Genomic DNA, 115343 nt, shown 5'->3' with positions numbered 1-115343 from the left:
TGAAAAAGAACAGGAAAAAAGGGTTCGGGTCAGCAGCATGGTTGCGCAACTGCGCCAAACATGGCCTAAAGTTCATATGCTTGGCTCCATGGCACCGCACCTTATGAACAGACTGTTGCAAGGCCTGCCCTGTGTGGCCGTGGCCTATCTGTGCTGCACACCGCTCCTGAGCACCGGAGAAGCCCGCGCTGGCACGCTGCCTTCCTTTGCGCCTGCCACACCCCTTGTAACCTCTGGCCCGGTCAGCTTTGCCCCGCTTGTGCGCAAGGTTGTGCCTGCCGTGGTCAATATTGCCGTCACGCGGGATGATTTTGCCGCAGACAGCCACCACAAGCTCCCCTCCTCCGTTAAAGGCACACCATTGGAGCGGCGTTACCGCGAGCGCATGCGCCACCATGGGGATGAACTGCTGGAGGCCGGGTCCGGTTTTTTGATCGACCCCAGCGGTTTTATCGTAACCAACGGCCATGTGGTGGAAGATGCGGACACCATTACCGTCTCACTCGTCAGCGGTAAGGAGTTTACGGCAACGCTGGTGGGCATGGACCCGCTGACAGATATTGCCGTTATCAAAATTACCAGCCCCGAGGCCCTGCCCTATGTGGAATGGGGAGATAGCCGACAGGTACAGGTAGGGGACTGGATTATGGCGGCGGGTAACCCGTTTGGTCTGGGTTCTTCCGTAACCGCTGGCATAGTCTCCGCCCGTGGGCGCGATATAGGAAGCAGCCCGTTTGATGACTTTTTGCAACTTGATGCGCCCATAAACCCCGGCAACTCCGGTGGCCCGACCTTTAACCTTGCCGGGCAGGTTGTGGCACTCAACACCGCCATTGTTTCCCCCACCGGGGGGTCTGTGGGGCTCGGGTTTTCCATTCCGTCCGAAATTGTCATTCCCATTGTGGAAACCCTGCGCCAGACCGGGCACATAGACCGTGGTTGGCTGGGTGCAACGCTGGATGATGTTCTGACCCACAATGGCGCCAAGGTTACCGAGGTGGACCGCAACAGCCCCGCAGCGCATGGCGGGCTCCGCAAAGGCGATGTTATTACCATGCTCAACGGGGAGCATGTGGACACCGCCCGCGCCATGATCCGTGCCATCGCTGCCGCCAAACCGGGGAGCGAGGCGGCCTTGGCCATCATGCGCAACGCCCACCCGCAAACGCTGACCATACATGTCGGCCTGCGCCCTTTATCAGAGGATGGCGGGTTCCATTAACCCCGCCATCTGGCCGTACTGGCCCTGACCATCAGATCATGGCCAGTGGCTCCTTACTGGCTGGGGGCGCAAAGGCAGCATCCAGTTCCGCCAGATCCTGCGGCACCAGCCTGAGTTCCGCCGCAGCTACGTTAAGGCGCATATGCGCAGGGCTGCCTGCCTTGGGAATGGCAAGCACATTGGGCTGGCGCAGCACCCAGGCCAGCGCAACCTGCGCAGGCGTTGCCGCACCAAGCGATGTTGTATGCCGCGCCGCCACCCGCGCCAGCGCAGGATGGGCCAGCAGCGCACCCCCCTGCCCTATGGGGGAATAAGCCATAGTCACAACCCTGCGCTGCCTGTCCGCCTGTAGCAGGTCATACTCCACGCCCCGGTGTTCCAGACTGTACAGCACCTGATTGGCCGCGCACTCCCCGGGCCGGGAGCAGCCTTCAAGGTCGCGCATATCGTCAGTATCAAAGTTGGAAACACCCCAGTAGCGGATCAGCCCTTCGCGCTGGAGGGTGCGGAAGGCCTCCACGGTTTCGGCCAGTGGCACGCTGCCGCGCCAGTGCAGGAGGTACAGGTCCAGCCTGTCTGTACCCAGATGCCTGAGCGAACGGCGGCAGCTTTGCGCAACCCCTTGGGTGGAAGCATTGCTCGGCAGCACCTTGCTGACCAGAAAAACCTGTTCACGCATAGGGGCTATGGCCTCCCCCACCAGTTTTTCCGACCGGCCATTGCCGTACATTTCCGCCGTATCCACAACCTGTATGCCCTGCTCCACCGCATAACGCAGGCTTGCTATCTCCTCCTCCCTGCGGGCAGGGGTGTCGCCCATATTCCATGTTCCAGCACCCAGTGCAGGCAGGATTGTGCCATCTGGCAGGGTTATGGTTTGAACCATTACGGGTTTCTCCTTGTATCCTCGGGCCATCAGGCAGCATAGAACAGCGCAGGACCATGCTCTGTTCCGCCCCACGGCAAGACTGTTATAGTGGATATATGACCCAGATCGGCTTTTACCACCTGACCCGCACCAGCCTGACAGAAGCCTTACCCATGCTGCTGACCCGCACGCTGGACAGTGGGCAAAAAGCGGTTGTGTGGTGCACGGACAAACCCGCGCTGGATGAACTGGACAAAACGCTCTGGCAGATTGCCACCCCGCGCTGGCTGCCCCATGGCAGTGCGGGCATAGCCTGCCCCGACCTGCAACCCATATGGCTGAGCACTGGGGATGACTGCCCGAACGAGGCGCGTTTTCTGTTTTTAACGCAAAACCGGCACTGCGCGGACCCGGCCCGCTTTGAGCGGATATTCGACCTGTTTGACGGGCATGACGAAAGTGCGGTTACCGCCGCCCGTGCACGCTGGGCACAGGCCCACAAGGCGGGACACGACCTTGCATACTGGCGGCAGGAAGATAAGGGCTGGAAGCGCGCCCGCTAAAAACCCGCCTGCCTGTATAACCGGGCAGGCGGAAGCAGAAATGCTCAGCCCTGCTCAAACCCGTTGCGCACAAAGCGGTCAAGCAGGCGCACACCAAAGCCGGTTGCCCCTTTGGGCTGACCGTTTTTGGCTTTGCTGGCCCAGGCAACCCCGGCAATATCCAGATGTGCCCAAGGGGTTTCACCCACAAAGCGCTTGAGGAACTGTGCTGCGGTAATGGAACCACCAGCCCGGCCACCGCTAATGTTCTGCATATCCGCAATATCGGACTTCAGCAGGGCATCGTATTCCTTGCCCAAAGGCATGCGCCACAGCTTTTCGCCCGTAAAGGCACCGGCATCAGCCAGCCCCACGGCCAGATCATCATCATTGGAGAACAGGCCCGCGTATTCGTGGCCAAGCCCCACAATGATCGCCCCGGTCAGGGTTGCAAGGTCCACCATAAGGCGCGGAGCAAACCGGTCCCGCGCGTACCACAGCACATCGGCCAGAACCAGACGGCCCTCGGCATCGGTATTGAGCACCTCAATTGTCTGGCCAGAGGCGCTGCGCACCACATCCCCCGGACGCTGGGCCGTGCCGGACACCATGTTTTCCACCAGCCCCACAACACCCACGGCATTAACCGGGGCCTTGCGCAGTGCAAGCGAGGCCATAAGCCCGGTGACCGTTGCGGCACCGGCCATATCCCACTTCATGTCTTCCATGCCGGCGGCGGGCTTGATGGAAATACCACCCGAGTCAAAGGTCACGCCCTTGCCAATAAAGGCTACGGGGGCGTCCCCTTCCTTGCCGCCATTCCAGCGCATGACCACTGTACGCGGCTCGTTAGCACTCCCCTGCGCCACACCCAGCAGAGCCCCAAAGCCCAGCTCGGTCATGGCGGCAACGTCAAGCACCTCTACCTCCAGCCCATGTGCACGCAGGGTTGTGGCGCGCTCGGCAAACTCGACCGGGTTAAGCACATTGGCCGGTTCGCTCACCAGATCACGCGTTAGCACAACGCCGCGGGCAACGGCCTGCAGGGACGGCCAGAGTTCCTCTGCCGCACCCACATGCGCGCCCAGCACGGACAGTTCGGCCAGCTGGTGTTTTTTGTCGTCTTCTTTTTTGGTCTGGTAGAGGCCAAAATGGTAGGCACCCAGCACGGCACCCAAAGCCACATGGGCCGCCAGCGCGCCAGAAAGATCGCCTACAGCCACAGCCGCTTTTGGCGCACGCGCCAGCAGGGAGGCCGCAAGCCCGCCAGCCTTTTCCGCCACCCATGCGTCCACATCACCAGCTTTGCCAATGCCGACCAGCACAATACGTTCAAAACTGTCAGATGGTGCCAGCACAACACAGCTTGTGCCGTCCTTGCCCTTAAACCCCTCCGCCTTGGCCGCACGGCTGAGAGCGCCCTGCGTTGCGGCATCAAAGTTCTGAAAAACAGTTGGGTGCGCATCCCCTTCGGGCACCAGAATGGCCAGCGCGCCTGCCGTGGACTCTACCTGAGTGGAAAATGAAATCTGTAGCATGATTTGACCAATCTCCCTGAAAACCACATCTATTCTGCCTAAGTCCCCCACCCTGTCTTGGCAATAGCCAGAGCCGCCCCCACGCCCCGATTGCACGATAAACACCAACACCCCACCACAGGGCATGACGGCGGCCCCAAGCTGGCGTATGCTAGGGCCATGAGCACCCTTGCAGATACAGACCTGCTGGCCCTTGCCGCCAGACTGGCCAACGAAGCCGCCGAAATCATCCGCACCATTCGCGCGCGGGGTTTTGAGACCGTGACCAAAACCGACTCCTCCCCCGTAACGGAGGCGGACCACGCGGCAGAGGCCCATATTCTGCGCGGGCTGCGCGCGGCCACACCCGATATTCCCGTTATTGCGGAAGAAGAAGTTGCCGCAGGCCTGCAAGCCTATGCCACCCCGGCCTACTGGCTGGTGGACCCGCTGGACGGCACGCGGGAGTTTGCCGCCGGGCGGGACGATTTTACCGTCAATATCGGCCTTGTGCGCAATGGCCATGCCGCACTGGGGGCCATGGCCCTGCCAGCCTACCACCAGCTTTACACAGGGGGCGTGGGTCTGGGCGCACACCGGCTGGACAAAAACGGGCTACAGGCCATTCATGTCCGCACGGCTCCTGCTGAAGGACTGAGCGTTCTGGCATCCCGCCATCATGCGGATGACACCCGTCTGGCCGAATACCTGAATGGCAAAAAAATTGCGCATCTGGGCAATATCGGGTCAGCCGTAAAGTTTGCCCGCGTGGCAGAAGGGCTGGTTGATCTGTACCCCCGCCTCGGCCCCACCATGGAGTGGGACACAGCCGCCCCACAGGCCATTGTGGAAGCCGCGGGCGGCCAGATTACGCTACTGGATGGTTCCCCCCTTGTTTATGGCAAAACAGGCTGGAAAAACCCTCCCTTTGTCTGTACCGGAGCGCTATAAACAGGGCAGGCCAACCGTAGCCCCTTTACGCAGGGGTCTCCTGTTGCCAAAACATTGCAGCCTCACTGATCGGCCTACGGATTGCGCCCTGTTGCCATGAGAACACCATGACCAGACGTCTGGATGCCACCCAAAGCGGCATTGCCACTGCTGCCAGCATTCTGCGGGCTGGCGGCCTTGTGGCCTTTGGCACGGAAACCGTTTACGGCCTTGGGGCAGATGCCAGCCAGCCGCAGGCGGTCGCCCGGATTTTTGAAGCCAAGAACCGCCCGCGCTTTAACCCGCTGATCAGCCATTTTGCCAATGCACAGGCGGCGTTTACGCAGGTGGTCCCCAATGCCATGGCCCACAGGCTGGCGCAGGCGTTCTGGCCGGGGCCACTTACACTCATTCTCCCCCGCGCACCGGGGGCAAGCATTAGCGATCTGGCGGCAGATGGCCTTGCCAGCCTTGCCGTGCGCGTACCCGCCAATGCCACAGCCCTTGCACTGCTGGAACAGGCGGACCGCCCCATAGCCGCTCCTTCGGCCAACCGCTCCGGCCGCATCAGCCCCGTGGACGCAGCCCATGTGCTGGAGGAACTGGACGGCCGGATAGACGCCGTGCTGGACAGTGGCCCCTGCACCGTGGGGGTGGAAAGTACCGTGGTGGACCTGACAGACCCGAACACCCCCACCCTGCTGCGCCCCGGTGGCATAACGCTGGAAGAGCTTGTCGCCATCTGCCCGCACATAAGCCTGCCGCAAACCACAAGTGATGTGGCCCCACATTCCCCCGGCCGCATGGTCTCGCATTACGCGCCGCACCTGCCTGTACGGCTGAATGCCTTGCAGGCCGAGCCGGACGAGGCCCTGCTGGCATTTGGCGCCACCCGCCCCACCCTTGCCCCGCTGGTATGGAACCTGAGTGCTGCCGGGAACCTGGAAGAAGCCGCGGCAAGGCTGTTTACCGGCCTGCGCACACTGGACCGCGAAGGGCAGACCCTTGGGTTGCGCCGCATTGCCGTGCAGCCCATACCCCAGCACGGTCTGGGCCGTGCCATACAGGACCGCCTGAACCGCGCGGCAGCCCCCCGTCCGCAGGACGGAACAGAAGACATGGCACCATGACCGAGATTGATCCCAAGGAACTCAAAATCCTGTCGGACATTCTGGCACTTGTGCTTGAAGACAACCCCGGCCAGTCAGACACGGCCCTACAGGCCCTGCGCAACCGTGCCCGCAAGAACAGCACAACCGGGGGAGCGCTCAAAAACCTGTTCCAGACCATTGCGGTCAATCCATCCAAGGCCAAAAGCACAACCCGCCAGACTGGCACGCGGGCTTCTGCCAGCAAGGCCAAAACAACCGACATGCCGGACCAGTACCGCGTGCAGCTGCGCGAAATGGCCGACAGCATTACCCGGCTGGACCGCAACCTGCGCGTTGCCTATTCCCAGAACGAAACACTTAAATCCGAACTCTACCTGACCCAGAAATCCCGCGCGGAACTCCAGACCCATCTGGCAACACTTCAGGCCACCAAACGCACCCAGAAGCCACTCGCCATTGCCATTAGCCTGCTGGTTGGCATGCTGGTGGGGGTTGCGGGGTCTCAGGCCGTGCATGCCCTGTGGCCTGCGCCACCACCGGCCCATACCATGGCCGACAACAGCCATTATCTTTACTAACGGGTCGCCCGACCGCGCGTTCAATTTTGTCTTTTTGTGCTTTTGCAGGGAAAACCAGAGCCATGCCACAAACGCCCCTCCCCCCGTCCTTACATGATGCGCTGGTGCAGATCCTTGGCCCTTCGGGTGTTCTGACCAACCCGGCGGATACAGAGGCGTTCTGTGTGGACTGGCGCGCCCTCTACCACGGCCATTGTGCCGCAGTGCTACGCCCGGCCAACACGGAGGAGTGTGCAAAAGCCGTGGCCCTGTGCCACGCACACAATGTGCCCATGGTGCCACAGGGGGGCAATACCAGCATGGTCGGGGGCGCAACCCCGGATTCGAGCGGGCGGGCCGTTGTTATTTCCACCACCCGCATGAACCAGATCCACACGATTGACCATGCGGACCTGACCATGACCGTGGATGCAGGGGTTACCCTTAAAGCAGCACAGGATGCGGCAAGTGCTCAGGGGCTATTGCTCCCGCTTTCCATCTCGTCCGAAGGGTCGGCTGATATTGGCGGGATTCTGGCCACCAATGCAGGTGGCAACAACACGGTGCGCTACGGCAATGCCCGCGAGCTGGCTCTGGGGCTACAGGCCGTGCTGCCCGATGGCAATGTGCTCAACCTGATGCGCAAGCTCCGCAAGGACAACACAGGGTATGCGCTGCGCCAGCTGCTGGTTGGCTCGGAAGGCACTCTGGGCATTATTACGCAGGCGGTCATCCAGCTTCAGCCTGCCCCGCGCTCGCGCGAGACGGCACTTTGCGCGGTGGAAAACCCACAGGGTGCACTCAACCTGTTTGCGGCCTTCCGCAAGCAGGACCCCTCCGCCATTCATGCGTTCGAGTTCATGTCCGGCACGTCCATGGCGCTGGTCAATGCACTGATTGATGGTGCCGCCCTGCCGCTGGAAGCCCCGGCCCCGGCCTATGTGCTGGTGGAACTGGCCAGCCCCCGCGCCGATGACAGCCTACGCAGCCTGATGGAAGATGTGCTGGGAAGCGCACTGGAAGACGGGCTGGTAACAGACGCCGTTCTGGCTGAAAGCGAAAGCCAGCGCCAGAGCCTGTGGATGATCCGTGAAGAACATGCCGAGGCACAAAAACGCGCAGGGGCATCGGTCAAGAACGACGTCTCCGTTCCACTGGCAGCCATACCGGAGTTTATCGAAGCGGCCACCAAAGCCTGCGAAGCCCTTATTCCGGGTATTCGGGTTGCGCCCTTTGGCCATATTGGCGACGGCAACATCCACTTTAATCTGGTGCAGCCCGAAGGTGCGGACCCCGCAGCATTTCTGGCGCAGGACCACGCCATGATGGATACGGTGGCCGAAATCGTGCGTAAGCTGGGCGGGTCTTTCTCGGCCGAACATGGGGTCGGCCAGCTTAAAACCTACATGATGCCATCCTGGCGTGGGGGTGCGGAACTGCAAACCATGCGCCGGATTAAAGCGGCACTGGACCCGCAGGACCTTATGAACCCCGGTAAGGTTTTACCCCCCGCTCAGGCATAATCCGTTACAGGACCGGGGGCATGGCCGCCCACGCCTTCGGTCCATCCCGGCACGGGCCTGCAACCCATGCAGGCACAAACACTGCCCCACACGGACTAAGGGCTTTATTGCCCCCGTGAAGAAAAAGACAGTGTTGGATACCAAAAGCACAGTATTTGTAAAATAAAAGCGGGCAGAACAATCAGGCCGGGGTCAAACCCCACCATGATCATTGCAAGGCCCGTGAGTATAGGGGCCGCAGCCCGCTCAACTCTGGCCCCTTGCGGTGTGTTGCAGGCCAGAACGGAACACACCCCCCCAACCCCCAGTGCCGCGGCCGCCATAACGGCATAAAGCGGGTGGCTTGTAGCCTGCGGCAACAGGCCATCATGCACACTGGAAAGGGAGGACATGTCAGACGACCAGCCTGCCAGCCCGAACAGAAAGCTGAATGGCAGCACAAGCACGCCAAACACATCGCGCAGCAGGCCGACAAAGCCCATAACAACAGGGGGCAGCACAACACAGGCCACGCCCAGAGCCACGTCCAGAACCAGCAGAGCCAGAGCAGGTGTGGCGGTATTATTTTTCATGGTGGGGAACCCCTTGGCGCAAGGTCAGGGATTAATCCTTCCACCATTTAACGGGCTGGGGCTCTTCTACCCTGACCTCTGCTTCAACCACTTCAGGTTCCTTGCGGGGGCGGCCACGGGGTTTGGCGTCCAGCTGGCGGCGCAGAGCGGCTATTTCGGCCTCCTGTTCTTCCATCTGGCGGCGACCGGCACGAATTTCGCGCCCGGCAAGGGCCAGTTCGGCTTCCCGTTCGGCCAGTTTGTTTTTCTGCTCGGCAATCAGGGCATCCGCATGGCCGATGCGCGTGGTCAACCCGCGCTGGGCCGCCTGCATGTCGGCCAACTGGCGATCACTTTCTTCTGCACGCAGTTTTTCTTCCGCCAGCTGGCGGCGCAGGCGGGAAAGTTCGCTGTTGTCTTCTTCGTTAAAATGTACGGCGCGGGAGGTCCCTGCAATCCGTGGAGCGGCAACAGTACGCGGTGTTGTGCGTGCAAGGGAGTGTTTTTCCACCTGCACCTCACCATCACGCACAAAGCGGCGGCGCTTGTTATTGGCGCTTTCGGCCGCGGGGCGGGGTTGCGGAGCGGCAGATGAGCGGGGGCGGGCGGAATGCCCAATACGTTCAAGCGCATTGCGCATGGACGCTTCTTCAAGCCCTTCCTCATGATCCCTGTCCACTACGGGGGCGGAGAGAAAAGATGATGTATTCATGAATTCAGATGTCACGTTTCAGATATTTTATGGACTGTTTAAAAGCTGCCAGAAAACCAATTGTGTTTTTATGCGCCCGGGCAGAACAGATGCAATGCAACTGTGGCCTTGACCCGATGGTTTGATAAAAACAGAGATATGGCCGCAGCACCGGCAGCAGGGTATTTTGCACATTACCACAGAGGGCAATGTCTGCTGGGGTTGTCCTTACCATATGCCCCCTCTTTTTCCAAGGGGTTGTACGGCGTGGCGCTATTTTTCACCTTTGGGCACGGGTTGCCACACAACATCCGTCTGTCCGTCATGATTAAAGTGACGGGCCAGTACAAAAAAGTAATCGGATAATCTGTTCAGTATTTTCAGCAAAACAGGGTTAACCCGTTCTGCGCGCGACAGAGCCACCATGCGCCGCTCGGCCCTGCGTACCTGTGTGCGGGTCATGTGTGCCATTGCCGCGGGCACGGAACCACCGGGCAGCACAAACCCGTTAAGGGGGGATTGGCGGGCCCGCAGCTCCTCTATCCTGCGCTCAAGCACCAGCAGGGCGGCTTCTTCCACCCGGTGGGCGCGCTCGGCCATGGGACCATCTTCGGGCAGGCAGACATCCGCCCCCATATCAAACAGCAGATTCTGCACTGCCGTTAACTGCTGGGCAATGCTGTCCCCCGCTGGTGTGTGAGCCTGCACCAGACCAACCAGCGCATTAATCTCATCCAGTGTTCCCAGCACCTCTATACGGACGTCATCCTTGGTAACGCGTGACCCATCGCCGAGTGATGTCTGCCCGCCATCCCCGCCACGGGTTACAATTTTATCAATCCGTATGCTCATACCTCAGGCTCCCGAACACTGGCTTTATTTCTTATCCGCACAAAACGCACCACCTTACCCGGCGTTGCAAAGACTAAAATTGAGGGTTGGCCATGCAGCGCTATTTCCGTTTGCCACAGACACGCCTATACAACCCTTTATGTTGACCGGATCTTTTACGACACGTCTATGGCGGATCTGTGGTGCGCTCCTTATTGCCACAGGCACCGTTATGGGGGCCCTGACCGCACACCTGCCCGATGCGCATTTTGCCGAGGGCGGGCGGATTATGGCACGCAGCGCCATGGATATGCAGATGTGGCAGGGCATAGCCCTGCTGGCTCTGGGGCTTGGGCTGGCCGAACGTACCAACCGTATTCTCATTGCCGGGGGCTGGGGGGTGCTGGCAGGTACGCTCATGTTCTGCGGCGGCGTGTATAACACGGCCTTTACCGGCCACCATGGCAGCCACATTGCGCCCATTGGCGGCGGCATGCTCATTCTTTCGTGGCTGGTGCTGGCCGCAGGCTGGGTCCGCCGGCCATGAGCACCTCCATACAGGGTGCATGGCTGGCAGCAGACGGGCTTAAACACGTTCTGCAAGAAGACCTGCTGCTCCGTGGGGTAGAGGTTGTGGCGTGGCATGGCATGCTTGCCCTTTCCACCCACAAGGCACTCTACTCCCCCTGGGCGCTGGATATATGGACAGCCCCGCAACGCGCCAGCATTACCTCCATCCGCAATGCGTCAGACACGTTGCGCGCCATCCAGCGCAACTGGAGCCTGTATGCGGTGGACAACTTCCGCCGCTCCGGGCTGATCGTGCAAAAACTGCCCCCGGTCAAAGCAGCACCCTTGGTTTTCCCCACCCCCGCACCGACCAGCCCGCTTGGGGCATGGACCTTGCTGGACACTTCGTCCCTGCTGTTCTCGGCCACAAAAACCAGTCCCTTTGTCAATGGCGCACCGGAGTTTGTGGAAAACCGGACAGACCCACCATCCCGCGCCTACCTAAAGCTCTGGGAAGCCTGCACCCGGCTGGGCCGCTGGCCCGCTGCGGGTGAGCGGTGTTATGATCTGGGTGCCACACCGGGTGGGTGGACATGGGCTCTGGCAAGCCTTGGCGCACAGGTAACCGCGTTTGACCGCGCGCCGCTTGCCCCATCGGTTGAGGCCATGCCGGGCGTAAGCTTTCAGCAGGCCAGCGCATTTGGGCTGGACCCAAAGCAGCTCCCCGCCACGGACTGGGTTTTTTCCGACATTATTGCCTACCCCCAGCGCCTGCTGCGCCTGACCCGAGCATGGATTGATTCGGGGCAGACCAAGAACATTGTGCTGACAGTCAAGTTTCAGGGTGAAACAGACCATGAAACCGTGGCCGCCTTTGAGGCCATACCCGGCGGGGCACTCGCCCATCTGGCGCATAACAAGCACGAGCTGACATTCTTCTGGTCACAGGAGGCAGCCGACAAAGGCGTATCCCCCCTCCCCACCACCATAGCCTGAGCGTGCAAAAGCCGGGCTGGCCGTAACACCAGCCCGTGCCGCCACCGACCTAGCGGCTGGCCCGCCTGCGGCGGAGCAGGCGCTCAATGCCATGCACCAGCAGCACAGCAAGCACAAAACACAGCACGATCATGACAACCGCAACTGTCTGCTGGGCCTGCGCCTGACCGTTGGAGGCCAGAAAACGCAGAACATCCCCCCCGGTGTGTCCGCCGGTCATGGTATCAAACCGGGGCAGAACACTCAGCATCCAGCGCAGCAGAAAAACCAGAAGGGCCGTAAGCCCGATTGTGGCCCCGGTCTTGATTACGGTCAGCCGGATGCTGCCTTCATCTTGTGTCATGGGGTTACAGGCGGCCTGCGGGCTGCTGGCCCATATGCGCCTGATGCTCCTCTACCGAAGCCTTCAGCCCCGGCACATCCGGTGCCGCCAGCGTATCCACGTAGGTGTTGTTCTTCCACACCCAGCGGTCCGAGCCATCGACCAGAATATCGCGCAGGCCTCCATGCGTTGTGGGCAGCAGCTCAATAGGGCCACTTACGGAATCCAGCACCTTGGTCCATGCCCCGTTGCGTTTGACATACACATCTGTCGAACAGCCGGCAGACCCGCACAGGCTGGCTGCCTGTACCTGCACAAACAGCGCCATATTCGCACCATTGGCAGACAGGGGGGCAGAGCCCACAAGCACAAGTGGTTTGTCATTATGGCGGGCGGCGGCGGCAAGGTCATCCGCGTTCAGCTCACGCGCGGCACTGTCCAGTGCGCTGCCACGCTGGTCGGTCAGGGCCACGGGGTCTGTTCTGCCGTGGGTAAACGACCCTTGTCGGGTTTGGGGCGCACCCAGCACCTGTGCTGCGCCAAAAACACCGCACGGCAGGGCAGACAACCCTGCCAACACACAATACAACCCTACACGATGCCTCAAGCGCACATTCCTTGTTTTACCAGACCAGAATAGTCCCTTTGTGGAGTAGAGCCCAAGCATGTCCGAGCAGACAAGCCAAAATACCACGCCAGAACAGCCCCGGCACCCAAAGCCCGGCCTCTACCGCCATTATAAGGGGGGATTGTACACGCTTCTATGCGTAGGCCGCCACAGCGAGACGGAAGAATGGCTGGTCACTTACCGGTGCGATTCACAGGGGACCTACTGGGTGCGCCCGCTGGACATGTGGCTCCAGACTGTTCAGGGCGTGCCGCGTTTTGCATTGATCGAGGACGACTACCAGCAACCCCGTGGCGCGTAAGGGGGCACCCTCACACGCCACGGGCCGAACGGCCTAGCCCGCCTGCCCGGCAACCTGGGCAATAATTTCTTCCACAATATCCGGGTCGGACAGAGTGGAAAGATCGCCCAGATTATTCAGATCATGCGAAGCAATTTTGCGCAGCAGGCGGCGGACAATTTTGCCAGAGCGGGTTTTGGGCAGGTCCCGCACAACGTAAATCTGCTCCGGCACCGCATAGCGCCCGACCCCATCGGCAATGGCGCGGCGGACGGCGGCGGGGTTCAGGCTGCCTTCGGTGCGGGGGACAACAAACACAACCAGCCCCTGCCCCTTCAGGTCATGGGGAACGCCAACGGCGGCACTTTCCACCACTTCGGCATCGGTTGCCAGGGCGTCTTCAATTTCTGCCGTACCAATCCGGTGGCCAGAAACATTGACCACATCATCCACACGGCCCGTGATCCAGAAGTATCCGTCTGCCTCACGCCGTGCGCCATCACCTGAAAAATAACGCCCCGGGCAGGTGGTAAAATAAGTCTGGCGGAAACGCTCGTGGTCCCGCCACAAGGTCATGGCCTGACCGGGCCATGAGCGGGCCATGCACAAAAGGCCATCCCCGGCACCTTCAACCTCTGTCTGGGTCTGTGCATCCACCAGAACAGCGTTTACCCCCGGCAACGGCAGCCCTGCGGCCCCCGGCCGGCCCGGCACCTGCCCGGCACTGGCGGTGAGCATGACCCCCCCGGTTTCGGTCTGCCACCATGTGTCCACCACGGGGCAGCATGCCTTGCCGACCTCATCATGGAACCATTGCCATGCCTCGGGGCTGATCGGTTCACCCACCGTGCCCAGTACGCGCAGGCTGGACAGGGAGCGGCTGCGCACCACATCCGCATCTTCCCGCATGGCAGCACGCACCACGGTGGGAGATGTGTAAAAAACGCTTACGTTATTGCGGTCGATCACATCCCACCACCGGCCCGGCTGCGGCCATGAGGGCAGGCCCTCATAAATCAGGATTGTCGCGCCGTTACACAGCGGGCCGTAAACAACATAGGTGTGCCCGGTAATCCAGCTTGTATCTGCCGTGCACCAGAACACATCGTTCGGCTGAGCGGCAAAAACCACCTCATGCGTATAGGACGCCCAGACCAGATACCCCCCCGTGCCGTGCACAACTCCCTTGGGCCGCCCCGTGCTACCCGAGGTGTACATAAGAAAGAGCGGATCACAGGCATCCATGACCTCTGGCGGGCAATCCGGGATCTCCATCGCCACTTCCGCAGTGTAGGACAGGTCCCGGCCGGGCTGCATGGGCACTTCCGTACCCGTAACAGGCACCACCAGCACATGGCGCACGGTGCAGGCTGCACCGCAGGCCAGCAGGGCCTCGTCCATAGTCACCTTGCTGGGAATGGACTTGGCCCCACGCCGCGCCACATCTGCGGTAATCACCACAGCAGCGCCGCTATCCATAAGCCGTTCAGCCAGCCCTTCGGCTGAAAAACCGCCAAACAGCACTACATGGATTGCACCAATGCGTGCACAGGCCAGCATGGACACCACGCCCTCGGCCACCATGGGCAGGTGAATGGCAACGCGGTCGCCCTTGCCAACGCCCAGCCTGCGCAGCGTATTGGCAAGGCGGCAGACCTGCGCATGCAGTTCGCGGTAGGTCAGGACCAGTTTCTGCCCATCTTCCTGCCCTTCCCAGATCAGGGCGGCTTTGTCGGGCTGGGTCAGAACGTGGCGGTCAAGGCAGTTTTCGGCCACGTTAAGCTGGCCATCGCCATACCAGTCTATGCGAACATCGCCGTTAAAGTCGGAGCGGGAGGCGTGGGAGGGCGCTTTATGCCAGACCAGTCTGCGCGCCTGCGACAGCCAGAAAGCCTCCGGGTCGCGTTGCGCACGCTGCACTTGATCAAGGTAGCGATCAGAGACAGCTGTCTCCGCCGTGCAGGGAATATTCTCTTCCACTCGGACTGGTCCTTTCATTTACGTTCTTATTTTGCACCCGAACCAGATGGTCTTTGATCATATCATGCCCTCAGAGGAAAGACATGTACCCACCTCCGGACACATAAAAAGTGACCACACAGGCATAAAAAAAGGCTGGCCACAGGAGTGACCAGCCTTTTTTGTTATGCCGTTTTTATTCCACACCTTAATTCCGGTCGGCGCGGAACAAGGGCCTGACCCTGTTATTACAGAGCAGCTTTGGCGCGTTCCAGAACGGCCTTGCAGGTCTTCTGGCGCAGCGGCAGGGTTGCCATTGCCACGGTGTAGGTATGGTCGTTCAGGCGGATCTGGCCAGCGGAGCCAATCGCATAGAACATGTTGCCATCCGCACCATCGGACACGGCGTTGGTCTTTTTGTTGTATTCAAGCAGCGTGCGGAAGGCATCGTCATAATCCGGCACGTATTCGTTCTGGACGCAGTAGTTCAGCAGACCTGCGTTTTCCTTCGGGTCAATGGAAGCCACATAACCCGACGGGTCCACGGTTGAGAGGAGAGACGTATCTCCCCCGCGGATGACCGGCATATTGAGGGTCTGTTCCTCGGCATGAGCAAGTGCGGGCACGGATGCCAGCACGGACGTGGTAAGGGCTAGCGCCGACAGGGCACGCACGGCAAACAGTTTCATTCAGAATCTCCCAAACGGAATATGCGCCAAACTGCCCCGTAACCCCCGCAAAGATCAAGCAGCCCCCACGCGCGCAAAAAACATGGCAGCCCACAGCCCTGCCCATGTGGGGGAGCACCACGCCTGTCATAACAAAAACGGCACCCCGTTATGCCGCCACGGCACCGGACCCGACACGCCACTGCAAACAGGCCATAAATGGTACGATAACCCACAGCATGTAAAATAAGGGTCTTGAAACATTACGATATTATCTTTGTCTTCTGTAATGTTGCTGGCATTGTCGGGCTGATACCCAGCGCAGGCTGCCCCCATTGCCAAACCCTGCTCTGGCAGGGCAATCTTCCCTTTGCGGGACAGAACGAGCCAACACGGCAGGGGTGTTTTTCTGCCCTGCCATCGGGCCATCACGATCAGGTGATATAACATTCAACCCCCAATCCACCGGCCCTATACACGTTGCAGGCGGGCTGGCCGATTGAACAGTTCGGGCATCCATTCTATAACAACCTTAACGAGTCCGTAACAAATTTAAGCGGGAGCTTATACCGACATGCTGCCTGCCAGCCTTTTCAAGAGTGTTGAAATTGCACCGCATGGCACCGCGTCAGAGAGCATCTGCACGGCTTTGCGCAAGGCCATACTGGAAGACCAGCTACAAGCAGGCCGCGCCCTGCCCCAGTCTGAGCTGGCGGCTGGGTTCGGGGTTAGCATTATCCCCGTGCGTGAAGCGCTCAAACACCTTGAGGCCGAAGGGCTGGTCGCGTTTACGCCCAACAAGGGTGCTCTGGTTATTGGTCTGGATGAAGCCGACATTCTGGAATACTCCCAGATTCGCGCAGTGCTGGAAGAACAGGCCGCAGCCGAGGGCGTGCGCAACATGAGCCGCGTGGATTTTGCCCGTGTAGAAGACGCTTACGAGGCCTTTGTCGCCGGTGTGGAAGGCCCGCAGGGCATGATCCGCTCTGGCGCTCTTAACCGTGCCTTCCACAACTCCATTTATGCCGCAGCCCCCCGCCCGCGCCTGCTGGAAATGATAGAGGACCTGAACACCAGGCTGGACCGCTACATACGCGGTCATCTGATTATAGAAGGCCGCACAACCATTACCCATGACGAGCACAAGGCTATTCTGGACGCCTGCCGTGACCGGGACGCGGATTTGTGCGCACGGCTGACGCGCATCCATATTCTGGAAGCCTCCAGAATCTCGGTAGATGTCTTCCGCCGCAGGCAGGCCGGGCACAGCTTGGGCTGAGCATTTTTAGCTTATAAAAATCCATATTTTACAAACACTTGTTTGTTTGGCCGACGCATCATGCCTGATTGAATAATATATGATGTTGCAAATCATATATTATCGTGTCAGAGCGAAAAAATCATTGTGAAGCCAAAACCAACCTGCGCACCCGCAGGGGCTCGGTTTGGCGGTTGATTCGGATGAACAACGCCATGTCCTCTACCAACACATTTGCCCCCAATTTTTCCTCCCGCACGCTGCTGCGCAAAGCGATTACCCAGGCAATCCGCCGCCCCGAGCAGACATGCGTGGAGGCTCTGGCCCCCGCCGCAACGCTAAGCGCGCCAGAGGACAACGCCGTAGCCGCACTGGCCACCAGACTGGCCGAAACCCTGCGTAGCCAGCGCAACCCCGGACTGGTGGAAACACTGGTGCAGGAGTTTGCCCTTTCTTCCGCCGAGGGCGTGGCGCTGATGTGTCTGGCCGAAGCCCTGCTGCGTATTCCCGACATGGCAACGCGCGATGCGCTTATTCAGGACAAGATTGGTGAGAGCGACTGGCTCTCCCACGTAGGGCGCGGCAAACCGCTCTTTGCCAACGCCGCCGCATGGGGGCTGGCCCTGACGGGCCGCGTGGTAGCCGAGCATAATGACAAAACGCTCTCTGGCGCACTCATGGGTTTTGTAGAGCGGAGCACACGCCCCGTTATTCGCAAGGCCGTGGATGCCGCCATGCGCATGATGGGCGAACAGTTTGTGCTGGGCCAGACCATTGAGCAGGCCCGCAAGAACAGCGCAAAACTTGAAGAAACCGGCTTCGCCTATTCCTACGACATGCTCGGGGAGGCCGCCTACACCGCAGCAGATGCCCAGCGTTACCGGCAGGACTACATTAACGCCATTAACGTTATCGGCCGCAGCGCCAAAGGGGGCAATGTTTACGAACGCCCCGGCATTTCCATCAAACTTTCCGCCCTGCACCCCCGCTATGCCCGCGCCCAGCATGCGCGGGTCATGGGGGAACTTCTGCCCGTTGTGCAGGAACTGACCCTGCTCGCCCGCCAGTACGACATTGGCATCAACATTGATGCCGAAGAAAGCGAGCGGCTTGATATTTCGCTCGACCTACTGGAAGCCCTGTGCGCTACACCGGGGCTGGAAGGCTGGAACGGCATTGGCTTTGTGGTGCAGGCCTACGGCAAGCGCGCCCCCTTTGTGCTGGATTACATTATTGATCTGGCAAAGCGCACCAACCGGCGGATTATGGTGCGCCTTGTTAAAGGTGCCTACTGGGACAGCGAAATTAAAAAAGCGCAGGTCGAGGGTATGGCCGACTACCCCGTGTACACCCGCAAATGCCATACAGACATCAGCTACATTGCCTGTGCGCGCAAACTGCTGAACGCGCGGGATGTGATTTTCCCCCAGTTTGCCACCCACAACGCCCGCACCCTTGCCACCATTTACACACTGGCAGGGCAAAAATACGAGATCGGGTCTTACGAGTTCCAATGCCTGCACGGCATGGGCGAACCGCTCTACCGTCAGGTTGTCGGGGCAGACAAACTCAACCGCCCCGCACGTATTTACGCGCCGGTTGGCACGCATGAAACACTGCTGGCCTATCTGGTCCGCCGCCTGCTGGAAAACGGGGCAAACTCTTCCTTTGTCAACCAGATCGGGGATAGCGCCATTGCCGTTTCCTCCCTGATTGAAAACCCCATCACATCCGCCCAGCGCTACACGCCGTTTGGGGCCCCTCATTCCGAAATCCGCAAACCGCTCGACCTGTTTGCGCCAGAACGCCAGAACTCCGCAGGGATTGATCTGGCCGATGACCGCGCACTTGAGGCACTGGCAGCAGGCATTGCAGCAGCCCCCCAGCAGTGGCAGGCCGCCCCCATTGTGCCCGGCGCAACACCCGGAGGCACCCAGCACCCGGTAACCAACCCAGCCGACCGGCGGGATCTGGTTGGCCACGTTACCTACGCCACGCCGGAAACCGTCAAACAGGCCGTGGACGCCGCACAAAAAGGCTTTGCGGACTGGGCAGCCCAGCCTCCCGCTGCACGGGCGGAGTGCCTGCTTAAAGCCGCCAACCTGCTGGAAGACCGCCACCCAGCCCTTATGGCCCTGATCTGCCGAGAAGCTGGCAAATCACTCCCCAACGCTGTGGCCGAAATCCGCGAGGCGGTGGACTTCCTACGTTACTACGCCACCACCATCCAGCGTGGTTTTAATAACACGACCCATGTTCCCCTTGGCGTTGTGGCCTGCATTAGCCCGTGGAACTTCCCGCTTGCCATTTTTATTGGCCAAATTGCCGCAGCCCTTGCCGCTGGCAACGCCGTAATTGCCAAACCGGCGGAAGAAACACCCCTGATTGCAGCCGTGGCCGTAGCCCTTCTGCACGAGGCAGGCATACCCGTCCCTGCCCTGCAACTCCTGCCTGGTGAGGGCGATGTGGGGGCAGCCCTTGTCGGCGATGCCCGGATTATGGGGGTTATGTTCACCGGCTCCACCGCTGTGGCCCAGCTGATCAACCGCCAGTTGCTGGACCGGCGCACAGCCACCGGCCAGCCCGTGCCATTTGTGGCCGAAACCGGCGGGCAGAACGCCATGATCGTGGATTCGTCCGCACTGGCAGAGCAGGTTGTGGCCGATGTTCTGGCTTCGGCGTTTGACAGTGCAGGCCAGCGCTGCTCCGCCCTGCGTATCCTGTGCGTGCAGGACGACTGCGCAGACCACGTTCTGGCCATGCTGCGCGGCGCCATGCAGGAACTGCGGCTGGGAAACCCCAGCATTCTGGCAACCGATGTGGGGCCGGTCATTACCCCCGAGGCTGCTGCCGGCATTACCACGCATATTGAGGCCTTCCGCAGCAAAAACGCCCCGGTCCACGCCCTGCCAGTGCCAGACCACTGTGCCAATGGCAGCTTTGTGCCGCCAACACTGATCGAGGTCATGTCCATTCAGGACGTCGGGCAGGAAGTGTTTGGCCCCGTCCTGCATGTGCTGCGCTACCCACGCGCCCAGCTTGCCTCTGTGCTGGCAGACATTAACGCCACCGGTTACGGCCTGACCTTTGGCCTGCATACCCGGCTGGATTCCACCGTGCAGAGCGTTCTGGAACAGGTGGAAGCGGGCAATCTGTACGTCAACCGCAACACCATTGGCGCAGTTGTAGGCGTACAGCCTTTTGGCGGGCGTGGCCTGTCTGGCACGGGGCCAAAAGCGGGGGGGCCGCTTATTCTGCGCCGCCTGCTGGCACAGGTGCCCCCCCTGCCACAGATTGCACGCGGCACGACCCCACAGGCCATGACCGAATGGGTAGACTGGCTCCGCACGCAAGGCGAAAGCGAAGCCGCCCAGCGCGCCCATGCCCTTGCCAGCCAGCCGCTGACCAACGCCCAGATCACCCTGCCCGGCCCTGTGGGAGAACTGAACCTGTACAGGCTGGGCGCACGTGGCACGGTGCTGTGCATGGCCCAGACCACAGCGGGGCTTTATGACCAGATATCCCTCACTCTGGCGGGCGGGAACACCGCAGCCATTCTGGCGGACGCCACGGTTCTGGCGGCCATTGCAACCCTGCCAGCATCTATTGGGCAGTTTGTACGGCCGGTTTCCTCCGCCAAATCCCTCACATGCAGTATTTTGCTGAGCGATGCGGACAACGCGGCATTCAACGCCACACGTGCCCAACTGGCTGCCAGCAACGGACCTATTGTATCGGCCTATATCACCCAGAACGGCCTGCCCTCGATCGAAGCCGTGCTGGAGGAGCAGTCGCGCAGCATCAACACCACCGCAGCAGGGGGCAACGCCAGCCTGATGACCCTGAACTAACAGGATCAGCCTTATTCTGCTTTAGGCCCGGCTGCTGTGCCGGGCCTTTTTTTGTTCAACCCATGCGGGCCATGCTGCGCTGCGGAGCATGGCACCATCCAACTAAGATCATTTTTCCGTGACCGCCCGAAGTGTTACAACACGCCCCATACCGGCGGCTTATACCGCTGTGCCACCGTTTTCCCTTTTTCATGTCATCAGGAGATACAATGACAACCCGCGCGGGGCATGATGCCAAACTGGTCGTTGCCATTTTGCTTGTTACCATGGCCATGGGCATGCTGGACGCCATTTCTCTGCTGCATCTCAAGATTTTTGCAGGCTACATGACCGCCACCATTATTCTGATGGCCGTCAACATCGCAACGTCTCAGGCCATTGTGCTTTCGGGGCTGGAGGCCATTGGCTTTTATTTTCTGGGGGCCATGCTCGGGGGGCGGCTTGTACGCCGCCAACGCAGCATTCGGGCCATTGTGGGGGATATTCTGCTGGGCGTGGGGGCTATGGTCGGCCTTGCAGCGTGGATATGGTCGGCCAATATTCCGGGCGATATTTACGTCACTCTGGCCCTGCTTTCCTGCGCCATGGGGTTGCAGACATCGGCCACACGGCACGCCAAACTGCCCGACATGGTTTTACCCGCAGCCACCATGGTGCTGCACGGGCTTGCCCATAACAGTTCCGCTGCCGGGGGGAGCAGTTCTGGCACCCTGCGCCGTGTTGCGGCTATTTTAAGCCTGTTTGTGGGGGCGGCCATTGGTACGCTGGTTTCCGGCAGAAGTGTCTCTTTGGGCATTGCCCTGGCTGGCGGCACCATTGTTGTGGCGGGAAGCCTGCTTCTGCTGCGCAAACACCCGCTGGCCTTCCATCTGGACCGGATGAGCATTCCGTAAAAACCTATGCTGCAGTCATGGCCTTTGGGCGCAGCCCGAAGGAGCCAAAACCAGAAAGGCCCGCCAGTTATGGCGGGCCTTTCTGGTTTACGGGGTAGAACTAAAAATCAGGCGGTCTGTTTGTTCTGCATGGCAAAGTAGGATGCCAGAGCGTAGCAGACCACCGATGTACCCAGCGTTGCCAGAGCGGTCATACGCTCCTCGGGGTTGATCAGCATGGCAACAAACACCAGCACCACACCGGCAAGGGTTGCGTAATTGCACAGCGGGAACAGGAACAACGTGTAATTCCCTTTTTCTGTCCCATTCCGGCGGGCTGCAAAACGGGTGGTGATGTAAGCAGTTACAATCAGGCTGTAAATCAGCAGGATAACCCCACCACTACAGCTCAGCAGAAACGCAAAAATGGTCTGCGGCGCCAGAATGGAGGAAAACGCCACCAGAGTGCCCGCAATGCTGCTGACCGTAATGGCCAGCCTTGGCGCGGAACTGGCGGAACGGCGGGTCAGGAACGCCGGAGCATCGCCCTGTGCGGCCAGTTCGGTCAACACGCGCGAGGTAATATACATGGCGGAGTTAAGGCAGGAGAGAATGGCGCTCAACACCACAATGCGCATCATCATGCCCGCACCGGGAATGCCCATTGTATCCATGGCGGTTACAAAGGGGGAGCGCCCGGCCACAATGCTGTTCCAGGGCACAACAAGCAGGATCATGGCAACAGAGGCCAGATAGAACAGGGTTACGCGTGTACCAAGGCTCCGGGTAACCCGTGCCACGTTCTTGTCCGGCTCGGGGGATTCGCCGGCAGCAACCGTTGCGATTTCCGACCCCATCATGGTGAACAGAATGGTGGGAATAATGGACAGCACCGCTACAATACCGTGCGGCATAAGGCCACCATGCCCCACAAGGTTATGCCATGCCGGTACGCCGGGGCCAAAAACATGCACCACATACAGCGCGCCAACAGCCACAAAAGCCAGAATGCTGAACACCTTGACCGCGGAAAGCCAGAACTCGCATTCCCCAAACACGCGTGGAGCCGCAAAATTGACCAGTTTAAGCAGCACGATCAGCCCAATGGACAACACCCATATTGGCAGGTGAATCCAGTCCTGAATCAGGATTGCTCCGGCTATGGCCTCGCTCCCCAGCACCACAACCCAGAAAAACCAGTAAAGCCAGCCCGAGGTAAAACCCAGCCTGTCCCCGTGTGCGGCGCGGATATATTCTACAAACGAACCACGGCCGGGGTCTGCCACCACCATCTCGCCCAGCATGCGCATGACCAGAATAACCAGTAGCCCGACCATGACAAAAGCCAGCAGAACCGCCGGACCTGTCGCCTGAATTGCAGCCCCGCTCCCCACAAACAGACCCGCGCCAATGGTCCCGCCCAGCGCGATCATGGCGATGTGGCGGCTCCGTAGCCCGGTGGCAGGTTTAACGGTGGGCTTGGTGTTCTGCTCAGCCATTGAGGGGTCCTTTATTCTTGTTGGCTTGGTGCGTTCATAACTCAAGAGGAATAAACTGGGAAATGCCCCTTAAAAGTGCTTGTAAAAATATGCCTCAACCACCCCTGCGTGATGGCCAATTTTGGGCATGGGCTGGCTCCCCGGCACCCCGGCTTTAGACAGGGCCCGCCCTGCCGGTCCGGCAAAGGCGGCCCCGCCAGCCAGTGCGGCGGAGGTGTTTTCGTCCAGCGTGTATTCAACCGAGGCATCCAGCTCGTCCGACACGTGGCGGCCGGTGTTTTTGAGCCCCATGCCCGAAACATGGATAAGCGACAGGTCATAAAAATGCAGACCAAGCTTGACCTGATCACCCGGGCGAATCAGGTGCACGGGGGGGATCACGGTCAGGTCAATCTGGTGGTCCTCCAGATCGGACAGAGGGGCCAGATACATGCCCACAATTTCGCCCGGCCAGTAGCCGCCATAAGTGTAGCGCTTACCATCATACAAAAAGAACGTATCGTAGTTGTGCTTGACGCCCCCCTTGGCATTTTTGCCGCCACCAAAGCGGGTGTAACGGTAAAAAACATGCGGGGTCCATGGCAGCATGGAAAACGTATAGCCCGGCTCAAAATACATTCCGTAAGCCGAAACCCCCTTATACCCGTTGCCCGGGTGGCTGTTCTGCTCCGAAACAAAATTGCCATAGAACGTAAAGTTCTTGGAAATACCCATGGCCTTGACCGGCAGCACCGTGCCACCCCAGCTCAGGGCAGCCACATTCATGCCATTCCGGTCCGCACGGGTTGAATAATCATAATGGGCGGATGTATCGGCATCCCGCACATGAAAATAGGTGAGCGTTACATAAGCGGCGCGGTCGGCATAAACCGATGCCCCATGCCCGCCAGCCTTGTTGGCAAACCATGTCACGTCAAACCCGACAAAACTGGTTTTGGGCCGGTCAAAGCCCCGGTCGATATCGTTATCCGAATTGCTTTCAAGCATGAACACATCGGCGCGGATGGGGTCACCTTCCAGCTTGATCACCCCGGGGCCGGAAAAGGCAAAACGGGGCGCATACCACCATGCCCCGCGCTCACCCGAGCTATAGGTGCCCTTGCCGATCAAAAACCCGTCATCCACCGCAAAAGCCTGACGTCCGCCCTGAACGGTAAAAACCTGATGCCCCCCCGCCAGACGCACCGGCACACGCACTCCGGCATAGGCTTCTTCCAGATAGATCGAGCGTGGGGTACCCGATGTTTGCGAAACCTGCTCGGCATCCCCATCCCCCAGGGTGGTTGCACCAATGGCTGAGGCATTGCCAATGACGTCAAACCCCCAGCCGGTCTTCCATTCCCCCTTAAGCATGGGCTTGCCATACAGTTCGCCATAGGTCGTGTTTGCATGGCGTGTGTAACCACCCGAAGCCCGGGGCGCGTAGGACCCACCGCCAAAATTGGTGTGCGGCAGATGGAACGCAGCCCCCCCAATATCCAGCCCGCTCTGGATAGTGACGCCACTAATCGAGATAAGCGTCTGTTCTGCCTGTGCGGGCACGATCTCGCCCAGCATGCTGAGCAACAGGGAACAGAAACCAAACCTGAGCGCGCCGGAAAGCCCTGCCCCCGCCGCACGGGCAGAACATGCGCGCCCCCTGCCAGCAGGGTATGGCTGCACAGCCTGAGCGGGAGCGTAACAGAACAGGCCAACATGATTTTTGGGTGTTTGCAGCAGACCAGTCACGCCCAGAAGCACTCCCCTTGAAAATAAGCTATAGAACCCGCGCACCCACAGTCCGGGCCAAGCAATGACATATAATCATCGCATTATCCTATAATATGTTCAAGATGATATAAGAAAAAATACGCACCAGACTTACTTATGTATTCTTTAAACCGCTCCACTACAGATACAAGTAATGGGGTAATTTTATATCGTTTCTTTTACGGTTCATCCTGAAAAATAACCTTAATATACCGATACCGAAATAATATACACAGTAATCAATTCAGCCCCTGTTAACCGCGCCCGCCCAATATATTTTAATGGATACATAAAGCATGGCCTGCCGCACCCGCTTATTGCGGGTAAAATGCAGGCACACAGCCCCTACACCCCACCATGCCCAGAAGCAGGTTTGGCGTGGACCGAAAAATATTTTTTACCAGAATTATTTAGGGGAAAGCACGCATGGAGCGGATGAGGGGAATCGAACCCCCGTATGCAGCTTGGGAAGCTGCCGTTCTACCATTGAACTACATCCGCATAGCGCGTGGGCGGCTTATAGCGCGCTCCAACACGACTTGCAATGCCATACGGATATTATTCCGCCTCCACATCCGGGCCAACCAGATCGGAAATATGGCCCAACTCAAGCAGGCTCATGCCTTCAGGCGGGCGGGAGCGCGCGCTCCCCCGGGCTATGCGGCGTGGCAGAACGGCCTGTGTAAAGCCCAGCTTGGCGGCCTCCTTAAGCCGTGCATCCGCCTGCGACACCTGCCTGACCTCCCCCGATAACCCGACCTCTCCAAAATACACGGCACCGGGACTTGTGGGCACACCACTGGCAGCAGAAACCAGAGCCGCTGCCACAGCCAGATCGGCCGCAGGCTCAACCACCCTAAGCCCACCGGCCACATTAAGGTAAACATCCATGCCCGATAGCTTGAGCCCGCAACGTGTTTCCAGCACCGCCAGCAGCATGGCCAGACGCCCGCTATCCCACCCCACCACGGCCCGGCGGGGCGCGCCATCCCCCCCTTTGGGGGAGAGCAGCGCCTGCACCTCCAGCAGTACGGGGCGCGACCCTTCCAGCCCGGCAAACACGGCGGAACCGGCAATATTGCCCCGCCGCTCGGCCAAAAACAGGGCAGAAGGGTTGCTGACTTCCTCCAGCCCACGGTCTGTCATGGCGAATACGCCAATTTCATCTGTCGCGCCGTAGCGGTTTTTGGCAGCGCGCAGAATACGGAACTGGTGCCCCCGGTCGCCTTCAAAATACATGACCGCATCCACCATGTGCTCCAGCACACGCGGGCCAGCCAGTGCGCCCTCCTTGGTCACATGCCCGACCAGAATAAGACTGAAGCCCCGGCGCTTGGCGGCCCTGATCAGCTCAAACGCGCAGGCCCGCACCTGCGAGACTGTTCCGGGCGCGCTATCCACCGTTTCCAGCCACATGGTCTGGATGGAATCGATCACCACCACCTTAACGTCCGGCTCGGCCTCAAGCGTTGCCACAATATCCGCAACGTTAATGGAGGCCGCCAGGTCCAGACTGGATTCCACAACCCCCAGACGGATGGCGCGCAGGCGGATCTGGTCCACCGCCTCTTCCCCCGAAATGTAGAGAACCCGCTCCCCCTTGCCCGCCAGACGACTGGCCGCCTGCAACAGCAGGGTGGATTTGCCAATACCCGGGTCCCCCCCGACCAGCACCACAGAGGCCGGAACCAGCCCCCCACCCAGCACCCGGTCCAGCTCCGCAATACCCGTGCCCGTGCGCGGGGGAAGTTCAACCTTGCCCCCCAGCCCATGCAGTTGCACACGCCGCCCCTTGCCTGCGCGGGGGGATGCCGAGGAGGCCGCCAGAGGCTCCACGGCCATTTCTTCCAGCGTATTCCATTCCTGGCAGGCATCACACTGGCCTGCCCACTTGGCATGAACAGCGCCGCACGCTTTGCACACATACTGGCGGGACGTTTTTTTGGCCACGAAGACTCCCCTGTTCCTGCCCTGCTGGAACGTTATAAATGGAATAAAACAAGAACAAACTCAAGCCCCGGCACAGGCAGTGCCCCACACCACACTAGTGCGTGGCCTCCCCTCCGGGCCGACAAAACAAAACCATGCTTTGACGAACCCGGCCCGAACGGGTTACGGCTCACACCACAGCAGACCCAGACCACACACAACAGGAACAGACAGCCCGAACCCATGGATATGGTGCTTGATCTTGTGGCCCGCACAGGCCGCGCCACACTCTCGCTTATCCGCAGTGCGGGCGCTCTGGCGCTCTTTGCACTGGCGGGGTTGTCCCACATTCTGCGGCCGCCGTTCTATGGGCGTGTGTTTGTACGCACGTTTCTGGAAACCGGTTTTTTCTCCCTGCCGGTTGTGGCCCTGACTGCCCTGTTCTCGGGCGGGGTTATTGCACTGCAATCCTATACGGGTTTTGCACAGTACCACGCCCAGAGCGCCATAGCCGGGATTGTGGTGCTGGCCGTAACCCGCGAACTTGGGCCCGTGCTGGCTGGCCTTATGGTGGCTGGCCGTGTGGGGGCCGCCATGGCCGCCCAGATTGGCACCATGCGCGTGACCGACCAGATTGATGCGCTGAGTACGCTCTCCACCAACCCCATGAAGTATCTGGTCGCCCCCCGCCTGCTGGCAGGCATGATCGCCCTGCCCCTGCTGGTTCTGGTAGCGGACGTACTGGGGGTGGCTGGTGGCTTTACGGTTGCCGTGGTCAAGCTCGGGTTTTCTCCCACCGCTTATATTACGGCAACGCTCAACTCGGTTAAGGTCATGGACGTAACGGTGGGGCTGGTTAAGGCCGGACTGTTCGGGTTCCTGATCACGCTCATGGGCTGCTATTATGGCTATAACAGCAAGGGCGGGGCCGAAGGCGTAGGCTCTGCCACCACATCGGCCGTTGTGGTGGCGTCCATTCTGCTGCTGGCCTTTGACTACCTGATTACAGACCTGTTCTTCTCACAATGAGTGCCGCAGCCATGGACCAGAGCATGACCAGTGCTCCCCCCAAAATCCGTATTCGGGACCTGCACAAATCCTTCGGGGATAAAAAGGTGCTCGATGGCATTTCGCTCGATGTGCCGCAGGGAACGTCGTTTGTCATTATTGGCGGGTCAGGCTCTGGCAAGTCCGTTCTGCTCCGCTGCATTCTGGGCCTGATGACCCCGGATTCGGGCAGTATTGAAATTGATGGCGAGGACGTACTTGCAGCCTCCGCCAAGCGGCGCGACCAGCTCCGTAGCGAAATTGGCATGCTGTTCCAGAACGGCGCGCTGTTTGACAGCCTGCCCGTATGGGAAAACGTGACTTTTGGCCTGCTCGCCCTCAACAAGCTGACCCGTGCCAATGCACGCGACAAGGCCGGGGCCATTCTGGAGCAGGTGGGGCTGGCCCCTTCCGTGGGGGACCTGTTCCCTTCCGAGCTGTCTGGCGGCATGCAAAAACGTGTCGGGCTGGCGCGCGCCATTGCTGCCCAGCCCAACATTCTGTTTTTTGATGAACCCACAACCGGGCTGGACCCGATTATGGGTGCGGTCATTGACGGGCTGATTGTGGATTGCGTTAAAAAGCTCGGCTCCACCGCCATTGCCATTACGCATGACATGGCCTCCGCCCAGCGGATCGGGGATGAAGCCGCCATGCTCTACAAGGGCAAACTTGTCTGGCAGGGGGCTGCGGCATCGCTCATGGATAGCGGCAACGATTACGTGGACCAGTTTACCCACGGCCGCCGCCAAGGCCCGATTACCATGGAATTAAGACGATAACGATTTTAACGGCCTTCTAATTACCTTGCCCATGGCAGGCGGGAATGAGATAGAGACACTCATATCCATTTGTGGAGAAAGACACATAATGAAACGTGCGGTTCTGTTGCTGGCATGCGCGCTTGGACTTTCCGCCTGTGGAATGTTCCACCACCCTCCGCACCAACTGACCAAACCCGCACAGTGGGAGCCCTTGGGCTACCACGACCACCTGAGCAGCAGCGACAACTAACCCGCACAAGGCCCCCACGGGGCACAACACGGGGTAACCCCGGGCGGGCTTATCCGGGCGCAGGCGGGTATAAGCACCACGCACCCCGTGGCGGCTGGCAGCAGGGTTATAATACGTCCTGCCATCGGGCGCAGGCCGCGCAATGGCAGGCCAGTAATGCCCGTATGCTCTACAGTATGGCCCTTGCCGCCAGACCGTTTTCAAAAAAGATAAACTTTTCTCACATTAATCCGGCCATGGTATAAAGCTCCCCGGCTTTGCGCCATGGCGGCATGCAACCTGTTATCCGCCCTGATCGTTTTAAGCCGTAATGTTTCTTCTCCACGGCGCAAGGTTGCCTGATGCTTCGTATGCCTGTCCGCGTAGTTTTTTTACTTTCGCTCTTCCTCTTTTCCCTTCCCGGCCTGTCCGCTCCGGCTGGTGCGCAGAATACCGACCAGCCCGTAACGGCAGGCAGTGCGCCTACCCCCCTGATCATGAGTGCGCAGGATATTGTTTCTGACAAAACGCTTGATGAAATCGGGGCGGAAATCCGTTCGATCTACACAAGTGGCATAGCGGAACAGCAGGCAGGGCACAGTGCGCTGGACCTGAGCGCGCTGCTCCAGCGTGCAACGGCGGTTTCCACACGCACAGACAGGTTGATGGCGCGGATCAAACCGTATCAGGACATCTACCAGAACTTTGTGGATATTCTGGGCAAGCCCCCCGCCAAGGATGACCCGCCCGAAGCCGCATCCATTACCGAACAGCGCGCAAGCCTGAACCGGCGGCAAAAAGATATTTCCGCCCGCATGACCCGGCTCAGGCTTTATCAGGTCGAGGCGCAGCAGCTCGTAAATGAACTGCGCCAGCATGACAGCGCTATCCAGCAGGCCACGCTGTGGCAGCAGATGCCCTCCCCCCTTGGGGTCAACTTCTGGTCGCAGTTTGTACAAAGCGCACCACAGGATGGCCGCAGGCTGAATGCACTTGGGGCCGAAACACTTGCCATGCTGGCAACAGCCCTGACCGGCAAACGGGTTTTTATAACATTGGCGGGCCTGTGTGCATCCACTCTGCTGCTGGTCGGGTGGTTAAACGCACGCAAACCCGTGCGCCTGCTGTGTAGCCGCTTTTTGCCCACAGGCCGCGTGCGCCCCATTGCCGCAACGGTTCTGTGCGGGGCAATAAGCGTGCTGGCCTGCGCTATCTCCTTTCAGGTTTTCTGGAACACGCTGGCATTTGACAACCCCGCTGTGGGGGATGATCTGGACCAGCTTGCCAGCATGGTTGCCACACAGGCCCCCTTGTGCGGGTTGGTGCTTGAGCTTGGGTTCTGCTTTTTAAGCAGCAAGGCAGAATGGCGTGTTTTCAACATGTCGGACGATCTGGCCCGCAGCCTGCGCCTGTTCCCCGCATGGTTGGCCATTGCCATGATCGTGCGGGGCATCCTGCGTTATGTGGATACGCAGAGCGGGCTTTCCTTGCTGAGTGTGCAGCTTATGGATGGGCTTTATACCCTTGCGGTCAGCCCGCTCCTGTTTGCCATTCCGCGCAAGCTGCGCCTGACAGCCGCACAGGATCAGGAGGAAGATGCCGAACCGGGCGTAACGGAGCAGACCCCGCCGCTCGCGCAGTTCCTGCGCAGCATGGCCATGGGTATTTCCATCATCTGCTGGATTGCAGTACTTTCGGGCTATATTCCTCTCGCCTACACCCTGATCTCGTGGGTGAGCGTCATGGCACTGAGCATGACCACGCTCTTGCTGCTGTCCATGCTCACAACCGCCATTGGGGGCGCACTATTTGCCTCCCGCGCGCCGCTGGGCCGCCATCTGGTGGAACTGGGGCTGCCACCGCGCCTGATCAATCAGGCCAGTATTCTTATCCCCGGCCTCATCAACGTGCTGCTGCTGGCTGTAGCCTATGCCGTGGCCACATCGGGCGCCAATTTTGACCCACCCCAGATATGGCAGCAGCTTTACTCCCTGTTCCACGGCACGGAGGACAGCAATACATCCTCCGTCTCGCTCGATGCCATTCTACTGTGCATTGCCTTGCCGCTGGTGGGGTACCAGGCCATCAAAATTGTTAAATCGTGGTTCCAGCAAAGATTTTTCCCCGCCACCAATCTGGACATAGGCGCACAGGCCTCCATCCTGAGCATACTGGGGTATGCAGCGTGGATTCTGATCGGGCTGGCCATGTTTGCAGCCCTTGGGGTTACGGTCAAAAGCATGACATGGGTTGTCAGCGCCCTGTCGGTGGGGATTGGTTTTGGCCTGCAATCCATTGTGCAGAACTTTGTATCAGGCATTATTCTTATGGCCGAACGCCCTGTATCTGTTGGGGATGTGGTGACCATTGCAGGGGTTACCGGCAAGGTGGAGCGCATTAGCGTACGCTCCACGGACATAAGGCTGGACGACAAATCCACCATGATTGTCCCGAACTCGCAGTTCATTACATCGGCGGTCAAAAACGCCACACGGGCACAAAAGCCCGGCGTGTTTACCGTGGAACTGGACCTGCCCTTTGCCTCGGACCTGAACAAGGCCAGCAGCGTGGTTATTGCCACCCTGAGCGCTTGTGCCGATACCGACCCGGACAGCCCCCCGACCGTAAGCATGACATCGGTTGCCGATGGCTCGGCCGTGCTGACCGGCTCAGCCAAAGCACGCGACGGGGTGGAAATAAAAACAGCTCGCAGCAGCGCGCTGTTTGCAATCTGGCAGGCGTTTCAGGAAAACGAGATCCCCGTCACATTCCGCCAGACCGTGCGCGCGCCCTAAGCGCCCGCCCACAACAGCAAAAAGCCCGGCCCCATTATGGGAGCCGGGCTTTTTTACGCGCAGGTCACACCAGCCAGACGTGGCGGGCATTACTGCTCGTGAATATTATCCAGATCGGCAAAGCGTGTGTATTCGCCTTCGAAGAACAGGTTAATAGTGCCTGTTGGCCCATGACGCTGTTTTTCCAGAATCAGTTCGGCCTTGTTATGGACCAGCCCCATCTTGCGCTGCCACTCATCCATGGCCACTGCGTATTTGTCCATGGAATCATAGGCAGTTTCCTTGGGCATACGCTGTTGCAGGTAATATTCGTCACGATAGACGAACATCACCGCATCGGCGTCCTGCTCAATGGAGCCGGATTCACGCAAGTCAGACAGCATTGGCCGCTTGTCCTCACGGCTTTCCACCTGACGGGAGAGCTGGGACAGCGCAATAACCGGCACTTCCAGTTCCTTGGCAATGGCCTTGAGGCCCTGCGTGATCATGGAAATTTCGAGCACGCGGCTTTCGGGGCGGGTGCCAACGGAGGGGCGCATAAGCTGGAGGTAATCCACCACAATCAGGCTCAGCCCCTGCGTGCGCTTAAGGCGGCGGCAGCGCGTACGCATGGCGGAAAGCGAAATGGCAGGCGTATCATCAATCAGCAGTGGCAGGCGGGACAACTCGTGGCTGACCCGCACAAACCGGTCAAACTCCTTTTGCCCGATATCACCCCGGCGGATACGCTCGCCCGATACCTCGGCCTGTTCGGACAAAATACGTGTGGCAAGCTGCTCAGCCGACATTTCGAGCGAGAAAATGGCAACAGACCCATTGGGTTTGCCCCCTTTTTCCTCCGCGTCGTCCATCAGGGAGCGCGCGGCGGAAAAGGCAATCTTGGTCGCCAGCGCCGTTTTACCCATAGCCGGACGCCCTGCAAGGATAAGCAGATCGGACGGATGCAGCCCACCGGTCTTTTTATCCAGATCCCGCAGGCCGGATGTCAGGCCCGTAACGTGCCCTTCGCTCTGGAAGGCAAGGGCTGCTACATTGATTGCGCCTGTGAGCGCCTTGTTGAAGGCAACAAAATCGCCCTCCTTGCCTTTTTCGGTCGCCAGTTTGAACAGGGCTTCTTCCCCTGCCTCAATCTGGTCAGGGCCGGACAGGTCCCCCGTTGCCCCAAAGGCGCTGTTAACAACATTTTCGCCAATCTCAATCAACTGGCGGCGGATCCACGCATCATGGATGGCGCGCCCGTAATCCCCGGCGTTAATAATCCCGACCATGGACGTCAGCAGTTTGGCCAGATAGGCCATGCCGCCCACGTTATCGAGCATGCCGGAGTTTTCCAGCTCCGCGCGCATGGTAACGGGGTCGGCCAGTTGCCCGTTTTCTATCCTGCGGGCAATGGCGGCATATAACTGCCCGTTCACGCGGTTGGCAAAATGCTCACCGGCCAGAAAGTCGGACACCCGGTCATACGCCCGGTTATTGGTCAGCAACGCGCCCAGCAGCGCCTGCTCGGCCTCAATATTGGCCGGGGGCTGGCGCAGGGTCAGCCCCAGCAGGCCATCTTCCTTTGGTTTGTCGGTCTGTGTTGTCATGCTCACATTAATGGCCTGTTACGGGTGCGGGTCTGGCATATGGCGCGGGGCAAGTTGGTTTTTCAGGCACCAAAGGTTGCCACAAAATCGGCAAGTCCGGTTTGCCTGCGTGTCAGCAGGCGGCCCGCCACCAGCACGGAGCGTGCCTCAGCCACGGCCCGGTCCAGTTCTGTGTTGATGATAACACTATCAAACTCCTGCCAGTGCGAAATTTCATCCCGCGCGGCAGCCATACGCCGGGCAATTTCGTCCGGGTGGTCGGAACCACGGCCATGCAGGCGGCGTTCCAGTTCCTCCAGGGAGGGGGGGAGCACAAACAGGCTGATCACATCCCCCGGCAGGGCTTCGCGTATCTGCCGGTGTCCCTGCCAGTCTATGTCGAACACCATGTCATGGCCTGCGGCAAGGGCCTGCTCCACTGGCGCACGGGGGGTGCCGTAGCCCCGGCCGAACACAATGGCCCATTCCAGCAGTTCACCCGCCTGCGCCATGGCCTCAAACTGCTCCATGGTCCGAAAATAGTAGTGCACGCCCTCTTTTTCCCCCGGTCGGGGCTGGCGCGTGGTCACGGACACAGAATGTTTGAGTTTTGTATCCGACGCACGCAGCGCATTGGCGATTGTTGATTTGCCAGCACCCGAAGGGGCAGAAATAACAAGGCATACGCCCCGCCGCGTTGCATGACCCGGATGAGCCGTTCCATTGTGCGCCATACTGCTCTTTTCACACCCTGTCTGTTCAAACTTACGCTCTTGCCCCTTCATGCCAGAAGCGGCCATGCTGCGCCACCGCGCTCTATGCCACAAGGAAGGCGGACCTTGCCATGCAACACAACACTGTTCTCATAACCGGTGCATCCTCTGGTCTGGGGCGCGCACTGGCCCAGACTCTGGCCCGGCCCGGCCGCACGCTCTGGCTGGGTGGGCGCAACACGGCACGGCTGGAAGAAACTGCGCGGCACTGCATAAGCCGTGGCGCTGCCGTCCACCTGAACATATGCGATGTCACAGATACCGCAGCCATGGCGCAATGGGTGCATGGCACAGGCGGGGTGGACATGGTTCTGGCCTGTGCGGGCATTACCGGCGGCACGCGCAAGCCCACTGGCCCGGATAGCTCTGCCACCGAACCACAGGCCCAGATCCGCCGGATTTTTGCAACCGACCTGACCGGCGTGCTCAATACCGTGCTCCCCGCACTGGAGCTGATGCAGGGCCAACCCCGCGCCGCGGATGGCCTGCGCGGGCGTATCTGCGCCATTTCCTCCGTAGCCGGGCTTGTCTCCTTCCCCGGCACGCCCTCTTACAGTGCGGCCAAGGCGGCGGTGGACCGGTTTATGGTGGCAACCGGGGGCAACGCCAAAAAGGCGGGTATTCTGCTCAGCTCGGTTGTCTGCGGTTTTCTGGACACGCCCATGGTGGCGCGCAACACGTTCCCCATGCCCGGCCTGACCGATGTTAACAGCGCATGCCGCCGCATTCTGCGCGGGCTTGCGCGCAATGAGCGGCGTATTACCTTCCCACTCTGGCTGGCGGCGGGCTCACGCCTTATGGACCTGTTGCCCATAACACTGGCAGAAGCCTACTATAACAACCAGCCTGCCGGAGCGCCCGGCAGCATGCCCGAACCCGACCTGAGTTGACCCCAAACCCCGCCCCCAGCCCAATGCAGAAAAAACCCCAGACATGAAGCAGGATACCCCCCTGCGCGCACATGCCGTAATGGAGGACATGTCCGCCGCCGCCGTGCGCGAACCTGTGCCCGAACACCTGAAAACCATGCGAATGGACCGCGTGTTCTGGAGCCATTTTGCCCCTAATCTGGGGTTGGGCGGCTGGGTTACAGGGGCGCTGCTGGCAAGCATGGGGCTGGATTTTAAAACAGGGGTTGCCGCCGTAATACTGGGCAACCTGATTGGCGCACTGCCCGTAGCACTGGCTGCTGCCATTGGCCCTGTAACCGGGCTGACACAGATGGAGGCCTCACGCCGTGCGCTGGGGCAGATGGGCCTGCGCCTGCCTGCGTTCCTGAACTGGATTTACTGCGTGGGGTGGGACGCGGTGAACAACGTACCCGCAGCAACCGCCCTGATTGCACTGCTTCTGGCAGGCGGCATACACGCCCCGTTTTGGGCAGCCCTTGGCGTGCTGGCCGGGGTGCAGATGCTGGCCTCCATTTACGGCCATCACGTGGTGCAGACATTGCAGAAATATCTTGGCGCGTTCCTGCTGGTGGCCTTTGCGTTTATTGGCATTGTGTTTGCCCTGCGCGGGCAGGCACCACTTGGCGGCCATCACCCCGTCAGCGTGAGCACGTTTTTGCTGGCTGTGGGGGTTCTGGTCAGCTTTAACCTGTCATGGGCGTCTTATTCTTCGGACTATACGCGCTACCTGCCTGCCAGCGCCAACCCCAGAAAAGTGGTGCTGCTTGCGTTGGCCGGGTTGCTGGCTTCGGCCATTCCATTCCAGATTCTGGGCCTGATCTCAGCCGGCAGTGTGGCGGATGCCTCACCCACAGCGGTTATTGCATCGCTCCTGCATACTCTGGGCCCACTGGGCACGTTTGCGCTGGCTGCCATTGCGCTGTCTTCCATTACCGGCAATTCGTTCAATGACAACACGGCAAGTTACAGCCTTATTTCCGCCGGGGTGCATGTACCCCGCGTTGCCGCAGCCATACTGACAGCCACACTAGGCTACGTGCTGGCCGTAGCCGGTGCAGGGCGGTACACCACGCTCTACACTGACTACCTGATGGTCACCATGTACTGGATTGCCCCGTGGATCGGCATTGTTCTGGCGGACTGGTACTGCACAGACCACGCCCCACGGCCCACGCCAGTCGGATGGACGCGGGGGGCCAGCATATTTGCCATAACCACCGCCCTGACCGTTGGCCTGTTTTCCACCAGCAGCCTGTACACCGGCCCCATTGCCCGCTGGCTGGGTGGGGCCGATATTGGGTACTATGTCGGGTTTTTTGTTGCTGCTGGCTGTTACGCGGCAGGCATGCTGCGGCGCACCAGTTCGTAAAGCCCGAGTGCGGCCGCAACGGACACATTCAGGCTTTCCATCTCACCGGGCATGTACAGCCCGGCAATTTCATCACAGCTTTCACGCGTCAGGCGGCGCAGGCCACGCCCTTCCGCCCCCAGCACAAGGGCTACGCGCCGCCCGTCAAACCCGGCACCGTTCAGAATTGTGCCGCCAGCATCCAGCCCCACTGTCCAGCAGCCCGCCTTTTGCAGCATTTCTATTGCGCGGGAGAGATTGACCTCACGCACAAAAGGTACGGTTTCCAGCGCGCCGGATGCGGCCTTGGCCAGCACGGCGGTTTCCTCCGGGGCATTGCGGTCCTGCACCACAATGCAGGCTGCCCCAAAGGCTGCGGCAGAGCGCAGTATGGCGCCAACATTGCGCGGGTCTGTAACCTGATCAAGCACCAGCACGGGGCCGGGGCGTTCCAGCGCCTCCTCCAGCGAGAGCGAGGGCAGAATCTGCGCCAGCATGGCCACGCCCTGATGCACCGCCTCCGGCCCCAGCAGGTCGTCCAGCCGTGCGCGCTGCACCAGTTCGGGGTTGACCTGCAAGCCCCGCCCACCTGTGCGTGCGGCTTCTTCGAGCACCGGGTGTTCGGCCTCGGTCACCAGCAGGCGCTCGTACACCCTGCGCGGGTTGGCCAGAGCCGCCGCCACGGCATGTGTGCCAAACAGCCAGCATTTGCCCGCCGGGGCCGTACCATCACGCCCACCGCCACCATGGGCGGATGAACGGGAGCGGCGTGCGGGGCGTGCGGCTTTGCGGGGGTTCTGCATGGACAATACGGTTCCAGGTTGGAGTCACTCTGCCTCTCCCCTAGCGCATGAGCGGGGTATCCGCCTATCCCTACAACGGCGCGGGGGTTATCTTTGTCTGTCGCGTGCCCGGGCGTAGCAGGGAATGGACATTCCCCCCCTGCGGCTGTAATCCGTCTGATGCAAAGCAGCCTAGACACAACAGCAGAACGGGAGCGCCCCATGTCCGCAGCTCAGGGCCCATGTGCGGGCGCCATTACCCTGTATAAAAATGATCTGCCCGATGGCCTGCGCTTTACCGGCTCCATTGCCGTAGATACGGAGACAATGGGCCTGAACCCGTACCGGGACCGGCTCTGCCTTGTCCAGCTTTCCAGCGGGGATGGCACGGCCCATCTGGTCCAGCTTATACCGCCCTCCCTTGGTGGAACCGGGTATGACTGCCCCAACCTCAAGCGCGTTCTGGCAGACCCCACGCTGACCAAAATCATGCATTTTGCACGGTTTGATGTGCGCATTCTGCAACATGCGCTGGGTATTACGGTCAGCCCCGTTGTGTGCACCAAAATTGCGGCCCGGCTGGTCCGCACCTTTACGGACCGCCACGGGCTGGCTGCCCTGTGCCGGGACCTGCTGGGTGTGGATTTGAGCAAACAGCAGCAAAGCTCGGACTGGGGCGCGCCAGAGCTCAAACCCGAGCAACTGGCCTATGCCGCCTCGGACGTGCTGTACCTGCACGCGCTGTGGCACAAGCTGGACGCCCTGCTGGAGCGTGAAAACAGGCGCGATCTGGCGCAGGCATGCTATGATTTTCTGCCCACGCGCGCACGGCTGGACATGATGGGTTACGAAGACCCGGATATTTTCTCCCACCGCGCCTGAGCAACGGCGTATCTGGCACCCCTTTGCCACCGGACCGACCTGACACCCATGACACCCCCAGCCCACACCACGCCCCCCACCCCCGATATGGACGCCGCAGCGACCGTGCGCATGGAGCAGGCCGGGCTGAATGCACTGGCTCTTGCGCTGGAAGACCCCTCCGGCCTGGGGGGGGCATTTGCTCAGGCTGTGGCTGTTCTACTGGGCATTACCGGCCGGGTGGCGGTTACAGGCATTGGCAAGTCCGGCCATGTTGCGCGCAAAATACAGGCAACGCTGGCCTCCACGGGCACGCCCTCGTTTTATGTGCACCCTGCCGAAGCCTCGCACGGGGATCTGGGCATGGTGTTGCCCGCAGATGCCATTCTGGCGTTTTCCAATTCGGGGGAAACCACAGAACTGGCCGACATTGCCGCCCATGCCCTGCGCACCGGCCAACCCCTGCTGGCCGTAACCAGCAAGGCTACCTCCACACTGGCCACAACAGCCACACTGGCCCTGACCCTGCCCGCCATGCCAGAAGCCTGCCCCATGGGGCTGGCCCCCACCACCAGCACGCTCATGCAGCTTGCCTTTGGTGATGCACTGGCCGTGGCCCTGCTGCGGCAGCGGGGCTTTACCGCAACAGAATTTGGAGCGTTCCACCCCGGTGGCAGGCTGGGCGCACGCCTGCGCACGGTGCGCGAGGTCATGCACACAGGCAACGCCATGCCCCTGACCGCGCCTGACACGCCCATGCGGGATGTCATTATGGAAATGACACACAAGGCGCTAGGCTGCGTTGGCATTGTGGGGCAGAATGGGGAACTGGCGGGGCTGATCACGGATGGTGACCTGCGTCGCGCGCTGGACCATGACCTTACAACCACACTGGCACAAAACATTATGAACCCACGCCCGCTCACCATAAACCCGGATGTGCTTGCCTCCGAGGCGTTGCAGGTCATGAATGCGCGTGAGCGGCCCGTTACTGCCCTTTTTGTTCTTAACCCCGCAGGCCAGCCCATTGGAGTTGTCCACCTGCATGATCTGGTCCGGGCAGGCGTTGGATGACAGACACCCCCGGCAAACGCCCCGAGCGTGAGGACTACGCCCGATCGGGCGTGGATATACAGCAGCAGCGCGAACGCCTTGCGGCGTCGTCCATCCGGCGCAAGGTGCCAGATGCCGCCACACTGGCGCGCAGGCGCACCATGCTGCGCTGGGCCAAATGGCTGCTACCTGCCACGGCTCTGCTGCTTTTGTCCGCCATTGCCGTCTGGCCTGAAGTGGAGCACCTGATAAGCGCCAACCAGACCACCATGCGCGAGTTAAGCAAGGTCAAGATAGAAAGCGGCAACCTTGTCGGGGCCACCTACCGTGGCGTGGATGAACACGACCGCCCGTTCACGATCACGGCGGATACGGTGCACCAGGCCCCCGGCAACAGGCTGGACCTGAACAACCCCATGGCCGACATTCTGACACAGGGGGGGGACTGGCTTATGGTCCGATCGGAAAAAGGCGTTTACATGCAACACGCACAGATTCTTGACCTGACCGGAGAAGTCACCCTGTACCGCGATGATGGCCTGATGATGCACACCCCCCTTGCCGATATTGACATCAAGGCAGGCATTATCACCTCTGATTCATGGGTCCGGGCAGAAGGCCCGTTTGGCTCGCTGGATGCGCGTGGCTTCCTGCTCAGCCAGCATGATGGTCTGGCCCAGTTCCGTGGCCCCGGCCTCCTGATTCTTAATGATGACCGCCAGAACGATGCCAAGACTGGCAAAAAGGCATCCTGAAGCATGACAACACAAGCCTCGCCCTCCCCTTCCTCCGCCATACGCTCCTTTGCGCGCTGCTGGTGCCTGCTGGCCAGCCTGCCCGCAGGCGGCATGCTCTGGCATGGTGCGGCACAGGCGCAGGCGATTGACCTGTCTCATGGCGGGCAGATTGCGGTAACAGCTCTGGGCGGGTTTGACTGGGACCAGAACCTTAAAAAAGTCATTGCCTATGATCAGGCCAAAGCCGTGCGGAACAACGCCACAGTCACGGCGGACAAGCTGATCGCCTATTACCGCAAAAAGCTGCCAGTCGGCACCACAGCCACCACACAGACCGAACAGGCAGCCCCCCCGCCTGCCGTCCAGCCGGACCACCCCACCCCCGACCCGGCCCCGTCCACCACAACGGCAACGCCACCGGGCACCACAGCCACGCCCCCCACCGCCACGACGGGTGACGACAAGACCGCCGATGGCCAGGACTCCGGCTCGAACGAAATCTACCGGCTGGAAGCCATAGGCCACGTCCATATCTTTACCGATACCGATCAGGCATGGGGGGATAAGGCGGTCTATGACATGGACAAGGCCGTGCTGGTCATGACCGGCAAAAACCTCCGGCTGACAACCCCGCAGGATGTGCTGACCGCGCGGGATTCCATGGAATATTACTCACAGCAGCATATTTCCATTGGCCGGGGCGATGCCACCGTAACCACGGATGATCACAGGCAGATTCGGGCCGATGTACTTGTGGGGTACAGCACCCCGGTTGATACCCCCAAAACGGCAACCCCAAGCCAGAACAAAACCGGCAGTTCGGGGGACCCCCTTGCCTCCAGTTCCAACAAGCTGGAAAAGGTCAATGCCTTCGGCCATGTGTGGGTCCGCACCCAGACCGAAATCGTAACCGGTGACCGCGGCGTGTATGTGCCGGATTCGGGCATAGCCCGCATTGTTGGCAACGTGCATATTACACGCGGGCCAAACCAGATTCAGGGGGCTGCGGCCATTATTAACATGCACACGGGTATCGCCACCATGACAGAACGGCCGGGCAACCGGGTAAGCGGGCTTATTGTTCCCAATAATGGCGATTCATCGGACAGGAAGTAACAATGAACCGGGAAGTAAGCTGGACGTCCGAGGAAACGGTGCGCGAAGAAGTTGTAAGCATTGGCCCAGAACCCATTGACCTGAGCGCCCCCCACAAGCCCGGGCACGGCCTGATCGCCCATAACATTGGTAAAAGCTACAAAAAGCGTCAGGTGGTCAAAAACGTCTCGCTCGAAGTACACAGGGGGGAGGCCGTTGGCCTGCTTGGCCCTAACGGCGCGGGTAAAACCACCAGTTTTTACATGATTGTGGGGCTGGTCCAGCCCGATACCGGCACCATTACGCTGGATGGGGCCGACATTACCCAGCTCCCCATGTACCGGCGTGCACGCCTTGGCATTGGTTACCTGCCGCAGGAAGCCAGCATTTTTCGGGGCCTGAATGTGGAGCAGAACATTATGGCGGCACTGGAGGTGGTTGAACCCGACCCCGACCAGCGGCAGGTCATGCTGGATGGGCTGCTCAACGAATTTGGCATTACCCGCCTGCGCCACTCCCCTTCCCTCGCCCTGTCCGGTGGGGAGCGCAGACGGCTGGAAATTGCACGCGCACTCGCCAGCCAGCCGCACTACATCCTGCTGGATGAACCTCTGGCCGGGATTGACCCCATTGCCGTGGGCGAAATCCGTGATCTGGTTTCCCACCTCAAGGACCGGGGGATCGGGGTGCTGATCACCGACCACAACGTGCGTGAAACACTCGAAGTGATTGACCGCGCCTACATCATGCATAGCGGTCAGGTTCTGATGCAGGGCGTGCCGGAAGAAATTGTCGCGCATGAGGACGTCCGGCGCGTTTATCTGGGCGATAGCTTCTCGCTCTAGCCCGGCGTCCAGCACCCAGAGCAGGCATGGCTGAACCGGGGGGTATAAGGTCCTACCCCCTCCTCCCCGGCTTTGCTCAGGCCTGCATATCCAGCAGGTTGGAAGGGCCTTCCTCCAGCACCTGAGCCTTATCCCCCACGCTGATCAGCCCGCCTTTTTCCACCACTGCATTCTGCGCAAACATAACCCCACCCTGCGCACGCCGGAAGCTGGCCAGTGTGGCCAGTGGTTCTTTGGGGTTAGGCACCTGCGCCGTATTCTGGTCGATGGATGTGACCACACAGCGCGAGCACGGGGCGAGCACACGCACCACAACACTCCCGCCAATGGATAAACGCCGCCACCCGTCCTCCGCCCAAGGTTGTGCGCCACTCAGCACAATATTGGCCCTGAAGCGGGTCATGGGCACTCCCTGCCCTGCGGGCAGGCGTGTATTCAGGTCATCCAGCGAGGCAGTATTGGCCAGCAGGAGCGGGTAGCCATCAGCAAAAGAAACGGGGCGTGGCTGCGCGCCAAGCTGGCGGATACGCGCCAGCTCTGGCCGATGCATCCACACCAGCCGGCACGGCTGCCCCAATGCCTGCTCCAGCCATGTTGCGGCCGTATCGCCCGCATCGCGCGCCTGTACCTGATCCTTCCAGACCGTTACCACCGCCATGGAGGCCTCGGAGCCGGGAAAACGCACCGGGCAGGGCGGCATGCCAGCACGGGTAAGCGTCAGGCCCTCCGCTGTGGGAATGGGCGTTACCAGCGCCATGGCGCGACAGGTGCGCTGGGTTATAAACCTGCCATCGGGGGCCACCACCATCCACCGGCGGTCACCCTCCAGCCCCCACGGGCTGAGCATGGCTGCGGGAGGAGAAAGCCCATGCAACCCTTTGACCGGGTAGATATGCACGCTGGCCACGCATAGTTCGCTCACACCCTATCTCCAGTTCAGGTAATCAGGGCTGCTGCGCCGCAGCTCCCGGCAAAACCGGGGGAGCCGCCACAGCCAGCGGTGGCGGCGGAAGCATGGTTATGGGAGGTACCGGTGGCGCAGCTAGCTTGGGCGGGGCCACAACGGTTACCGGAATATCCACCCGCTCCATGACCGGGCGAATTTTCTGGTGTGTCACATGCCACATAAAGCCGCCATACAACGCCACAAGGGCCGCAAGGCACCCCAGCTTGATCTGCCACCCCCAGCCACGCGGCATTTTGGGCATATGCTCAGGTGGAGCGGAACGTAAAAGCATGGTGGGCAAATATCCGGATAACAACGTGTAAGGCCTGCACATCCTGTGTAGGCACAGGGTGGGGCTGGCGACAAGCCTGCCATGCGCCTTTATATTTTTATCCAACGCATCGGCCATGCAACCAGCGGGCAAAGCTTTGCATTATATCTGTAACAAAGGCATGGACATAAACACCTTACCCATGCCCAAATACAGGATGAAACATTGCAGACCCTGCCTGCAATGCAACACAGGCCAGTCCATTGCTCCGCAGTGCCGCCTGAACGGGTACTGAGCTGTTTGGAGGGTGGACCGTCCTGCCAGTCGCAAGGAACGATGTCCTATGCATATTCAGGTTTCCGGTAAACAGATTGATCTTTCCGACGCCTTGAAACATCGGGTTAACACCCATCTGGGTAATCTTGCGGAGCGATATTTTGATACAGGGCTACAGGCGCAGGTCACCTTTGGTAAGGCCCGCTCCTTTTTTACATGCGACATCAACGTAAAAGCCGGCCGGGGTCTGGTCCTGCGTGGAGAAGGCGAAGCCGCAGATGCCAATGCCGCCTTTGATGATGCCGCCGAGCACATTGCCAAGCGCCTGCGCCGTTACCACAAGCGCGTCACCTCCCACGCCCGTTCCACCACCCGGCAGGAACTGCCCGAACGCGCACGCTCCTACGTTCTGCAACCCATAGAAGAACACGAGACAGACGCAGCCCCCTCTGCCCCCCTGACAACGGAGGAGGAAACCTTTGCCACCATTATTGCCGAACAGCCTGCGGATATTCCTGTGCTCTCGGTCGGTGAGGCCGTGATGCGGCTGGACCTGTCGGGCCAGAACTTCCTGCTTTTCCGCAATTCGGCCAGCCGCCATATCAGCCTTGTTTACCGCCGGGACGATGGCAACATCGGCTGGCTGGACACAGCCCCGCTGGATCCCCCCCCAGCCTGATCTGGCAGGCCATGCCCCTAACAAAAAAGGACCGGCGCAAACCGGTCCTTTTTTATAATCCCATCAACACGGGTTACTGGAGAGAAGCTGGCACCATGTCATTCTGCACAATGGCGCCCCATGCTGTTTCCATGTCATCCACCACGGCCAGCAGCGACCCGTCGGCTGCGTAAATGGCGCAGCCTTCCTCGCCGTCCTCCAGAGTAGCCGGGCGCGTATAGGCGACCTTGCTCAACCCAAGGGAGCGGAACTGCATATCCGAAAGTTGCCGCACATCCGCCACACGTTCAGCCTGCGGCAGACCAGCTGGCATGTAACCACCCTGCATGCTGCTTTTCATTGCGTCCTCCTTCCGGGTTTCAACTACCATCCACATCCATAACCGGATGCAGCATACGCGGCGTGGACCGGGGCTTAACGCCGGTGCTTGCACCAACCTGCCCTTTTTGCCCACCCTGCATAATTTCGATCTGCTTGACCCTGACCTCGGGCTGAGGGCGGAACAGGTCAATGTGCAGCAGTCCGTTATCCAGCCATGCACCACCGATTTCTATGCCCTCGGCCAGCACAAACGCCTTCTGGAACTGGCGGGAGGCAATACCACGATGCAGGTAAACACGCTCCTCCCCCTCTTCCGCCTGACGCCCACGGATAACAAGCTGGTTGTCCTCTTGCGTGATCTGGAGATCTTCCATCCGAAAACCGGCAACCGCAAGGGTAATACGCAGGCCGTTGGGGGCTATCTGCTCTATGTTGTAAGGTGGATACCCGTCACCCGAACCCTTGCTGGCGCGCTCCAGCATCTGTTCCAGATGATCAAAACCCAAAAACATGGGCGAGCCAAAAAGCCTGCCTGACATCGTACAAGCCTCCTCCTTTCTGAGCGAGACGTATAAAACCGGACCCGCCACGGCATCCGATCTCTCCACGATATGGGATAGAAGCGGGCACACGCAACCCTGTGTCCCGCTTCATTATGGCCTGATAGGCACACACTGTGGTCTGCACGCCATATTGTGGCGGCAAAGTTACAGGTTTTTTGTGCAAGAAAAGCTTTTCTTGCCGTTTTGTGCTGGCATCCACCACAACGGAACGCTAAATCGGGCTGTATGACAAACGCAGCCCTGACAGACGCCGCATTTTCCGCTGCCTCGGATAAAGCGGCCCCCATGACCATCCTGACGCCGCCCCACCCCGTGCTGCGCCAGAAAGCCAGACTGGTCAAACCCGAAGACATGGCGGAAATCCAGAAGATTCTCCCCGGCATGTTTGCCGCCATGTACCAAGCCCCCGGCATTGGGCTGGCCGCCCCGCAGGTCGGCCTGAGCCAGCGGTTTGTTCTGATTGATCTGGGCGAAAAAGAAAACCGCGAGCCCATGATCCTGATCAACCCGGAAATTGTGGCCGAAACGGAAGAAATGGCCACGCGGGAGGAAGGCTGCCTTTCCCTCCCCAGCCAGTACGCCGAAGTGGTCCGCCCCGAAAAAGTGCGTGTGCGCTGGCAGACCATTAATGGCGACAAACAGGAGCGTGATGTGGACGGGCTGCTGGCCACCTGCATCCAGCACGAACTTGACCACCTTGATGGTGTTCTGTTTGTGGACCACCTGTCCGCCCTGCGCCGCAACATGATCCTGCGCCGTCTGGCCAAGGACCTGAAGCGCAACTAAGTGGAAAAATCCCGCCCGATGCGTCTTGTTTTTATGGGTACGCCAGATTTTGCCGTACCCGCCCTAAAGGCACTCCATGCCGCCGGGCACGACATTGCTGCCGTCTATTCCCAGCCTCCCCGCCCGGCCGGGCGGGGCAAGGCACTGCGTGCATCCCCCGTGCAGCAGGCCGCACAGGAGCTTGGTCTGCCTGTGCGCCACCCGCTCTCGCTGCGCAATAATCCGCAGGAATGGGAAGAGTTTGCAGCACTAGGGGCCGATGCCGCCATTGTTGCAGCGTATGGGCTGATCCTGCCCCAGACCATGCTGGACGCTCCCCGGCTGGGCTGCCTGAACATCCATGCCAGCCTGCTGCCCCGCTGGCGGGGAGCATCCCCGATCCAGAGTTCCATTCTGGCCGGAGATACCCAAAGTGGTGTGACCATCATGCAGATGGAAGCCGGGCTGGACACAGGCCCCATGCTACTGCGTGAGGCCGTACCCATTATAGATAAAACAACCGCTTCCACCCTGCACGACGCCCTGAGCGCTCTGGGGGGCGAAATGGTGCTGCGGGTATTGCAAGACTTCCCCCCGACCAGCGCCAACACGGCAGATACACAGGCCCGCATAGCCGCAAACCGCCCGGCACGGCAGGTACAGCCAGATACAGGCGTAACCTACGCCCCCCGCCTGACGCGCGAAGACGGCCGTATTGACTGGACGCAGGACGCCACAACCATCGACCGCCAGATTCGTGCCCTCACACCTTGGCCCGGCACCTTCACCACGCTGGAAGATGGCACGGTTATCAAAATCGGGGGGGGCATACCGCTGCCCGGCAACCCGGTTGCGCAGCAGCCCGGTACGGTTGTGGACGACCAGCTAACCGTGGCCTGTGCCACAGGCTGCATCCGCCTGACCCGCCTGCAACGCCCCGGTCGCGGCATGATGGAAACCGACGCGTTCCTGCGCGGGCAACCCCTGCCTGCGGGCACCCGCCTTGGCACCCCTGCGCCTGACAGCACCCAATGACCACCCCCGACATCCAGCGCTGGGCTGTTCAACTGGAATATGATGGGCGTGGGCTTGTCGGCTGGCAAAGGCAGGCTTCGGGCCTGTCTGTTCAGGCCTTGCTGGAAGACGCCGCTTTTCGTCTTGCCGGTGGCAGGCCCGTACCCAGCATTACAGCGGGGCGCACGGATTCTGGCGTGCATGCGCTTGCGCAGGTCGCGCATCTGGACTTCCCGACAGATGCCAGTTTTTCCAGCTATTCCGTGCGGGAGGGGTTGAGCTACCACCTTAAACCCCATGCCGTGGTTGTGCTGGATGCGGCCCCGGTCAGCCTGGACTGGAGCGCCCGGTTTTCTGCCACATGGCGCTCTTACCGCTACCGTATTCTCAACCGGCGCACACGCCCTGCACTGGCCGAAGGCCATGTCTGGCACGTTAAATCCCCGCTGGATGTGCACCGTATGCAGCAGGCCGCCAACATGCTGCTGGGCCTGCACGATTTTACATCCTTCCGCGCCGTGGCCTGTCAGGCCAACAGCCCTGTCCGCACACTGGACCAGCTGGACATTACGCGTGAGGGGGATGAAGTGGTGGTGTTTGCCAAGGCCCGGTCCTTTTTGCACCATCAGGTCCGCAACATGGTGGGGACACTCAAAAAGGTGGGAACCGGCGCATGGGAGCCCGAACGGGTGGCTCAGGCTCTGGCTGCGCGCGACCGGAGTGCCGCTGGCCCCACAGCCCCGCCAGATGGCTTATATTTAAATGGTGTTGGCTATGAGCCAGACCCGTTTGCCAGCCCGAACCCGCAAAACCGCACATAAGCCACCTTGCTGGCGGCTTACATCCAGCCTTAAAGCAAAAAGGGGATCCCCCTTATTTTGCCTTAACGTTCACCATGGGCTGGAGCAGGTCGTGAATAACCATGTAATGCGGGGGCAGCAGCGCGGCCAGCCCATAAAGCGTGGCTGATGCCACCAGAATGGACACATACAACAACGCAGCCCGGCCACCGGAAATACCCAGCCCCACCTTGGCCACAAACCATTGCAGCCAGAGTTCGTACGCTGCGGCACACAATGCCAGCGCCCCGATAAAAACCTGCTGGCGCGCGATATCCGGCGTGATAACCGCCGCAATAACCGCGCAAGCCAGCGAGATCAGCACCACAACCCAACCACACCATGTTGCAGCCGTTATGTAGCGCAGCCAGAGTGCGCCACGCCCCCAGCGCTGGGCATAAAATTGGGAAATAACCGCAGGGAGCAACAGCACACAAAAGGAAAGGAGCAGTTTGGTCGCGGACATGACCTTATCAGGCAGCAGGAATATCTGAATCCCCCCTACCAGTATGCAGGCCATCTGTGGTGCAAGGGCTGCACCAAAGGCGTCTGGTGTGCCTTCAAAACAGGCCAGCCCTTCCCGCTTGCCAGCGGCCAACTGCAACATGCCCTGCACTATGCGCCTAGCCGCGCCCAGCTTGCCTGTATCTGGGATCACACCCCTACCCCTTTTAAAAAGGCTTCATAAATCCGGGTCAGTTTTTCCATGTCAGCAACAGCGGCATGTTCATCCACCTTGTGGATACTGGCCCCGACCAGACCAAACTCCGCAACCGGGCAATAACGGGCAATAAAGCGCGCATCTGACGTGCCTCCGCCTGTGTCCAGTTTGGGAGAAAGCCCGGTCACGCTTGTAATGGCCTCTTGCAGCACGGCCATTTCCGCCCCCGGGGGAGCAAAAAAGGATTCGCCGCTAATACTGATCTCTACTTGTGCGCGCGGTGCATGCTGGGCGCATACGGTTTTGATCCACCCAGCCAGGGCAGCACCGGTGTGCAGGTCATTGAACCGGATGTTCAGCCGTGCTTCCGCCCGTGCAGGAATAAGGTTGGTGGCCGTATTCCCCACATCCAGACTGGTGACCTGCAGGCTTGAAGGCTCAAAATACTCCGAACCATGGTCCAGCGGTGCAGCGCGCAGGACCGCCAGCACTGCAAGCAGGCGATGCACGGGATTGTCCGCCCGGTGCGGGTAGGCCACATGCCCCTGCGTGCCCTCGACCACAATACGGGCATTCAGGCTGCCACGGCGGCCGACCTTGACCATCTCACCCAATGTCTGGGGGTTTGTGGGCTCCCCCACCAAGCAGTAATCGGGAATCTGGCCCTGTACGGCCATCCATTCCAGCACCTTCTGGGTGCCGTAGGTGGCTGGGCCTTCCTCATCCCCTGTAATCAGCAGGCTGATGGAGCCTTTGCCAACCCCGCTCTGTACCCGGCGGGCAATGGCAGCCACACAGGCGGCAATGCCGCCTTTCATGTCGCACGCACCGCGGCCGTAGAGCACACCATCCACAACATCTGCGGCAAAGGGAGGGTGCGTCCAGTCTGCTTCGTTCCCGGCGGGGACCACATCCGTATGGCCTGCGTAACAGATATGGGGTGCACCTTCGCCCAGACGGGCAAACAGGTTGGGGGTACGCTCCGCCCCTTCACCAAAAGGCAGGTGGGTTACGGTAAAACCAAGGCGCTCCAGCATGGCCCCCAGCAGGTGCTGGGATTCACCGGGGTCAGGAGAAACAGACGGTTGACGGATGAGCAAACGGGCCACACCCAGCGGGTCTGTCAACGCCAGATCAGCGGGAAGGGAGCCGGATGTGGCCTTTGTCATACGTCAGTCTCGTCCTTTACGTCTGGTGTGCTTAGTCGCGCAGCAGTTCGTTGATGGAGGTTTTGGAGCGGGTACGCTCATCAACACGCTTGACAATAACCGCACAGGCCAGTGCCGGGTTAGGGCGACCATCCGGGCCAACCGGGTTGGAAGACGGCATGGTGCCCGGCACCACAACAGAATAGGCCGGTACACGACCCATGTAGATTTCGCCCGTTGCGCGGTCCACAATCTTGGTGGAGGCCCCAAGGAACACACCCATGGACAGGACGGAACCCCGTTCAACAATAACGCCTTCAGCCACTTCGGAGCGGGCACCGATAAAGCAGTTGTCCTCGATAATAACCGGGGCAGCCTGCAATGGCTCCAGCACGCCACCAATGCCTGCGCCACCGCTGATATGGCAGTTCTTGCCAATCTGCGCACAGCTGCCAACAGTTGCCCACGTGTCCACCATGGTCCCGCTATCCACGCGAGCACCAACGTTGACAAAGCTCGGCATCAGCACGGCCCCAGGGGCAATAAAGGCAGAGCGGCGCACAACTGCACCCGGCACTACGCGGAACCCGGCCTTGTCAAAACGGGCCTGATCCCAGCCAGCAAACTTGAGGGGCACCTTATCGTAAGCCGGAGCACCTGCTGCACCACCGGGCTGAACAATGCTGTCATTCAGGCGGAAGGAGAGCAGCACGGCTTTTTTCAGCCATTCATGCACAACCCAACCATCTTCCTGCGGGGCAGCCACGCGCAGGCGACCAGAATCCAGCGCTTCAAGCGCTGTTTCAATGGCGTCACGGTCTTTGCCCACGGTTGCGGAAGAAATGCGATCGCGCTCTTCCCACAGGGTTTCAATGTGAGCGCGGAGGGTTTCGTCTGTCATGGCACACCAATCAGAAACATGAAAAATAAACCCGGGCGACAGGCCCGCCCGGCAACAAAAGAGGAAAAGACCATGCGGACAGGGGCCTGTCCTGTCAACGCAGGTCTTGTTCTGTTACCCCTGCCCGCGCGGCCTTATTCCGCGCGGATAAGTGTGCCCGAGCCGGAAGCCGTAAACAGTTCAAGCAGGCAGGCATGGGGCATGCGGCCATCAATAATAACAGCCCCGCGTGCGCCACCCTGCACAGCCTCGATACAGGTTTCCACCTTGGGGATCATGCCGCCGGTAATCACCCCTTCCTCAATGGCCTGCCGCGCCTGTGCGGCGGTCAGTTCGGGAATAAGGTTACCCTGCTTGTCCAGCACGCCGGGAACATCAGTCAGCATCAGCAGGCGGGTCGCATGCACGGCCCCTGCCACTGCACCGGCTGCGGTGTCGGCATTGATGTTATAGGTCTCGCCATCTTCACCAAGGCCTACCGGCGCAATAACCGGGATAAGCCCCGAACCGGAGAGGGCGTAGATCACACGCGGGTCAACCTTGACTGGCTCCCCCACAAAACCCAGATCAAGCACACGCTCGATCTGGCTGTCCATATCCCGCACGGTGCGCCGCATCTTGCGGGCGGTGATCATTTTACCATCTTTGCCCGAAATCCCGACGGCAAGGGCCCCAGCCTCGCAGATCAGTTCGGCCACCTGCTTGTTGACCGAACCGGCCAGAACCATCTCGATCACATCCACCACATTGGCGTCTGTAACCCGCAGCCCGTCAATGAAGTGGGAGGGAATATCCAGCCGTTTGAGCATCTGGTTGATCTGCGGACCACCCCCATGCACCACAACCGGGTTAATGCCCACCTGCTTGAGCAGGGCAATATCCCGCCCAAAGGTTTTGGCCAGCCCTACATCCCCCATTGCGTGGCCACCGTACTTGACCACAATGGTATCCCCCGCGTAGCGCCGCAGGTACGGCAGGGCATTGGCCAGCACGGCAGCTTCATGCAAAGCATCATGCTTGTCGCCGGTAGAAGGAAGTCTCGGTTCAGTCATGCTGTGAAAATCCTGCCGTCGTCTGTCCATAATCCCTGATCACGCCAGGGCAAACTCTGCCAGTTCCGCCCGCAATGCCTCAATACCCAGCCCGGTCTGGCTGCTGGTAAGAGAAAGATGCGGAAAAGCGGCTGCATGGCGTGCAATTTCAGCCTCTACATCAGCCTGTTTGCGGGCCAGTGCGGTGGGCTTAACATCATCACACTTGGTCAGCACAACCTGAAAGCTGACAGCGGCACGGTCCAGAAGCTTCATAACTTCCTGATCATGCGTTTTCATTTCCACACGTGCATCCAGCAGCAGTACGACCCTGCGCAGGCTGGGGCGACCACGCAGGTAATCGAACATCATCTCCTGCCAGTCTTCCTTTACGGATTTGGCAGCGCGGGCATAACCGTAGCCGGGCATGTCCACCAGCATCAGACGCTGTGCGAGATCAAAGAAGTTGAGCTGCTTGGTCCGCCCCGGCTCGGAGGAGGCACGGGCCAGCGTCTTACGCCCAGTGAGGGCATTGATCAGGCTGGACTTACCCACATTGGAGCGCCCGGCAAATGCGATTTCTGGCAGTGTCTGCGGTGGCAGTTGGCCCAGCTTCTGGGCACCAAACACAAAATCGCATGAACCGGCAAAAAGCCGCCGCCCTTCTTCCAGAGCGGCGGCGATGTCTGCTTCGTCCTTCAGTTCGCGGAAAGAAGGCTCTTGATACGTCATTTCTTGGCAACCAGTTGGGGCTTGGCGTCCGCCGCCTTAAGCCGACCCATGATGATAATCTGCTGTATGGCGGTCAGCACGTTGCTCCAGCAGTAGTAAATGACCAGACCCACCGGCTGCCGCGCCATGAAGAAGGTGAACAGCAGCGGAATGAACATCATTACCTTCTGCTGCGCGGGGTCCATGCTGGTGGAGCTGGCACTGACCTTCTGCATGACAAACATGGTCGCACCGTAAATGATGGGCCACGCCCCAAGCGTGAGGATGGGCAGAATCTGTGCCGGATCAAAGGGGATCAGACCGAACAGATTGAAGATATTGGTCGGGTCCTGAGCAGAAAGGTCCTTCACCCAGCCAATAAAGGGCGCATGCCGCATTTCAATCGTGACATACAGGTCCTTGTAAAGGCACCAGAACACGGGAGCCTGAATGAACAGGGGCAGAAAGCCGCCGAACAGACTGACATTTTCCTTGCGGTACAGCATCATGATCTGCTGCTGCATCACCACCGGATCATCCTTGTGGCGTGCCCGGATCAGGTCCACCTGCGGCTTCAGGCGCGAGGTCTTCCAGGTCATGCGCATCTGCTTGATGGTCAGCGGCAGGAAAGCCACCTTCACGATAACCGTAAAGGTCAGCAGTGCCAGACCAAAGCTGCCCAGATGGCTGTTCAGCCAGTCCAGCACAAAAAACACAGGACGGGTCAGGAAGGAAAGCCACCCGAAGTCCACGGCCTTCCAGAACATGGGAATATGCAGGTCGTGTTCGTACTGCTCAAGCAGCCTCACTTCCTTGGCACCGGCAAACACATGCGCCTGAGTGGAGATGGTCTGCCCCGCCCCCACCTGCATGGGAGCCGTTGCCGTAAACCCGACCTGATACTGCGTATGCGCAGCCTGCCACGCATACGTCCCCACCACGCTGGCAGCCTGATCGGGCACAATGGCCATAAGCCAGTATTTGTCGGTAATCCCGGCCCAGCCGCCTGTACCCTGATGGCTCCAAGCCACGTTTTCAGGCGGCACACCATCATTACGGACGGACTTGTAGGACCCTTCGTTCAGGCGGCCATCAATGACCGAAATCGGGCCTTCATGCACCAGCATACCGCCGGTTTCTTCCGGGGTGTAACCACGGTTCACACGGTAGTAGGGGTACAGGGCAATGCTCTGCCCCGTTGCATTGTGCACGCGTTGGGTGACCGTGAACATATAGTCCTTGTCCACCCCAAGAGCGACTTCAAACGTCAGCCCTGCACCGTTGTCCCAGCTCAGGGTCAGCGGGTGTTCGCCATCAAGCAGCGTGCCGGAGGCTTTCCACAATGTGTGAGCATTCGGCAGAGCAACCGGTACATCGGACGATGCCGCGCGCCAGCCGAAATCCACATAATCAGCCCGCTTGGTATCCACAGGGCTGAGAACGCGTACGTCCGGGCTGTTGGGCTTTACGGTTTCGCGGTACTGCTTGAGCACCAGATCATCCAGCCGGGCACCACGCAGGTTGATGCTCCCCTGAACGGACGGGGCATTAATGGCAATGCGGGTATCCGGCCCATCGGGCACATCCGTGACTGCCGCAGTAGCAGCCTGTGCAGTTGCTGCCTGACCCGCGCCAGCGACTGCTGCCGAGGCTGGAGCCGTCTGGCTGGCTACAGTCTGTGTTACCTGCGGAGCAGGCTGATGTGCCGGAGCCTGAGGAAAGAAGTAATCAAACCCGATAAGAACCAGAGCTGACAACAGCGTTGCCAGTATGAGACGTTTTGAATCCATGAGCTCTGGCCTACAGGCCCCCTGCACATAACAAAAATGGAAAACTCAACACCCACCCCAAAGGGCGGTCTTGAACGGCACAACCGTGTTCCAGCGCAGGATTGACAGGAATGCAAGACGGGGCATTCACGACTCCCGCATACAGAGCTTCAACGCTTTCCGAAAATCGGCCACCAGTGCGTCAAAAGAGCGGTCGCGCGTAGCACCCCGCCCTATCAGCACCAGATCAAGCCCATTTAGCGGTGTATCGGCTTCCACTCTGCGCACAACCTCACGCAGCCTGCGGCGCACCCGGTTACGCACCACGGCATTCCCGACTTTTTTGGTCACCGTGAAGCCAACACGCGCAGGGTCCGAATCGGGCCGCCTGAAAAGCTGAAGGACAAGACCAGACACCGGGGCTTTTCGCCCCTTGGCCGCCATAAAGAGAAATTCTTTTCTCTTTTTTAGCCGCATGGACGCTTGCGCCCCTGCTGCTGGCTGCTCCTGACCTTCAGACCAGTCCATCAAAACCGGACTGCCGGACAACGCTTACGCGGAAAGACGCTTGCGGCCCTTGGAACGACGGTTTGCCAGAATACGACGGCCGCCAACGGTAGCCGAACGGGTGCGGAACCCGTGACGACGCTTGCGGACCAGCCGGGACGGTTGATAAGTGCGCTTCATGGCTGCACTCCCTTCAGTTTGAATATGCTTCGCCAGTGGCCGCAGTACGAGCCACTCTCTCTTGAAGTCGCGGCTTATAAAGTTCAGATAGAAGAACGTCAATGTGCAGCGCAGAGTCGCATGCCCATTCCCGCACGATCACCCGCATGATGGAACGCCGCATGCCCCTCTCCCCCAGCCGCTTCTGGACCATTCTGGCCGTTATTGGCCTGCCTGTACTAGCCTGCCTGTTGCCTGTGGGTATGGGGGCACCGTATATACTCACCCCAGCGTTTGTGGGGCTTGCAGGGGCCTGTGCGGCATGGATAGCGGTGCGTCAGCCCAAAGCAGCCCCCGCACCGCAGGCAGACACCCCACCACCCCCTACGGCACCAGCGGGGGAAAACGACCCCAAGCTGCGCCATGACATACGTGGTATTATTTCACCCGTTATGCTGATTGCGGACCAACTAGCGCTCAGCCCCGACCCAGCCACAAAAAAAGCGGCCGAAACCATTAATGATTCGCTAGACCGGCTGACTGCCCGCCTCAAACAACGCAAAACGGATTAAGCCCTGCCTTACGGGCGTTCGATCAGTTCCACCTTGTAGCCGTCCGGGTCTTCCACAAACGCAATAATGCTGGTTCCAAACTTGACTGGCCCGGCAGGCCGCACAACTTTGCCACCGCCTACGCGAACACGCTCCACAACAGCGGCAACGTCGGCCACGCCTATGGCAAAATGCCCGAACCCAATGCCAACCTCGTACCCATCATCCTGACCCCAGTTATAGGTCAGCTCAATTTCCGCCTGCCCAGCAGCGTTATCTGCAAAGCCAATAAAAACAAGGGTGTATTTGCCTTCCGGCACATCACGGCGGCGCAGCTCGCGCATACCAAGCAGCGCATAGAATGCCAGGCTCTGCTCCAGATTACGAACACGCACCATAGTATGCAAAAAACTGGACATAGCGTTTCTCTCCTCAGCTCAACAAAGAACTCATTTACGCTGTTATTCTACGGACTGTATTTCTGCCGGGTCTATGGCGATCAGGAACAAACCCAGTTTTTCGGCCTCTGCCACACAGGCGGCGCGGTCTGTTAACAGGGTGTTCCCCGCCTCAAACGCAATTCCACGCAAACCTGCGGCATGCGCGTTTCGCAGCGTTGTCGGCCCTATGGTGGGCATATCGGCTCTTTTTTCCTGCCCCGGCTTGAGCAGCTTGACCAGCACACCGCCATCCCCGGGCTGGCGGCATGCCCCCGAGCGCGCCAGCATGGCATCCGTGCCTTCCATAGCCTCTACGGCCAGCACAACGCCGTTCTGCACCACACAGCCCTGCCCTATATCCAGCCGACCTAGCGCCTGAGTAACGATGACGCCGTGCTTTATATCCGCCAGAGCCTGCTCATCTGGCCGTAACGGACCCAGCACACCGGCCTCAGCCACGGAGTGGGATAAAAATTCATGTGCGCCACGCACCTGAAAACCTTCTTCCCCCAGAATACGCACTAAAGCTGCCAGCAGGCCGTCATCCCCCGCAAACAGGGCTTTGCCAAGGCGCGCCAGAATACGGGCCCCTTCGGCATCGGGGTAAAGGCTACGCAGGGAAGGACGGCGGATAGGGCCGATGAGCACCAGATCGGAGCAGGCATGGGCACGTAACAGGCTTAACATGCGGCCCGCGGCCCCCAGACGCACACATTCATGCGGCCAGGGGGCTAGTATGGCAGGGTCGGCAAACCCTTCAAATCCAATAATAAAAACAGGTCGGCCTGCGGCATGTGCTGCCTCTGCCACTCTGGCTGGCAGAGGGCCTCCTCCTGCCAGAATGCCAACCGCTGTTGGCGCGACACTCACGCGCCTTCGGTTTCCGCCTGATCAGCAGCTCCACCGCGTGCGGGGCGCACGAGCCCGCGGTGGCTGGGAGCATCTATAAAGTCCAGAATTTCCTTAATCCGGGCATTGCCCGCAAAAGTCTCACGCACATGTGCCAGCCGCGCCTGAAAAGACACATCGCCACAGACCTTGGGGTACAAGGTAAAAAAGGCTTTGCGCATCAGCTGGATTTCGGCCGATTGCACGCCGTTGCGGCGCAGCCATATCCAGTGCAGGCCAATCAACCGAGCACGGTTACCCAGCACGCTCCCATAAGGAATAACATCGGCCTCAACACCAGCCACCCCGCCCACAAGAGCAGCGTGCCCGATCCTGACAAACTGGTGGATGGCGGCAGACCCCATAACGCGAGCATCGTTGCCAATTGTCACATGGCCACCCATGACCACGTTGTTGACAATGATCACACGGTCACCCAACACACAGTCATGGGCGACATGCGCATTGGCCATGATGAGCACATCCTGACCAACACGCGTGACCCCAGCCCCTGTAGCCGTTCCCCGGTGAATGGTCACATGCTCACGCACAACCGTACGGGCACCGACCTCGCACCGGGTTGGTTCGCCTTTGTATTTGAGATCCTGCGGCGCCATACCCACCGTGCAGAACGGAAAGTAGCGCGAATGCGCACCCAGATGGGTATGCCCATCCACAACAACGTGGGAGATCAGCTCCACCCCGTCATCAAGAACTGCATTTGGCCCAACAGAGCACCACGGACCAATAACCACGCCTTGCCCAAGCTTTGCCCCCGGGGCAACCAGAGCCGTTGGATGAACAAGCGTCTGCCTGGCTTCCTCTACAGCGTGCACCACTTCAGTTCCTTATATTCCGCCTGACTTGCGACACAGAGTCACTGGGCCCTGCCCCAGAATGTCGGCCGGTAAAAGCGAACAGAACTGGAGCATATCTTGAGCCAACCGGCACACCAAGCGTAAAAAATCAGCCCATGATCATGGCGCTAAAGGTTGCTTCTGCAACCACAACACCATCAACGCGTGCTTCCCCACGGAACTTCCATACATTGGAGCGGTGCCGTTCCTTGACCACATGAATACGCAGCTGGTCACCCGGTTCTACCGGACGGCGGAACTTTGCCCCTTCGATCGTCATGAAATAGACGAGCTTGCCCTCAAAGGCTTCCCCGAGCGACAGAACAACAAGCGTTGCCGCGGTCTGGGCCATGGCTTCCACAATAAGGACGCCAGGCATAACGGGCCGTCCGGGAAAATGCCCCGGAAAAAACGGTTCGTTAACCGAGACATTCTTGATACCGGTCGCTTCTTCCCCCAGGACAATATCTTCCATCCTGTCGATCAGAAGGAAAGGATACCTGTGAGGAATCGCCTGCATGATACGGTTGACATCAATCCGTGCGATTGTCTTGCCGTCCTGCTGGGATTCTTGTTGTGTCTCCACGTCCCCTAAACCACCCTCTGTACCGGACCGCAATCCGGGATAAGTTCATACCTTGTCTGAATCGCCCTTGGCCGACCCAGACGCTTTTTTTGCCAACTTGCGCAGCACCGCCACGTTCCGGAAAAACTCCCGGAACGGCATGGCAGGGCTACCTATGACATCTGCACCGCTCTCAACATCCGACATAACACCACACTGCGCACCAATGCGCGCTTTGGCACCAATACGGATATGGCCAATAAGGCCAGCCTGAGCAGCAACCGTTACATAGTCCTCGAGTACTGTGGAACCAGAAATACCCGCCTGGGATACCACAATACAGCAGCGCCCAAGCTGGGCATTATGCCCGATCTGGACCAGATTATCGAGCCGGGACCCCGCACCAATAACCGTGTCATTAACCGAGCCGCGGTCAATGGTGCTGTTGGCACCAATCTCCACATCATGCTCGATGATAACACGACCAAGCTGGGGAACGCTCTCAAACCCCTCAGGCCCGACCGCAAACCCAAAACCTTCCTGCCCAATGCGCGCACCGGGCAGAATGGTAACACGGTCCCCCACCAGAGCATGAGACAGCGTAACCATGGAGCCAATACGGCAGTCCGCACCAAGCTGCACGCCGTGGTCCAAAACGGAATGAGAGCCAATAATGCAGCCGGCCCCAACCTGCACATCAGGCCCGACAACCACAAAAGGCCCCACCTCTGCCGTAGGGTCCACAACAGCAGAAGGATCTACCACTGCAGAAGGGTGAACACCACCCTTGCCAATCTGGCGCGGGTGGAACAGCCGCGCAATGCGCGACCACGCTAGATACGGCGTGGTGGTCACAAGGGCTGCGGAATGTTCTGGCACCTTATCTGCAAAAGCAGGGGCAACAATAACCAGACCAGCCTGCGTATGCTCCAGCAGGGGGGCATAGCGGCGGTTATCCAGAAAACTCACATCACGCGCGCGGGCCACCTGCAAAGGCGCTATGCCGGTATAACCATCCTGCGGAAAACTCCCCTGCCGGGGAGGCCGCAGCTCGGCATCGGCTGTTTCTGCCAGTACCGATGCATCAAATGGTCCGACACGCGTAAAAAAACGCGGATCAGCCGGGCCGGAAGACGCCCTGCAATCCACCATGCTTATTTTTTCCCGGCAGGAGCCGCAGGTGCCACCGGAGCTGGGCCGGATGCTGCCATCTGCGGGTCCCCATCAGCCGTTGTGGGCATCTTGCCGGATTTTGCCAGCTCTTCGGGGTCTACGTTGGCTTCAGGAATGAAAACGCTGGGCAGAACCTTGTTCAGGTTTGCTGCCACTTCGTTCGTAATGTCCTGGCCATCCACATGCAGGGCAACCTGCTCGCTATGCAGCACAAGGTTCATGCCATGTGCGGCAGCAACCTTCTGAATAACCTGCACCAGTTCACGTTCGATCTGCCCCAGAGAAACCTGAGCCGCTTCCTGAATAATCCGGTTGCGGTTACGGAAGTCGCGCTGTGCCTTCATGACCTTGGCCTGAAGGCTGCGTTCACGGGTCTGGATCTGGTCAGATGTCAGGGACTTGGCCTGAGCCTGCAGCGTCTGCTGCTCGTCACGCCAGCCAGCCTGTTCACGCTGGAGATCCTGCGCCAGCGCATCGCGGCGGGCACCCAGAACACGCTCCACCTGCATGGCAGCAGAGGTCTGACGCATAACGCCAGATACGCTGATCACACCAATAATGGTGGTGGGCGGGGGCGCTTCCTTGGCAACTTCAGGTGCGCTGGGAATGGGCGGCAAAGGCAGAACCGGAGGAGCCTGATCTGCTGCTTCCTGACTATCAGCTGCAGGAGCGGGCAGTGCTACGGGTGCAGGAGCGGCATTACGAGCAGCAGGATGCGGAGCCTGTGCAGCAGGCTGGGTTTTGGGAACGAACCAGCCATTCCCACCTTCTGCCTGAGCAGCGGGCATGAGGGCTGCGGAAAAAGAAAGGCAAACAGCCCCCAGAAGGGCAGCTTTTGAACTGAAACGCATCATTACCTCAGAATTGCTGGCCGAAGCCGAAGCGAAGGAGCTGTGTACGGTCATTATAACTGCGTCTGACCGGCACACCAAGGTCAATATTCAGCAGGCCAAACGGGCTTTTCCATGAAAAACCTGCACCCGCACTGATACGCGGGCTCACCATATCACCCGATACTGCCGTGTAGTTCGCCCCGGCGGTAGCGCGGTTGGTGTAAAGGTGCTTCACGCGCAAACCTGCCACGGACCCCATATCCACAAAGGCACGGCCACCCACACCCATTTCTGTCAGGAAGGGGATCGGGAAGTTCACCTGCGCCGTCGCGTTGTACATGAACCGCCCACCGATCAGATCTTCGGAGTGATGGGCTGCGTTACCCACGCTTCGTGGGCCGGCACCACCATCAAGGAAGCCGCGCAGGTTGTTACCACCCAGATAGAAGTTATCGATAATATCGTGGCGGCCGTTGCTACCCCAGTCCGCAAGGTACCCGGTGCCGCCACGGAAGATGATTGTCCAGTTGTGGCTGTTGGTCAGGTCATCAAGCGGGATGTAGTAACCACCGTTAATCTTGCCGCGAACGTAGTTTTCGTCCCCGCCAATACCGGCAAAGTCACCCCCAACAGAGACAAAATACCCACTATGCGGCTGCATGCGGTTATCACGCCGGTCATACATAACCGTGGTGCTCAGCTGGGAAAGAAGCGACTTGCCCTTCTGCTCCTGAACATAGGGAGAAGATTCACTCCACATATCCCCCACCCAACGGCGGATCAGGCTGTAGTTCCACGACTGCGAAAGGTAGCGGTTATACGAATACCCCATACGCAGGGTAATACCGTACCGCCCTTCCGAGTAGTTCTGATACGTCTGGTAGTTGTTTTCGATGAAGAAGATATCCGCACCGACAACCAGATTGCGCCCGAGAAAGACCGGGTCCGTAACAGAAAGGTCAGCCTGCTTCTGGTAGTACGAAACAGTGCCCGAGAACCCGGCATCCACCCCTGTACCCAGCAGGTTGTGCTGCTTGAGCCCGACGTTACCAATAATACCCACATCGGTGGAGTAACCACCACCAAGCGAGAACTCGCCCGTTGGTTTTTCCACAACGTTAACGGACACGTTGGCACGGTCGGGGGAGGAACCCGGAGCGTCCTTTACGTCCACCGATTTGAAGTAGCCCAGATCCTGGACCCCTTCCTTGGCGTATTTCTTGTAGCTGCTTGTGTAGGGGTCACCCTCGGCAAACGGAAGCTGCCGGCGGATAACGTTATCCTGCGTAATGGTGTTGCCGTTAATATCGATCCGCTCAATATACCGGCGCGGGCCTTCACTTACGTCAAACAGCAGATTGACAATATGCTTTTCGGGGTTGCGGGCAATAACCGGACGCACCACGGCAAAAGGATGCCCTTCCGACTGGAGCAGTTCTTCCATGTCGGTCGCGTTATCCTGCACGGCCTTGCCATCGTACCACTGGTGTGGGAACAGCTCGACATACTTACGCAGCGACTTGGCCGGCACGTGCCGCAGGCTGGAGCGGATATCCACCTTGCCCAGACGGTAACGGATGCCTTCGTCCATTGTGATGGTGATGTAGAAAGATTTGCGGTCAGGCGAAAGTTCGCCCTTGATATCCTTGATCTGGAAATCAACATACCCGTTGTGCAGGTAGAACCGGCGCAGGAGCTCGCCATCGTACTTCACACGTTCGGGGTTATATTCGTCAGACGAACCCAGAAAATGGTACCAGGCCGTTTCCTTGGAGGAAATCGCGCCAGCCAGTTCGGCCTCGTTGTAAGCCTTGTTTCCAACAAACGCGATTTTGCGGATTTTGGTGTTCGGGCCTTCATTGATCTGGAAGATCACATCCACACGATTATGCGCAAGGCGCACGATCTGGGGTGTCACCACCGCTGCAAAGCGGGACTTCTGGGCATAGACTTCCAGAATACGCTGCCGGTCATCCGCCGTTGTTTCTGCCGAGAAAACCGCACGCGGACGCAGGGAGAGCACCTTGCGCAGGTCCTCATCCTTGGCGGCATGATTGCCCTCGAACACGATCCGGTTGACGATCGGGTTTTCCTTGAGCCTGACGAGGAGGGTATTCCCCTCACGCCGCAAGGTTACGTCCTTGAACAGGCCGGTCGCATACAGGGTCTTCAGGGAACGATCGAGGTCATCCTGCGTAAACGGATCACCCGGGCGGACAACCATGTAGGACAGGACCGTGTTGGTCTCGATGCGGGTATTGCCTGAGACGCGGATCTCATCAATCACCCCCACGGGTGCTGGCTGAGCATCCGGCAGAGGTGCTGGAGGACTTTCGGCATCACCCTCGGGCGATGCAACAACAGCTGCTGGTGCCTGTGTGTCCTGGGTCTGGGCGGCCATAGCCCCCCGTCCCTCGAGCAGGAAAAAAGGCAACATGCAGACAGAAACGAACAGGGCCGAACGTTTACCCGCCAAGATCTGCCTCCCTCCATCCGGGTCGGTTCAGCACGGAAGCCTATCTCCCGTTCTTGTCTCGCCCGCAAGGGACGTATCCGAAATTACCCTTGTCACGCAAGCCTTCCCTTCACGCCCAGTTCACTATCACCCTGCGAGCGTTGCAACCCACCTGAACAACCCGAAGCTGGACAGATCATTGAACGTCGAAAACAAGAACAGACCTGCCAGCAATGCAAACCCGGTCTGGAAACTAACCTCTTGCACCCGCTTGGAAACCGGGCGCCCTCTTATTGCCTCTATGGCATAAAAAACCAGACGTCCACCATCAAGAAGCGGAACGGGAAAGAGATTGATCAGACCCAGATTAACAGACAGCAGCGCCATGAAGGAAAGCAGGCTGGCAAACCCGTATTGAGCGACCTGCCCGGAGAGCTGCGCAATCTTGAGCGGACCGCCCAAATCCCGCGCGGTATGCTGCCCGCTAAAAATCTGCCACACGCCATTGAGCGTCTGCACAACGGTGTTCCATGTTGCCTTGGCCCCAGCAGAGACAGCCTGCGGCAGCGGCAGGGCCTTGCCCGGCTCAACCGCAAAGACCACACCCAGCAGCCCGCGAGCAGGCCCACCACGCGAATCCTGCGTAGAGCCAATAGTCAGGGGAACTTCCAGCGACTGGCCATTACGCTGCACCAGCAGTGTTGTTTTCTGCCCCGGTGTCTGGGCCACTGTGGCCTGTGCGTCCTCAACCCCCGCAATATCGTGCGTGCCTATGCGCAGGATAACGTCACCCTTCTGCAGGGCAGCATTTTGCGCGGCACTGCCGGGCAGGACGGATGCAACCTCGTTCCGCACATGCGGCTGGCCCGCCGTTGCAAACAGCAGCACAAACAGCACAAACGCCAGAATGAAGTTAAAAACCGGCCCGGCCAGAATAACAATGGCACGTGACCATACGGATTTGTCGTGGAAAGTCCGGCCCGGAATCCACGCGGCTTTCTGTTCTTCGGTCGCATCTTCGGGGTCATCAAACCCGTGCGGGCGCACATAACCGCCCAAGGGAATCGGGCAGATGCGCCATTCTGTCCCGCTCTTGTCACGCCATTTGAACAGGGCGGGACCAAAGCCGAGCGAAAAGACCTCCACATGCACACCGCGCCAGCGGGCTGCAAGGTAATGCCCCAGCTCGTGAAAGGTAACCAGAACGCCCAGCACGAAAACGAAGGAAATCAGGGTGCGCAGATATTCGTGTATCATCATTCCTCCGATATCGGGGCTGAAGGCGGTTTTCTCAAGCAACCACGGCAGAAATCTGCTGGGTTGCAACGCGCCGGGCCTCTGCATCCCAATGGAGCACGGCATCGAGCGTATCGGCCGGAGGAGCGCCGAGTGCGTTCATGGTATCTTCAACCACGCGCGCAATGCCCAGAAAACCGATCTGTTCTTTCAGGAACGCTTCAACCGCAATCTCATTTGCCGCAGATAGAATGGCCGGAACAGCCTTGCCTGCCCGCAGGGCCTGCCGCGCCAGACGCAGTGCGGGAAAACGCACTTCATCTGGTGCAATAAACTCTAGCGTGCCAAAGGCGGCAAGGTCCAGACGGCTGGAGGTCGTGGCCATACGCCGCGGCCATGCCAGTGTATGGGCGATGGGAATACGCATGTCAGCCGAACCCATCTGCGCGATCAGGCTGCCATCGGTGTACTGCACCATACCGTGCACCACGGACTGGGGGTGCACCAGCACATCAATCCTGTCTTCGGTCAGGCCAAAAATACGTGCCGCTTCAATAACCTCCAGCCCCTTATTGAACATGGTGGCGGAATCGATGCTGATCTTGGCCCCCATGCTCCATGTCGGGTGTTTGAGTGCCTGAGCCGGTGTGGCCGCACGCATGACATCCACCGAAGCATTGCGGAAAGGACCGCCAGATGCGGTGAGAATTATTTTTTCAACCTGATCAGCCTGCCGGTCCGCCATGGACTGGAAAACCGCATTATGCTCGGAATCGACCGGCAGCAGCGTTGCCCCGGCATCCTGCACCGCACGGAGCATGACATCCCCCGCGCAGACCAGTGCTTCCTTGTTAGCCAGCGCAATGCTGTTGCCGTTCTTCACAGCGGCCAGTGTAGGTTCCAGCCCCGCAGCGCCAGTAATGGCTGCCATGGTCCAGTCCGCTGGCAGCCCCGCTGCCTCTATGACCGCCTTGCGGCCACAGGCGACCTCAACACCACTCCCGGCCAGAAGCGCCTTGAGTTCAGCATAAGCGCTTTCATCAGCCAGCACGGCCAGCTCGGCCTTCAGGCTGCGGGCCTGCTCGGCCAGCTTGGCAGCATTTTTACCACCCACAAGCGCACGCACCCGATACTGGTCACGCGCCTGCTCCAGCAGATCCACGGTAGAGCAGCCAATGCTGCCGGTAGTTCCCAGAACGGTTACGGTTCTCATGTCTTGTCTTTCCAAACCCGAAAAATAACACAAGCCCCGACCACGCAGGGCAAAAGCCAAAAACTGGACTAACCAGGCATGCCAGAAACAAGGCTATAAACAAGATCGTGCAGGCCAGCGCTCCAGAAGGGTGCATCAGGCACGGTAACGGAAACGGCGGCAGCAACAGGTGCGGCCACCACCAGACCATCAAACCGGTCGAGCAGACCACCATGGCCGGGCAGCAGCGTGCCGGAATCCTTAACGCCGAGTGCCCTCTTCATGGCGCTTTCGGCCAGATCTCCAAGCTGGGCGGACACGCCCAGAATGCCTCCCCAGACCAGCGCCATATGCGTGCTTCCCAGACCAGAGAGAAGCGCTATGCCACCCCCCATAAGCACAGCCCCCACAAACCCGCCCAGAGCACCTGAGCGCGTTTTACCGGGGGAAATGCGCGGGGCCAGTTTGGGTCCGCCAATCAGGCGGCCTGCCATATAGGCCGATGTGTCACTCGCCACCACAACGGCGACAACAAACAGAACAGGCCAGATACTTTCCACCCGTAGCCAAAGCAGAGCTGTACCCGCCATGATGATCACGCACATCATGGCGCACAACTCCGCACCGAATACGCATGAGCCGACACTGAACATGATAAAATAACGCCAGTGCTCGGTTGCGGCAGAAAACCCACCACAAACCGCCCACAGCACATACAGCCTGCCCTGCCAGCTCTGGGCAGGTAACTTGAGAAGGCCCGCGGCCTCAAACGCCATGCCGCCCATGGCCACAAGCACCATCAGGATATAGGCGACCCCGCCCACCCCGATGCACCCGCCCGCAACCGCGATCATGACCATGGCTGACAGCACGCGCGGCCGCAGGTCCCGCCATGCGGAGGATTGTCCGGTCGTTGTCATGCGGAAGCCACCGGCCGCGCACCAAAGCGCCGCTCACGGCGGGCGTAAAGATCCAGCACCGTTGCAAAATGCCCTTCATTGAAGTCTGGCCAGAACACATCCAGAAAAACAAGTTCCGCATATGCGCTCTGCCAGAGCAGAAAGTTGGAAAGCCGGTATTCCCCGCTCGTGCGCACGACCACATCGGGGTCAGGCACGCCAGCGGTCCACAAATGGTTGGCAAACAGGCTTTCATCAATCTGTTCGGGGGTTAGCCAGCCATCGCGCACTTCCTGCGCAACACGCCGGACAGCCTGCATAATATCCCCCCGCCCCCCGTAGGACAGGGCCAGCAGCAGCACCAGCCGCCCGTTATTGCGGGTCATGGCTTCGGCACGAGCCAGTTCTTCACGCAGGCTCGTATCAAATCGGCTCAGATCACCAATAAAACGGAGGCAGACGCCCTCGCTATGCAATTCCTTGACCTTGTGGCGCAGATAATAGCGCAAAAGGCCGGTCAGGTCTGAGACTTCCTTGGGGCCGCGTGACCAGTTTTCGGATGAAAACGCATAAAGGGTCAGGTAGGGCACACCCCGCTGAATAGCCGCCTTGATGCACCGCGCCACGGCATCTGCCCCGGCACGATGCCCCGCTAGGCGCGGCAGCCCCCGCTCACACGCCCAGCGCCCGTTGCCATCCATGATAATGGCGACATGCGAAGGAACGACCGCTTTTCTGTCGGCTGGCAAGGAAGACATAACAGGAAAAAATCCACCGTTTCAGTTCAGCGGGCATAAACCGGCCCCGTTCAGGCAGGTCTTCAGACCTGCTTGATTTCCTTCTCTTTTTCGGCAAGCATGTCATCTACTTTTTTGACATACTGATCAGTCGTTTTCTGAATGGCGTCAGACCAGGTCTTAACGTCATCCTGACTGATGTCGCCCTTCTTTTCAAAACCCTTGGCCTTGTCCATACCATCGCGGCGCACGCCACGTACGGCAATTTTGGCCCCTTCCGCATAACGTGCGGCAGCTTTTGCCAGTTCGTTACGGCGTTCTTCGGTCAACTGCGGAATAGGCACCCGGATGGTCTGGCCTTCACCGGCGGGGTTAAGGCCCAGCCCGGCATCGCGGATAGCGCGTTCCACGGCCCCGGCCAGAACACGGTCCCAGACCTGTACGGTAATCATGCGCGCTTCAGGCACGGCAATGGAGGCAACCTGCGTAAGCGGCACTTCCCCCCCATAGGCTTCCACCCGAACGGGTTCGAGCAGAGCCGGGCTGGCCCGGCCGGAGCGCAGGCCCGAAAAATCACGACGCAGGCTTTCCAGCGCGCCATCCATACGGCGCTTGATATCATCAAGCAGGTCATTCAAGTCAGACACGGCGGTTTCTCCCGTTTTGTCGCAAAGGCACTGTGCTGTCCTGCCCTCGCCTAGTTCATTCCGCGTGCTGCCTTAACGGGCAGCGGTTTGCATGGTGTCAGGTTGCTTCAATAATGCGCGTAAACGCACCTTCGCCGCGCATAACGCGACCGAACGAACCTTCCTCGCCAATATTAAAGACAATAATCGGCAGTTTATTCTCACGTGCCAGACTGATGGCCGCTGCATCCATGACGCTCAACTGGTTGGAGAGCACAGTCATGTATGTCAGCTCATCATACCGCGTGGCGCTGGGGTCGTGCTTGGGGTCGGCCGAATACACGCCATCGACCTGCGTCCCTTTTAGCAGAATATCGCATTCCATTTCCGCCGCACGCAGGGCCGCTGCCGTATCGGTGGTAAAGAAGGGGTTGCCCGTACCGGCGGCAAAAATAACCACCCGGCCTTTTTCCATATGCCGGACCGCCCTGCGCCGGATGTACGGCTCAGCCACGGAAGACATGTGAATGGCGGACATAACCCGCGTTGTTATCAGTTCACGTTCAAGCGCATTCTGGAGCAGCAGCGCGTTAATGACCGTTGCCAGCATACCCGCATAGTCACCCTGCGCGCGGTCCATGCCTTTGGCTGCGGCAGCCACTCCACGAAAGATGTTGCCACCACCCACAACGAGGCACACTTCCGTACCGCTGCGAACGACCTCGGCTACATCCTTGGCAATCCGCTCGACCGTCTTCTGTTCTACCCCAAAGGCGCCCTCACCCATCAGGGCTTCACCAGACACCTTGAGCAATACACGTTTACGCCTTGGCGTTTCAGAGACAGAAGCAGTCATAGGCCCTCAATCATGCAAAGTCCGACAAAAAACAGACCTCCGCCACGCGCAGGCGCGCAGCGTGTAAGATCGCTCTCTCTTATCCTCCAAGGCGCACGGCCACAAGCGCCAAGCCGTGCTTTATGGCACGTCATCCAGCCCGATGGCACGCAGGCGGGCCCGCTCTTCATCCCAGCCAGAACGTTCCTTGACATTCAAAAACAGGTGACACGGGCGTTCCAGCAGGCCGGCAAGCTGCTTGCGCGCCCGCTCGCCTATCATTTTGATCTTCTGCCCGCCATTCCCAATAAGAATGGCTTTATGCCCGGTGCGGCCAACGTAAATTGTAACTTCAATCCGCACCGAACCATCGGGCCGTTCCTGAAAACTCTCGGTCTCGGCCGTGGTGCCATAGGGCACTTCCTCATGCGTCTGCATGAAAATCTGCTCACGCACCAACTCGGCTGCAAGCAGGCGGTCGGGCAGATCGGTCAGGTCATCTTCGGGGTACAGGTATGGGCCTTCGGGCAGGCTGGCAGCCAGCTTGTCCAGCAGGTCGTCCACACCACCACCGGTGCGCGCACTGACCATGAACACATGCTCAACGGGCAGTTTTTCGGTAATGGCCGCCGTAAGGGGCAGCAGGGCAGATGCAGGCACAAGGTCCGTTTTGTTCAGCACCAGCCACGTAGTGCGCCCAGCCTGCGCCAGACGGGTAATAATGTCCTGCACGGCTTCGGTCAGGCCTGTGCGGGCATCCACCAGCAGCAAGGTTATGTCCGCATCATCCGAGCCAGTCCAGGCGGCGGCCACCATGGCGCGGTCAAGCTTACGGCGCGGCTTGAAGATACCGGGCGTGTCCACCAGCAGAATCTGGCTGGCCCCGCGCATGAGAATACCCAGCACCCTAAAGCGCGTGGTCTGCGCCTTGGGCGAAACGATGGAGAGCTTGGCGCCCGCCATACGGTTGAGCAGTGTTGATTTGCCTGCGTTTGGTGCACCCACCAGCGCAGCAAAGCCACAACGTGTTGTTTGTGTCATGCCTGTTGCTTCAGCCCTGATGGCTGCCTCCAAGTTTTTCCAGCAGGGTTGCCGCGGCAGAACTTTCTGCTGCCCGCTTGCTCCCTGCACATCCTTCTGCCGAATACCCACCAGCACTGACCCGCACCACAAACACGGGAGCATGCGATGGACCATCGGCCCCTATTGTTTCGTAAAACGGCAAGCCCTGCCCACGCCCCAGAACCCATTCCTGCAATGCGGTTTTGGGGTCTTTGGGGGGGAGGGCCTGCGCATCGAGTATCCGCTTCCAGCAAGCACGCACAATCTTGCGTGCCGGAGCCAGCCCACCATCGAGAAAAACCGCGCCAAGCACGGCTTCCAGCCCATCGGCCACAACATTGGCAGCAGTCTGCACACCGGCGCGGGCCTCATGCTCCGCTACGGACAGGGCTTCGGCAAGACCAAGCTGCTCGGCAATATCCGCAAGCGTTGCACGTGAAACCAGATGCGCAAGCCGCGAACCCAAGGCCCCTTCCTGCTCGCCCGGAAACCGCTCCAGCAACAGTTCCGCCATAAGCAGGCCCAGAACACGGTCGCCAATAAACTCCAGCCGCTCGTTGGAGCCTGCCCCTTTGGTTTTGTTCCGCCTGCGCCCACCCGCCTTCTGATGTGCGGCAGAACGGTGGGTCAGCGCTTCCTGCAACAGGGAAGGATTGGCAAACTGGTAGCCCAGACGCTCCTGCAACGCCATGGACGCCAGATATTGCGGCGTGGAGTGGCCCGCATTCATTACATCACGCCTTTTAACAGACGAGCCCAGCGGATTTCGGTCGGCCAGTACCAGACCTGCCAGATGGGATGTGCCGCCTCAACCGAGAAGAAAATACGCTGGGCCTTACCAACAAGGTTTTCCATGGGCACAAAGCCAAGGTCTTTGGGGCCATCCCCCACAAAGCGGCTATCGGCGCTGTCATCACGGTTGTCACCCATGGCAAAAAAGTAACCGGGGGGGACTACGTATTCGGGGGTGTCGTTCTGCGGGCCATCATTAGTCAATTTCAGAATATCGTGCCGGACTACTCCCTGCCCGTCGCGCAGGGGGAGTTCTTCCGTGCAGGCTTCGCCTTCCATGGGCATGCGCGTTTCATCCTGCGCCACGTAAGCATGCGGCTGCACGCAAGGAACCCGCACACCATTGAGGAAGAGCTGCCCCCCGGTTACCTGAATACGGTCCCCCGGCAGGCCAATAACCCGCTTGATGTAATCAATGGATGTATCTTTGGTAAACCGGAACACCGCCACATCGCCCCGGTGCGGCTGCCCTGCCCAGACCCGCCCGTTAAACAGGTCTGGCGAAAACGGCAGCGAAAACCGTGAATAGCCATAGCTGTATTTGGACACCCAGATGTAGTCCCCCACCTGCAGGGTGGGGATCATGGACCCGGACGGGATGACAAAGGATTCAAACAAAAACGTACGGACAAAAACAACAACGATCACGACCGTTAGAATTGTCCGTACATATTCCACCACAGCATGTCTGACGGTAACAGCGTGCTGCGCTCCAGTTGGAGAAGTCTCCGGTTTACTCATGCGCTGCCCATCTGCTCCCATAATCATGCCAGAAAAATAAAATCCGCTGGATCAAGCCGTGCGCTTGGTGTGATGTCAACCCGCGCGGACCGAGATAAACACCTGTGCAAACGCATAAGGGGGCTCATCGGTCATGCTCAGCATCAGTTCAGGCTCATGGCCTGCGGGCACCAGTTCTGCCAGCCTCCGGGCCGCGGCCCCCGTTAACACCAGCACCGGCTGGCCCGATGCAAGGTTTTCCACCCCGATCTGGCTTTGCGCAACCCCGTGGGCAAAACCTGTACCCAGCGCCTTGGCGCATGCCTCCTTGGCCGCCCAGCGCTTGGCGTAGGTGCCTATTCTGGCAGCTCCCACACGCCGTTCAGCCTTGGCACGCTCATACGGCGTAAAAACACGGTCCAGAAAACGCTCCCCAAACCGCTCCATGACCTGCTCGATCCGCCGCATGTCGCACAGGTCCACGCCAGTTGCCAGCAGGGTCATGACTTGGCCCGATCCGCCTGCGCAATGCCCGATACAGCCCGCAACCCGGCAATAACAGAGGACAGGTGGCGCAGGTCACGCACCTCCACATCCAGCAGGATCTCGGTAAAGTCGAGCTGGCGATGCACGATCTTGAGGTTGACCATAGCCGCATCGCACTTGGAAATCGTATTGGTAATGGATGCCAGCACAGAGCCCTCGTTTTCGGCTACAATGCTGATACGGCCAACACGCATCTGCCCGGTTCCACCGGCGCGGGCCATGGCGTCGTAATCCCAGTCCACATCCAAAAAGCGCTCGGGCGTTGCGGCAAAACTTTCCAGCGTCTGGCAGTTGCGCGTATGCACGGTCACGCCCTTGCCTGTTGCCACCACGCCCACAATCCGGTCTCCCGGCAAGGGGTGGCAGCAGGCTGCGTAATGCACGGCAACACCGGCTCCAAGCCCAACCAGCGGCACCGCCCCACCCGATGGACGGCGCATGGTGGGCGCGCCGCGCGGCCGTGGCCCTGCCGTACCCAGTACACCGGGCAGGCCCGCCAGCATGCGCGGCACACGCTGCACACGCCGCAGTTCGGGGTAGGCCGCATGCACCACATCCCGCGCGTTCAGGTTGCTGGTACCAACCGCAACATACAGGTCCTGCAAGGAACTCTGCTTGAGCGCCTTGAGCGTGGTCTCCATGATTTTTTCGGAGCCATCCACACCTTCCTGGCGGAAGGCCTTGGCCAATGCGGCACGCCCGTTATCCAGCGAAACCTGGCGCTGCTGCTGCGCCACATAACGGCGGATGCGCGCGCGTGCCTTGCCCGTAACGACAAACCGCTCCCACGAGGGAGAGGGCGCGCCACCACGGGCGGTCATGATTTCGACCTGATCGCCGTTTTCCAGCTCATGCCGCAGCGGCATAAGGCGACCGTTAACCTTGGCCCCTACGCAGGTATCCCCGATCTGGCTATGCACCGCATAGGCAAAATCAACCGGGGTTGCCCCACGCGGGAGCGAGATAAGCTGCCCTTTGGGCGAAAAGCAGAAAACCTGATCCTGATAAAGCTCAAGCTTGGTGTTTTCCAAAAACTCATCAGGGGCGGATGAGGCCTCCAGAATTTCCAGCAGATCCTGCACCCAGCGTGGGCGGCGTACGCCACCATACCCGCCCTCATCAGGGCTGCTGGTGCCGCCTTCCTTGTACACCCAGTGGGCTGCAACACCGTTTTCGGCCACGTCGTGCATGGCCTGCGTGCGGATCTGCACTTCTATTTTCTGGTTACGGGGGGAACGCAGCGTAACCCCCGTATGCAGGCTCTGATACCCGTTGGCCTTGGGGGTGGAGATATAGTCCTTGAACCGCCCGGCGATCATGGGGTAGGCGGCATGCACCGCGCCCAGCGCCATATAGCAGTCCTCACGCGTGTCCACGATCATGCGGAAAGCCATGATGTCGGACAACTGCTCGAACGCCACATTCCGGCGCTGCATTTTTTCCCAGATGGAATAAGGCGATTTTTCACGCCCCGAAACCTGAGCGTCCTTCAACCCCGCTTCGTGGCACAGGCGCAGCAGTTCGCGCCGCACGTCCTCAATAACATCCGCCCCCTGCCCGCGCAGATAGTTCAGGCGTGTGCGGATGGTTGTATCGGCCTCTGGCTCAAGCTGCGCAAAGGAGAGGTTCTGGAGCTCGGTCTTGACCCGGTCCATACCAATACGCTCGGCCAGCGGCGCATAAATATCGAGCGTTTCACGCGCGATGCGCTGCCTGCGGTCCTGCCGCTCCACAAAATGGAGGGTGCGCATATTGTGCAGACGATCCGCCAGCTTGACCAGAAGGACACGAATATCCTTGGACATGGCCAGCACGAGCTTGCGGAAGTTCTCGGCCTGCTTGGTGCGGTCAGACTGGAGTTCCAGCCGGGTCAGCTTGGTCACGCCATCGACCAGATCGGCCACAACAGGCCCAAAATCGGCCTTTAGCGTCTCATACGTAACGCCGGTATCTTCAATGGTATCATGGAGCAGAGCGGTGCAGATGGACTGCACATCCAGCCTGAAGCGCGCCAGAATCATGGCAACGGCCAGAGGGTGGGTTATGTAGGGGTCGCCATTATCGCGCATCTGGCTCTGATGCGCCCTGTTGGCTACATCAAATGCACGACGAATGGATTGTACATCGGCCTGCGGTGCATAACTCAGCACCTTGGCAACCAGCCGCTCGCAGCCGATTTCCCCCACACGACCAGTGGGGGATGCTGGCGCTACAGACGCCTCAACCGGGGCACCCCCCTCCCGCTCGGGGGAGGAGGTGTGAACGGGAATATCGCCGCCCGGTTGGTCCACGCGCCCTTTACCGCCGTGCGCGACCGGTCAGTGCCGCTTCAATAGCGCGCACGTCATCTGCGGCTTCTTCCTCGGCGGAAACTTCCTGCAGACCGAAAATATTCTGTTCGGTCGGCACCAGATCCTGCACTTCTTCTTCCACGGGCTCGGGTTCGGGCTCGCGGGCCTGCGAACGGATCAGATCGTTCCGCAGAGCGGGCAGTTGCACGGTTTCATCCGCAATTTCACGCAGGGCAACGACAGGGTTTTTGTCGTTGTCGCGGTCAATGGTCAGCTCCTCGCCACGGGAGATGTTGCGGGCGCGCTGCGCGGCGTACACCACCAGTTCAAAGCGGTTTGGAACCTTTTCAACGCAGTCTTCGACGGTGACGCGGGCCATTACGAAGAGCCTCCAGACAGTTCAGCACAGAAATAAGATAAAAAAGACAGAAAGGGCATATTACCGCATCCACCCCCGACAGGAAAGGCTTATTACCCGATCACCCGGATTTCCTGCCCTTTTACGGCCTGAAGCATCTGCTCCAGTGGCTGGCCGGTGCGCGGATGCACCCAGCCAGGCAGCACATCGTGCAGGGGGTAAAGCACAAAGGCACGCTCATGCGCCCGCGGGTGAGGCAGAACCAGCCGCTCCGTATTCTGGCACAGAGCATCCATATCTATAATGTCCAGGTCAAGCGTGCGCGCGGCATTGGGCACGGAACGCACGCGGCCCTGCTGCGTTTCTATGCTCTGAAGATGATCCAGCAAGGCCAGAGGAGGCAGACTCGTCACACCCAGCACAACCCCATTCACGTAAGGTGGCTGCCCTGAGGGCGGCATGGGGGCCGTCTCATACCAGCGGGAAACAACCTGCACGCACAACCCCGGCACCCGGCGCAAAGCCTGCACGGCCTGCTCGCAGCTTTCCAGCGCAGGCTGCTCCCCCAGGGGCAGATTTGCACCTATTGCTATCAGGACCGATCTGGTATGATTTTTTTCTTCCGCCATGTAACGCCTCACGCCTGAGTGGAATATCTTGTTTTGGACACAATTGGGGCCTCTTTTATAAGGGCGCCCTGCAAACAAACAGCCAGAGGGGCTTTCATTCCGAACCGCATGATAAAAATTTCATTTCCACATAATCGAAACCCAAAAGAAACAACTTTGAATTTATTTAGAGGACCACGCTCATGAACCTAAAAAAAGACGAAAAAACCTGTCTTTTCATTGACGGATCAAGCCTTTACTCAACATCGCGCAGCCTTGGGTTTGATGTTGACTACAAAAAACTGCTCGAATTTTTTGCAGCCAAAACGCATGTGATCCGCGCCTATTATTACGCCGCCATTCTGGACACGGAGGATTACTCTCCGCTCAAACCGCTGACTGACTGGCTCTCCTATAACGGTTATTTTCTTGTAACCAAGCCCGCGCGCGAATTTACGGATTCGACCGGCAAGCGCCGCGTTAAAGGCAATATGGACATCGAAATTGCGGTGGACATGATGGAAATGGCCCCGCACATAGACCATGCCATTCTGTTCAGCGGGGATTCAGACTTCCGCCGCGTTGTCGAGGCCGTGCAGCGGCAGGGTACGCGCGTTTCCGTTGTGTCCTCCATGCGCTCCTCCCCGCCCCTGATCGGGGATGACCTGCGCAGGCAGGCCGACCAGTTCCTTGAGCTGGCGTCTCTGGGGGCCAACTTTACACGCCGCCAGACCGAACCCAACCGCCCCCGCACCAACCCCGCACCGATCCGCCACCCGGCTGACCAGATGAGCGAACCCGAGGATGATCCGCTAAGCTAAGCGCAATATTACAAAACAGAATTTTGCTCTATGTTCTAGAACGTATCTGCCCCTCGCACGTTTGGCCTAAACACCCCCCCATTGCGGGCTGTGTGCCTGCCACAGGCCAAACGTCAAGGTTTTCTGGAGTTAACTGATGCCCACTTGTTCCGAAGCCAGAAGCAAGCTGCTTTCTCTCCTGCGTGGTGTTGAACACTTCAACACCGAAATTTTCCCCGCGAAGGAAGCCCTGTTTGCCAGTCTGGCCAAAGGGCAGGCTCCCGGCGCGCTGTTCATTGCCTGCGCCGATAGCCGCATCAACCCCAACCTGATCACCCAGACCGAACCGGGTGATCTGTTTATTCTGCGCAACATTGGCAACCTGGTTCCCGCATACGGGGAAATGCTGGGGGGTGTTTCCTCCGCCATTGAATACGCAGTTCTTGGGCTTGGCGTGTCCTCCATTATCGTGTGCGGTCACTCCGACTGTGGCGCCATGAAAGCACTGCTCGAACCCGAAAAGAACGGGTTGGACAAAATGCCCACAGTGCGCAGCTGGCTCCGTAATGCGGAAGCCGCACGGGCTGCCACGGTGAACACCCTGCATTCTGAAGATGCCGGGCCAGCTACCGTGCGCTGCCTTGCCGAGCAGAACGTTCTGCTCCAGCTTGCACACCTGCGCACCCACCCCGCCGTTGCCGCAGGGCTGGCGCGTAACACACTCTTCCTGCAAGGGTGGTTCTACGATATTGGCACGGGGGAAATCTCGGTGCTGGATGAACAGACCCGCACGAGTGTTCCGATCAGTGGTGTTATTGAAAAACTGCAAGAACAGACCGAACAGGAAACTGCCTGACCTTTCAGGCTTACGCACGTCGGCACGCCGTCTGGGCTTGATAGCCCTTGCGGGTGCCGGCTTTTTTTTGCCCGGAGTCTGCCTTGCAGCCCCTGCGCAAACCCTGAAAATCAGCACATGGAACGTGGACTGGCTGCTGGACAGCCAGATGCAGCACGCCCCGCGAATACCCCCCGACATTCCCCACAGAACAGCGGATGACCTTGCCGCTTTGGCAACCTACGCCAAACGCCTGCACCCCGACCTGATTGGCTTGCAGGAGGTAGGAGATACAGCAACTCTTGCCCGCCTGTTTGGCACGCAGGAGTATCAGCTTTTTCTTTCAGGGGATGATATTCCCCAACATACCGCGCTTGCCGTGCGCCAAGGCCTGCACGTAAAGCGCAACCCGGACGCAAGTGCTCTGGCACTCAGCCCCACCGCAACACGGCACCACCTGCGCAGCGGGCTGGACGTAACCATAAGCACTGACAGCGCAGATTTACGGGTGCTGGTTATTCATCTCAAAACTGGCTGCTGGGACAACCCGTTATCTGAAACACACCACGCCTGCCCCATTTTATTCCAGCAATTTCATGCCCTGCAGGACTGGCTGGCTCAACGAGCAAAAAATCGGGAATCCTTTGCCATTATAGGGGATTTTAACCGACGCCTCACGCGCACGGACCCTTTGTTTATCGCGTTAAATCAGATCACACCGCTGGAGCTTGTCACTGCCGGGCATGCCAGCCCCTGCCAGAATGGCAGCAGCTTTATTGATCACATTCTTCTTGGTGGGGACGCCACCCAATGGGCACAACCAGAGTCCCTGCGCGTTATGGTTCTGCCACAGAACAGCGCACGGGTACTGAGCGATCATTGCCCCGTTTCCGTAACGCTAAAAATACCGCGTCAAACCTCGCCATAAAAAAAAGCCGCTACGGTTTGCGTAGCGGCTTTTTTTACAACGTAACACAATCAGGCGTGGGCACCGGACCTGTGCGAGGCCCCCGAACGTCCACCACCGGAACGACGCGGCGGGCCACCACGGCCACCACCGCCACCATTACGCGGCGGACCACCACGGCCCCGACCACCACCGCCACCCAGAACAGGCGGACGCTGCGTGGAGAACTCGGCTTCTTCCGAATGCCACGGATGGTCACGGACTACGGGAATGGACTTGCCGATTGTTTTTTCAATATCCTTCAGCCACGCGCGCTGTTCCGCATCGCAGAAGGAAACAGCCCAGCCATCGCGCCCGGCACGGGCCGTACGGCCAATACGGTGCACATAGCTTTCCGGCACATTAGGCAGATCGTAGTTGAACACGTGGCTGACTTCATCCACGTCAATCCCGCGGGCAGCAATATCCGTTGCCACCAGAACCTTGACCGAGCCAGCACGGAAGCCCTTCATGGCCCGCTCACGCGCACCCTGAGACTTGTTGCCGTGAATGGCTTCGGCCGTAACGCTGTTCTTGTTCAGGAACTCGGCAACCTTGTTGGCTTCATGCTTCATGAGCGTGAACACCACGGCACGGGCAACCTTGTCAGATTCCACCATGGTCAGCAGTGCATCGCGCTTGTCGCTGGTGCCGTTCACAAACATGATGGCCTGCTGGATACGGTCCACCGTGCTGGACGGCGGGGCCACTTCCACGCGGGCGGGGTTGCTCAGCAGGGAGGCGGCAAGGTCCTCAATGCTCTTGGGCATGGTGGCCGAGAACAGCAGGGTCTGCCGCTGGGCAGGCACATAGCTCATGATCCGGCGAATATCGCGCACAAAGCCCATATCCAGCATGCGGTCGGCTTCGTCCAGCACCAGAACTTCCAGGCCGGAAAGGTCGATATACCCCTGACCGATCAGGTCCAGCAGACGGCCCGGAGCAGCGACCAGCACATCCACGCCACGGCGCATGGCTTCAACCTGCCGCCCCTGCCCCACGCCGCCAAACACCACGGCCTGAGAAAACTTCATGTAACGTGCATATGCTTTAAAGCTGTCGCTGATCTGGGCAACCAGTTCACGCGTGGGCGCCAGCACCAGAACACGTGGCTGCTTGGGCGCTGCAGCCTTGGGGTTATTGTGCAGATGCTGCAGGATCGGCAGTGCAAAAGACGCGGTTTTGCCTGTGCCAGTTTGCGCAAGGCCTAACAGATCACGCCCTTCGAGCAGATGGGGAATGGAACCCGCCTGAATGGGTGTCGGTATTTCGTACCCTTGGTCCGTCAGCGCCTGCAACAGGGGTGCAGCTAGTTTCAGATCCGAAAAAGTAGTCATTTAGGGGCAACCTCTCCATGCACCTGAAAACGAGTCACATCCACCTTATTTTCAGTCACGCACTGCCAAACCAGAATTGAGAACAGAGCAGAACCGTCTCTAAGCCAGACCTTACGGACAGGTCAGCATGAATTTTATTACATTACAGACAGAATAAGAAATTTTCGGAATCATGCATCCCGCGCAGACTGTCTTGGAAGAATTATATAAAAGCAGTGTGAGCGCCCCGCAAGGGTTCCGTACCATATTGGTCCGAAAATAAGCAGCCCGCAGAACCGTTACAACATCTGCAAATCACGATTATCAGACGCCCGATATATACAGGATTTTTATCATATAACTAGTATTTTTAATATATTTTTGCACATACGCCCCATGCGCCACCCACGCCTGGGTAGGTGATTAGCATTCTCAAATCTAACATATTTTTTAGGCTACTGTTAATAACCGCCCATCAATCCAGCTATTTGCGCAACTCCGGCACTGACCCGCGCTAGCGCCTGCGCAGCAGAAACAGAGCCTGTTCACCAAACAGGTTGGCAAGCCGTATGGACCGCCGCCAAGGTGCGCGCTCGCCATCTTCATCCACCGCCAGCCATTTTTCCACGATATATCCGTCCTGACGACAGAGTTCGAGAAAATCCCGAATCGTACAGGGGTGGATATTGGGTGTCTCATACCACGGGGTATGCCATACGGCCGTCATGGGCATACGCCCGCCCAGCAGCAGGCGCAGCCGCAGTTGCCAGTGCCCAAAATTGGGGAAGGACACAATGGCATACCGCCCTATGCGCAGCATCTGCCGCAGCACTTCCCTTGGGCGCTCCACAGCCTGTAATGTGCGCTGGAGCACAACATAATCAAACGAATGGTCGGGATAATAGGCCAGATCGTGGTCCGCATCCCCGTGCACAACGGGCAGGCCGTGGGCTACGGAGCGGGTCACCAGTTCCATGTTCAGTTCAATACCACGGGCATCGCACCCACGTTCGCGGTATAAATGACCGATGAGTGTGCCATCCCCGCTCCCAATGTCGAGCACGCGGGTTTTGGGTTCGATCATGTCCGCAATCAGGCGTTGGTCAAGACGCATCAGGACAACCCCGCATGTTCGGCCACACCGCACAGGAAACCGCGCACCGTGCGGTCAAAATCCGGCTCTTCGAGCAAAAAGGCGTCATGGCCTTTATCTGTTTCAATCTCGACGAATGACACATTGGCAGCAGCCCTGTTCAGGGCACGGGCCAGCGTACGCGCGGCCGAGGTGGGGAACAGCCAGTCCGAGGAAAAAGAGACAACACAAAACCGGACTGCCGTACCAGCAAAGGCCGGGGTCAGGTCCCCATCATGGTCAGCCGCAATATCGAACCAGTCCATGGCCCGCGTGATGCTCAGGTAGGAATTGGCATCAAACCGGCGGACAAAGCTGGAGCCTTGATAACGCAGGTAGGATTCCACCTCAAAAATATCACCGAATGTAGAAACCGGGCCTTCCGGCCCCTGCCCGCCTGCTGGCCCACGGCGCATACGCCGCCCGAACTTGCGGGTCAGTGCTTCTTCCGACAGGTAGGTAATATGCGCCATCATGCGGGCTACGGCCAGCCCGCGCGCAGGCACAACACCCGCCTCCCAGTAGCGCCCGCCCCGCCAGTCCGGGTCGGCTATAATGGCCTGCCGCCCGACCTCGTTAAACGCAATGTTCTGGGCTGAATGGAAAGGTGCTGTGGCTATGGGCATAACAGCCAGCATCATCTGCGGGTAGGTTACGGCCCATTCGAGCACCTGCATGCCCCCCATGGAACCGCCCACCACGGCAAACAGGCGTTCTATGCCCAGACTGTGCACCAGCTTGTGCTGGGCGCGCACCATATCGCGGATGGTAATGGGGGGGAATGCGGTGCCCCATAACTCGCCCGGTGCTTCCTGCCCGTCGGTTCTGGGCGAGCGCGGACCCGTGCTGCCCATGCAGCCACCCAGAACATTGGAACAGATTACAAAAAAGCGGTTTGTATCAATCGGCTTGCCCGGCCCGACCATGCGCTCCCACCAGCCGGGCTTGCCCGTAAGGGGGTGAGCTTCTGCCACATACTGGTCACCCGTAAAGGCGTGGCAGATGAGAATGGCATTGTCTTTGTTGGCCGAAAGCTGGCCATACGTACAATACGCAATATCAACCGGTGCCAGTGTTACACCACAGTCCAGTTCCACCCCTTCGGGGAAACTGGCATGCGGGTGGTCACCAACGGTAAGGGGCGTTGTGCTGTTCATAAACCCGCTGCATTCTCCAACCCGGACAAGCCGGGCAAAAAACCGTGTCAGCCCCGATTATACCAGCACTGCCAGACCGGGGTTTACCGGCCACATATATGGCAGCAGCCGGTGTTGAATAGCTAGTGTTCCATTTTGAGCGCGGCAAGGAAGGCGCTCTGTGGGATTTCCACCTTACCAAACTGGCGCATGCGCTTTTTACCTTCTTTCTGCTTTTCCAGCAGCTTGCGCTTACGCGAGATGTCCCCACCATAACATTTGGCTGTCACATCCTTGGACAGGGCCCCAATGGTTTCACGCGCAATAACGCGGCTGCCAATGGCTGCCTGAATGGCAATTTTGAACAACTGCCGGGGGATAAGGTCTTTCAGGCGCGCGCAAATGGAGCGGCCCCGTGTTTCCGCCGCCGAGCGATGGGCAATGAAGCACAGCGCATCAACCGGTTCCTGATTAACCAGAATGGAAATACGCACGAGATCGCTCTCTTCGTACCCATCCATCTGGTAATCGAAGCTGGCATAACCACGTGTGAGCGACTTGAGCCGGTCGTAGAAGTCAAACACCACTTCGTTCAGGGGCAGGCGGTAAACGGCCATAGCCCGGTTGCCAACATAGGTCAGGTCCACCTGAATACCACGCCGCTCCGTGCACAGGGTCAGCACCGCACCCAGATACTCGTCCGGCACCATGATGTTGGCCTTGATCCATGGTTCCTCGATTTTTTCAATCAGGGAGCCATCGGGCATATCGGCCGGGTTGTGGAGTTCTTCCATCTCTCCGTTAGTGCGGTAAACCTTGTACACAACGGACGGCGCTGTGGCGATCAGGTCAAGATCGAACTCGCGGGACAGACGTTCCTGAATAATTTCCAGATGCAGCAGACCAAGGAAGCCGCAGCGGAAGCCGAAGCCAAGGGCCGCCGATGTTTCTGCCTCGTAGTGGAAAGACGCATCATTCAGGCGCAGCTTGGCAAGGCTGTCACGCAGTTTTTCAAAATCATCCGAGACAATGGGGTAAAGGCCGCACCACACAACCGGAATGGAGGGCTTAAAGCCCGGCAGTGGCGTGGCAGCGGGGCGACGGTCATCGGTGATCGTGTCACCCACATTGCAGTCGGCCACGGTTTTGATGGCGGCGTTGATGAACCCCATCTCGCCCGGACCAAGGCTTTCCACCGATGTCATACGCGGGGCGAACACACCCACCTGATCCACCTGATGCACCGCACCAGAAGACATCATGCGCACCTTCATGCCCCGCTTCAGCCGGCCTTCCTTGATCCGCACAAGCACGATCACGCCCAGATAGGGGTCGTACCAGCTATCGACCAGCATGGCCTGCAACGGTTTTTCCGCATCCCCGGTGGGGGGCGGCAGGCGGGTGACCACGGCTTCCAGAACACCTTCAATGTTCAGGCCGGTCTTGGCCGAGATTTCAACCGCATCATCGGCGGGAATGCCGATCACTTCCTCGATCTGTGCTTTCACGCGCTCAGGTTCTGCCGCGGGCAGGTCCACCTTGTTGAGCACGGGCACAATTTCGTGGTTGGCGTCTATGGCCTGATACACGTTGGCAAGGGTCTGGGCTTCCACCCCCTGGGAGGCATCCACCACCAGAAGCGAACCTTCACACGCGGCCAGAGAGCGGCTGACCTCGTAGGCGAAGTCAACATGTCCGGGCGTGTCCATCAGGTTCAGCACATAGGTCTTGCCATCCTTGGCAGGATAGGTCAGCCGGACGGTCTGCGCTTTAATGGTAATGCCACGCTCCCGCTCCAGATCCATGTTATCAAGAACCTGATTGGTCATCTCGCGGGCAGTCAGGGCTCCACACGCCTGAATCAGGCGGTCGGCCAGAGTGGACTTTCCATGATCGATATGGGCGATGATGGAAAAATTGCGGATGAGCGAAAGGGGTACATCGGTCATGCTGCCCCTTTACGGTAAATAAAGAGAAAAGTCAGCCTGTTCCTCTGCCTTGGGCACCACTTTCGCGCAATTTTTTAACGCACGGGTGCTTTGCCCTGCCCGCACCCCTCCCGCACATGCAGGCTAGAGGGCGTGATTCATGGTGATCTGGCCATTTTTAACAATGTCCGCCAGTGCCGCAGGCCGCCCGAGCAAAAAGCCCTGGGCCTCATCACACCCAGCGGCGTTGAGCATGCTCAACTGGTCTGCGGTTTCGATCCCCTCTGCCATAACCGGAATATCAAACGCCTTGCCCAGAGCCAGCACAGCCCGCACGACTGCCTGCGTATGATCGCTGGTTTGCGCAGCCCCAAAAAACGAACGGTCAATTTTTATGCGGTCAAACGGGAACCTGCGCAGCGTATCGAGCGAGGAATACCCCGTACCAAAATCATCCAGCGCCAGACTGACCCCCATATCCTTGATCTGGTGCAGCACCTGCAAGGCACGGGCCTGATCGGCAATAATGGTCGATTCTGTCAGTTCGAGTTCAAGCCTCTGGGGGGGCAGCCCGGTTTCTTCCAGAACATTGGCTACAATGCGGGCTATGTTGGAATGGACAAACTGCATGCCCGACAGGTTGACCGCAACCGTATAGGGCTGATGCCACCGCACGGCCTCGGCACAAACGGAACGGAGCACCCATTCCCCGATCTGCAGGATCAGATCGCTCTCTTCGGCCAGCGGAATAAAGTCATCGGGCATAATGGTGCCCCGTGTGGGGTGCTGCCACCGCACCAGTGCCTCGTACCCACGGATTTCTCCCGTAGCGATCACCCTTTGCACCTGATAGCAGATGGTTAGCTGCCCCGCCTTGACCGCCTGCCGCAGGTCTGCGGAGAGCTTGCGCCGGGTGCGCACTTTTTCGTCCATCGAGGGTTCATAAAAACACGGATGCCGCCCCGGATCAGCCTTGGCGCGATACATGGCCAGATCGGCATTGTTGATCAGGGTTTCCTTATCCGCTGCATGGTCGGGCCATATGGCCACCCCCAGGCTGGCACCCGGCAGCACTTCCGATTCCTCAAACCGGATGGGCTTGAACAGCACCTCCTCCAGCCTGCGCAAAAACCCCTTGATCTGCTCGGCCGAGACAACACGGCACAGGGCCAGAAACTCATCCCCTCCGGTGCGGGCAATAAACTCGCCGCTATGATCATGCAGCAAACCGCGCAACCGCCGCCCCAGAATACGCAGAACTTCATCCCCGGCCCTATGGCCACGCAGGTCGTTAATTTCCTTAAACCTGTTCAGGTCGATCCCGATCAGCGCCAGCCTGCCGTTGTTCTCCCGCGCCCAGTCCAGCTCAAGGTCGAGGCGTTGATGAAAGTTCAGCCGGTTGGGCAGGCCGGTCAATGTGTCGTTCAGGGCCATACGCCGGAGCTTTTCCACCGACTCTGCCCGTGAACTATCGTCGATCATGCCGCTGACAAGCCCGCCCCCAAGAATAAGGAAGGACATGATGGCAATGGCTGCGGCCAGAACCAGCGAATCTTCAGAATGCCCCATGCTTTCCAAAGCATGCGGCCCCGCCTGCACATGGTAGGCCGCCATACCAATAAAATGGACGGAAAGAACAGCCAGTGCCAGCACACCGGCCATACAGGCAATGGCCCGCCGCCCGGGCCTGACCCCTGCACGCACAGCCAGCACACTCAGTACAATGGCGGCCAGCACCGAAAGCACAAGGCAGGGCATGTTCCATGTTGTCTGCCCCTGTACCCGGTAGGCCAGCATGCCAGTATAATGCATGGCAACAATAGCCAGCCCGACAATGACCCCGCCCATTTCCGGCAGAAAGCGGGCAAACCGGCAGGTCGCCAGCATAAAGCCAACTGTGCTGCCAAAAACGGCAATCAGCAGAGATATGCTGGTCAGCAAGGGGTCAAACCGTGCGGGCGTATCCCCCGCATAACCCAGCATGGCCACAAAATGTGTGCACCAGATTGCAACGCCGCTGGAAAGGGCGGTCAAAAAAAGCCACGCGTACCACTGGTTGTTTTTGGCCCGTAAAGCATGCCGGAACAAAGAGGCGGTGACTGCGGAGCCAGAGATGCATAGCAAGGCAGCTACACAGACCAGCCCGAGGTTATGCTGGCCAATAATGCACCTTACAACCATCATCAGACGCACGCCCCACTTTTTAACATATTGATAAAACAATAAATTTTAAAAAATCTACTGCAATAAACTCAAAACTGACCAAACCCGCGACCAAAACCGCCGCCTTATGCAACATTATTCGGCACAGTTTTTTTAAAAATCAAACACTCTCTGTCCTTTTAAAAATAGTTTTTCTCAAACTGTCATCATGACAATCCTGTGCAGCCATGCCTCCCCTTCCCGCGCAGGGGGCACATGCACCTCCCCCCCGCGAAAAGAGCAGACGGCTGGCCCATCCTGCACATCCAGCATCAACCCCATAACAGGCTCACGGCCTGGGCCGTGCATCAGAACCCGGTCCCCCTCCCGCAGCGGGAGAGAAGGCACCACAACAACTGCCCCACCATCGCGCACGACCGGTTCCATGCCATCGGTGTCCACCCGCACAACATAGGCATCGGGCTCGCCCCACCATTGGCCGGGGGATGCCTCCTGCACCCACACCGGCCCGCAGGGCAGGCCATTCTGGTCAAAAACACCGGTCTGCTGGAGCATGGAATATGCAAGGGTGCGTAACAGCCCGACCCCTTCGGCCGGCGCGGCCGGGTTCAGCCTCTCGCCCGCAACGGAGCGGGCAAAAACTGCCAGCGGCACCTGCAAAACCTCCAGCACCCGCAAAAGCGTGGGGAGCGATGGCCAGCGCATGGCACCATTTGCCCCCACCCTGCGCGAAGGATTGAGCGCCGTGGCATCCAGCCCCGCCGCCCGCGCAAGGGCGGAAGGTGTAAACCCGCGCTCACGCGCAAGCACGTCCAGCGTATGCCAGAAGACCTGCGACTGCGCGATCATGACCGGGAAGATGAATTGGGGGCAGTTTTGCCCTGCTGCCTGAGCACTTCCTGCGCATGGCGGGCCAGCCCTGCATCGGTTGCCACAAAGCGTGACTGCGCTGTGCGCTCTGCCAGCCCCATGCGCTCAAGCCGCTCAAGGCATGGGCCATCCATCAGGCCACAGGGGCGGCCATATGCACCGGCAAGGTAGAGCCTGTGCAGGGCGGAGCGGCAACATGTTTCCAGGTAAGGGTCATTCCACATTCCATGCAGGATCACCGATCCCGCATGGAACTGCAAGGCTTACTCCGTGGCTCTACCCGTTATCAGCGGGGTGCTTCGGGCAGAGCATAAGCCACGATGTAATCCCCTTCCTTTGTGCCAAAGGAGCCATGCCCGCCATCAACCGTCACAACATACTGGCGGCCATTGGCCTCGTACGTCATGGGGGTGGACTGGCCACCTGCGGGCAGGCGATCCGCCCACAGGACCTTGCCGGTCGTAACATCATAGGCACGGATGTAATAATCGGCTGTGGAGGTCAGGAACGCGACCCCACCCGCTGTGATGATCGGCCCGCCAAGGGAGGGAATACCCACCTTAAAGCCCAATGGCAGGGGGGAGCTGTCCCGCGTTGTGCCGTTCCGGTGCTGCCAGATAATACTGTTGGTCTTCAGGTCCACCCCAGCCACATAGCCCCAGCCGGGCTGCTTGCACGGAATACCAAGGGGGGACAGGAACGGATGCAGCTCCACCCCGAACGGTGTGCCGTACTGAGGTTGCAACCCGTTCTCTCCCCCGCTTGCGGCAGGGTCATGCGTGGTTGGCGGCACAACCTGATTATCAGTCGGGCGCGGCACAAGGCGGGAGACAAAGGGAATGGCAATGGGGTTGGCAAACGCCACCTGCCGCACGGGGTCCACGGCCAGACCACCCCATTCAAACATGCCCAGATTACCGGGGAAAACCAGCGTGCCCTGCACGGAGGGCGGCGTAAACGGCCCTTCGTAACGCAACTTCTTGAACATGATCCGGCACACCAGCTGGTCCAGCATGGTGGCACCCCACATATCCCCATCCGTCAGCTTGTTTTTGGGGCGGAAGGTCAGCTGAGAAAACGGCTGGGTTGCCCAGACATGGTCGCCCTGTGCGGCACCCTGCGGCACAGGCTGCTCGGGGGCAGGCACCAGCAGTTGCCCGTTACGGCGGTCGAGCACAAAAATATTGCCTGTTTTGGCCGGAGCATACAGCGCGGGAATAACCGTGCCATCTTCCTGCCTGAAGTCGATCAGGCTGGGCTGGGCCGGTACATCCATGTCCCACAGGTCGTGGTGGACCGTCTGGTAGAACCAGACCTTGTGCCCTGTCTGGGCATCCAGCGCCAGAATGCCTGATGCGTACCGCTCCTGCACATCTGTCCGTTTGCCACCCCATATGTCGGGCGTTGCCACACCGGTAGGAATGTAAAGCAGGCCCAGCTTGGCATCATAAGCTGAAACAATCCACGAATTGGGGGAATTGGGTGTGTATTCGTGGCTGTCGGAGGGGAGCTGGTTCGGGTCCTCATTCCCCGGGTCAAACGCCCAGACCAGCTTGCCGCTATACAGGTCATACGCCCGCGTCACACCCGAGGGTTCGTGCGTGGAGTAGTTATCCGTAACCGCGCCAGAGATAATGACAAACTTGTCCGTCACCACAGGGGGGGATGTCGGTTCATAAAACCCAAGGACACGCATGGGCATGCCCTCGGTCAGGTCCACAATACCCTTATTGCCAAACGCCGGGCACACCTGACCCGTTTTTGCGTCCAGCGCCATCAGTCGCCCGTCATTGGTTGGCAGGAAAATACGCTCTGCACAGGACACAGGCGTTGCCGCACCGTCCTGCACCTCTGCACCATCTGCGGCACGAGGGGGTGTTACAGCATAGGACACGCCACGGCAGGTCAGATGCTGGAATGTCGGGTTAACCACCAGCTTGGGGTCAAACCGCCAGACCTGCTTGCCGGTCGCTGCATCCAGCGCAAACACAACCTGATGGGGGGAACACAGGTAGAGCGTGTTGCCAACCTTGATCGGGGTTGTCTCATCCGTGACTTCCACCGGATCATCCGGTCCGCGCAGGTCGTGGGTTCTAAAGGTCCAGGCAACCTTGAGCTTGTCTACATTGCCCGTGGTAATCTGATTAAGGGGGGAATAACGGTCCCCCGCCTGCGTGCGCCCATAGGATGGCCAGTCCTGCGCTGGCACAGCAGCCGCATCCCCCGGAAGCTGCACACCTGCGTAAACAGCCTGCGCACGGGGGAGCACGCCCGCCATATCCTGCGGGTCCTGCGTGAGTGCGTAACCATACACACCCAAACCGGCCACAATAACCGCCAGCAGGGGAACACGGTTCCAGATGGATGCCGGCTGCAACGCGCCTGCAACAAAAGGCAGCAGCAGCCATACCCCTAGCGGTAAAATAATATCCCCTCTGGGGGCGAGTGCCCAGAAGTCAAACCCCGCCTCGGCCACGGACCAGACCAGTGTGCCCGCGGCAACGGCCGCATAAAGCCACAATGCCTCGCGCCGCTGCGCCCAGAGCAGCCCACCTGTGGCCATAAGGGCCAAGCCGCATACTGCATAAAAAGCAGAGCCACCCAGCACGGCCAGCCAGCCGCCTCCCCCCGCCAGAACAAAACCAAGCACAACGCAGAGCAGCGCCGTGATTTTTGACAGACTATGGGAACGGCCGCCTTGCATGACCGGCATTCTCCTTGCGTTACAGAAAACCATTTTGTGGGATGGAAACGGTTATTCAGAGTTGATCAATGTTATTTCCGAAAAAATCTAGCATATTATAATCGAAAAATGAATAAGTTTTCATTTCAGGATAAATCATAAAAAAAACGCGGCCCCCGTGTGGGAGCCGCGCCTTTTATTCATCCATTCCTTAGCCCCTGAGGGCCAGGGATTAGACGGAGTAGTACATTTCGAACTCAACCGGGTGCGGCGTGTGTTCAAAGCGGTACACATCATTCCATTTCAGGGTGATGTAGCTTTCAATCTGGTCTTTGGTGAACACGCCACCAGCCAGCAGGAACTCGTGATCAGCGGTCAGAGCTTCCAGCGCTTCACGCAGGGAGCCGGCAACTGTCGGGATCTGCTTCAGCTCTTCGGGCGGCAGGTCGTACAGATCTTTGTCCATGGCATCGCCAGGGTGGATCTTGTTCTTGATACCGTCCAGACCCGCCATCAGCATTGCGGAGAATGCCAGATAAGGGTTAGCCGTGGGGTCGGGGAAGCGCACTTCAACGCGCTTGGCCTTCGGGCTGGTTGCGTACGGAATACGGCAAGAAGCGGAGCGGTTGCGGGCAGAGTATGCCAGCAGCACGGGGGCTTCAAAGCCCGGGATCAAACGCTTGTAGGAGTTGGTGGACGGGTTGGTAAAGGCGTTCAGCGCCTTGGCATGCTTGATGATACCGCCGATGTAGTACAGCGCCGTATCGGACAGGTCCGCATAGCCATTGCCAGCAAAGGTGGACTTGCCGTCTTTCCAGATGGACTGGTGGACATGCATGCCCGAGCCGTTATCGCCAAAGATCGGCTTCGGCATGAACGTGGCGGTCTTGCCATAGGAGTGCGCCACGTTGTGCACACAGTATTTGTAAATCTGCATGAAGTCGGCGGAGCGGACCAGCGTTTCAAACTTGGTGCCAAGTTCGTGCTGGGACTGCGCAACCTCATGGTGGTGCTTTTCAATGGCCAGGCCCATTTCGCCCATGGTTGCCAGCATTTCAGCGCGCAGGTCGCTTTCGCTGTCAACGGGAGCAACGGGGAAGTAACCACCCTTTACACCGGGGCGATGGCCCATGTTGCCTTCGGGGTAGTCCTTGAGGGACGCATCAGGCCCTTCGATGCTGTCGAGCTGGTAGGTGCCGTAGTTGGGACCCGTGCCGAACTGGACGTTATCGAAAATGAAGAACTCGGCTTCGGGGCCAAAGAAGGCCGTGTCACCCAGACCGGAGGACTTCAGGTACTGCTCGGCCAGCTTGGCGGTGGAACGGGGGTCGCGGTTATAGGGCTGCCCGGTGGACGGCTCGATAATATCGCAGAACAGGATAAGCTGGGGACGGGCGGAAAAGGGGTCCATAACAGCCGATGTGGGATCGGGCAGCAGAACCATGTCGCTTTCGTTAATGGCTTTCCAGCCTGCGATGGAAGACCCGTCGAACATAAAGCCGTCGGTAAAGCTGTCTTCCTCAATGGTGCTGACGTGCTGGCACGTGTGCTGCCATTTGCCGTGCGTGTCCGTAAACCGCAGGTCAACCAGTTCGACCGAATGTTCCTGAATCAGGTCAAAAACCTTGGCAATTGCAGCAGCCTTGCTGTCGCCCGCCGAAGCTGTTTTCTTCACCATGCTCTCTTCACCTAAAAAGCCTGTTTATGTTCCGCACCCTGCGGAAACATGCTGTGGAATTGTGGAGCCCGCCTTGCCCGAGCCTGCTGACATGCAGCAGGGATCAGATCGCGTCTTCTCCTCGCTCACCCGTGCGGATTCGAACTACATCATCCACCGGGATCACGAAAATTTTGCCATCACCGATCCGTCCGGTGCGCGCAGCCGTGGAGATAGCCTCCACAGCCCGTTCCACCATGGAAGCGGGACAGACAACCTCGATTTTCATCTTTGGAAGAAAGTCAACAATGTATTCAGCGCCGCGATAAAGCTCTGTATGGCCTTTCTGGCGTCCGAAACCCTTGGCTTCGATCACGGTAATACCCTGCAACCCGAGCTCGTGAAGGGCTTCCTTCACTTCATCAAGCTTGAAGGGCTTTATAATGGCCTCGATCTTTTTCATCTCGCGTCGTCAACACACCGTTGCTGGACCCGCATGGGGGCCTGTACTCTCTTGTTGTTTTGCCTGACCCGTTACAAACCTCAGGCACCAGACCCGAACACACTTGCACGGCTTGACCCGTCGGGCAATCGGGTAGATGCGGATTTGTATCGGTAAAGCATTAAACAGAAGTTTCATCCCGACCGTTTCGGTTCCGTCTCCTTCTTTCTTCTTTTCCGCCTGCCGGGCAAGGGAATTTGTAATGACAAAAGCTTTTAACAGGCAGTTTGCCGATCTTCCTGTTACAATTTTTACGGTCATGTCCGCTCTGGCCCGCCAGCATGGCGCCATTAACCTCGGGCAGGGTTTTCCTGACCAGGAAGGCCCGCAGGACATGATTCGCCTTGCAGCCGATGCCCTGCTTGACGGACAGAACCAGTATGCACCCCTGACAGGACTACCCGAACTGCGCGCGGCCGTGGCACAGGCCAACCTGCGCTTTCACGGCATTGCGGTCGATGCCGATTCGGAAGTCGTGGTCACGTCCGGCGCAACGGAAGCACTGGCTGCATCCCTCATGGCCCTGATCGAGCCGGGGGATGAAGTGGTGCTGATGGAACCGTTATACGACACCTACCTGCCCGTTATCCGCCAGCTGGGCGGCGTGCCGCGCATTGTGCGGCTACAGGCACCAGACTGGGCATTGCCCCGGCAAGCACTGGCTGATGCTTTTTCCGACCGCACCAAGGCAATTATCCTCAACTCCCCCATGAACCCGACCGGCAAGGTGTTCACGGCGGACGAACTGGCCTTTATTGCCACGCTGGTACAGCAGCACGATACGTTCGCCATCTGCGATGAGGTTTACGAACATCTGGTGTTCAACACCCCGCACATCTCGCTCATGTCGCTGCCCGGCATGCGTGAGCGCTGCGTGCGTATTGGAAGTGCAGGCAAGAGTTTTTCCCTGACCGGCTGGAAGGTGGGCTACGCCACGGCCCCTGCCCCACTGGCTGCCGTTATTGCCAAGGCGCACCAGAACCTTGTGTTTGCCACCCCACCCAACCTGCAACGCGCCGTAGCATTTGGGCTGAACAAGGATACAGCCTATTTTACCACTCTTGCGCAGGACATGGCCACGCAGGGGGCAATCCTTGCCTCCGGCCTGCAACGCTTGGGCTTTGGTGTGCTGCCTTATCAGGGGAGCTACTTTATCATGGCCGACATTACCCCACTGGCCAACGGGCAGGACGATGTGGCCTTTACCCGCATACTTACGGAGCAGGCGCGTGTTACTGCCATTCCCGCTTCCGCATTTTATGCAGCCGAGCCGCCCCGCAACCTGATCCGCTTTGCCTTTTGCAAACGCCCCGCGGTGCTCATGGAAGCACTGAACCGTCTGGAGGCATGGAAAAACCGGTAAAACGGTTTTTTCCACCAATTCCGCAATTATCCAATTGACGGACCACACTCTTTTCTCTAAACGTCCGCTTGCTGTGCGGCGGACGTAGCTCAGCTGGTAGAGCGCCGGTTTGTGGTACCGGTGGTCGCGGGTTCAAGTCCCGTCGTTCGCCCCAGCATATTCCCTTTTAAAATCAGGTTTTCCAAAACCACCAGCCCCTAGGCTGCCATAACGGCGGCACAGGCGCTACCAGAACACGTCCCGCACACAAAAAAATGCAGGCAACAGGCTGGTTCAGGCCAGAATCCCGGTTTGGTGTATTTTCCAACACCGTGGCAATGGCATAAAACCACACAATGCAAAGCACGTTGCCCCCCATAAGCCTGCTCGCCCTGATCATGCTTCCGGCCTGCACTACCCCTGTGGCCCCACCCAACACGCCACCGGCTGAAGCCGCATTGTATCGGGCCAAACAGACTTGCCTAGACACCTACCAGACCCGCCCCGGACAGGTTGCCAAGGATAACATGAGCAAGCTGATGACCTGCCTTGCCAGAGCCACCCAAAAATACGGGCGACAGGCTTATGGTCCCTATGCCCCCATTTATATGGATGGTGCCTCAAAAGGGGTGGAAGCCGCCCGGCACCTGCGCGAAGGCATTTACACCCCCGACCAGTTCGGGAGTGAGATCGGGCTTATTCAGGAGCAGGAAAATTCGGCCCTTGTGCAACAAAAAGCACAGATGAACACCCCGATGGACCCTATTTTGCAGCCAGTCCCTGCCGCCCCAAACCGTTAACCCGCACCCGGCCACAAGGCAGGAGCCTTACGGAACCACCACGCCCTGCGGACCTGACCGGAATGTGATGAACCGGGCCAACCGGGCATAAAAACGGCCTGTTCCCGCCAGATAACCGCATAAAGCCAATACCCCTGTCCCGAATGTGAAGTGCGGAGCTGTTTACGGCTGCGGCAAGCTGTTCAATCCATACAGTGCATGACGCTCATACATATTGCGCAGCATTTGTGAGAACGAACAAGAAAACCATGTCGGAAATGGATTGGTAATCATGGCTAAAATCAAGGTCAAAAACCCGGTTGTGGAAATGGACGGGGATGAAATGACCCGCATTATCTGGCACTTCATCCGCGAGCGGCTGATCCTGCCTTATCTGGATATTGACCTCAAATACTACGATCTGGGCATTGAACACCGCGACGCCACGAATGATCAGGTCACCGTTGATGCCGCTGAAGCCACAAAGCGCTACGGCGTGGCGGTCAAGTGCGCCACCATCACACCGGACGAAGCCCGGGTGAAGGAATTCGGCCTGAAAAAAATGTATCGCTCCCCCAATGGCACCATCCGGAACATTCTGGACGGCACCATTTTCCGCGAGCCCATCATCTGCTCCAACGTGCCCCGTCTGGTGCCTCACTGGACAAAGCCGATCGTGATTGGCCGCCATGCCTACGGAGACATCTACCGCGCAGCGGAAACAAAAATTCCCGGCCCCGGCAAGGTCACGCTGAACTATGTGCCAGATGACGGGGGAGAGCCCATTACGCTGGATGTGCATGACTTCAAAGGCCCCGGTGTAACGCTGGGCATGCACAACACCCGTGCATCCATTGAAGGGTTTGCCCGGGCTTCCCTCTCCTACGGGCGCGACCGCGGTCTGCCGGTTTACCTGTCCACCAAAAACACCATTCTCAAAGCCTATGACGGCATGTTCAAGGACGTGTTCGCCGAGGTGTATGAAAACGAGTTCAAGGCCGAATTTGAAAAACTGGGCCTGACCTACGAACACCGCCTGATTGATGACATGGTGGCCTGTGCCCTCAAATGGCCCGGTGGCTATGTGTGGGCCTGCAAGAACTACGACGGCGATGTGGAAAGCGACATTGTAGCACAAGGCTTTGGCAGCCTTGGCCTGATGACATCCGTCCTGCTCAGCCCCTCTGGCGATGTGGTGGAAGCCGAAGCCGCCCACGGCACGGTAACCCGCCATTACCGCGAACACCAAAAGGGCAACCCCACCAGCACCAACCCCATTGCTTCCATTTTTGCATGGACTCGCGGGCTGGCTTATCGCGGCCGGTTTGATAACACTCCGGACGTAGTGCACTTTGCCAACACACTGGAAAAAGTGTGCATTGATACGGTGGAAGCCGGACAGATGACCAAGGACCTTGCCCAGCTTGTTGGCAAAAACGCCCAGTGGCTCAACACTCAGGACTTCCTGGATGTGCTGGACGCACGGCTGAAAAAAGAACTGGCCAAAGCCTGAACCCCATACCGGCAGGCCCGCACACTGCGGGCCTGCTTTTTACTCCCCCCACCAGCAAGCACCGCAGAGCCTGCCAAATATGCCAAAGGTCATGCCATTTGCCATTGCGTCCAAACCGGCGCTGACGCAAAACAGGGCTTTGAATCTTAGCATAACCTTAAGAGCAGGACCCTGCGCATGTCAGTCATCCCCGCAGAAACAGACGTAGCCATTATAGGGGCAGGCCCGGCCGGGCTGTTTGCCGCTTTCCAATGCGCCATGCTGCGCCTGCGCTGCGTGCTCATTGATGTTCTGCCCGAAGTGGGCGGCCAGTGCGCGGCCCTTTACCCCGAAAAACCGATTTACGACATTCCCGCCTGCCCCGCCGTGGAAGGGGCCGAACTGATTGCCAATCTGGAACGCCAGATTGCCCCGTTTGATATTCCCCGCCTGCTCAAGCACCGGGTCGAAGGGCTGAGCGGCCAGCGCGGGGACTTCTCGCTCACCACGGACAAAGGCGCTCAACTGCACGCCAAGGCCGTGATTATTGCCGCCGGTGCTGGCGCTTTTGGCCCCAACCGCCCCCCACTGGATGGCCTTGGTGCGTATGAGGAAAGTGGCGCGGTACAATACTATGTGCGCCGCAAGGCAGACTTCCAGAACAAGCGCATCGTGATTGCTGGCGGCGGGGATTCCGCACTGGACTGGGCGCTCTCCCTCAAGGACACAGCTGCAAAGCTTTATCTGGTACACCGGCGCGACCGCTTCCGTGGTGCACCGGAAAGCCTGCGCCAGCTGGATGAAGCCGTAGCCGCCGGGCAGATTGAAAAAGTGGTGCCCTACCAGCTCCACGGCCTGCAAGGCACCAATGGCGCGCTGAACGGCGTGGATGTGATTGACATGGACGGCGCCACCCGCACGCTGGAAGCCGATGTGCTGCTGCCCTTCTTTGGTCTGGCAACCGACCTTGGCCCCGTTGCCCGCTGGGGAATGGATACCCAGCGCTCCACCATTCCCGTCACCCCCTCCAATTGCGAAACAAGCCTTGCTGGCATTTTTGCTATTGGGGATGTGGCAACCTACCCCGGCAAGCTCAAGCTGATCCTGCAAGGCTTTAGCGAGGCTGCCATGGCCGCCCACGCCATTCACCCCATTATTTACCCCGAGCAGGCCCTGCATTTTGAATATTCGACCAGCAAGGGCGTTCCTGCCGCGTAATCTGCGCCATTCGACCTGCCGGGCAGCCTGCCATAATGCCACCGCCTTTGCCGGGTAGGGGGTAAAGGCAGGGTGTCCCGCAGGCCCCGCTTCCATACTGGCGGGAGAGTTCTCTCCCATCCTCTTATAAGGATGAAGCCGTGAAAATCATTATCCTTGGCGCAGGCGTGGTTGGCGTAACCTCTGCTTGGTACCTCAACGCCCTGGGGCATGACGTAACCGTTATAGACCGCCAGCCCGCCCCTGCCCTGGAAACATCTTTTGCCAATGCGGGTCAGGTTTCACCCGGCTATTCCTCCCCCTGGGCAGCACCCGGCCTGCCCTGGCAGGCCATGACATGGATGCTGCACCCCCGCCACAGCCCGCTGGTCATTCGCAAACGGCTGGACCTGGCCATGCTGCGCTGGCTGCGGCAACTGTTGAAAAACTGCAACGCGCAGTCTTACGCACTCAACAAGGCCCGCATGCTCCGCGTGGCCGAATACAGCCGCGATTGCCTTGACGCCCTGCGCGAAGAAACCGGCATGACCTATGATGACCGGCAGCAAGGGCTGATCCAGCTTTTCCGGACGGACCAGCAGATCAGCAAAAGCCAGCGCGACATGCGCCTGCTGGCCGAAAGCGGCATACCCCACCAGTTACTTGGCGTGGACGATATTCTGGACCAAGAACCGGGGCTACGCCATGCAGCCCATCTGCTCAAAGGGGGGCTGTTCCTCCCCAATGACCAGTCGGGGGATGCGCATATCTTTACCCAAAGGCTGGCCCGCATGGCCGAAGCCAAAGGGGTGCGCTTTCTTTACAACACCACCATCAAGGGGCTGGATGCCACGGCAGGCACGGTTGTTTCCGTCAGGACCAGTGCCGGGCACCTGAGCGCAGATGCCTATGTTATGGCGCTGGGCAGCTACAGCGCCCGCCTGCTACGCCCACTTGGGCTACATCTGCCGATATACCCCGTTAAAGGCTATTCCCTGACTCTCCCCTTAACAGATGAGAGCCACGCCCCGGCTTCTACGGTAAATGATGCGTTCTACAAAGTATCCATCACACGGCTGGGCAACCGGATACGGGTGGGCGGCACGGCGGAACTGACCGGGTATAACCTCAAGCTCAGCCCCGACCGGCGGGAAACACTTGAACTCTCTTTTTCCGAACTCTATGGCGGGGGCGACCTGAGTGCCGCCACATACTGGACCGGCCTGCGCCCCTGCACACCCGACGGCACACCCATTATTGGCCCGGCCACGCCCTTTGGGAACCTGTGGCTCAACACAGGCCACGGCACATTAGGCTGGACCATGGCCTGCGGCTCCGGCCGCCTGATAGCAGACATGATTGATGGCCGCAAAACCGATATTCCTGCGTTGGATCTGGCTTTAACCCGCTACGGTTAAACGGCGGCCACCAGCCAGCAGACACAAGAAAAGGGCCGGAGAATTTCTTCCCCGGCCCTTTTACTTTAAGGCTCTTATGCCTCCACATCACCAGTGGGCTGGCTTATGCCACCCCACCGCTGGATATGGCAGACTTACTGAGCGGATTCAGCAGCCGGAGCAGCTTCACCTTCAGCAGCCTTCTTGGCGCCTTTTTTGGCGTGGTGCTTGCTGCCATGCTTGGCATGCTTTGCGTGCTTTTCAGCTTTCTTGCCTTCTTCAGCTGCTGCTGCGGGAGCTGCGGCTTCAGGAGCGGCGGGAGCTGCAACAGCCGGTGCGGAGGGAGCAGCAGGCGCTGCAGGTGCTGCGACTTCCTGTGCGAAGGAAGGAGCGGCAGCGCCCATCAGAGCGACTGTGGAAAGAGCTGCGAGCAGACGACGAGAAATCATTTCTTAAATCTCCAATACAACCGGCCAGAATTCCTTGAGTTTTACTGCACCATCCCGTGCAAAAAACATCAGCCGGTTTCTGACTACATGCATAACACGGCATAAACAGGCCGTCTGCGTTTAAAATTTGCGCAACATTTTCACTTATTATGAGTTTAACGCACTCGCGCCACATTTTTGCCTTATTGTGGGAGTTCCCAACAAAAAAACCGCACAAAAATGGCGGTTTTCCTTGGTTTTATGAAGAAGCACCTAGTTTTCAGGTCTGTAATGCACCCGAAAAAAGTGATTCTTGCCACAGAGTAACCTTAGTTCGCCCGTGCCCACAAAAAACAAGGGCCACGCTTGCGCGTGGCCCTTGGGTCAATCAGCCTTCGCGGCTTTTGGACCGCTTTTTACGCTCGTTCGGGTCCAGGTAACGCTTACGCAGACGAATGGCCGAAGGGGTCACTTCCACCAGTTCATCGTCTTCAATGTAAGCAATCGCCTGTTCCAGAGACATGCGGCGCGGCGGGGTCAGCATCAGAGCGTCGTCCTTGCCGGATGCGCGCATGTTGGTCAGCTTCTTTTCACGAACCGGGTTAACTTCCAGATCGTTTTCACGCGAATGCTCGCCAATGATCATGCCGACATAAACTTTTTCGCCAGCATCCACAAACAGCGTGCCACGTTCTTGCAGGGAGAACAGGGAGTACGTTGTGGTGTTGCCATCTTCAGCCGAGATCAGCGAACCATTGCGGCGCCCTTCAATGCTGCCAGCATAAGGCTGATAGCCATGGAACAGACGGTTCATGATACCTGTGCCGCGCGTGTCGGTCAGGAATTCGCCGTGGTAGCCGATCAGCCCGCGTGAGGGGATGATGAAGGTCAGGCGTACCTTGTCCCCACCGGAGGGGCGCATGTCCTGCATCTGGCCTTTACGCAGAGACATCTTCTCCACGACCACGCCGGAATAGGGCTCGTCCACGTCAATGGTGACTTCTTCGTACGGTTCTTCGCGTTCACCGGTTTCTTCGTTCGTGCGGAACAGCACGCGCGGACGGCCGATGGTCAGCTCAAACCCTTCACGGCGCATGGTTTCGATCAGCACACCAAGCTGAAGTTCACCACGGCCAGCCACTTCAAACGCTTCGCTTTCGGGGCTGTCGGTCACGCGAATAGCAATATTGCTTTCGGTTTCCTTGAACAGACGGTCACGAATCTGGCGGGACGTTACCTTTTTGCCTTCACGGCCACCCAGAGGGCCATCGTTCAGGCGGAAGGTCATGGACAGGGTCGGCGGGTCAACCGGAATGGCGTGCAGCGGTTCCACAATTTCAGGTGCTGCAATCGTGTCCGGAATGGTAGCTTCGGACAGACCGGCCACGGCCACGATGTCCCCTGCTTCCACTTCTTCAACCGCAACGCGTTCAAGGCCACGGAAGGAGAGCAGCTTGGTCAGGCGGCCCGTTTCAACCACGGAGCCATCTGCGCGCAGCACCTTGACGGGCATGTTCACACGGGCACGGCCCTGTTCGACACGACCGGTGAGCACGCGCCCGAGGAAGTTGTCGTTTTCAAGGATTGTGGCCGTCATGGCGAACGGCTTTTCCTTGTCCAGCACGGGGGCGGGCACATGCTTGAGGATCAGGTCGAACATGGGGCTGAGGTCCTTACGGGCCCCTTCCAGTTCCAGATCGGCCCAGCCCTGACGGCCAGAGGCGTACAGCATGGGGAAGTCGAGCTGTTCGTCATTCGCGCCAAGGGCTGCGAACAGGTCAAACACTTCGTTATGAACTTCGTCGGGGCGGGCATCGCCACGGTCGATCTTGTTCACGACCACGATCGGCTTGAGCCCACGGGCCAGAGCCTTGCCCACAACGAACTTGGTCTGGGGCAGAGCGCCTTCTGCAGAGTCGACCAGCACAACCGCGCCGTCCACCATGCTCAGAATACGTTCCACTTCCCCGCCAAAGTCGGCGTGTCCGGGGGTGTCAATAATGTTGATGCGGGTATCTTTCCACACAACAGACGTGCATTTCGCCAGAATGGTAATACCACGCTCACGTTCCAGATCATTGCTGTCCATGGCGCGTTCAGCAACGTGCTGATGCTCGTGGAAAGAGCCAGACTGTTTCAGCAGTTCGTCAACGAGAGTGGTCTTGCCATGATCGACGTGTGCAATGATGGCGATATTGCGGATATCCATGAAGTCGGCCTGATTGCTCCTGCGCGCCTTACCGCCTCCTCCGTGCTTGAAAGGGCGGTCAGCGATCGCTGTGGTGTTTGCGTGGCGCACAGATAGCCCTCCCCGCACCAGAATGCACGTAAAATTCTTATGTCTGCCCCACATGGGGGTTGACCTGAGCCCTGTGTGCGTCAGAACCAGAGCGCCACGGCACAGGCCCGATACCCCGATCCAACGGGTTCCCCCCTGTGCGACTCCGCTGGTCTTTGTTTGTTTTACGCCGCACCCGCCAACAACCCGGAAGGACCGCATGCCGGGCCACGCCCCCCCTTTAAATCCGCGCATCCAGTTCTGGCCCACCGCCACACTGACGTTTATGGGCCTTGTTTTTGGGCTGGTCATGGGCCTGGGCGCTCCCCTTTTTACGCTCGACCTGACAGATCTGGGGTACGGCACGGGCATGGTGGCGGCCAACAGCATGATGCATGCATTGGGCGCGCTGGGCATTGCGCCCTTCATGCCCCGTCTGGCCAGACGCCTTGGGCCGCGGCGTGCCATTTTTCTGGCTCTTATGGGGGCTGGGGTTACACTTCTGCTTTTTCCGCTAAGCCATTCCATCTGGCCGTGGTTTCCGCTGCGTGTGCTGCTCGGGGCCTTTTGCGAGGTCATTCTGGTTCTCTCTGAAAGCTGGCTGAACCAGATAACAGACAACCATGCACGCGGCCGGGTGATGGGGCTTTACAACACGCTGCTTTTTATTGGCATTGCCATAGGCCCGGCCCTGCTCAGCCTGACCGGCCGACAGGGGAACCTGCCATTTTTTGCCACTGCGGCCCTCCTGCTGCTGGGAGCTGCCGTAACACAGGCCCCATGGATGGTGGCCCCACCTCCTGCGGCACCGACGCGGCACCGGCTCTGGCGTTACCTGTGGCTGGCCCCCATTGCCATTACCGCAACATTGCTGATTGCCATGCTGGATGCCGCAGCCACGTCCTTTCTGGCACTCTATGCCATCCAGTCCGGCTGGAGCGAGCGGGCGGCCACCCTGCTGTTGAGCGTGATGCTGCTGGGGGCAACGGTCATGCAGGTGCCCATTGGCTGGATTGGAGACAGAACCAACCGGCGGTCCCTACAGATCATTCTGGCATTGCTGGCCTGTGGTGGCGCGTTGCTCTGGCCTTTGGCCATGCACCAGCCTGCTTTTGCCTACCCGCTTATGCTTGTGTGGGACGGAGCATTTGCCAGCCTGTATTCCGTTGCCATGGCCGCCGCAGGCAACCGCTACCGCGATGGAGACCTGATTGCCATATACGCCTTGTGCTCGCTGGCATGGGGGCTGGGCAGTTTTACCGGCCCGGCCATAAGTGCGGCAGCCATGCAGGCCAGCCCCCACGGGCTTGCCCTTTTTGCCGCCACTTTATGCGGGCTGTTTGCCCTGCTGCCCCTGATTTTGAAAAAGAGCGTGTAATACGCTCCCAACCTGCCGTGCCGCTACTTATCCTGCCGCAAAGCCCTAATTTGCTGGCTTTAAAAAAACAGAGGAGTGCTCAGGCCGGGCCAGCGCCTTGGGTATTCACCTGAAGGCTGTAAAGAGCCCCCCCTGCACACATGAACAGCCAGTCCCGCTTGGGGCCGCCAAAGGTCAGGTTGGACACACCATGGGGCAGGCGGATGCGCCCGATCAAATGCCCTTCAGGGTTGAAGATGAACACTCCGCACAAGCCAAGTGGCCCGCTTACGCCACACCAGAGATTGCCATAAATATCGGCCTTGAGCCCGTCGGGAATCATCTGGACCCCTTCAAAGCGCATATTGGTAAACAGCCTTGGATTGGAGAGGGGGAGTTCCTGCCTGTGCAGGTCAAACTCATGCACGGCCAGGTCCCCATCATGCCCGCCAGCCCCACTCTGCCGCCCTGTGGAAATAACGTACAGGTGCGAAAAATCGGGCGAAAAACACAACCCGTTGGGGTTGGGCAACTGGTCCTGCGTTAACACGACATCAATCCGCCCCGAAGGATCAACCCGGAACGTGTGGTCGGGCTGTTTGTGCATGCCGCCTACAGCGCCGATCAGTTCCTCCCCCACCCGCCAGCGAATACGCCCATCGGGGTTGGCCTCCCCCCCGGCAGCATCAGCGTGGCCTTCTGCAACGCTGGCTCCGTACCCCGGGTCCGTAAACCAGATACTGCCATCGGGGTGGGCAATCACATCATTGGGGGAACTCAGGGGTTTGCCCTCAAAATGGTCAGCCACCACATGCACCGACCCATCATGCTCCCAGCGCACGACGCGGCGTAAAAAATGCTCACAGGAAATCTGGCGGCCCTGATAATCAAACGTATTGCCATTGGAATGGTAGGATTCCGGGCGAAAAACCGTAACCTCACCTGTCTCCCACAAATAGCGGTACTGTCGGCTTGTTACCGTATCGCTAAACAGCAGGTATCGCCCTTCGGAGGACCATGCCGGCCCTTCTATCCACGTCCCGCCATTCCACACACGGTGGATGGTCGCATTACCGCTGACCAGATCGCGGAAAGAACGGTCAATAACCACCACATCAGGGTCTGGCGCGTAGGAGGGAGGCGCTTCCGGCCCCCATTGCCGGGGTGGCTGGGTGGTTACATCTGGCGGGAAAGCAGTCGCAGCGGCACCTGCACTGGCGGCCAGAGCTTTTTGGGGCATGCTCAGGCGTGGCAGCAGCAGACCGGCAGACAGGCCGGACAACCCCCTGAGCACATTGCGCCTGACCAGCCTGTTCCGTACTGAGGTTACCATCCAAGTCCCCTGCGCCTTACCCTGCCAGCAGGCCGCCCATACGGCCCACGTCTGGCCCCGCTTTCCCGCACATACCCTGCAACGGGGGGGCTGTCACCACCAGCAGGTTCCAGCATAGCGCATAGCGCTCAGGGGATTCTGGCAACCCTGAGCAGGTTGGTGGAACCACTCACGCCAAAGGGCACACCCGCAGCGATCACGACCGAATCCCCCGGAGCGCCAACCTGTGCACGGGCCACAACAGCCAGAGCCTCCTCCACCATGCGTTCTACTGTGGTGGATGCCGTATGCGGTGGGCTGACAAACGCCCGCACGCCCCACACAAGCGCCAGCCGCCGTGCGGCCTGCGCCGTGGGCGTAACCCCCAGCACGGGGCAGGTCGGGCGTTCACGCGCAATACGCAGGGCCGTAGCCCCCCTGTGCGTGTACGCCACAATGGCGGGAGAGCGCAGAGTAGCCGCAACCTGCTGGGTAGCACTGGCTATAGCGTCGGCCACGTAGTCTTCCGGGGCAAGGCGGGCTGCAGCCATGTGGGCCTGCCAGCCTGCATCCTGCTCCACCCGCCACAAAATACGGTTCATGATCCGCACCGCCTCACGCGGGTATTGCCCTGCGGCCGATTCTGCCGAGAGCATGACCGCATCGGCCCCATCAAACACCGCGGCTGCCACGTCCGATGCCTCGGCCCGTGTGGGGGTTGGCGCGGTTATCATGCTTTCCAGCATCTGGGTGGCCACCACCACCGGTTTGCCCAGCCTGCGGGCCTCGCGGATAATCCGTTTTTGAATAAGGGGCACACTCTCTGGCGGCAGTTCCACCCCCAGATCCCCACGTGCCACCATAACCGCGTCGCTCAGGGCCAGAATGGCAGACAGGTTTTCTACTGCCTGAGGTTTTTCCAGCTTGGCCAGCAATGCAGCCCGCTCACCCACAAGACTGCGGGCCTGCTCCAGATCTTCAGGCCGCTGCACAAAGGAGAGGGCCACATAATCCACCCCCAGCTCCAGCGCGTAGGCCAGATCCACCTTGTCCTTTTCCGTCAGGGCCGGAATGGGCAGCGCCACATCGGGCACATTCACCCCTTTATGGTCGGAGAGCGGGCCGCCAATTTCCACCCGCGTTGCCAGCCAGTCCGGCCCGGCCTGCTCCACCACTACAGCCAGTTTGCCATCATCCATCAACAGACGGCTGCCCGGTGTGGCCACCTTGATAATTTCGGGGTGGGGGAGCTGCACGCGCGTGGCGTCCCCCAGTGTGTCGGACAGGTCAAACCTGAAAGGCGCACCCGGCACCAGTTCGACCTTGCCATCCTTAAAACGCCCGACCCGCAGCTTTGGCCCCTGCATGTCGGCCAGAATACCAATCGGGCGACCCAATTCGGCCTCGACCTGCCTTACAAACGCGTGGCGGCTGGCATGGTCGGCATGTGTACCGTGGGAGAAGTTGAAGCGGAACACATCCGCCCCTGCCAAAGCAAGGTCACGGATGGTTGCGTAATCGGATGAAGCAGGGCCAAGTGTTGCAACAATTTTGGTGCGACAGGCCACTGCCTCTGTTTTTTTGCTATCCGGCGTTGTGACAAGAGACATAAAGCAGCTTCTCCTTAACAATCCGCCGGAAAAATTCAGGAGGGGCTGATCACGTCCTCAGCATCCACACCCCAGATGGCCCGGCGGGGCACCCATCCGTTATATTGCTTGACCGAGACCTTGCACCAGGCCGAGCCTGCTGCACACTCCCGGACCGAGCCAACCGTACCCGGCCGCAACACGGCCACTATGGCGGCATCTTCGCTGGCACCGGCGCGCATGAACACCACACCGGGCATTTTTGCCGCATCCTGCGCCGTGCCAACACTGGCAATAACCCGAGCATCCATATGCCCCGGTGGCAAGGCCTTCTCGCCTTCCTTGCTGGCCTGCGCGGGCAAGGGTGTTTCATCCCCCGGAGGTTCACCGGGGATCAGAAAATCGCGTCCGCCGGCCAATGTGGCCTGCTGCATCCAGCCTTTTTGCCCGCTGGGGTCTTCCACCAGACGCCAGACATCAAATTCCCGTTCCACCCGCACCGGCATACCCCGGCGGTGATAGACCCACAAAATGGGAAAACGCTGCCCCGGCCCGGCCCGCATGTTTACTTCATCCGAGCGCAGGGCGGCATAACGTGGCAGCGGCAGGCCGGTTACACTCCCCTTTGCGGGGTCGTTCTGCACGCCTGCATCGGGTGCACCCATATCGGGTGTGCCGGGAGCAGGCGCTGCCACAGCGGCACCTGCCGCAGCCGTTGCAACAGCCGCACCCGCGGCAGCCGCGGCAACATGATGGTGCGCAGGAGCATGGTGTGCAGGCTTGGCCTGAGCGGTAGCGGTCTCATGTTTTTTGTGATGCGCGCCTTTTTTGCTGCTCCGCGTAGCAGCGGCCTCATGCTTGCCTTTGGTTTTGGCCTTGCCGCTCCCGGCCTTGTGCGCGGCTGTGGCCTGTGGGGCCGTCAGGGCATGTTTATGGTGCTTGTGGAGCGGGGGTGCCACACCATCGGCCGCAACACCGGCAGACGCCGTGATGCCAGAAAAAGCTGCCATGCAGCCCGCCACGCAGGCAAGCAGACGAAACCGGAAAGAGGAACGAGTGCACATCATGGCTGCATCCCTGCCAAGAGAGTGACGCGGGGGCAAGAGGCCGCACACACTTCGCGCATGACTTTACGTTTCACAGCAGAACAGACTTGCGCCACAACCCTGTTCAAACCTGCCTTTGCATGCGCGCTAGCCCTTTAAAACACGAGTTGTCTGGCACGACCTGCGCGGTCAAAAAAACTTGGCAGCCCTACGGTTTCAACCCCTGCCAGCAGGTCCTGCGCATTTAAGCCCAGTGTTTTTACGCCGGAGTCGCACACCATAAGGGTTACCCCCATATCCACGACCGCATCACGCAGGTCATCCAGCCCGGCAACACCTGCCTGCGCGCGCATACGCGCGCCTTCGGCCGCATCAAGCCCATTCCATTCCCGGCAAAAGGCGCAAACCCCGGCCCCCATGCCAAACAGCAGAACAGTCTGCCCCATGGCCGCAGCCGTGGCTGCCAGCATGTAAGCCGCATGAATACGCTCGTACCGGGACTCCACAACCAGCAAGGCCAGATCGCAGGGGGGAGTATGCGCCTCAACCATGGGCGTGCCCTCCGCCACAGACGGTGCAGGCCGGGTCCGCGCTCAGGGTCATGGTTGTAAACTTCATGCGCAGGGCATCCCACATCAGCAGTTCCCCGGCACCAGTATTGCCTAAGCCCAGTATCTGCTTGAGCGCCTGCGTTGCCTGTAACGTGCCCATAACCCCTGTTACCGCGCCAAACACACCGGCATCACCACAGCTCAGGCCGGATGCCTGACCGTCTGTTGCAGGGTACAGGCAGTTATAGCACCCGCCACCCTGTGTGGGGCTGAATGTGGCCAACTGCCCTTCAAACCGTTGTACTGCGGCGGAGACCAGCACCTTGTCAGCCTGCACGCAGGCCGCGTTAACCGCGTAGCGGGTAGCAAAGTTGTCACACCCGTCACACACAAGGTCATACTGAGCGACAAGGTCGTGGGCATTGCCGGCATTGAGCCGCATATCCCATGCCTCCACCACAATTTCGGGGTTCAGGGCAGCCAGTTGTTCACGCGCGGTGTCCACCTTTTTGCGCCCCACGGCGCGCGTGGTGTGCAGCACCTGCCGCTGAAGGTTGGACAGTTCGACCACATCATCATCCACCAGACCGATTCGGCCCACGCCTGCTGCAGCCAGATACAAAGCCGCTGGCGCACCCAGCCCACCGGCCCCCACCACAAGCACGGAGGCGTTTTTTAACGCGACCTGCCCCGTGCCGCCGACCTCGGGCAACAGAATGTGGCGAGAATAGCGCTGGATTTCATTTTCGCTGAGGTCAAGCTGCATGGGTCTTTTGTATCCGCTCCTGAGTAGTCCGGGGGCATACACGCCCCCATACACGTTATGGGCACCCTAACACTGTGTAACAAAGGTCATATTTTTGTAATAACGCATGGAACCGTACACATTATTATCTGGTTAGAAGAAGGTAACTGGTTTATAAGAATTGCACCAAACGCATATGAGGAATGTGTAACATGACAACCTTCACCCAGCCCGGACCCGCAGTCCGGCCAGCCAGTCTGCCCCGCCGCCAGACCGCGCGCCGGGTGTGTGTTGCCACGGCAGCTGCGTCGTTTGGCCTGTATCTGGCCTCCCCTTTTGTCACGTTGTGGTCTGTTGCCTCCGACCTGCAACGCCACGATGCCACAGCCCTTGGGCGGATGATCAACTGGGGTGCGCTTGATGCCTCACTCAAACGGCAGACGCTGGCTGGCCTGCACCTGAACATCCAGCCCGCAGCGGATGAACTGCCCGATTTTGGGTCGTCCTTTGCCACAACAGCCGTATCCAACGCGGTGGATACCACAGTCACACAAGCCAACCTGGGCACATTGCTGGATGAGGCCCTGCCTGCTGCCACCTCTGCAGAGCAGCCTGCCACGCCCTCTTTTGCATCGCTGGCCACGCGGGCTTCGGTCCATTTTAACCGGCTGGACCAGTTTGTTATGGAAATGCCCCTGCCCGGCCGTGAGCGCGAAACGCCCCTGCGCGTTGAATTACGTATTCAGGGCTGGAAGTGGAAAATTACCAACGTGGAATTCCCCATGCGGCGTGCGCCCGTCATGCAGGCATCGGCCACCCCTTCCAACGCCTGAATAACAGGCCGCACTGAACCCATAAAAAAAGCCAGCCCTCCCTTACGGAGGACTGGCTTTTTTACTGGCGCTCCGGTTCAGGCGCGGGGCAGGTCTTCTTCCAGCACCACCATGTTTACGGCGTAGCTGACATCACCATCTTCATCATCACGATGAACGGTGCCGATGACTTCGCCCTTTACGGCCAGTTCGACCGACATGCCTGCACGTGGGGCCGGGTTTACGGTCAGTTCAGGCGAACCCAGCAGGCGGCGCAGCGCGCTCTGGAGGCGGGTGATCTCTGAAGCAGAAAGAGAAGCGCTCATGTCATTCATTCCTTAGTCGAGCCAAATCATGCATCAGGAAAAACGGAACACGGGGCATACCCGGTCGCCCCACAAACGGCGAACGACCATTAACCCGGCGTGCGCGCCTTCCGATCTGTTCCGCACCCTATAGGCCATCCCGCTTGGGCGGGGCAACCTTTGGCAGCCGTGCCACGCCCTTGCCATGTCCGCGCCATTTTCCACCGTGCAACTGTCTTTCTCACCAAGGGAGATACCTACACCGTGCGAGCACTGCGCCCTCTTTTGTCTGCCCTGCTGGTCTGCCTGTCGGCTGGACTGTGCGTTATGGCCACGCAGGACAAGCCTCTGCCACCCAGCATGCAGAGCGACAAAACAGACCATGTGCTGTACATGGCAACGCATGATGGCGTAGCCCAGACAGCTACAGCACTCTCCCGCCCCCATGGGTGGGACGATGTGATGCAGGCTCTGGCACAGGGCAGGCCGGAAGCCGCCCGTATTGTGGCAACCGTTCTGCCACAGACCGATGCCCGCACGGCCCGGACGGTAGAGCACACGCTGCAACGCCTGCTCCCCCGCCAGCCTGCAATGGTGCTGAGCGCGACCGAACCCAACGCAGCCGCAACGGGCAGTACCAAAAACATCTGCTCCCCCACGGGCATGTCCACCACATGGCGCAAAAAGGCCGAGCAGGCCGTAACCAAGGTGCATGACATCCGCCTGGCTACGCGCACGCAAACCTGCCTGCATACGCTCCAGCGCCGGGTTCCGTCTGCCTGAGTTGTGTTTTTTCTAACAGTTTTTGAAAAAACACAGATTTGTTAACCAGATTTTTCCAATTTTTTTATCGAAGTGTGGCGCTGTATTCCGTATAAGGGATGCAGCACACGCAAATGCGATATGACATAATCGCATTTATAGCAATAATGCTAATATAAGTCATTCAATAATTGAATGAATTGTTAGACCTAATAAAAATAACAAGAAGTGACCTCGGCCCATGACCGTAATCACCGACCACACCACTCCAAAACCAGCAAACACCACACGTTCCCCCCTGCCCGGCCCGCGCTGTTACGCTTATTCCGTCGCCCTGCGCACGGGCCTGCTGGCCTCTGGCTCGGCCCTGCTCTGCCTGTGGGTTGCCCCCGCCGGGGCCGAAACCGCGCCCAATGCGGCGTATCTCCACATGCCGCACACGCCACCTGCCACACAGCAGAGCACGCAGCCGGACACCACGACGACGACAACAACAACGACCACCACCGTAACCGCCCCTGCGCAGATTACGGGGGCCCGCATTGTTACCGTAACACCCCCTGCCGCCACGGCCCCACGCCCCGGATTTTGGGATAACAGCCGCCTGCTCCCCCCCCTGACCAGCCGCCCCGAAGCGTATGGCCAGCCGCAGTCGCTCGAGCTCACCCCCCTGCCAACAGCATTGCTGCATCAGGGCCCGTGGGGGGTGTTCAACACCAATACGGGGGCCGCTGCGGGTTTTGGCACCGTGGGCTATTATGCCGTCTCCCGCTGGGCGGAGGACTGGTCCAGCCTGCGTGACAAACGCAACCGGCTGGACCCCATGGATGCGCTCAAATACATCCCGTTCAACACAAACGGTGATATTTACCTGACGCTGAGCGGCAACTTCCGGCAGCATAATTTTTATGACCAGCGCGCAGGTTTTGGCTCAACCAAAAAAGAACCCGCCTACCGCAACAACTTCCGCTGGAACGCTGGGGCAGACCTGCATCTGGGCGAGCATGTGCGCCTGTATGGTGAGTTAATGAGCGGTCAGGCGGCGGGGATCAATTACTACGGCTATGCCGGGGGCCGCTGGCGCAGCAGGCTGGATGCACAACAGGCTTTTGTGGAAGTGCGCGGCAGGGTGCTTAACGCCACCGTGGGCGGCATGGCCGGGCGCATGACCTTTTTGGATGCACCACCCTACTTTACCGCAGGCAGCGTGTACCCCTCCGTGCCTTATTCCTGGAATGGTCTGCGCGGCTACGCGTTCTGGAAAAACTTTCGCATAGACGGGTTTTATTTGACCCTGACCAACAACGCGCCTTCGGCCATGTTCCATGATCAGGTCGGCTGGAACTCGCGCCTGTTCGGGGCCTATACGTCCTATGCGGTGCCCAGCTTCAAGTTTCTGGGGCGCAACAGCCAGATTTTTGTGGATACGTTCTATCTGGGGACCATTCTCTCCAAAAGCCCCCTGCCCTCGCTGGCTGGTGGCTCCATTGCGGGCTCCACCCACCGCGACACACCGGGCACACGCATATGGGGTAATGCTGGCCCGCTGGAATTTTCGGTCGGGGCCATGTGGCAGGGGGGTGAGTTCCGTGCCGCCAAAAACGGACCAACCCGCCCGGTTTCCGCCTATGCCATTGATGCCACGCTCTCCTGGCGGTTTGCAAAATGGCCCGGCCACCCTGCCATTGGCATACAGGTGGACAGTGTTTCCGGCGGGAATATGCGCAAAGGCCAGCGTAGCTCCTGGGGCAGCTTTTTGTCCCCCTATGTGCCCAGCGCCTACTACCTGGATATGAGCACCTATATCGGTCAGTCAAACCTGATCGACGTAGGCCCCATTGCCACCATTGCCCCCACCCCCAACACCACCTTGCTGCTCAAGGTGCCCGCCGTGTGGCGCAACAGCCGACAGGATGCCATTTATGCCAGCGGCACCGCCTTTTATGCCTACCGCCCGCACGGGGCCTACACAGCCACCATGCCACAGGCCAGCTTTACCTGGCGGGCCACACGCCACATTACACTTGGTATTGATGGGGAATACATTTTTGCCTCGCGCACCATGACCAACGCCGGAGCCACATCTGGCGCCTTTGTGCAAAGCAACATTGAACTGACCTTCTGACCCGCTTTGGGGCAGACAAATCCCTGTGAGCATCGTATGTGCACAAAAGAGCGGAGGATTGCGGCCTGCCCGCAAACCCTCCGCCCTTAGACCGTACGCGAGGGAACGCCAGACCACCCGCATGATGGATGGCGTAACCTCCATGACCCTCCGGGAGAGACAGGACGCATGGCCAGCCCGAACCCCCAACGGGAACTCACACTCCGTGGTCTGCTGCTTGGCGCGCTTATTACCATCGTATTTACCGCATCCAATGTGTATCTGGGCCTGCGGATCGGGCTGACCTTTGCCTCATCCATACCCGCGGCGGTTATTTCCATGGCCGTGCTGCGCCTTATGGGTGGGGGCACCTTGCTGGAAAACAACATGGTTCAAAGCCAGGCTTCGGCTGCGGGCACCCTGTCCTGCGTGTTTGCGACCTTTCCGGGGCTGATTATTGCCGGGTTCTGGACGCATTTTCCCTTCTGGCAAACGGCGGGGCTGTCCTTTGCTGGCGGGGTGCTGGGGGTACTGTTCACCATTCCGCTCCGGCGTGCGCTGGTCACGCAAAGCAGCCTGCCCTACCCCGAAGGCGTGGCCGCAGCCGAAATCCTGCGTGCAGGAGCGGATAAGAGCAACCAGCGCGGCCTGCAGGCATTGATCAGCGGCGGGGTCATGGCCTCTGTTTTTTCGTTTTGCAGTGGCGGCCTGCGCGTGCTGGCCGATGGGCTTAACCTGACCGCAAGTGCGGGGAGTGCCGTATTCCAGCTCAGTGCCGCGTTTTCCCCCGCCCTGATCGGGGCGGGGTATCTGGTTGGCCTGAGCGGAGGCATGGCCATGCTAACAGGCTGCATACTGGCATGGGGCGTGGGTGTGCCCTGGCTGACCAGCCTGCTACCCAACCCCGCGCACCTGCCCCCCGCCCAGTTTGCGCAGGACATATGGCTGCACAAGGTCCGCTTTGTGGGGGCAGGTGCCATTGCCATTGCCTCCCTCTGGACCCTGATCGAGCTCATGCCCCCCGTGCTGCGGGGCATACGCACCATGCTGCAACGCACAACGGGCCTGACCGCCACAACAGACAAGGACCTTTCCGCCCGCACCATGGGGGGGCTTATGGTGGGGGCCATGCTGTTGCTGGCCGGTTTTTTTGCCGCATTTCTGGCCCCCGTGGCTCACGGGTTCTGGCCTATTGTTGGCGTGGCTGTGGTGTTCTGCGTTGTATTCGGCTTTGTTATGGCCGCAGCCTGCGGGTACATGGCGGGTATTGTGGGGTCATCCTCCTCCCCCATTTCGGGCATTATCATTATTGGCGCAGTCTTATGCGCGCTGATGATTCTGGCACTGGAGGCTCTGGGCCTGACACCTGATGCCATGATGGCAGATGGCCAGAAACTGGCCACCGCGTTTACCATCCTGCTCCTGTCGGCCATTACCGCCACCATCGCCATTTCCAACGACAACCTGCAAGACCTCAAGACCGGCCAGCTTGTGGGGGCCACCCCGTGGAAGCAGGAAGTCGCACTTATAGCGGGCTGCCTTGTTGGGGCTGCGGTTATCCCGCCCGTTCTCAACCTGCTGTATCAGGCATACGGGTTTACTGGCGCCATGCCCCGCCCCGGCATGGACCCGGCCCATGCCCTGTCTGCCCCCCAACCAGCCCTGATCACCCTGATTGCCAAAGGCATTTTTACCCATTCACTGGACTGGACCATGCTTTGCGTTGGCATGGGGCTGGGGGTGGGGCTGGTCGTGCTGGACCTTGGCCTGCGCCGCCGGGGGCAGGCTCTGCCACCGCTGGGGGTGGCCGTGGGCCTGTACCTGCCTGCCTCCGTCAGCCTGACACTGGCCTGCGGGGCCATACTGGGGTGGGTGCTCAAGCGGATCAGCCGTAACCGGCATGCTACCAGCGCCACAGGCCAGAGCAGCCCGGAGGGTGGTTCCACCGGCACCATGCTAGCATCTGGCTTTATTGTGGGGGAAAGCCTGACCGGGGTGTTACTGGCTGTTCTTTCCGGCGCCACAGGGCGGGATAATGCTTTTTCCCTTGCCGCCTTTGTGCCCCAGAACGTACCCGCCATTCTAGGCACGCTGAGTTTTGGTGCATTGTGCTGGGCCTTTGCGCGCAAAACACTCCGCGCGCCCTGAACTCCCTGCAAGACCACCAACCCACAAGGCTATTAGTGCTGTAACAGCACCGGCACACGGGGGTTGGCCAGAATATAGTCGGTCGCACTGCCCATAAGCCGACTATAGAGCATGTTATGTTGGTACCCGCCGATCACCAGCATGTCGGCACGGAAGGTTCCGGCCATATCCAGCAGGGTTTGCCCGGCGTTGTGGCTCTCCACAACAGGCTGCTGGGTTAGGGTTACGCCGGGCAGAATATCCAGCGGCAACGGGTCGGTGGCGGATACGGCAACCTCAACCGCCTCGGCCGCCCCCACAAAGGAGCGGGCGGCAAAAAACGCGCGGCGGCAGGCGGGGGTGTCTTTCCATGCCATGAACATGCGGTCCCCGCTGGTCTGCTCCCAGAATGGGGGCACAAACAGAACGGGGCGTCCGGATTCAAAAATGGCGGCACGGGTGGCCACATGCTTTTGTGCGCTGTCCCGGCTATCGGGGAAACCCAGAATCAGCAGGTCGGCGTCCTTGCCGTAACCTGCAATAATGCGGTCCACCGTAATTTCGGGGTCCAGCCAGTTGACCTCCACCTTGCCCAGCCGGTCTGCGGGAGTGCCATATTCCTGCGCCAGCCATTGCTGGAAGCGGGTATGCAGGGCATCGGCCCATTCGCGCTGTTTAGCCCGCAGGGTCTGGGCCTGTGTATCGGAAAACCCTATGCGCCCCAGAATCTGCTCCGGAGGTTCCCGCGCGGCCAGCACATCAATCCGCTGCATCCCCCGGATACGGGTGAGCGCCTGCGCCGCCATACCCAGCAAAACCTCGGTCTGGTCCAGTTGGCTGAGAATAACAAGGCACCGTTGCATGCACGCCCCCTCTCGCACACCATAAACTATGGGGCTGACTGTGGCACACCTGCCCTCTCTCTGGAAGGTGAAGAAAAAACAGCCCTCTGCCCCTCGCATTCAGCGGCAAAGCTGGGCAAAACTGCCCCACCATGCGCCATACGCGCCAGAGCAGAGGAAAGAGCAGAACAGTGTTGCTAAACGTGAGCGAGCGCGGCCCCGAACACCCAACGCCCGAAAAAACCCTGCCGGTTGTGCTGCTGCATGGCCTGTTTGGCCGGGCGCGCAACCTGGGTTTTGTGCAGCGCAAGCTGGCCACAACCCGGCGTACACTGGCCATGGACCTGCGAAACCACGGCAACAGCCCCCACGGCCCCATGAGCTACCCTGCCATGGCGCAGGATGTGCTGGACACAATGGAGCACCTCCACGCCAGCCCCGCCATTATGCTCGGGCACTCCATGGGGGGCAAAACCGCCATGATGGCAGCCCTGACCCACCCAACCGCCATACGCGCCCTGATTGTAGTGGACATAGCTCCCGCACAGGGCGGGTTTGACCGGCTGGACCTGCCCGATAATCTGGAGCAGCTGCAATTCCCCCCGCATCTGGACCAGCGCAGCACCAACGACCTGCTGCGCCCCTATATTGCAAGCGATGCGGTGCGCCAGCTTATGGCGCAGAACATACGACAGGGGGATAATCCCGGCTGGGCCATTGGCCTGCACGATATTCAGGCCGCCATGCCCGACATTATGGGCTGGCCCCACCTTGCCCCAGATTTACGCTATGAAGGGCCAACCCTGTTCATTCGTGGGGAAAACTCGCCCTATATCAGCCCGGGTAATTACGCCGCCATGCGGGCACTTTTTCCCAACCACCGGCTGGAGAGCATTCGCGGTGCGGGCCACTGGGTCCATGCCGATGCCCCCCAGCGCTTTACCGAACTGGTGGAAGAGTTTCTGGCCAATATTCCCTGAAGCCCCGCACGCGCGGGCTAGGCCCTTACGCCAGAGTAACCGGCAGGCCAGCCATATCCTGCGCAACGGCCTCGGCCATGCGAATACCGTCCATGGCGGCGGAGAGGATCCCCCCGGCATACCCGGCCCCTTCCCCCGCAGGGTATAGGCCCGGTGTGTTGACCGACTGGCCATTCTCCCCCCGTGGCACACGGATGGGGGAGGACGTGCGGGTTTCCACCCCGGTCATGACCGCATCATCCATGGTAAAACCACGCAGTTTACGCTCGAACCGGGGCAGGGCTTCTCGCAGGGCTTCCACCACAAAATCCGGCAGGCAGGTGGACAGGTCCGCTGGTGTTACTCCCGGTTTGTAGGAGGGCACCACATCCCCCAGCGCGGTGGAAGGACGACCGGCCAGAAAATCTCCCACACGCTGGGCAGGGGCGCGGTAATCCCCGCCCCCGGCCAGAAATGCCTGCCGCTCCCAGTGGCGCTGGTAGGCAATGCCTGCCAGCGGGTCATCCGGGTAATCCTCTCCGGGGCGCAGTTCCACCACCATGCCCGAATTGGCGTTCCGTTCGGCGCGGGAATACTGGCTCATGCCGTTGGTAACGACCTGCCCTTCCTCCGATGTTGCCGCCACAACCGTACCGCCGGGGCACATGCAGAAGGAATACACACCCCGCCCATTGGCTGCGTGGTGGACCAGTCTGTACTCGGCGGCCCCCAACTGCTCATTGCCTGCGCTGGGGCCAAACTGGGCCGTATCAATAACCGACTGCGGGTGCTCGATCCGCACCCCCATGGAAAAGGGTTTGGCCTGCATGCTCACACCCTGTTTTTGCAGCATGGCAAACGTATCGCGCGCACTGTGGCCCACGGCCAGCACAACATGGTCTGCCGCAATCACCTCCCCACTGGAAAGGCGCACCCCTTCCACCTTGCGGGTGGATGCGTTGAGCAGCAGGTCATCCACTCTGGCCCCAAAGCGGTATTCTCCACCGGCCTGTTCCACCTCCTGACGGATATGCTCCACCATGGACACCAGCCGGAACGTGCCAATATGAGGGTGCGCCAGATACAGAATATCCTCCGGGGCACCAGCCTTTACAAACTCCTCCAGCACCTTGCGGCCCAGAAAACGCGGGTCCCGCACCTGACTGTAGAGTTTACCATCGGAAAAGGTACCAGCCCCGCCCTCACCAAACTGGACGTTGCTCTCCGGGGTCAGCACGGAGCGACGCCACAGGGCAAACGTGTCTACCGTGCGTTCACGCACAACCTTGCCACGCTCAAGCAGTAAGGGCCGCAACCCCATGCGGGCCAGAATCAGGGCGGCCATAAACCCGCATGGCCCAGCCCCGATAATAATGGGGCGTTTATACCCTTCTGCCGCGGCAAGGGCTGCGCCATTGGCAATGGGTGCATGCCAGGCCATGTCTGGCGCGGGTTGTACGTGGGGGTTTCCGGGGTGCGCGCTCCGGTAACGGGCCAGCACATCTGCCTCGTCCCGCACGGTGCAATCCAGCGTGTACACAAGCCATATGGCAGAGCGGCGGCGTGCGTCATGCCCGCGCTTGAACACGGTATAGTGTTCCAGCGCATCCGCACCAATGCCCAACCGCTCACAGATCGCCTGCCGAAGTGCCTCGGGCGGGTGGTCCAGCGGTAGCCGCAGTTCAGTCAGACGGAGCATGGGGCGTGTTCATCCAGTATAATTGCAAGTGGGGTCAAACGATCCTTTGTCCCCTTCCCTATTCTGGAACGGCTTGGGCGTGCAACGTCTGCCGCGCAATCGGTGTGGGAATATTCCACTTCTATTCCGCACCAACCCACCCTACATAAGATGGCAACCCCGGAACGGGGCCTCTCCCCCACGGCCCTTTGTGTGAATGAAAGCAGCCAGAGCCATGCCAGCCCCAGACATGCACACGCATGACCATGCGGACCACCCGGGTTGCGCAGGCCATGCCAGCCCCCCGCCCTGCGCCCACGGTCATGAGCATGAGCATGAGCATGAGCATGAGCATGAGCATGAGCATGAGCATGAGCA

General features: G+C 59.5%; 110 protein-coding genes and 2 tRNA genes. 43 read left to right on the top strand and 69 right to left on the bottom strand.

From position 1 onward, the window contains the following. Window positions 1-103 precede the first annotated feature (103 nt). Entirely contained in the window at window positions 104-1222 is a 1119-nt protein-coding gene (locus HK20_RS01110; protein ID WP_086645383.1) for a S1C family serine protease, read from the top strand. Between the two features lie 31 nt (window positions 1223-1253). Here the strand turns inward: HK20_RS01110 and HK20_RS01105 are convergent, their stop codons facing one another. Continuing rightward, window positions 1254-2108 (bottom strand): aldo/keto reductase, encoded by an 855-nt coding sequence (locus HK20_RS01105; protein ID WP_086645254.1) that lies wholly within the window; start codon window positions 2106-2108, stop codon window positions 1254-1256. 98 nt (window positions 2109-2206) lie between these two features. On the opposite strand from HK20_RS01105, the gene HK20_RS01100 reads away from it, so the two are divergent. After that, complete coding sequence (locus tag HK20_RS01100; protein WP_086645253.1) at window positions 2207-2653, top strand: DNA polymerase III subunit chi; 447 nt, start codon at window positions 2207-2209, stop codon at window positions 2651-2653. A gap of 44 nt (window positions 2654-2697) precedes the next feature. Here HK20_RS01100 and HK20_RS01095 read toward each other — a convergent pair whose 3' ends face one another. Further along, on the bottom strand, window positions 2698-4170 hold the full coding sequence (locus HK20_RS01095; RefSeq protein WP_086645252.1) for a leucyl aminopeptidase: 1473 nt from the start codon (window positions 4168-4170) through the stop codon (window positions 2698-2700). A gap of 159 nt (window positions 4171-4329) precedes the next feature. On the opposite strand from HK20_RS01095, the gene cysQ reads away from it, so the two are divergent. The 4 genes from cysQ (at window position 4330) to HK20_RS01075 (ending at window position 8271) form a co-directional block, all read left to right on the top strand. Further along, complete coding sequence (gene cysQ, locus HK20_RS01090) at window positions 4330-5100, top strand: 3'(2'),5'-bisphosphate nucleotidase CysQ (protein ID WP_086645251.1); 771 nt, start codon at window positions 4330-4332, stop codon at window positions 5098-5100. A gap of 107 nt (window positions 5101-5207) precedes the next feature. After that, window positions 5208-6209: an L-threonylcarbamoyladenylate synthase gene (locus tag HK20_RS01085; protein WP_086645250.1), complete on the top strand. Its 1002-nt coding sequence runs from the start codon at window positions 5208-5210 to the stop codon at window positions 6207-6209. Then, window positions 6206-6769, top strand: coding sequence for a hypothetical protein (locus HK20_RS01080; RefSeq protein WP_086645249.1), 564 nt, complete (start codon window positions 6206-6208; stop codon window positions 6767-6769). The genes HK20_RS01085 and HK20_RS01080 overlap by 4 nt, the downstream gene beginning before the upstream one ends. A 62-nt stretch (window positions 6770-6831) precedes the next feature. Next, entirely contained in the window at window positions 6832-8271 is a 1440-nt protein-coding gene (locus HK20_RS01075) for an FAD-binding oxidoreductase (RefSeq protein ID WP_086645248.1), read from the top strand. Between the two features lie 104 nt (window positions 8272-8375). Here the strand turns inward: HK20_RS01075 and HK20_RS01070 are convergent, their stop codons facing one another. The 3 genes from HK20_RS01070 to HK20_RS01055 all read right to left on the bottom strand — a co-directional run bounded on the left by HK20_RS01070 (window position 8376) and on the right by HK20_RS01055 (window position 10365). Then, window positions 8376-8843, bottom strand: a complete 468-nt coding sequence (locus HK20_RS01070; RefSeq protein WP_086645247.1) for a hypothetical protein — start codon at window positions 8841-8843, stop codon at window positions 8376-8378. A 31-nt stretch (window positions 8844-8874) separates the two neighbouring features. Next, entirely contained in the window at window positions 8875-9534 is a 660-nt protein-coding gene (locus HK20_RS01065; protein ID WP_086645382.1) for a hypothetical protein, read from the bottom strand. A 252-nt stretch (window positions 9535-9786) separates the two neighbouring features. Beyond that, window positions 9787-10365 (bottom strand): cob(I)yrinic acid a,c-diamide adenosyltransferase, encoded by a 579-nt coding sequence (locus tag HK20_RS01055; protein ID WP_086645245.1) that lies wholly within the window; start codon window positions 10363-10365, stop codon window positions 9787-9789. A gap of 139 nt (window positions 10366-10504) precedes the next feature. On the opposite strand from HK20_RS01055, the gene HK20_RS01050 reads away from it, so the two are divergent. Together HK20_RS01050 and HK20_RS01045 are read left to right on the top strand one after the other, a co-directional pair. Beyond that, on the top strand, window positions 10505-10891 hold the full coding sequence (locus tag HK20_RS01050; protein WP_086645244.1) for a DUF423 domain-containing protein: 387 nt from the start codon (window positions 10505-10507) through the stop codon (window positions 10889-10891). Beyond that, entirely contained in the window at window positions 10888-11850 is a 963-nt protein-coding gene (locus HK20_RS01045) for an SAM-dependent methyltransferase (RefSeq protein ID WP_086645243.1), read from the top strand. Before HK20_RS01050 ends, HK20_RS01045 begins: the two co-directional genes overlap by 4 nt. A 49-nt stretch (window positions 11851-11899) precedes the next feature. Here the strand turns inward: HK20_RS01045 and HK20_RS01040 are convergent, their stop codons facing one another. After that, on the bottom strand, window positions 11900-12193 hold the full coding sequence (locus HK20_RS01040; RefSeq protein ID WP_086645242.1) for a hypothetical protein: 294 nt from the start codon (window positions 12191-12193) through the stop codon (window positions 11900-11902). A gap of 4 nt (window positions 12194-12197) precedes the next feature. Next, the gene (locus HK20_RS01035) at window positions 12198-12701 is read right to left on the bottom strand and encodes a hypothetical protein (RefSeq protein WP_086645381.1); all 504 of its coding nucleotides are present in this window, start codon (window positions 12699-12701) and stop codon (window positions 12198-12200) included. 136 nt (window positions 12702-12837) lie between these two features. On the opposite strand from HK20_RS01035, the gene HK20_RS01030 reads away from it, so the two are divergent. After that, a complete protein-coding gene (locus tag HK20_RS01030) occupies window positions 12838-13101 on the top strand; it encodes a DUF1653 domain-containing protein (RefSeq protein ID WP_086645241.1) in 264 nt (87 codons plus the stop codon). A 33-nt stretch (window positions 13102-13134) separates the two neighbouring features. On the opposite strand, the gene acs is transcribed toward HK20_RS01030, so the two are convergent. Together acs and HK20_RS01020 are read right to left on the bottom strand one after the other, a co-directional pair. Then, on the bottom strand, window positions 13135-15078 hold the full coding sequence (acs, locus tag HK20_RS01025; protein WP_086645240.1) for an acetate--CoA ligase: 1944 nt from the start codon (window positions 15076-15078) through the stop codon (window positions 13135-13137). Window positions 15079-15287: 209 nt separating this feature from the next. Further along, window positions 15288-15728: a DUF2501 domain-containing protein gene (locus HK20_RS01020; protein ID WP_086645239.1), complete on the bottom strand. Its 441-nt coding sequence runs from the start codon at window positions 15726-15728 to the stop codon at window positions 15288-15290. 553 nt (window positions 15729-16281) lie between these two features. Between HK20_RS01020 and HK20_RS01015 the strand changes: the two genes are divergently transcribed. The 3 genes from HK20_RS01015 to HK20_RS01005 all read left to right on the top strand — a co-directional run bounded on the left by HK20_RS01015 (window position 16282) and on the right by HK20_RS01005 (window position 21709). Beyond that, complete coding sequence (locus HK20_RS01015) at window positions 16282-16986, top strand: GntR family transcriptional regulator (RefSeq protein ID WP_086645238.1); 705 nt, start codon at window positions 16282-16284, stop codon at window positions 16984-16986. Between the two features lie 104 nt (window positions 16987-17090). Next, window positions 17091-20816, top strand: coding sequence for a bifunctional proline dehydrogenase/L-glutamate gamma-semialdehyde dehydrogenase PutA (gene putA / locus HK20_RS01010; protein ID WP_369822993.1), 3726 nt, complete (start codon window positions 17091-17093; stop codon window positions 20814-20816). Window positions 20817-21025: 209 nt separating this feature from the next. After that, window positions 21026-21709 carry a YoaK family protein gene (locus HK20_RS01005; protein ID WP_086645236.1) on the top strand — a complete coding sequence of 228 codons (684 nt, stop codon included), beginning with the start codon at window positions 21026-21028 and terminating at the stop codon, window positions 21707-21709. A 107-nt stretch (window positions 21710-21816) separates the two neighbouring features. On the opposite strand, the gene HK20_RS01000 is transcribed toward HK20_RS01005, so the two are convergent. The 4 genes from HK20_RS01000 to radA form a co-directional block, all read right to left on the bottom strand. Next, a complete protein-coding gene (locus tag HK20_RS01000; protein WP_086645235.1) occupies window positions 21817-23187 on the bottom strand; it encodes an amino acid permease in 1371 nt (456 codons plus the stop codon). A 69-nt stretch (window positions 23188-23256) separates the two neighbouring features. Beyond that, window positions 23257-24744 (bottom strand): hypothetical protein, encoded by a 1488-nt coding sequence (locus HK20_RS00995; RefSeq protein WP_086645380.1) that lies wholly within the window; start codon window positions 24742-24744, stop codon window positions 23257-23259. A gap of 619 nt (window positions 24745-25363) precedes the next feature. Continuing rightward, window positions 25364-25437, bottom strand: a tRNA-Gly gene (locus HK20_RS00990). 57 nt (window positions 25438-25494) lie between these two features. Next, a complete protein-coding gene (gene radA / locus HK20_RS00985; RefSeq protein WP_086645234.1) occupies window positions 25495-26886 on the bottom strand; it encodes a DNA repair protein RadA in 1392 nt (463 codons plus the stop codon). Window positions 26887-27108: 222 nt separating this feature from the next. On the opposite strand from radA, the gene HK20_RS00980 reads away from it, so the two are divergent. The 4 genes from HK20_RS00980 to HK20_RS00970 all read left to right on the top strand — a co-directional run bounded on the left by HK20_RS00980 (window position 27109) and on the right by HK20_RS00970 (window position 31700). After that, the gene (locus HK20_RS00980; protein WP_086645233.1) at window positions 27109-27894 is read left to right on the top strand and encodes an ABC transporter permease; all 786 of its coding nucleotides are present in this window, start codon (window positions 27109-27111) and stop codon (window positions 27892-27894) included. Between the two features lie 11 nt (window positions 27895-27905). Further along, window positions 27906-28694, top strand: coding sequence for an ABC transporter ATP-binding protein (locus tag HK20_RS00975; protein WP_179290102.1), 789 nt, complete (start codon window positions 27906-27908; stop codon window positions 28692-28694). Window positions 28695-28782: 88 nt separating this feature from the next. Beyond that, the gene (locus HK20_RS13040; protein ID WP_165925134.1) at window positions 28783-28926 is read left to right on the top strand and encodes a hypothetical protein; all 144 of its coding nucleotides are present in this window, start codon (window positions 28783-28785) and stop codon (window positions 28924-28926) included. 350 nt (window positions 28927-29276) lie between these two features. After that, window positions 29277-31700, top strand: a complete 2424-nt coding sequence (locus HK20_RS00970) for a DUF3772 domain-containing protein (protein WP_369823000.1) — start codon at window positions 29277-29279, stop codon at window positions 31698-31700. 89 nt (window positions 31701-31789) lie between these two features. Here the strand turns inward: HK20_RS00970 and HK20_RS00965 are convergent, their stop codons facing one another. After that, the gene (locus HK20_RS00965; protein WP_086645231.1) at window positions 31790-33286 is read right to left on the bottom strand and encodes a replicative DNA helicase; all 1497 of its coding nucleotides are present in this window, start codon (window positions 33284-33286) and stop codon (window positions 31790-31792) included. 62 nt (window positions 33287-33348) lie between these two features. Next, window positions 33349-33999, bottom strand: a complete 651-nt coding sequence (gene gmk / locus HK20_RS00960; RefSeq protein WP_086645378.1) for a guanylate kinase — start codon at window positions 33997-33999, stop codon at window positions 33349-33351. A 110-nt stretch (window positions 34000-34109) separates the two neighbouring features. On the opposite strand from gmk, the gene HK20_RS00955 reads away from it, so the two are divergent. Beyond that, on the top strand, window positions 34110-34928 hold the full coding sequence (locus HK20_RS00955; RefSeq protein WP_086645230.1) for an SDR family oxidoreductase: 819 nt from the start codon (window positions 34110-34112) through the stop codon (window positions 34926-34928). 43 nt (window positions 34929-34971) lie between these two features. After that, window positions 34972-36318 (top strand): cytosine permease, encoded by a 1347-nt coding sequence (locus HK20_RS00950; RefSeq protein ID WP_086645229.1) that lies wholly within the window; start codon window positions 34972-34974, stop codon window positions 36316-36318. Here HK20_RS00950 and rlmB read toward each other — a convergent pair. Then, complete coding sequence (gene rlmB, locus HK20_RS00945) at window positions 36282-37100, bottom strand: 23S rRNA (guanosine(2251)-2'-O)-methyltransferase RlmB (RefSeq protein ID WP_086645228.1); 819 nt, start codon at window positions 37098-37100, stop codon at window positions 36282-36284. The two genes, HK20_RS00950 and rlmB, sit on opposite strands and share 37 nt — an antisense overlap. Before the next feature lie 201 nt (window positions 37101-37301). Between rlmB and HK20_RS00940 the strand changes: the two genes are divergently transcribed. From HK20_RS00940 to lptB, 5 genes are all read left to right on the top strand, one after another. Further along, the gene (locus tag HK20_RS00940; RefSeq protein ID WP_233129023.1) at window positions 37302-37961 is read left to right on the top strand and encodes a ribonuclease D; all 660 of its coding nucleotides are present in this window, start codon (window positions 37302-37304) and stop codon (window positions 37959-37961) included. Window positions 37962-38009: 48 nt separating this feature from the next. Further along, entirely contained in the window at window positions 38010-39014 is a 1005-nt protein-coding gene (locus HK20_RS00935) for an SIS domain-containing protein (protein WP_086645226.1), read from the top strand. Continuing rightward, complete coding sequence (gene lptC, locus HK20_RS00930; protein WP_086645225.1) at window positions 39011-39748, top strand: LPS export ABC transporter periplasmic protein LptC; 738 nt, start codon at window positions 39011-39013, stop codon at window positions 39746-39748. Before HK20_RS00935 ends, lptC begins: the two co-directional genes overlap by 4 nt. A gap of 93 nt (window positions 39749-39841) precedes the next feature. Continuing rightward, on the top strand, window positions 39842-40846 hold the full coding sequence (locus HK20_RS00925) for an LptA/OstA family protein (RefSeq protein ID WP_233129034.1): 1005 nt from the start codon (window positions 39842-39844) through the stop codon (window positions 40844-40846). A gap of 2 nt (window positions 40847-40848) precedes the next feature. Continuing rightward, window positions 40849-41670, top strand: coding sequence for an LPS export ABC transporter ATP-binding protein (gene lptB / locus HK20_RS00920; protein ID WP_095349085.1), 822 nt, complete (start codon window positions 40849-40851; stop codon window positions 41668-41670). 76 nt (window positions 41671-41746) lie between these two features. On the opposite strand, the gene HK20_RS00915 is transcribed toward lptB, so the two are convergent. Continuing rightward, window positions 41747-42592 (bottom strand): MOSC domain-containing protein, encoded by an 846-nt coding sequence (locus tag HK20_RS00915; RefSeq protein WP_086645223.1) that lies wholly within the window; start codon window positions 42590-42592, stop codon window positions 41747-41749. A 22-nt stretch (window positions 42593-42614) separates the two neighbouring features. Further along, window positions 42615-42908 (bottom strand): hypothetical protein, encoded by a 294-nt coding sequence (locus tag HK20_RS00910; protein WP_086645222.1) that lies wholly within the window; start codon window positions 42906-42908, stop codon window positions 42615-42617. Between the two features lie 322 nt (window positions 42909-43230). Here HK20_RS00910 and hpf point away from each other — a divergent pair, with 322 nt between their 5' ends. Then, on the top strand, window positions 43231-43842 hold the full coding sequence (gene hpf, locus HK20_RS00905; RefSeq protein ID WP_086645221.1) for a ribosome hibernation-promoting factor, HPF/YfiA family: 612 nt from the start codon (window positions 43231-43233) through the stop codon (window positions 43840-43842). 73 nt (window positions 43843-43915) lie between these two features. On the opposite strand, the gene HK20_RS00900 is transcribed toward hpf, so the two are convergent. Both HK20_RS00900 and HK20_RS00895 read right to left on the bottom strand, forming a co-directional pair. Beyond that, window positions 43916-44182 (bottom strand): hypothetical protein, encoded by a 267-nt coding sequence (locus HK20_RS00900; RefSeq protein ID WP_086645376.1) that lies wholly within the window; start codon window positions 44180-44182, stop codon window positions 43916-43918. A 19-nt stretch (window positions 44183-44201) separates the two neighbouring features. Next, the gene (locus HK20_RS00895; protein ID WP_086645220.1) at window positions 44202-44702 is read right to left on the bottom strand and encodes an Hsp20 family protein; all 501 of its coding nucleotides are present in this window, start codon (window positions 44700-44702) and stop codon (window positions 44202-44204) included. A gap of 249 nt (window positions 44703-44951) precedes the next feature. Here HK20_RS00895 and def point away from each other — a divergent pair, with 249 nt between their 5' ends. The 3 genes from def to truA are packed head-to-tail and all read left to right on the top strand — an operon-like array spanning window position 44952 to window position 47326. Beyond that, window positions 44952-45512 (top strand): peptide deformylase, encoded by a 561-nt coding sequence (gene def / locus HK20_RS00890; RefSeq protein WP_086645219.1) that lies wholly within the window; start codon window positions 44952-44954, stop codon window positions 45510-45512. Window positions 45513-45530: 18 nt separating this feature from the next. Further along, entirely contained in the window at window positions 45531-46526 is a 996-nt protein-coding gene (gene fmt, locus HK20_RS00885; RefSeq protein WP_086645375.1) for a methionyl-tRNA formyltransferase, read from the top strand. Continuing rightward, window positions 46523-47326, top strand: coding sequence for a tRNA pseudouridine(38-40) synthase TruA (gene truA / locus HK20_RS00880; protein ID WP_086645218.1), 804 nt, complete (start codon window positions 46523-46525; stop codon window positions 47324-47326). The genes fmt and truA overlap by 4 nt, the downstream gene beginning before the upstream one ends. A gap of 52 nt (window positions 47327-47378) precedes the next feature. Here truA and HK20_RS00875 read toward each other — a convergent pair whose 3' ends face one another. From HK20_RS00875 to rpmH, 8 genes are all read right to left on the bottom strand, one after another. Beyond that, window positions 47379-48002: a hypothetical protein gene (locus HK20_RS00875; RefSeq protein ID WP_086645217.1), complete on the bottom strand. Its 624-nt coding sequence runs from the start codon at window positions 48000-48002 to the stop codon at window positions 47379-47381. Beyond that, window positions 47999-49174 (bottom strand): succinyl-diaminopimelate desuccinylase, encoded by a 1176-nt coding sequence (dapE, locus tag HK20_RS00870; protein WP_086645216.1) that lies wholly within the window; start codon window positions 49172-49174, stop codon window positions 47999-48001. Before dapE ends, HK20_RS00875 begins: the two co-directional genes overlap by 4 nt. A 31-nt stretch (window positions 49175-49205) precedes the next feature. After that, window positions 49206-50054: a 2,3,4,5-tetrahydropyridine-2,6-dicarboxylate N-succinyltransferase gene (gene dapD / locus HK20_RS00865; protein WP_086645215.1), complete on the bottom strand. Its 849-nt coding sequence runs from the start codon at window positions 50052-50054 to the stop codon at window positions 49206-49208. A gap of 134 nt (window positions 50055-50188) precedes the next feature. After that, entirely contained in the window at window positions 50189-51106 is a 918-nt protein-coding gene (gene argB / locus HK20_RS00860; protein ID WP_086645214.1) for an acetylglutamate kinase, read from the bottom strand. 39 nt (window positions 51107-51145) lie between these two features. After that, complete coding sequence (yihA, locus tag HK20_RS00855; RefSeq protein ID WP_086645213.1) at window positions 51146-51817, bottom strand: ribosome biogenesis GTP-binding protein YihA/YsxC; 672 nt, start codon at window positions 51815-51817, stop codon at window positions 51146-51148. Further along, on the bottom strand, window positions 51814-53586 hold the full coding sequence (gene yidC / locus HK20_RS00850; RefSeq protein ID WP_086645212.1) for a membrane protein insertase YidC: 1773 nt from the start codon (window positions 53584-53586) through the stop codon (window positions 51814-51816). The genes yihA and yidC overlap by 4 nt, the downstream gene beginning before the upstream one ends. 126 nt (window positions 53587-53712) lie before the next feature. Beyond that, window positions 53713-54093 (bottom strand): ribonuclease P protein component, encoded by a 381-nt coding sequence (gene rnpA, locus HK20_RS00845; protein ID WP_086645211.1) that lies wholly within the window; start codon window positions 54091-54093, stop codon window positions 53713-53715. A 24-nt stretch (window positions 54094-54117) separates the two neighbouring features. Continuing rightward, entirely contained in the window at window positions 54118-54252 is a 135-nt protein-coding gene (rpmH, locus tag HK20_RS00840) for a 50S ribosomal protein L34 (RefSeq protein WP_081774758.1), read from the bottom strand. A gap of 101 nt (window positions 54253-54353) precedes the next feature. Here rpmH and HK20_RS00835 point away from each other — a divergent pair, with 101 nt between their 5' ends. Beyond that, on the top strand, window positions 54354-54803 hold the full coding sequence (locus HK20_RS00835) for a hypothetical protein (RefSeq protein ID WP_233129022.1): 450 nt from the start codon (window positions 54354-54356) through the stop codon (window positions 54801-54803). Window positions 54804-54811: 8 nt separating this feature from the next. Here the strand turns inward: HK20_RS00835 and gloA are convergent, their stop codons facing one another. The 20 genes from gloA to folK form a co-directional block, all read right to left on the bottom strand. Then, window positions 54812-55201 carry a lactoylglutathione lyase gene (gloA, locus tag HK20_RS00830; RefSeq protein ID WP_086645210.1) on the bottom strand — a complete coding sequence of 130 codons (390 nt, stop codon included), beginning with the start codon at window positions 55199-55201 and terminating at the stop codon, window positions 54812-54814. A gap of 42 nt (window positions 55202-55243) precedes the next feature. Beyond that, window positions 55244-56092 carry an LpxI family protein gene (locus HK20_RS00825; protein WP_086645209.1) on the bottom strand — a complete coding sequence of 283 codons (849 nt, stop codon included), beginning with the start codon at window positions 56090-56092 and terminating at the stop codon, window positions 55244-55246. Next, on the bottom strand, window positions 56089-56946 hold the full coding sequence (gene lpxA / locus HK20_RS00820) for an acyl-ACP--UDP-N-acetylglucosamine O-acyltransferase (RefSeq protein ID WP_086645373.1): 858 nt from the start codon (window positions 56944-56946) through the stop codon (window positions 56089-56091). The genes HK20_RS00825 and lpxA overlap by 4 nt, the downstream gene beginning before the upstream one ends. A gap of 130 nt (window positions 56947-57076) precedes the next feature. Further along, window positions 57077-57514: a 3-hydroxyacyl-ACP dehydratase FabZ gene (fabZ, locus tag HK20_RS00815; RefSeq protein ID WP_264813731.1), complete on the bottom strand. Its 438-nt coding sequence runs from the start codon at window positions 57512-57514 to the stop codon at window positions 57077-57079. Window positions 57515-57598: 84 nt separating this feature from the next. Then, entirely contained in the window at window positions 57599-58684 is a 1086-nt protein-coding gene (gene lpxD, locus HK20_RS00810; protein WP_086645207.1) for a UDP-3-O-(3-hydroxymyristoyl)glucosamine N-acyltransferase, read from the bottom strand. A 2-nt stretch (window positions 58685-58686) separates the two neighbouring features. Beyond that, window positions 58687-59559, bottom strand: a complete 873-nt coding sequence (locus HK20_RS00805) for an OmpH family outer membrane protein (protein WP_086645206.1) — start codon at window positions 59557-59559, stop codon at window positions 58687-58689. Between the two features lie 4 nt (window positions 59560-59563). Further along, entirely contained in the window at window positions 59564-61975 is a 2412-nt protein-coding gene (bamA, locus tag HK20_RS00800) for an outer membrane protein assembly factor BamA (protein ID WP_369822999.1), read from the bottom strand. Between the two features lie 165 nt (window positions 61976-62140). Beyond that, on the bottom strand, window positions 62141-63253 hold the full coding sequence (gene rseP, locus HK20_RS00795; protein WP_086645204.1) for an RIP metalloprotease RseP: 1113 nt from the start codon (window positions 63251-63253) through the stop codon (window positions 62141-62143). 31 nt (window positions 63254-63284) lie between these two features. Further along, window positions 63285-64442 carry a 1-deoxy-D-xylulose-5-phosphate reductoisomerase gene (dxr, locus tag HK20_RS00790; protein ID WP_086645203.1) on the bottom strand — a complete coding sequence of 386 codons (1158 nt, stop codon included), beginning with the start codon at window positions 64440-64442 and terminating at the stop codon, window positions 63285-63287. A 68-nt stretch (window positions 64443-64510) separates the two neighbouring features. Beyond that, window positions 64511-65341, bottom strand: coding sequence for a phosphatidate cytidylyltransferase (locus tag HK20_RS00785; RefSeq protein WP_086645202.1), 831 nt, complete (start codon window positions 65339-65341; stop codon window positions 64511-64513). Beyond that, window positions 65338-66078, bottom strand: coding sequence for a polyprenyl diphosphate synthase (gene uppS, locus HK20_RS00780; protein WP_086645201.1), 741 nt, complete (start codon window positions 66076-66078; stop codon window positions 65338-65340). Before uppS ends, HK20_RS00785 begins: the two co-directional genes overlap by 4 nt. 62 nt (window positions 66079-66140) lie before the next feature. Next, window positions 66141-66662, bottom strand: coding sequence for a ribosome recycling factor (frr, locus tag HK20_RS00775; protein WP_051544026.1), 522 nt, complete (start codon window positions 66660-66662; stop codon window positions 66141-66143). Between the two features lie 139 nt (window positions 66663-66801). Continuing rightward, a complete protein-coding gene (gene pyrH, locus HK20_RS00770; protein ID WP_086645199.1) occupies window positions 66802-67539 on the bottom strand; it encodes a UMP kinase in 738 nt (245 codons plus the stop codon). Between the two features lie 120 nt (window positions 67540-67659). Next, window positions 67660-68559 (bottom strand): GTPase Era, encoded by a 900-nt coding sequence (era, locus tag HK20_RS00765; RefSeq protein WP_086645372.1) that lies wholly within the window; start codon window positions 68557-68559, stop codon window positions 67660-67662. Window positions 68560-68569: 10 nt separating this feature from the next. Next, complete coding sequence (gene rnc, locus HK20_RS00760; protein WP_233129021.1) at window positions 68570-69310, bottom strand: ribonuclease III; 741 nt, start codon at window positions 69308-69310, stop codon at window positions 68570-68572. Continuing rightward, a complete protein-coding gene (gene lepB, locus HK20_RS00755; RefSeq protein ID WP_086645370.1) occupies window positions 69310-70113 on the bottom strand; it encodes a signal peptidase I in 804 nt (267 codons plus the stop codon). The genes rnc and lepB overlap by 1 nt, the downstream gene beginning before the upstream one ends. 75 nt (window positions 70114-70188) lie before the next feature. Beyond that, the gene (gene acpS / locus HK20_RS00750) at window positions 70189-70596 is read right to left on the bottom strand and encodes a holo-ACP synthase (RefSeq protein WP_086645198.1); all 408 of its coding nucleotides are present in this window, start codon (window positions 70594-70596) and stop codon (window positions 70189-70191) included. After that, window positions 70593-72929 carry a bifunctional (p)ppGpp synthetase/guanosine-3',5'-bis(diphosphate) 3'-pyrophosphohydrolase gene (locus HK20_RS00745; protein ID WP_086645197.1) on the bottom strand — a complete coding sequence of 779 codons (2337 nt, stop codon included), beginning with the start codon at window positions 72927-72929 and terminating at the stop codon, window positions 70593-70595. The genes acpS and HK20_RS00745 overlap by 4 nt, the downstream gene beginning before the upstream one ends. A gap of 7 nt (window positions 72930-72936) precedes the next feature. Beyond that, a complete protein-coding gene (rpoZ, locus tag HK20_RS00740; protein WP_059023327.1) occupies window positions 72937-73308 on the bottom strand; it encodes a DNA-directed RNA polymerase subunit omega in 372 nt (123 codons plus the stop codon). Between the two features lie 92 nt (window positions 73309-73400). After that, a complete protein-coding gene (folK, locus tag HK20_RS00735; RefSeq protein ID WP_086645196.1) occupies window positions 73401-73916 on the bottom strand; it encodes a 2-amino-4-hydroxy-6-hydroxymethyldihydropteridine diphosphokinase in 516 nt (171 codons plus the stop codon). A 182-nt stretch (window positions 73917-74098) separates the two neighbouring features. Here folK and HK20_RS00730 point away from each other — a divergent pair, with 182 nt between their 5' ends. The 3 genes from HK20_RS00730 (at window position 74099) to HK20_RS00720 (ending at window position 76458) form a co-directional block, all read left to right on the top strand. Further along, entirely contained in the window at window positions 74099-74716 is a 618-nt protein-coding gene (locus tag HK20_RS00730; protein WP_086645195.1) for an NYN domain-containing protein, read from the top strand. A gap of 136 nt (window positions 74717-74852) precedes the next feature. After that, window positions 74853-75551, top strand: coding sequence for a carbonic anhydrase (locus HK20_RS00725; protein ID WP_086645194.1), 699 nt, complete (start codon window positions 74853-74855; stop codon window positions 75549-75551). Between the two features lie 37 nt (window positions 75552-75588). Continuing rightward, window positions 75589-76458 carry an endonuclease/exonuclease/phosphatase family protein gene (locus HK20_RS00720; RefSeq protein ID WP_233129020.1) on the top strand — a complete coding sequence of 290 codons (870 nt, stop codon included), beginning with the start codon at window positions 75589-75591 and terminating at the stop codon, window positions 76456-76458. Window positions 76459-76508: 50 nt separating this feature from the next. On the opposite strand, the gene HK20_RS00715 is transcribed toward HK20_RS00720, so the two are convergent. From HK20_RS00715 to HK20_RS00670, 10 genes are all read right to left on the bottom strand, one after another. Further along, a complete protein-coding gene (locus HK20_RS00715; RefSeq protein WP_086645193.1) occupies window positions 76509-77813 on the bottom strand; it encodes a DEAD/DEAH box helicase in 1305 nt (434 codons plus the stop codon). 493 nt (window positions 77814-78306) lie between these two features. Beyond that, entirely contained in the window at window positions 78307-78906 is a 600-nt protein-coding gene (gene metW, locus HK20_RS00710) for a methionine biosynthesis protein MetW (protein ID WP_086645192.1), read from the bottom strand. Continuing rightward, complete coding sequence (locus tag HK20_RS00705) at window positions 78906-80081, bottom strand: homoserine O-acetyltransferase (protein ID WP_086645191.1); 1176 nt, start codon at window positions 80079-80081, stop codon at window positions 78906-78908. Before HK20_RS00705 ends, metW begins: the two co-directional genes overlap by 1 nt. 122 nt (window positions 80082-80203) lie before the next feature. Beyond that, window positions 80204-82009, bottom strand: a complete 1806-nt coding sequence (gene lepA / locus HK20_RS00700; RefSeq protein WP_086645190.1) for a translation elongation factor 4 — start codon at window positions 82007-82009, stop codon at window positions 80204-80206. 123 nt (window positions 82010-82132) lie between these two features. Continuing rightward, entirely contained in the window at window positions 82133-84172 is a 2040-nt protein-coding gene (locus HK20_RS00695; protein WP_086645189.1) for a bifunctional diguanylate cyclase/phosphodiesterase, read from the bottom strand. Between the two features lie 174 nt (window positions 84173-84346). Then, entirely contained in the window at window positions 84347-85000 is a 654-nt protein-coding gene (locus HK20_RS00690) for a helix-turn-helix transcriptional regulator (RefSeq protein WP_086645188.1), read from the bottom strand. After that, window positions 84997-85245: a hypothetical protein gene (locus HK20_RS00685; protein ID WP_086645187.1), complete on the bottom strand. Its 249-nt coding sequence runs from the start codon at window positions 85243-85245 to the stop codon at window positions 84997-84999. The genes HK20_RS00690 and HK20_RS00685 overlap by 4 nt, the downstream gene beginning before the upstream one ends. A 62-nt stretch (window positions 85246-85307) precedes the next feature. Then, window positions 85308-87725 (bottom strand): glucose/quinate/shikimate family membrane-bound PQQ-dependent dehydrogenase, encoded by a 2418-nt coding sequence (locus HK20_RS00680; RefSeq protein WP_369822990.1) that lies wholly within the window; start codon window positions 87723-87725, stop codon window positions 85308-85310. Window positions 87726-87936: 211 nt separating this feature from the next. Next, entirely contained in the window at window positions 87937-89382 is a 1446-nt protein-coding gene (gene glnA, locus HK20_RS00675) for a type I glutamate--ammonia ligase (protein ID WP_086645185.1), read from the bottom strand. 103 nt (window positions 89383-89485) lie between these two features. After that, window positions 89486-89824, bottom strand: coding sequence for a P-II family nitrogen regulator (locus tag HK20_RS00670; protein ID WP_025826259.1), 339 nt, complete (start codon window positions 89822-89824; stop codon window positions 89486-89488). A 241-nt stretch (window positions 89825-90065) separates the two neighbouring features. On the opposite strand from HK20_RS00670, the gene HK20_RS00665 reads away from it, so the two are divergent. The 6 genes from HK20_RS00665 (at window position 90066) to HK20_RS00640 (ending at window position 96091) form a co-directional block, all read left to right on the top strand. After that, window positions 90066-91226, top strand: a complete 1161-nt coding sequence (locus HK20_RS00665; protein ID WP_086645184.1) for an aminotransferase — start codon at window positions 90066-90068, stop codon at window positions 91224-91226. A gap of 78 nt (window positions 91227-91304) precedes the next feature. Beyond that, window positions 91305-91380: transfer RNA gene (locus HK20_RS00660), tRNA-His, on the top strand. Between the two features lie 181 nt (window positions 91381-91561). Continuing rightward, on the top strand, window positions 91562-92005 hold the full coding sequence (locus HK20_RS00655; RefSeq protein ID WP_086645183.1) for a hypothetical protein: 444 nt from the start codon (window positions 91562-91564) through the stop codon (window positions 92003-92005). Between the two features lie 271 nt (window positions 92006-92276). Beyond that, window positions 92277-93497, top strand: a complete 1221-nt coding sequence (locus HK20_RS00650; RefSeq protein WP_086645182.1) for an NADP-dependent isocitrate dehydrogenase — start codon at window positions 92277-92279, stop codon at window positions 93495-93497. A 177-nt stretch (window positions 93498-93674) separates the two neighbouring features. Further along, a complete protein-coding gene (locus HK20_RS00645; RefSeq protein ID WP_086645181.1) occupies window positions 93675-94694 on the top strand; it encodes an NAD(P)/FAD-dependent oxidoreductase in 1020 nt (339 codons plus the stop codon). Between the two features lie 140 nt (window positions 94695-94834). Then, window positions 94835-96091, top strand: coding sequence for a D-amino acid dehydrogenase (locus HK20_RS00640; protein WP_086645180.1), 1257 nt, complete (start codon window positions 94835-94837; stop codon window positions 96089-96091). A 134-nt stretch (window positions 96092-96225) separates the two neighbouring features. Here the strand turns inward: HK20_RS00640 and HK20_RS00635 are convergent, their stop codons facing one another. Then, window positions 96226-96519, bottom strand: coding sequence for a hypothetical protein (locus tag HK20_RS00635; RefSeq protein ID WP_086645179.1), 294 nt, complete (start codon window positions 96517-96519; stop codon window positions 96226-96228). 367 nt (window positions 96520-96886) lie between these two features. Continuing rightward, window positions 96887-98707, bottom strand: coding sequence for a translational GTPase TypA (typA, locus tag HK20_RS00630; RefSeq protein WP_086645368.1), 1821 nt, complete (start codon window positions 98705-98707; stop codon window positions 96887-96889). Window positions 98708-98996: 289 nt separating this feature from the next. On the opposite strand from typA, the gene HK20_RS00625 reads away from it, so the two are divergent. Beyond that, complete coding sequence (locus HK20_RS00625) at window positions 98997-100154, top strand: MFS transporter (protein ID WP_086645178.1); 1158 nt, start codon at window positions 98997-98999, stop codon at window positions 100152-100154. A gap of 79 nt (window positions 100155-100233) precedes the next feature. Here HK20_RS00625 and HK20_RS00620 read toward each other — a convergent pair whose 3' ends face one another. The 5 genes from HK20_RS00620 to HK20_RS00600 all read right to left on the bottom strand — a co-directional run bounded on the left by HK20_RS00620 (window position 100234) and on the right by HK20_RS00600 (window position 105397). Further along, window positions 100234-101466: an SMP-30/gluconolactonase/LRE family protein gene (locus tag HK20_RS00620; protein ID WP_086645177.1), complete on the bottom strand. Its 1233-nt coding sequence runs from the start codon at window positions 101464-101466 to the stop codon at window positions 100234-100236. A gap of 128 nt (window positions 101467-101594) precedes the next feature. After that, entirely contained in the window at window positions 101595-103055 is a 1461-nt protein-coding gene (pyk, locus tag HK20_RS00615; protein WP_086645176.1) for a pyruvate kinase, read from the bottom strand. A gap of 35 nt (window positions 103056-103090) precedes the next feature. After that, window positions 103091-104101, bottom strand: a complete 1011-nt coding sequence (locus HK20_RS00610) for an SH3 domain-containing protein (RefSeq protein WP_086645175.1) — start codon at window positions 104099-104101, stop codon at window positions 103091-103093. 134 nt (window positions 104102-104235) lie between these two features. Beyond that, window positions 104236-104631, bottom strand: a complete 396-nt coding sequence (locus HK20_RS00605; RefSeq protein WP_086645174.1) for a DsrE family protein — start codon at window positions 104629-104631, stop codon at window positions 104236-104238. Next, window positions 104624-105397, bottom strand: a complete 774-nt coding sequence (locus tag HK20_RS00600) for a molybdopterin-synthase adenylyltransferase MoeB (protein ID WP_086645173.1) — start codon at window positions 105395-105397, stop codon at window positions 104624-104626. Before HK20_RS00600 ends, HK20_RS00605 begins: the two co-directional genes overlap by 8 nt. A 191-nt stretch (window positions 105398-105588) precedes the next feature. On the opposite strand from HK20_RS00600, the gene HK20_RS00595 reads away from it, so the two are divergent. Next, window positions 105589-106209 (top strand): DUF2939 domain-containing protein, encoded by a 621-nt coding sequence (locus tag HK20_RS00595; RefSeq protein ID WP_086645367.1) that lies wholly within the window; start codon window positions 105589-105591, stop codon window positions 106207-106209. 77 nt (window positions 106210-106286) lie between these two features. Here HK20_RS00595 and HK20_RS00590 read toward each other — a convergent pair whose 3' ends face one another. Next, window positions 106287-106514, bottom strand: coding sequence for a DUF3126 family protein (locus HK20_RS00590; RefSeq protein ID WP_086645366.1), 228 nt, complete (start codon window positions 106512-106514; stop codon window positions 106287-106289). Window positions 106515-106757: 243 nt separating this feature from the next. Here HK20_RS00590 and HK20_RS00585 point away from each other — a divergent pair, with 243 nt between their 5' ends. The 3 genes from HK20_RS00585 to HK20_RS00575 all read left to right on the top strand — a co-directional run bounded on the left by HK20_RS00585 (window position 106758) and on the right by HK20_RS00575 (window position 111507). Beyond that, window positions 106758-107276: a hypothetical protein gene (locus tag HK20_RS00585; RefSeq protein WP_086645172.1), complete on the top strand. Its 519-nt coding sequence runs from the start codon at window positions 106758-106760 to the stop codon at window positions 107274-107276. Window positions 107277-107496: 220 nt separating this feature from the next. Next, window positions 107497-109380, top strand: a complete 1884-nt coding sequence (locus HK20_RS00580; RefSeq protein WP_086645171.1) for an alginate export family protein — start codon at window positions 107497-107499, stop codon at window positions 109378-109380. Window positions 109381-109548: 168 nt separating this feature from the next. Beyond that, a complete protein-coding gene (locus tag HK20_RS00575) occupies window positions 109549-111507 on the top strand; it encodes an OPT family oligopeptide transporter (protein ID WP_086645170.1) in 1959 nt (652 codons plus the stop codon). Window positions 111508-111539: 32 nt separating this feature from the next. Here HK20_RS00575 and HK20_RS00570 read toward each other — a convergent pair whose 3' ends face one another. Next, window positions 111540-112349 carry a universal stress protein gene (locus HK20_RS00570; RefSeq protein ID WP_086645169.1) on the bottom strand — a complete coding sequence of 270 codons (810 nt, stop codon included), beginning with the start codon at window positions 112347-112349 and terminating at the stop codon, window positions 111540-111542. Window positions 112350-112519: 170 nt separating this feature from the next. Between HK20_RS00570 and HK20_RS00565 the strand changes: the two genes are divergently transcribed. Next, entirely contained in the window at window positions 112520-113308 is a 789-nt protein-coding gene (locus HK20_RS00565) for an alpha/beta fold hydrolase (protein WP_086645365.1), read from the top strand. Window positions 113309-113333: 25 nt separating this feature from the next. On the opposite strand, the gene HK20_RS00560 is transcribed toward HK20_RS00565, so the two are convergent. Further along, on the bottom strand, window positions 113334-114986 hold the full coding sequence (locus HK20_RS00560) for an NAD(P)/FAD-dependent oxidoreductase (protein ID WP_086645168.1): 1653 nt from the start codon (window positions 114984-114986) through the stop codon (window positions 113334-113336). Between the two features lie 121 nt (window positions 114987-115107). Next, on the bottom strand, window positions 115108-115343 hold a 236-nt coding region (locus tag HK20_RS12915), incomplete at its 5' end, for a hypothetical protein (protein ID WP_198943860.1).

Source organism: Acetobacter sp. DsW_54 (assembly GCF_002153575.1).
Taxonomy (GTDB): Bacteria; Pseudomonadota; Alphaproteobacteria; order Acetobacterales; family Acetobacteraceae; genus Acetobacter; species Acetobacter fabarum.
The sequence above is the reverse complement of the archived record's forward strand: the minus strand, read 5'-3'. Positions and strand labels throughout refer to the sequence as shown.

Bases quoted from the DNA above. Each gene is read 5' to 3' on its own strand.
- HK20_RS01005 (WP_086645236.1), top strand. From the start codon at position 21,026: ATGACAACCCGCGCGGGGCATGATGCCAAACTGGTCGTTGCCATTTTG.
- HK20_RS00835 (WP_233129022.1), top strand. From the start codon at position 54,354: ATGTGCAGCGCAGAGTCGCATGCCCATTCCCGCACGATCACCCGCATG.
- glnA (WP_086645185.1), bottom strand. From the start codon at position 89,382: ATGGTGAAGAAAACAGCTTCGGCGGGCGACAGCAAGGCTGCTGCAATT.
- HK20_RS01015 (WP_086645238.1), top strand. From the start codon at position 16,282: ATGCTGCCTGCCAGCCTTTTCAAGAGTGTTGAAATTGCACCGCATGGC.
- HK20_RS01055 (WP_086645245.1), bottom strand. From the start codon at position 10,365: ATGAGCATACGGATTGATAAAATTGTAACCCGTGGCGGGGATGGCGGG.
- HK20_RS00560 (WP_086645168.1), bottom strand. From the start codon at position 114,986: ATGCTCCGTCTGACTGAACTGCGGCTACCGCTGGACCACCCGCCCGAG.
- HK20_RS00785 (WP_086645202.1), bottom strand. From the start codon at position 65,341: ATGACAACGACCGGACAATCCTCCGCATGGCGGGACCTGCGGCCGCGC.
- pyrH (WP_086645199.1), bottom strand. From the start codon at position 67,539: ATGACTGCTTCTGTCTCTGAAACGCCAAGGCGTAAACGTGTATTGCTC.
- HK20_RS00805 (WP_086645206.1), bottom strand. From the start codon at position 59,559: ATGATGCGTTTCAGTTCAAAAGCTGCCCTTCTGGGGGCTGTTTGCCTT.
- folK (WP_086645196.1), bottom strand. From the start codon at position 73,916: ATGGCGGAAGAAAAAAATCATACCAGATCGGTCCTGATAGCAATAGGT.
- bamA (WP_369822999.1), bottom strand. From the start codon at position 61,975: ATGTTGCCTTTTTTCCTGCTCGAGGGACGGGGGGCTATGGCCGCCCAG.
- HK20_RS00580 (WP_086645171.1), top strand. From the start codon at position 107,497: ATGACCGTAATCACCGACCACACCACTCCAAAACCAGCAAACACCACA.
- HK20_RS01085 (WP_086645250.1), top strand. From the start codon at position 5,208: ATGACCAGACGTCTGGATGCCACCCAAAGCGGCATTGCCACTGCTGCC.
- HK20_RS00695 (WP_086645189.1), bottom strand. From the start codon at position 84,172: ATGATGGTTGTAAGGTGCATTATTGGCCAGCATAACCTCGGGCTGGTC.
- HK20_RS01040 (WP_086645242.1), bottom strand. From the start codon at position 12,193: ATGACACAAGATGAAGGCAGCATCCGGCTGACCGTAATCAAGACCGGG.
- HK20_RS00895 (WP_086645220.1), bottom strand. From the start codon at position 44,702: ATGTCAGGCAGGCTTTTTGGCTCGCCCATGTTTTTGGGTTTTGATCAT.
- rlmB (WP_086645228.1), bottom strand. From the start codon at position 37,100: ATGCAGAACCCCCGCAAAGCCGCACGCCCCGCACGCCGCTCCCGTTCA.
- yihA (WP_086645213.1), bottom strand. From the start codon at position 51,817: ATGACGTATCAAGAGCCTTCTTTCCGCGAACTGAAGGACGAAGCAGAC.
- HK20_RS00605 (WP_086645174.1), bottom strand. From the start codon at position 104,631: ATGGTTGAGGCGCATACTCCCCCCTGCGATCTGGCCTTGCTGGTTGTG.
- lepA (WP_086645190.1), bottom strand. From the start codon at position 82,009: ATGACCGATGTACCCCTTTCGCTCATCCGCAATTTTTCCATCATCGCC.
- rnpA (WP_086645211.1), bottom strand. From the start codon at position 54,093: ATGGACTGGTCTGAAGGTCAGGAGCAGCCAGCAGCAGGGGCGCAAGCG.
- HK20_RS00610 (WP_086645175.1), bottom strand. From the start codon at position 104,101: ATGATGTGCACTCGTTCCTCTTTCCGGTTTCGTCTGCTTGCCTGCGTG.
- uppS (WP_086645201.1), bottom strand. From the start codon at position 66,078: ATGTCTTCCTTGCCAGCCGACAGAAAAGCGGTCGTTCCTTCGCATGTC.
- HK20_RS00570 (WP_086645169.1), bottom strand. From the start codon at position 112,349: ATGCAACGGTGCCTTGTTATTCTCAGCCAACTGGACCAGACCGAGGTT.
- lpxD (WP_086645207.1), bottom strand. From the start codon at position 58,684: ATGGTGGATTGCAGGGCGTCTTCCGGCCCGGCTGATCCGCGTTTTTTT.
- pyk (WP_086645176.1), bottom strand. From the start codon at position 103,055: ATGTCTCTTGTCACAACGCCGGATAGCAAAAAAACAGAGGCAGTGGCC.
- HK20_RS00725 (WP_086645194.1), top strand. From the start codon at position 74,853: ATGCCCACTTGTTCCGAAGCCAGAAGCAAGCTGCTTTCTCTCCTGCGT.
- HK20_RS01020 (WP_086645239.1), bottom strand. From the start codon at position 15,728: ATGAAACTGTTTGCCGTGCGTGCCCTGTCGGCGCTAGCCCTTACCACG.
- HK20_RS01080 (WP_086645249.1), top strand. From the start codon at position 6,206: ATGACCGAGATTGATCCCAAGGAACTCAAAATCCTGTCGGACATTCTG.
- gloA (WP_086645210.1), bottom strand. From the start codon at position 55,201: ATGTCCAGTTTTTTGCATACTATGGTGCGTGTTCGTAATCTGGAGCAG.
- HK20_RS01050 (WP_086645244.1), top strand. From the start codon at position 10,505: ATGTTGACCGGATCTTTTACGACACGTCTATGGCGGATCTGTGGTGCG.
- HK20_RS01070 (WP_086645247.1), bottom strand. From the start codon at position 8,843: ATGAAAAATAATACCGCCACACCTGCTCTGGCTCTGCTGGTTCTGGAC.
- hpf (WP_086645221.1), top strand. From the start codon at position 43,231: ATGCATATTCAGGTTTCCGGTAAACAGATTGATCTTTCCGACGCCTTG.
- truA (WP_086645218.1), top strand. From the start codon at position 46,523: ATGACCACCCCCGACATCCAGCGCTGGGCTGTTCAACTGGAATATGAT.
- HK20_RS00655 (WP_086645183.1), top strand. From the start codon at position 91,562: ATGCAAAGCACGTTGCCCCCCATAAGCCTGCTCGCCCTGATCATGCTT.
- rnc (WP_233129021.1), bottom strand. From the start codon at position 69,310: ATGAATGCGGGCCACTCCACGCCGCAATATCTGGCGTCCATGGCGTTG.
- lptC (WP_086645225.1), top strand. From the start codon at position 39,011: ATGACAGACACCCCCGGCAAACGCCCCGAGCGTGAGGACTACGCCCGA.
- dxr (WP_086645203.1), bottom strand. From the start codon at position 64,442: ATGAGAACCGTAACCGTTCTGGGAACTACCGGCAGCATTGGCTGCTCT.
- HK20_RS01045 (WP_086645243.1), top strand. From the start codon at position 10,888: ATGAGCACCTCCATACAGGGTGCATGGCTGGCAGCAGACGGGCTTAAA.
- HK20_RS01030 (WP_086645241.1), top strand. From the start codon at position 12,838: ATGTCCGAGCAGACAAGCCAAAATACCACGCCAGAACAGCCCCGGCAC.
- HK20_RS00625 (WP_086645178.1), top strand. From the start codon at position 98,997: ATGCCGGGCCACGCCCCCCCTTTAAATCCGCGCATCCAGTTCTGGCCC.
- HK20_RS00995 (WP_086645380.1), bottom strand. From the start codon at position 24,744: ATGCTGGGCGAGATCGTGCCCGCACAGGCAGAACAGACGCTTATCTCG.
- fmt (WP_086645375.1), top strand. From the start codon at position 45,531: ATGCGTCTTGTTTTTATGGGTACGCCAGATTTTGCCGTACCCGCCCTA.
- HK20_RS00980 (WP_086645233.1), top strand. From the start codon at position 27,109: ATGGATATGGTGCTTGATCTTGTGGCCCGCACAGGCCGCGCCACACTC.
- HK20_RS00670 (WP_025826259.1), bottom strand. From the start codon at position 89,824: ATGAAAAAGATCGAGGCCATTATAAAGCCCTTCAAGCTTGATGAAGTG.
- acpS (WP_086645198.1), bottom strand. From the start codon at position 70,596: ATGACCCTGCTGGCAACTGGCGTGGACCTGTGCGACATGCGGCGGATC.
- HK20_RS01095 (WP_086645252.1), bottom strand. From the start codon at position 4,170: ATGCTACAGATTTCATTTTCCACTCAGGTAGAGTCCACGGCAGGCGCG.
- HK20_RS00970 (WP_369823000.1), top strand. From the start codon at position 29,277: ATGCCTGTCCGCGTAGTTTTTTTACTTTCGCTCTTCCTCTTTTCCCTT.
- HK20_RS00705 (WP_086645191.1), bottom strand. From the start codon at position 80,081: ATGAACAGCACAACGCCCCTTACCGTTGGTGACCACCCGCATGCCAGT.
- HK20_RS00730 (WP_086645195.1), top strand. From the start codon at position 74,099: ATGAACCTAAAAAAAGACGAAAAAACCTGTCTTTTCATTGACGGATCA.
- era (WP_086645372.1), bottom strand. From the start codon at position 68,559: ATGACACAAACAACACGTTGTGGCTTTGCTGCGCTGGTGGGTGCACCA.
- dapE (WP_086645216.1), bottom strand. From the start codon at position 49,174: ATGACAAAGGCCACATCCGGCTCCCTTCCCGCTGATCTGGCGTTGACA.
- HK20_RS00645 (WP_086645181.1), top strand. From the start codon at position 93,675: ATGTCAGTCATCCCCGCAGAAACAGACGTAGCCATTATAGGGGCAGGC.
- HK20_RS00595 (WP_086645367.1), top strand. From the start codon at position 105,589: ATGACAACCTTCACCCAGCCCGGACCCGCAGTCCGGCCAGCCAGTCTG.
- HK20_RS13040 (WP_165925134.1), top strand. From the start codon at position 28,783: ATGAAACGTGCGGTTCTGTTGCTGGCATGCGCGCTTGGACTTTCCGCC.
- HK20_RS00665 (WP_086645184.1), top strand. From the start codon at position 90,066: ATGACAAAAGCTTTTAACAGGCAGTTTGCCGATCTTCCTGTTACAATT.
- yidC (WP_086645212.1), bottom strand. From the start codon at position 53,586: ATGGATTCAAAACGTCTCATACTGGCAACGCTGTTGTCAGCTCTGGTT.
- metW (WP_086645192.1), bottom strand. From the start codon at position 78,906: ATGCGTCTTGACCAACGCCTGATTGCGGACATGATCGAACCCAAAACC.
- cysQ (WP_086645251.1), top strand. From the start codon at position 4,330: ATGAGCACCCTTGCAGATACAGACCTGCTGGCCCTTGCCGCCAGACTG.
- rpmH (WP_081774758.1), bottom strand. From the start codon at position 54,252: ATGAAGCGCACTTATCAACCGTCCCGGCTGGTCCGCAAGCGTCGTCAC.
- HK20_RS00940 (WP_233129023.1), top strand. From the start codon at position 37,302: ATGTCCGCAGCTCAGGGCCCATGTGCGGGCGCCATTACCCTGTATAAA.
- HK20_RS00635 (WP_086645179.1), bottom strand. From the start codon at position 96,519: ATGATTTCTCGTCGTCTGCTCGCAGCTCTTTCCACAGTCGCTCTGATG.
- def (WP_086645219.1), top strand. From the start codon at position 44,952: ATGACAAACGCAGCCCTGACAGACGCCGCATTTTCCGCTGCCTCGGAT.
- HK20_RS00590 (WP_086645366.1), bottom strand. From the start codon at position 106,514: ATGAGCGCTTCTCTTTCTGCTTCAGAGATCACCCGCCTCCAGAGCGCG.
- HK20_RS00575 (WP_086645170.1), top strand. From the start codon at position 109,549: ATGGCCAGCCCGAACCCCCAACGGGAACTCACACTCCGTGGTCTGCTG.
- HK20_RS01065 (WP_086645382.1), bottom strand. From the start codon at position 9,534: ATGAATACATCATCTTTTCTCTCCGCCCCCGTAGTGGACAGGGATCAT.
- acs (WP_086645240.1), bottom strand. From the start codon at position 15,078: ATGAAAGGACCAGTCCGAGTGGAAGAGAATATTCCCTGCACGGCGGAG.
- HK20_RS01110 (WP_086645383.1), top strand. From the start codon at position 104: ATGAACAGACTGTTGCAAGGCCTGCCCTGTGTGGCCGTGGCCTATCTG.
- HK20_RS00910 (WP_086645222.1), bottom strand. From the start codon at position 42,908: ATGCTTTTACGTTCCGCTCCACCTGAGCATATGCCCAAAATGCCGCGT.
- HK20_RS00955 (WP_086645230.1), top strand. From the start codon at position 34,110: ATGCAACACAACACTGTTCTCATAACCGGTGCATCCTCTGGTCTGGGG.
- HK20_RS00685 (WP_086645187.1), bottom strand. From the start codon at position 85,245: ATGTGGAATGACCCTTACCTGGAAACATGTTGCCGCTCCGCCCTGCAC.
- argB (WP_086645214.1), bottom strand. From the start codon at position 51,106: ATGACTGAACCGAGACTTCCTTCTACCGGCGACAAGCATGATGCTTTG.
- HK20_RS00950 (WP_086645229.1), top strand. From the start codon at position 34,972: ATGAAGCAGGATACCCCCCTGCGCGCACATGCCGTAATGGAGGACATG.
- HK20_RS00975 (WP_179290102.1), top strand. From the start codon at position 27,906: ATGGACCAGAGCATGACCAGTGCTCCCCCCAAAATCCGTATTCGGGAC.
- HK20_RS00620 (WP_086645177.1), bottom strand. From the start codon at position 101,466: ATGGTAACCTCAGTACGGAACAGGCTGGTCAGGCGCAATGTGCTCAGG.
- HK20_RS01000 (WP_086645235.1), bottom strand. From the start codon at position 23,187: ATGGCTGAGCAGAACACCAAGCCCACCGTTAAACCTGCCACCGGGCTA.
- dapD (WP_086645215.1), bottom strand. From the start codon at position 50,054: ATGACAGACGAAACCCTCCGCGCTCACATTGAAACCCTGTGGGAAGAG.
- HK20_RS00680 (WP_369822990.1), bottom strand. From the start codon at position 87,725: ATGCAAGGCGGCCGTTCCCATAGTCTGTCAAAAATCACGGCGCTGCTC.
- rseP (WP_086645204.1), bottom strand. From the start codon at position 63,253: ATGATGATACACGAATATCTGCGCACCCTGATTTCCTTCGTTTTCGTG.
- HK20_RS00935 (WP_086645226.1), top strand. From the start codon at position 38,010: ATGACACCCCCAGCCCACACCACGCCCCCCACCCCCGATATGGACGCC.
- HK20_RS00650 (WP_086645182.1), top strand. From the start codon at position 92,277: ATGGCTAAAATCAAGGTCAAAAACCCGGTTGTGGAAATGGACGGGGAT.
- rpoZ (WP_059023327.1), bottom strand. From the start codon at position 73,308: ATGGCCCGCGTCACCGTCGAAGACTGCGTTGAAAAGGTTCCAAACCGC.
- frr (WP_051544026.1), bottom strand. From the start codon at position 66,662: ATGGATGGCGCGCTGGAAAGCCTGCGTCGTGATTTTTCGGGCCTGCGC.
- HK20_RS00925 (WP_233129034.1), top strand. From the start codon at position 39,842: ATGCTCTGGCATGGTGCGGCACAGGCGCAGGCGATTGACCTGTCTCAT.
- HK20_RS00900 (WP_086645376.1), bottom strand. From the start codon at position 44,182: ATGAAAAGCAGCATGCAGGGTGGTTACATGCCAGCTGGTCTGCCGCAG.
- HK20_RS00715 (WP_086645193.1), bottom strand. From the start codon at position 77,813: ATGACTACTTTTTCGGATCTGAAACTAGCTGCACCCCTGTTGCAGGCG.
- HK20_RS01105 (WP_086645254.1), bottom strand. From the start codon at position 2,108: ATGGTTCAAACCATAACCCTGCCAGATGGCACAATCCTGCCTGCACTG.
- HK20_RS01100 (WP_086645253.1), top strand. From the start codon at position 2,207: ATGACCCAGATCGGCTTTTACCACCTGACCCGCACCAGCCTGACAGAA.
- lepB (WP_086645370.1), bottom strand. From the start codon at position 70,113: ATGAGTAAACCGGAGACTTCTCCAACTGGAGCGCAGCACGCTGTTACC.
- lptB (WP_095349085.1), top strand. From the start codon at position 40,849: ATGAACCGGGAAGTAAGCTGGACGTCCGAGGAAACGGTGCGCGAAGAA.
- typA (WP_086645368.1), bottom strand. From the start codon at position 98,707: ATGGATATCCGCAATATCGCCATCATTGCACACGTCGATCATGGCAAG.
- gmk (WP_086645378.1), bottom strand. From the start codon at position 33,999: ATGGCGCACAATGGAACGGCTCATCCGGGTCATGCAACGCGGCGGGGC.
- HK20_RS01075 (WP_086645248.1), top strand. From the start codon at position 6,832: ATGCCACAAACGCCCCTCCCCCCGTCCTTACATGATGCGCTGGTGCAG.
- HK20_RS00690 (WP_086645188.1), bottom strand. From the start codon at position 85,000: ATGATCGCGCAGTCGCAGGTCTTCTGGCATACGCTGGACGTGCTTGCG.
- HK20_RS00600 (WP_086645173.1), bottom strand. From the start codon at position 105,397: ATGCAGCTTGACCTCAGCGAAAATGAAATCCAGCGCTATTCTCGCCAC.
- HK20_RS00965 (WP_086645231.1), bottom strand. From the start codon at position 33,286: ATGACAACACAGACCGACAAACCAAAGGAAGATGGCCTGCTGGGGCTG.